This is a genomic window from Mycolicibacterium agri, assembly GCF_002553505.1.
GTDB classification, from domain to species: Bacteria; Actinomycetota; Actinomycetes; order Mycobacteriales; family Mycobacteriaceae; genus Mycobacterium; species Mycobacterium agri.
Window position 1 is genome coordinate 1 of sequence record NZ_PDCP01000028.1, and the last position, 81,683, is coordinate 81,683.

At 66.3% G+C, this 81,683-nt stretch carries 74 protein-coding genes, 1 tRNA gene, 2 pseudogenes and 1 riboswitch; of the genes and pseudogenes, 46 read left to right on the forward strand and 31 right to left on the reverse strand.

Going from position 1 to position 81,683, the window contains the following annotated elements; genetic code table 11:
• Positions 1-736, forward strand: a 736-nt coding sequence (locus tag CQY20_RS16480; protein WP_420093241.1) for an MFS transporter, incomplete at its 5' end; no start/stop codon positions are given.
• A gap of 9 nt (positions 737-745) precedes the next feature.
• A complete protein-coding gene (locus CQY20_RS16485; RefSeq protein WP_097941160.1) occupies positions 746-4,471 on the forward strand; it encodes a bifunctional nitrate reductase/sulfite reductase flavoprotein subunit alpha in 3,726 nt (1,241 codons plus the stop codon).
• A gap of 12 nt (positions 4,472-4,483) precedes the next feature.
• Here CQY20_RS16485 and CQY20_RS16490 read toward each other — a convergent pair.
• Positions 4,484-4,569 (reverse strand) — tRNA-Leu (locus CQY20_RS16490).
• A gap of 93 nt (positions 4,570-4,662) precedes the next feature.
• On the opposite strand from CQY20_RS16490, the gene CQY20_RS16495 reads away from it, so the two are divergent.
• The 3 genes from CQY20_RS16495 to CQY20_RS16505 are packed head-to-tail and all read left to right on the forward strand — an operon-like array spanning position 4,663 to position 7,031.
• The gene (locus CQY20_RS16495; protein WP_097941161.1) at positions 4,663-5,997 is read left to right on the forward strand and encodes a M20/M25/M40 family metallo-hydrolase; all 1,335 of its coding nucleotides are present in this window, start codon (positions 4,663-4,665) and stop codon (positions 5,995-5,997) included.
• Between the two features lie 38 nt (positions 5,998-6,035).
• Positions 6,036-6,566 carry a YbhB/YbcL family Raf kinase inhibitor-like protein gene (locus tag CQY20_RS16500; protein WP_097941162.1) on the forward strand — a complete coding sequence of 177 codons (531 nt, stop codon included), beginning with the start codon at positions 6,036-6,038 and terminating at the stop codon, positions 6,564-6,566.
• Between the two features lie 3 nt (positions 6,567-6,569).
• Positions 6,570-7,031, forward strand: a complete 462-nt coding sequence (locus CQY20_RS16505) for a nitroreductase family deazaflavin-dependent oxidoreductase (RefSeq protein ID WP_234816281.1) — start codon at positions 6,570-6,572, stop codon at positions 7,029-7,031.
• Here CQY20_RS16505 and CQY20_RS16510 read toward each other — a convergent pair.
• From CQY20_RS16510 to CQY20_RS16520, 3 genes are read right to left on the reverse strand one after another with little or no spacing between them, the layout of a single operon-like run.
• Complete coding sequence (locus CQY20_RS16510; RefSeq protein ID WP_097941163.1) at positions 7,017-8,081, reverse strand: quinone-dependent dihydroorotate dehydrogenase; 1,065 nt, start codon at positions 8,079-8,081, stop codon at positions 7,017-7,019. The genes CQY20_RS16505 and CQY20_RS16510 overlap by 15 nt on opposite strands.
• A gap of 1 nt (position 8,082) precedes the next feature.
• Positions 8,083-8,340, reverse strand: coding sequence for a DUF5703 family protein (locus tag CQY20_RS16515; RefSeq protein ID WP_097941164.1), 258 nt, complete (start codon positions 8,338-8,340; stop codon positions 8,083-8,085).
• Positions 8,337-9,368 (reverse strand): YncE family protein, encoded by a 1,032-nt coding sequence (locus CQY20_RS16520; protein WP_097941165.1) that lies wholly within the window; start codon positions 9,366-9,368, stop codon positions 8,337-8,339. Before CQY20_RS16520 ends, CQY20_RS16515 begins: the two co-directional genes overlap by 4 nt.
• An 81-nt stretch (positions 9,369-9,449) precedes the next feature.
• Between CQY20_RS16520 and CQY20_RS16525 the strand changes: the two genes are divergently transcribed.
• From CQY20_RS16525 to CQY20_RS16565, 9 genes are all read left to right on the forward strand, one after another.
• Complete coding sequence (locus CQY20_RS16525; RefSeq protein ID WP_097941219.1) at positions 9,450-9,764, forward strand: hypothetical protein; 315 nt, start codon at positions 9,450-9,452, stop codon at positions 9,762-9,764.
• Between the two features lie 44 nt (positions 9,765-9,808).
• On the forward strand, positions 9,809-10,639 hold the full coding sequence (locus CQY20_RS16530) for an undecaprenyl-diphosphate phosphatase (RefSeq protein ID WP_097941220.1): 831 nt from the start codon (positions 9,809-9,811) through the stop codon (positions 10,637-10,639).
• Positions 10,636-11,343, forward strand: a complete 708-nt coding sequence (locus tag CQY20_RS16535; protein ID WP_097941166.1) for a histidine phosphatase family protein — start codon at positions 10,636-10,638, stop codon at positions 11,341-11,343. The genes CQY20_RS16530 and CQY20_RS16535 overlap by 4 nt, the downstream gene beginning before the upstream one ends.
• Positions 11,344-11,364: 21 nt before the next feature.
• Complete coding sequence (locus CQY20_RS16540) at positions 11,365-11,946, forward strand: Rv2134c family protein (RefSeq protein WP_097941167.1); 582 nt, start codon at positions 11,365-11,367, stop codon at positions 11,944-11,946.
• Positions 11,930-12,745 carry an Rv2133c family protein gene (locus CQY20_RS16545; RefSeq protein WP_163701537.1) on the forward strand — a complete coding sequence of 272 codons (816 nt, stop codon included), beginning with the start codon at positions 11,930-11,932 and terminating at the stop codon, positions 12,743-12,745. The genes CQY20_RS16540 and CQY20_RS16545 overlap by 17 nt, the downstream gene beginning before the upstream one ends.
• 82 nt (positions 12,746-12,827) lie before the next feature.
• Positions 12,828-13,616 (forward strand): 3'(2'),5'-bisphosphate nucleotidase CysQ, encoded by a 789-nt coding sequence (locus CQY20_RS16550; RefSeq protein WP_097941168.1) that lies wholly within the window; start codon positions 12,828-12,830, stop codon positions 13,614-13,616.
• Between the two features lie 10 nt (positions 13,617-13,626).
• Complete coding sequence (gene mshC / locus CQY20_RS16555) at positions 13,627-14,865, forward strand: cysteine--1-D-myo-inosityl 2-amino-2-deoxy-alpha-D-glucopyranoside ligase (protein WP_097941169.1); 1,239 nt, start codon at positions 13,627-13,629, stop codon at positions 14,863-14,865.
• 9 nt (positions 14,866-14,874) lie between these two features.
• The gene (locus CQY20_RS16560; protein WP_097941170.1) at positions 14,875-15,753 is read left to right on the forward strand and encodes an SDR family oxidoreductase; all 879 of its coding nucleotides are present in this window, start codon (positions 14,875-14,877) and stop codon (positions 15,751-15,753) included.
• Complete coding sequence (locus CQY20_RS16565) at positions 15,750-17,180, forward strand: DUF1254 domain-containing protein (RefSeq protein WP_097941171.1); 1,431 nt, start codon at positions 15,750-15,752, stop codon at positions 17,178-17,180. Before CQY20_RS16560 ends, CQY20_RS16565 begins: the two co-directional genes overlap by 4 nt.
• A 242-nt stretch (positions 17,181-17,422) precedes the next feature.
• On the opposite strand, the gene CQY20_RS16570 is transcribed toward CQY20_RS16565, so the two are convergent.
• On the reverse strand, positions 17,423-18,304 hold the full coding sequence (locus CQY20_RS16570; RefSeq protein WP_097941172.1) for a PAC2 family protein: 882 nt from the start codon (positions 18,302-18,304) through the stop codon (positions 17,423-17,425).
• Between the two features lie 169 nt (positions 18,305-18,473).
• Between CQY20_RS16570 and metH the strand changes: the two genes are divergently transcribed.
• Positions 18,474-22,049 carry a methionine synthase gene (gene metH / locus CQY20_RS16575; RefSeq protein WP_097941173.1) on the forward strand — a complete coding sequence of 1,192 codons (3,576 nt, stop codon included), beginning with the start codon at positions 18,474-18,476 and terminating at the stop codon, positions 22,047-22,049.
• Positions 22,050-22,072: 23 nt separating this feature from the next.
• On the opposite strand, the gene CQY20_RS16580 is transcribed toward metH, so the two are convergent.
• A complete protein-coding gene (locus CQY20_RS16580) occupies positions 22,073-22,882 on the reverse strand; it encodes an SDR family oxidoreductase (protein WP_097941174.1) in 810 nt (269 codons plus the stop codon).
• 39 nt (positions 22,883-22,921) lie between these two features.
• Between CQY20_RS16580 and CQY20_RS16585 the strand changes: the two genes are divergently transcribed.
• The 6 genes from CQY20_RS16585 to CQY20_RS16610 all read left to right on the forward strand — a co-directional run bounded on the left by CQY20_RS16585 (position 22,922) and on the right by CQY20_RS16610 (position 28,251).
• Positions 22,922-23,605, forward strand: a complete 684-nt coding sequence (locus CQY20_RS16585) for an HAD family hydrolase (RefSeq protein WP_097941175.1) — start codon at positions 22,922-22,924, stop codon at positions 23,603-23,605.
• Between the two features lie 57 nt (positions 23,606-23,662).
• Positions 23,663-25,117 carry a sugar porter family MFS transporter gene (locus CQY20_RS16590; RefSeq protein ID WP_097941176.1) on the forward strand — a complete coding sequence of 485 codons (1,455 nt, stop codon included), beginning with the start codon at positions 23,663-23,665 and terminating at the stop codon, positions 25,115-25,117.
• Positions 25,118-25,159: 42 nt separating this feature from the next.
• A complete protein-coding gene (locus CQY20_RS16595) occupies positions 25,160-25,441 on the forward strand; it encodes a phosphoribosyl-ATP diphosphatase (RefSeq protein WP_097941177.1) in 282 nt (93 codons plus the stop codon).
• Between the two features lie 5 nt (positions 25,442-25,446).
• Complete coding sequence (gene hisG, locus CQY20_RS16600; RefSeq protein WP_097941222.1) at positions 25,447-26,298, forward strand: ATP phosphoribosyltransferase; 852 nt, start codon at positions 25,447-25,449, stop codon at positions 26,296-26,298.
• A gap of 66 nt (positions 26,299-26,364) precedes the next feature.
• Complete coding sequence (locus CQY20_RS16605; protein ID WP_097941223.1) at positions 26,365-26,865, forward strand: DUF4126 family protein; 501 nt, start codon at positions 26,365-26,367, stop codon at positions 26,863-26,865.
• Positions 26,866-28,251 (forward strand): FAD-containing oxidoreductase, encoded by a 1,386-nt coding sequence (locus tag CQY20_RS16610; RefSeq protein WP_097941178.1) that lies wholly within the window; start codon positions 26,866-26,868, stop codon positions 28,249-28,251.
• Here the strand turns inward: CQY20_RS16610 and CQY20_RS16615 are convergent.
• The 7 genes from CQY20_RS16615 to CQY20_RS16650 form a co-directional block, all read right to left on the reverse strand.
• On the reverse strand, positions 28,196-28,831 hold the full coding sequence (locus CQY20_RS16615) for a flavodoxin family protein (RefSeq protein WP_097941179.1): 636 nt from the start codon (positions 28,829-28,831) through the stop codon (positions 28,196-28,198). The two genes, CQY20_RS16610 and CQY20_RS16615, sit on opposite strands and share 56 nt — an antisense overlap.
• Before the next feature lies 1 nt (position 28,832).
• Positions 28,833-29,333, reverse strand: coding sequence for an SRPBCC family protein (locus tag CQY20_RS16620; protein WP_097941180.1), 501 nt, complete (start codon positions 29,331-29,333; stop codon positions 28,833-28,835).
• Positions 29,330-29,647, reverse strand: a complete 318-nt coding sequence (locus tag CQY20_RS16625) for an ArsR/SmtB family transcription factor (protein ID WP_097941181.1) — start codon at positions 29,645-29,647, stop codon at positions 29,330-29,332. The genes CQY20_RS16620 and CQY20_RS16625 overlap by 4 nt, the downstream gene beginning before the upstream one ends.
• 177 nt (positions 29,648-29,824) lie before the next feature.
• Positions 29,825-30,400: an APC family permease gene (locus tag CQY20_RS35940; protein WP_207767289.1), complete on the reverse strand. Its 576-nt coding sequence runs from the start codon at positions 30,398-30,400 to the stop codon at positions 29,825-29,827.
• Complete coding sequence (locus tag CQY20_RS35945) at positions 30,387-31,319, reverse strand: APC family permease (protein WP_207767290.1); 933 nt, start codon at positions 31,317-31,319, stop codon at positions 30,387-30,389. The genes CQY20_RS35940 and CQY20_RS35945 overlap by 14 nt, the downstream gene beginning before the upstream one ends.
• 1,147 nt (positions 31,320-32,466) lie before the next feature.
• A complete protein-coding gene (locus tag CQY20_RS16645) occupies positions 32,467-33,915 on the reverse strand; it encodes a dihydrolipoyl dehydrogenase family protein (protein WP_097941184.1) in 1,449 nt (482 codons plus the stop codon).
• 785 nt (positions 33,916-34,700) lie between these two features.
• Positions 34,701-35,198, reverse strand: a complete 498-nt coding sequence (locus CQY20_RS16650) for a YkgB family protein (RefSeq protein ID WP_371871132.1) — start codon at positions 35,196-35,198, stop codon at positions 34,701-34,703.
• A 276-nt stretch (positions 35,199-35,474) separates the two neighbouring features.
• Here CQY20_RS16650 and CQY20_RS16655 point away from each other — a divergent pair, with 276 nt between their 5' ends.
• Positions 35,475-36,083, forward strand: coding sequence for a CGNR zinc finger domain-containing protein (locus CQY20_RS16655; protein ID WP_097941185.1), 609 nt, complete (start codon positions 35,475-35,477; stop codon positions 36,081-36,083).
• 252 nt (positions 36,084-36,335) lie between these two features.
• On the opposite strand, the gene CQY20_RS16660 is transcribed toward CQY20_RS16655, so the two are convergent.
• Together CQY20_RS16660 and CQY20_RS16665 are read right to left on the reverse strand one after the other, a co-directional pair.
• Positions 36,336-37,091, reverse strand: a complete 756-nt coding sequence (locus CQY20_RS16660) for an alpha/beta hydrolase (protein WP_133119077.1) — start codon at positions 37,089-37,091, stop codon at positions 36,336-36,338.
• Between the two features lie 162 nt (positions 37,092-37,253).
• Positions 37,254-39,041, reverse strand: a complete 1,788-nt coding sequence (locus CQY20_RS16665) for a thiamine pyrophosphate-binding protein (RefSeq protein WP_133119078.1) — start codon at positions 39,039-39,041, stop codon at positions 37,254-37,256.
• Between the two features lie 279 nt (positions 39,042-39,320).
• Here CQY20_RS16665 and CQY20_RS16670 point away from each other — a divergent pair.
• Positions 39,321-40,504 (forward strand): annotated as a pseudogene (locus CQY20_RS16670) (lactate 2-monooxygenase).
• 99 nt (positions 40,505-40,603) lie between these two features.
• Here the strand turns inward: CQY20_RS16670 and CQY20_RS16675 are convergent.
• The 3 genes from CQY20_RS16675 to CQY20_RS16685 all read right to left on the reverse strand — a co-directional run bounded on the left by CQY20_RS16675 (position 40,604) and on the right by CQY20_RS16685 (position 42,814).
• Positions 40,604-41,197, reverse strand: coding sequence for a TetR/AcrR family transcriptional regulator (locus tag CQY20_RS16675; protein WP_097941188.1), 594 nt, complete (start codon positions 41,195-41,197; stop codon positions 40,604-40,606).
• Positions 41,198-41,290: 93 nt separating this feature from the next.
• Complete coding sequence (locus CQY20_RS16680) at positions 41,291-41,923, reverse strand: TetR/AcrR family transcriptional regulator (protein ID WP_234816282.1); 633 nt, start codon at positions 41,921-41,923, stop codon at positions 41,291-41,293.
• 192 nt (positions 41,924-42,115) lie between these two features.
• The gene (locus tag CQY20_RS16685; protein ID WP_097941226.1) at positions 42,116-42,814 is read right to left on the reverse strand and encodes a GntR family transcriptional regulator; all 699 of its coding nucleotides are present in this window, start codon (positions 42,812-42,814) and stop codon (positions 42,116-42,118) included.
• A 430-nt stretch (positions 42,815-43,244) separates the two neighbouring features.
• Between CQY20_RS16685 and CQY20_RS34510 the strand changes: the two genes are divergently transcribed.
• Positions 43,245-43,610 carry a hypothetical protein gene (locus CQY20_RS34510; RefSeq protein ID WP_133119079.1) on the forward strand — a complete coding sequence of 122 codons (366 nt, stop codon included), beginning with the start codon at positions 43,245-43,247 and terminating at the stop codon, positions 43,608-43,610.
• A gap of 12 nt (positions 43,611-43,622) precedes the next feature.
• Here the strand turns inward: CQY20_RS34510 and CQY20_RS16690 are convergent, their stop codons facing one another.
• Genes CQY20_RS16690 through CQY20_RS16700 form a run of 3 tightly spaced genes read right to left on the reverse strand, consistent with a single transcriptional unit; the run spans position 43,623 to position 45,849 of the window.
• Positions 43,623-44,135, reverse strand: a complete 513-nt coding sequence (locus tag CQY20_RS16690; RefSeq protein ID WP_097941189.1) for a DinB family protein — start codon at positions 44,133-44,135, stop codon at positions 43,623-43,625.
• The gene (locus tag CQY20_RS16695) at positions 44,132-44,926 is read right to left on the reverse strand and encodes a thioesterase family protein (RefSeq protein ID WP_097941190.1); all 795 of its coding nucleotides are present in this window, start codon (positions 44,924-44,926) and stop codon (positions 44,132-44,134) included. The genes CQY20_RS16690 and CQY20_RS16695 overlap by 4 nt, the downstream gene beginning before the upstream one ends.
• Complete coding sequence (locus CQY20_RS16700) at positions 44,923-45,849, reverse strand: RecB family exonuclease (protein ID WP_097941191.1); 927 nt, start codon at positions 45,847-45,849, stop codon at positions 44,923-44,925. The genes CQY20_RS16695 and CQY20_RS16700 overlap by 4 nt, the downstream gene beginning before the upstream one ends.
• 74 nt (positions 45,850-45,923) lie before the next feature.
• Between CQY20_RS16700 and CQY20_RS16705 the strand changes: the two genes are divergently transcribed.
• Positions 45,924-46,751: a tRNA (adenine-N1)-methyltransferase gene (locus CQY20_RS16705; protein WP_097941192.1), complete on the forward strand. Its 828-nt coding sequence runs from the start codon at positions 45,924-45,926 to the stop codon at positions 46,749-46,751.
• 6 nt (positions 46,752-46,757) lie between these two features.
• Here CQY20_RS16705 and CQY20_RS16710 read toward each other — a convergent pair whose 3' ends face one another.
• The 3 genes from CQY20_RS16710 to CQY20_RS16720 are packed head-to-tail and all read right to left on the reverse strand — an operon-like array spanning position 46,758 to position 48,046.
• Positions 46,758-47,054: a DUF503 domain-containing protein gene (locus CQY20_RS16710; RefSeq protein WP_097941193.1), complete on the reverse strand. Its 297-nt coding sequence runs from the start codon at positions 47,052-47,054 to the stop codon at positions 46,758-46,760.
• A gap of 10 nt (positions 47,055-47,064) precedes the next feature.
• Entirely contained in the window at positions 47,065-47,589 is a 525-nt protein-coding gene (lppK, locus tag CQY20_RS16715; protein WP_207767291.1) for a lipoprotein LppK, read from the reverse strand.
• 25 nt (positions 47,590-47,614) lie between these two features.
• Positions 47,615-48,046, reverse strand: coding sequence for an MTB12 C-terminal domain-containing protein (locus CQY20_RS16720; RefSeq protein ID WP_234816283.1), 432 nt, complete (start codon positions 48,044-48,046; stop codon positions 47,615-47,617).
• A 145-nt stretch (positions 48,047-48,191) separates the two neighbouring features.
• Here CQY20_RS16720 and arc point away from each other — a divergent pair, with 145 nt between their 5' ends.
• The 3 genes from arc to CQY20_RS16735 all read left to right on the forward strand — a co-directional run bounded on the left by arc (position 48,192) and on the right by CQY20_RS16735 (position 52,296).
• A complete protein-coding gene (gene arc / locus CQY20_RS16725) occupies positions 48,192-50,009 on the forward strand; it encodes a proteasome ATPase (RefSeq protein ID WP_097941194.1) in 1,818 nt (605 codons plus the stop codon).
• Positions 50,010-50,180: 171 nt separating this feature from the next.
• Positions 50,181-50,789 carry a hypothetical protein gene (locus tag CQY20_RS16730; protein WP_097941195.1) on the forward strand — a complete coding sequence of 203 codons (609 nt, stop codon included), beginning with the start codon at positions 50,181-50,183 and terminating at the stop codon, positions 50,787-50,789.
• 124 nt (positions 50,790-50,913) lie between these two features.
• Positions 50,914-52,296: a sensor histidine kinase gene (locus tag CQY20_RS16735; protein WP_097941229.1), complete on the forward strand. Its 1,383-nt coding sequence runs from the start codon at positions 50,914-50,916 to the stop codon at positions 52,294-52,296.
• Here the strand turns inward: CQY20_RS16735 and CQY20_RS16740 are convergent.
• The 3 genes from CQY20_RS16740 to CQY20_RS16750 all read right to left on the reverse strand — a co-directional run bounded on the left by CQY20_RS16740 (position 52,257) and on the right by CQY20_RS16750 (position 54,866).
• A complete protein-coding gene (locus CQY20_RS16740) occupies positions 52,257-52,946 on the reverse strand; it encodes a response regulator transcription factor (RefSeq protein ID WP_097941196.1) in 690 nt (229 codons plus the stop codon). The genes CQY20_RS16735 and CQY20_RS16740 overlap by 40 nt on opposite strands.
• Before the next feature lie 9 nt (positions 52,947-52,955).
• Positions 52,956-53,600: a porin MspA gene (locus CQY20_RS16745; protein ID WP_097941197.1), complete on the reverse strand. Its 645-nt coding sequence runs from the start codon at positions 53,598-53,600 to the stop codon at positions 52,956-52,958.
• Positions 53,601-53,708: 108 nt separating this feature from the next.
• A complete protein-coding gene (locus CQY20_RS16750; RefSeq protein WP_097941198.1) occupies positions 53,709-54,866 on the reverse strand; it encodes a hypothetical protein in 1,158 nt (385 codons plus the stop codon).
• A 426-nt stretch (positions 54,867-55,292) separates the two neighbouring features.
• Between CQY20_RS16750 and CQY20_RS16755 the strand changes: the two genes are divergently transcribed.
• The 11 genes and pseudogenes from CQY20_RS16755 (at position 55,293) to CQY20_RS16805 (ending at position 68,294) form a co-directional block, all read left to right on the forward strand.
• Positions 55,293-55,883: a hypothetical protein gene (locus CQY20_RS16755; protein ID WP_097941199.1), complete on the forward strand. Its 591-nt coding sequence runs from the start codon at positions 55,293-55,295 to the stop codon at positions 55,881-55,883.
• A 116-nt stretch (positions 55,884-55,999) separates the two neighbouring features.
• A complete protein-coding gene (dop, locus tag CQY20_RS16760) occupies positions 56,000-57,496 on the forward strand; it encodes a pup deamidase/depupylase (RefSeq protein ID WP_097941200.1) in 1,497 nt (498 codons plus the stop codon).
• Positions 57,497-57,591: 95 nt separating this feature from the next.
• Positions 57,592-57,786, forward strand: coding sequence for a ubiquitin-like protein Pup (locus CQY20_RS16765; protein WP_003887572.1), 195 nt, complete (start codon positions 57,592-57,594; stop codon positions 57,784-57,786).
• On the forward strand, positions 57,783-58,691 hold the full coding sequence (prcB, locus tag CQY20_RS16770) for a proteasome subunit beta (protein WP_163701535.1): 909 nt from the start codon (positions 57,783-57,785) through the stop codon (positions 58,689-58,691). The genes CQY20_RS16765 and prcB overlap by 4 nt, the downstream gene beginning before the upstream one ends.
• Entirely contained in the window at positions 58,688-59,455 is a 768-nt protein-coding gene (gene prcA / locus CQY20_RS16775) for a proteasome subunit alpha (protein WP_097941202.1), read from the forward strand. Before prcB ends, prcA begins: the two co-directional genes overlap by 4 nt.
• A 150-nt stretch (positions 59,456-59,605) precedes the next feature.
• Positions 59,606-62,047, forward strand: a complete 2,442-nt coding sequence (locus tag CQY20_RS16780; protein ID WP_097941203.1) for a GcvT family protein — start codon at positions 59,606-59,608, stop codon at positions 62,045-62,047.
• Positions 62,048-62,055: 8 nt separating this feature from the next.
• The gene (gene solA, locus CQY20_RS16785; RefSeq protein ID WP_097941204.1) at positions 62,056-63,189 is read left to right on the forward strand and encodes an N-methyl-L-tryptophan oxidase; all 1,134 of its coding nucleotides are present in this window, start codon (positions 62,056-62,058) and stop codon (positions 63,187-63,189) included.
• The gene (locus CQY20_RS16790) at positions 63,186-64,325 is read left to right on the forward strand and encodes an aromatic ring-hydroxylating oxygenase subunit alpha (RefSeq protein WP_097941205.1); all 1,140 of its coding nucleotides are present in this window, start codon (positions 63,186-63,188) and stop codon (positions 64,323-64,325) included. The genes solA and CQY20_RS16790 overlap by 4 nt, the downstream gene beginning before the upstream one ends.
• Before the next feature lie 52 nt (positions 64,326-64,377).
• Positions 64,378-65,868, forward strand: a pseudogene (locus CQY20_RS16795) (aldehyde dehydrogenase family protein).
• 33 nt (positions 65,869-65,901) lie between these two features.
• Positions 65,902-67,425 carry a GMC family oxidoreductase gene (locus CQY20_RS16800; protein ID WP_097941206.1) on the forward strand — a complete coding sequence of 508 codons (1,524 nt, stop codon included), beginning with the start codon at positions 65,902-65,904 and terminating at the stop codon, positions 67,423-67,425.
• Between the two features lie 86 nt (positions 67,426-67,511).
• Positions 67,512-68,294, forward strand: coding sequence for an IclR family transcriptional regulator (locus CQY20_RS16805; protein ID WP_097941207.1), 783 nt, complete (start codon positions 67,512-67,514; stop codon positions 68,292-68,294).
• On the opposite strand, the gene thiC is transcribed toward CQY20_RS16805, so the two are convergent.
• The 4 genes from thiC to CQY20_RS16825 all read right to left on the reverse strand — a co-directional run bounded on the left by thiC (position 68,260) and on the right by CQY20_RS16825 (position 72,949).
• Complete coding sequence (gene thiC, locus CQY20_RS16810) at positions 68,260-69,852, reverse strand: phosphomethylpyrimidine synthase ThiC (protein WP_163701532.1); 1,593 nt, start codon at positions 69,850-69,852, stop codon at positions 68,260-68,262. The genes CQY20_RS16805 and thiC overlap by 35 nt on opposite strands.
• Positions 69,851-69,957: riboswitch (TPP riboswitch) on the reverse strand. (Overlaps the previous gene by 2 nt.)
• 234 nt (positions 69,958-70,191) lie before the next feature.
• The gene (locus tag CQY20_RS16815) at positions 70,192-71,067 is read right to left on the reverse strand and encodes an alpha/beta fold hydrolase (RefSeq protein ID WP_097941208.1); all 876 of its coding nucleotides are present in this window, start codon (positions 71,065-71,067) and stop codon (positions 70,192-70,194) included.
• A 20-nt stretch (positions 71,068-71,087) separates the two neighbouring features.
• Complete coding sequence (locus tag CQY20_RS16820; protein WP_097941209.1) at positions 71,088-72,674, reverse strand: alpha/beta hydrolase; 1,587 nt, start codon at positions 72,672-72,674, stop codon at positions 71,088-71,090.
• Complete coding sequence (locus CQY20_RS16825) at positions 72,671-72,949, reverse strand: DUF7162 family protein (protein ID WP_097941210.1); 279 nt, start codon at positions 72,947-72,949, stop codon at positions 72,671-72,673. Before CQY20_RS16825 ends, CQY20_RS16820 begins: the two co-directional genes overlap by 4 nt.
• A gap of 116 nt (positions 72,950-73,065) precedes the next feature.
• Between CQY20_RS16825 and pafA the strand changes: the two genes are divergently transcribed.
• The 7 genes from pafA (at position 73,066) to CQY20_RS16860 (ending at position 81,566) form a co-directional block, all read left to right on the forward strand.
• A complete protein-coding gene (gene pafA / locus CQY20_RS16830) occupies positions 73,066-74,424 on the forward strand; it encodes a Pup--protein ligase (RefSeq protein WP_097941211.1) in 1,359 nt (452 codons plus the stop codon).
• Between the two features lie 166 nt (positions 74,425-74,590).
• Positions 74,591-75,475, forward strand: coding sequence for a type IV toxin-antitoxin system AbiEi family antitoxin (locus CQY20_RS16835; RefSeq protein ID WP_097941212.1), 885 nt, complete (start codon positions 74,591-74,593; stop codon positions 75,473-75,475).
• 85 nt (positions 75,476-75,560) lie between these two features.
• Positions 75,561-76,562: a helix-turn-helix transcriptional regulator gene (locus CQY20_RS16840; RefSeq protein WP_097941213.1), complete on the forward strand. Its 1,002-nt coding sequence runs from the start codon at positions 75,561-75,563 to the stop codon at positions 76,560-76,562.
• On the forward strand, positions 76,559-77,530 hold the full coding sequence (locus tag CQY20_RS16845) for a helix-turn-helix transcriptional regulator (RefSeq protein ID WP_097941214.1): 972 nt from the start codon (positions 76,559-76,561) through the stop codon (positions 77,528-77,530). The genes CQY20_RS16840 and CQY20_RS16845 overlap by 4 nt, the downstream gene beginning before the upstream one ends.
• 31 nt (positions 77,531-77,561) lie before the next feature.
• Complete coding sequence (tatA, locus tag CQY20_RS16850; RefSeq protein WP_097941215.1) at positions 77,562-77,825, forward strand: Sec-independent protein translocase subunit TatA; 264 nt, start codon at positions 77,562-77,564, stop codon at positions 77,823-77,825.
• A gap of 71 nt (positions 77,826-77,896) precedes the next feature.
• Positions 77,897-78,847, forward strand: coding sequence for a twin-arginine translocase subunit TatC (gene tatC / locus CQY20_RS16855; protein WP_097941216.1), 951 nt, complete (start codon positions 77,897-77,899; stop codon positions 78,845-78,847).
• The gene (locus CQY20_RS16860; RefSeq protein ID WP_097941217.1) at positions 78,831-81,566 is read left to right on the forward strand and encodes a DEAD/DEAH box helicase; all 2,736 of its coding nucleotides are present in this window, start codon (positions 78,831-78,833) and stop codon (positions 81,564-81,566) included. Before tatC ends, CQY20_RS16860 begins: the two co-directional genes overlap by 17 nt.
• The last annotated feature ends 117 nt before the right edge of the window (positions 81,567-81,683 follow it).

The window sequence follows — 81,683 nt, forward strand, 5'->3', positions numbered from 1 at the left end:
GGGCAATGCTCCGCGACCACGCCGTCTACCAGCCCACAACTACTGCTGCGGCCGCTTGACAACGTCATTGAGAATCTCCTTCGCCTTCGGCCAGGTGCTGCAGATCAACTTCCTCGCCGCCGGCGACACAACCGCGCAGGCGGCCCTGCACGCGGCCCAGATCGCGTTCATCGGCCCGCTGCTCGGCTCCATCTCACGTCCCTACGGCGGCAAGCTCGCCGACCGCATCGGCGGCGGCAAGATCACCATGTACACCTTCATCGCGATGATCTTCGCCGCAGGCATCCTCGTCGTTGCCGGCATCCTCGACGACCGTATGGCCGAAGCGCCCACCGGCGGCCAAATGGTCGCCTACGTCGTCGGTTTCATCGCGTTGTTCATCCTGTCAGGCATCGGCAACGGGTCCACCTACAAGATGATCCCGTCGATCTTCGAAGCGAAGGCGCAGGGCCACGACGATTGGAGCCGAGACGAGAAGGCCGCGTGGTCGCGCGGAATGTCCGGTGCCTTGATCGGATTCGCCGGTGCGACCGGGGCGCTGGGTGGCGTGTTCATCAACGTCGTGCTGCGCGCTTCCTATGTGGGCGAGGCGAAGTCGGCGACCAACGCGTTCTGGGTGTTCCTGGTGTTCTACGTGATCTGCGCGATGGTGACGTGGGTGGTGTTCCTGCGGATGCGGCCTGCTCGGAGCCGCGCGGGCCAGCTCGCGGGTACGGTGCCTGCGCCCGCGGGTTGAGAGCGCGGGATGATGGTCACCAGGACGGCGTGCTCGTACTGCGGTGTGGGCTGCGGCATCGAGGTCACCACCGATGTGGGCGCGCGCGTCATCGCCGGCGTCACCGGCGACAAGCTGCACCCGGCCAACTTCGGACGGTTGTGCACCAAGGGCGCCACACACGCCGAGATGATGGCCGCCGACAGCGGGCGGCTCAAAACGGCGCTGGTGCGGCCGTCTCGCGGTCATACGCCGGTCCCCACCCCGGTCGACGACGCCGTCGCCGAGGCCGCACGCAGGCTGCGCGCCATCGTCGAGCAGCACGGCCCCGACTCGGTCGCGCTCTACGTGTCCGGTCAGATGTCCATCGAGGCGCAGTATCTGGCCAACAAGCTGGCCAAGGGATTTCTGCGGACCGTGCACATCGAGTCCAACTCGCGGCTGTGCATGGCCAGCGCATCGACCGGCTTCAAGCAATCGCTCGGCGCCGACGGGCCGCCGGGGTCCTACGCCGACTTCGACTGCGCCGACCTGTTTTTCGTGATCGGCTCGAACATGGCCGACTGTCATCCGGTGCTGTTTCTGAGGATGGCCGAGCGGATGAAGGCCGGCGCAAAGTTGATCGTCGTCGACCCGCGCCGCACCGCGACCGCGCAGCGGGCCGACCTCTTCCTGCAGATCAAACCCGGCACCGACCTCGCCCTTCTGAACGGTCTGCTGCATCTGCTGGTCGAAAACGATGACATCGACTCCGATTTCATCGCCGAACACACCGAAGGCTGGGACCGCATGCCTGCGTTCCTGGCCGACTATCCACCGCAGCGCGTCGCCGCCATCACCGGCATTCCGGAAGCCGACATCCGCACGGCGGCCCGCATGATCGCCGAGGCGCGCGAATGGATGAGCTGCTGGACGATGGGCCTGAACCAGAGCACGCACGGCACTTGGAACACCAACGCGATCTGCAACCTGCATCTGGCCACCGGCGCGATCTGCCGCCCGGGCGGCGGCCCGTTGTCGCTGACCGGTCAACCGAATGCGATGGGCGGTCGCGAAATGGGTTACATGGGACCGGGATTGCCCGGCCAGCGGTCGGTGCTGTCACCCGCCGACCGTGAGTTCGTCGAACAACAGTGGGGCCTGCGCACAGGGACTATCCGCGACGACGCCGGTCCCGGCACCATCGGGATGTTCGAGAAGCTCGCGGCAGGCGACATCAAGGCGTGCTGGATCATCTGCACCAATCCCGTTGCCAGCGTGGCGAACCGAAGCACCGTGGTGGAAGGGCTGCAGGCCGCCGAGCTCGTCATCACGCAGGACGCGTACGCGTCGACAGCGACGAACCGCTACGCCGACATCGTGCTGCCCGCGGCGATGTGGGCCGAGTCCGATGGCGTCATGGTGAACTCCGAACGGACGATGACGCTGCTGCCGGCCACGATCCCGCCGGTCGGCCAGGCCCGACCCGACTGGCAGCTGATCTGCCAGGTCGCCACGCACCTGGGCTTCGGTGAGCACTTCGACTTCGACTCCAGCGAACAGGTTTTCGACGAGATCCGCCGCTTCTCCAACCCGCAGACCGGGTATGACCTGCGCGGCGTCAGCTACGCACGACTGCGCCAGACACCCGTGCAATGGCCGTGTCCGCCCAACGGGGATGCGCGCAACCCCCTCCGGTACGTCGAAACCGGGCGGGTCGTGTTCCCGACCCCGTCGGGGCGTGCGGTGTTTCACCCGCGTCCGCACATCGAGCCGCGGGAGCTGCCGGACGGCGAATTCCCGTTGGTGCTCAACACCGGTCGGCTGCAGCATCAGTGGCACACGATGACCAAGACCGGCAGGGTCACCAAACTCAACAAGCTCAACAGCGGCCCGTTCGTCGAGCTGCACCCATCCGACGCGGCGGCGATGGGCATCACCGACGGCCAGCCGGTCGAATTGACGTCCCGTCGCGGACGCGCGGTGCTGCCTGCTGTCGTGACGGACCGGGTGCGGCAAGGCAATTGCTTTGCGCCGTTTCACTGGAACGACGAGCACGGCGAGCATCTGACCGTCAACCAGTTGACCAACGACGCCGTCGACGCCGAGTCGTTGCAGCCGGAGTTCAAGGTGTGCGCCGTCAGCGCCCGCCCCGCCGGGCCTGCGCCTGCCGTCACGCAGGTGGACGAACCCGCGGCCAGGGGAGACGGGGCGCTCGTGTTGTGGGCGTCGCAGACCGGCATCGCCGAGGACGTCGCCGCGCGGCTGGCCAGGCGGATCAGCGGATCGCGGCTGGCCAACATGGACGAGGTGCCGCTGTCGCGGCTGAAGACCGCACGCGACGTGGTCATCGTGACCAGCACGTTCGGCGACGGCGGACCGCCGGACAACGGGACGGCGTTCTGGGACCGCCTGGGCGGCCCGAACGCCCCCGCGCTGCAGGGGCTGCGCTACGCGGTACTCGGCATCGGCGACCGCTCCTACGCCGACTTCTGCGGCTACGCAAAGTCGATCGACGCTCGGCTGGCCCATCTCGGCGCGCAGAAGCTGGTGGACCGCGCTGAGTTCGAGGCGCACGACAGCGCGCCGATGGCGCAGTGGACGAACCGGGTGGCGGCCATGCTGGGCGCGGACACCGAGCAGGCGATCGAGGCGGACGAGCCGTTCACCAGGGCCGCTCCGGTCGGCGCAAAACTCTGTCGCAACACGATGCTGACCGCGCCGCGGTCGCCAAAAGAGGTGCGGCAGTTGGGGGTTGACATCTCCGAGTTCGACGTCGGATACGCGGTCGGCGATTCGCTGGGGGTGTGTGCCACCAACGGCCCGGCCGTCGTCGATGCGTGGCTGGCCGCCACCGGACTCGACGGCGGGGAGACCGTCGAGGTCGACGACGCGCCGTTGACGCTGCGTGAGGCGCTGACACGCTGTTACGACATCTGCCGGGTCACGCCCGACCTGCTGCGGTTCGTCGCCGAGAACTGCAGCGACCCAGCGGCCGCCAAAGTACTGCGGGCGCCGTCGGCGCGGCTGGCCAAGTGGCTGGACGGCCGCAACGGCCTGGACATCGTCGAGGAGTTCAGGGTGCGCGCGGAGCCCGCGCAGTGGCAGCAGGTGCTGGTGCGGCTCACGCCGCGGAACTACTCGATCTCGTCGAGCCCGCTGGTCAGCCCGCACGAGGTGCAGCTGACGGTGTCGGTGGTGCGCTACCGGGGGCGGCGGGGCGGCCAACGCGGCGGGGTGTGCTCGACGTTTCTCGCCGACCGCGCGGACTCGGTGCGGGTGCCCGTGTTTCTGCAGCGCTCGCCGCACTTCCGCCCGCCAGCGGATGCGTCAACGCCGATGATCATGGTCGGCCCCGGCACCGGCATCGCGCCGTTCCGCGGCTTCCTGCAGGAGCGCCGCGCGCTCGGCCACACCGGGCGCAACTGGTTGTTCTTCGGCGAGCAGCGGTACCGCGAAAACTTCTACTACCGAGACGATTTCGAGGACATGGCCCGCGACGGCTTTCTCACCAGACTGAATCTGGCGTTCTCCCGCGACCAGGCCGACCGCGTCTACGTGCAGCACAAGATGCTCGAGAACGGCGCCGAGGTGTGGCGCTGGCTGTCCGACGGCGCCCATTTCTACGTGTGCGGCGACGCGTCGAAGATGGCCCGCGACGTCGATGCCGCGCTCACGAAGATCATCAAGACCCACGGCAGGATGAGCGAGGACGCCGCCCGCCAGTACAAGCGCGAACTCGTCGCCGACAAGCGCTACGTGCGAGACGTCTACTGAGAGTTCGAAGAGTGTCCGAGGGGGGACTTGAACCCCCACGCCCGTTAATAGGGCACTAGCACCTCAAGCTAGCGCGTCTGCCATTCCGCCACTCGGACAGCGCCCCGCACAACAGCTGGGCAGCTAAGGCTATCGGATCAGCGGGCCATGGCCCAAACCCGGCGGCGGCTCGGGTGGTAGGAAAGGGGACTGTGAGCCAACCTCTCAATGCTGCCGCCGAGGTGGTGGACCTTGTCCGCGCGCTGATCCGGTTCGACACGTCGAACACCGGTGACCCCGCGACCACCAAAGGCGAGGCCGAATGTGCCCGATGGGTGGCCGAGCAGCTGGCCGAGGTCGGCTACCAGACCGAATACATCGAGGCGGGCGCGCCCGGCCGGGCCAATGTGTTCGCCAGGTTGAAGGGCGCGGACTCCAGCCGCGGGGCCCTGATGCTGCACGGCCACCTCGACGTGGTGCCCGCCGAGGCGTCGGACTGGAGCGTGCACCCGTTCTCTGGCGCCCTCGAGGACGGCTACGTGTGGGGCCGCGGCGCGGTCGACATGAAGGACATGGTCGGCATGATGATCGCGGTGGCCCGCGCGTTCAAACGGTCGGGCACGGTGCCGCCGCGCGACCTGGTGTTCGGCTTCGTCTCCGACGAGGAGGCCGGCGGAACGTACGGCTGCAAATGGCTGGTCGAGAACCGCCCCGACCTGTTCGAGGGCGTCACCGAGGCGATCGGCGAGGTTGGCGGCTTCTCGCTGACGATCCCGCGCCGCGACGGCGGGGAACGCACCCTGTACCTGATCGAGACCGCCGAAAAGGCGATGAAGTGGATGCGGCTGACCGCGCGCGGGCGCGCCGGCCACGGCTCGATGGTGCACGACAACAACGCGGTCACGGCTGTGGCCGAGGCGACCGCCCGGCTGGGCCGCCACCAGTTCCCGGTGGTGATGACCGACGCGGTCGAGCAGTTTCTCACCGCCGTCGCGGAGGAAACGGGCTATACCTTCGACGTCAACTCGCCCGACCTCGAGGGCACGATCGCCAAGCTCGGCCCGATCGCCAAGATCGTCGGCGCGACGCTGCGCGACACCGCCAATCCGACCATGCTCAAGGCCGGCTACAAGGCCAACGTCATCCCGGGCACCGCGGAGGCCGTCGTCGACTGCCGCGTGCTGCCCGGCAGGCAGGCGGCCTTCGAACGCGAGGTCGACGAACTCATCGGCCCCGACGTCACCCGTGAGTGGATCACCGACCTGCCGGCCTACGAGACCAGCTTCGACGGCGACCTGCTGGAGGCGATGAACAACGCAATCCTGGCCGCCGATCCCGAGGCGCGCACCGTGCCGTACATGCTGTCCGGCGGCACCGACGCCAAGCACTTCGCGAAGCTGGGCATCCGCTGCTTCGGGTTCGCGCCGCTGAAGCTGCCGCCCGATCTGGACTTCGCGGCGTTGTTCCACGGCGTCGACGAGCGGGTACCCGTTGATGCGCTGACGTTCGGCGCCGAAGTTCTCGAGCATTTCCTGTTGCACTGCTAGCCCGACGAATAGCAATACGACAAGACGAAAGGATCCCAATGGCATTCCCGTACAACCCGTACGACCATCTGCCGAAGCTGCCGTCGTTCACGCTGACGTCGGAATCGGTGACCGACGGCCAACCGCTGCCCAACGATCAGGTCAGCGGCATCATGGGCGCCGGCGGCAAGGACATCTCCCCGCAGCTGAGCTGGTCTGGCTTCCCCGAGGAGACCCGCAGCTTCGCCGTGACCGTCTACGACCCTGACGCGCCGACGGCGTCGGGCTTCTGGCACTGGGCCGTCGCGAACCTGCCCGCCTCGGTCACCGAACTGCCCGCAGGCGCTGGCGACGGCAGCGAATTGCCAGGCGGCGCAATCACTTTGGCCAACGACGCGGCGATGAAGCGCTACATCGGCGCGGCGCCGCCGCCGGGACACGGGGTGCATCGCTACTTCATCGTGGTGCACGCAGTCGGCGTGGAGAAACTGGACCTCCCCGAGAACGCGACGCCGGCGTTCCTCGGTTTCAACCTGTTCCAGCAGGCCGTCGGACGGGCCATCATCCACGGCACCTATGAGCAGAATTAGCGAGTGAGCAGAATTAGCGAGCTTCTCGCCCGCTTACTTCAGAACCGCGCGGTGGTCCGCGCGCCGATCTGGCTCTACCGGCTGCGGCTCGGCTTCCTGATGGGCCACCGCTTGCTGCTGCTCGAGCACATCGGCCGCAAGACCGGCGCCCGCCGCTACGCCGTGCTGGAGGTGGTCGAACGGCCCGCTCCCGACGAGTACGTGATCGTCTCCGGCTTCGGCGAGCGCGCGCAGTGGTACCGCAACGTGGTGGCCAACCCGCATGTCCGGGTCAGCGTGGGATTCGACCGCGACGTGCCCGCGGTGGCCACGCCCATGGACCGCGAGGCGGCCAAGGCGACGTTGGACAACTACGCACAAAACCATCCGCAGGCGTGGGCGCGCATCGAGCCGACGCTGGCGGCGGCGCTGCAGACCCCCGAGCTCGACCTGCCGATGCTGACGCTGTCGCTAACGCGCCGCTGAGCCGACGGCCTCCGACAGCGACGCGAAGCCGCCGGCGTGCAGCCGCTCGGCGATGCCGTCGTGAATGTGCTTGGCCCACAGCCCGCCGCCGTAGACGAAGCCGGTGTAGCCCTGCAGCAGCGACGCGCCCGCGGTGATGCGCTGCCAGGCGTCGTCGGCGGTTTCGATGCCGCCCACGCTGATCAGCACCAGCTTGTCGCCGACGCGCCGGTAAAGCCGACGCAGCACTTCGGCCGAGCGCCGGGCCAGCGGCGCACCGGATATCCCGCCGGGCCCGAGCTGGTCGACGCCCGGCGTGACAAGCCCCTCCCGCGACACCGTGGTGTTGGTGGCGACGATGCCGGCCAGCCCCAATTCGACTGCCAGATCGGCAATTTCGTCGATATCGGGGTCGGAAAGGTCCGGCGCGATCTTCACCAACACCGGCGTGCTCGTTTCCTGCTGCACCGCCGCCAGAATGGGCCGCAGCGACTCCACAGCCTGCAGGTCACGCAGCCCGGGCGTGTTCGGCGAGCTGACGTTGACCACCAGATAGGTCGCCAGCGGGCCGACCAGCCGGGCGCTTTCCCGGTAGTCGTCGACGGCGCGTTCGGCCGGCACGATTTTGGTCTTGCCGATGTTGACCCCGATCGGCACGTCCGGCGTGTGCTGCGCCAGTCGCAACGCCAGCGCGCCCGCACCGTCGTTGTTGAACCCCATCCGGTTGAGGAGCGCCCGGTCGGCGGGCAGCCGGAACATCCGCGGTTTCGGGTTGCCCGGCTGCGGCTGCGCGGTGACGGTGCCCACCTCTGCGTAGCCGAAGCCAAGCGCACCCCAGGTGTGCAGGCCGACGCCGTTCTTGTCGAAGCCGGCCGCCAACCCCATCGGCCCGGGGAAGCGGACGCCGAACACGGTGCTCGCCAGCACCGGATCCTGCGGCGCCAGCTTCTTTTTCAGGGCTTCGCGGGCCGGTCCCGGCTTCGTCGCCGCGCGCAGACCGGCGAAAACCCAGGTGTGGATGCGCTCCGGCGGCACCAGGAAGAGGGCCCGTCGAAGGGTGCGGTAGGCCACCTTACATCGCTGGCTGGTCGGCGATGTCCAGGCTGTTGGCGGCAGATTTCTTGCGGCGCAACAACACTCGGCGGCTGCCGTCGGTGTACAGCCGGACCCTGGTCAACTCCCAGCCGCGATACTCCGCCTCGATGGACAGCCGCGTGGAGGCGCTGATGCGAGTGAGGTCGGGCGGCAGCCGCAGCGGCACCCAGTCGTATTCGTCTGACAGATCGGCATCCCACCCCGGTGGCATGCGGCCACGCTGAACCGCCGTCACCGGGCCACTCCGGCGTTTGGAATCACCTGCACTCCTGCTCCCGAACCCGACACCACATACAGGGTGCCAGATGCCTCGTCGAAGGCCAGGGAATTCGGCTGCTGCACGGTTGGGTAACGCACCTTCTCCACGGGAATTCCGGTCGATAAATCGTAACCAATCACGGTGTTGGTCTCGGTTTGGGACACCCACGCCAGTTGTGACGTCGCTGCCAGGCCGTATGGGGCGCCGCGGACCGGGTAGCGCTGCCGCAACATCAGCGGATCGGTCCCGAACACCAGCAATGCGCCTCCCCGGGTGTCGGCGACGAGCACGCGCCCCATCGAGTCGGCGGCCAGGGTGGTGGCGCCCTCGCCTGCCCGAAGGGCGTGCTGCGCCTTCTCGCCGCTGGCGTCGACGGTGGTCACCGACGTCTGGCCGCGGTCGAGCACGACCGCGGTATCGCCCTGCGTGACGATCGCGTCGACCCGCGCGAAGATCTTCAACTGCGCGGCCACCGTGGTGTCGGAGCCCAGCGTGTAGACCGCGCCGTCGGCGCTGCCCAGCACCAACCTGCCGTCGGCGCGCCGCGCGATCGCGGTGAACTCGGTGCCGGCCTGCCCGTCGACGTCGAACCGGTCGACGCGTCCCGTCGCGACGTCGACGGCGAAGTACCCGCCGCGGGTGGCGGCGTAGACACGCCCGTCGGCGCCGGCGATCGCCGTCGCGGCGGCGGGCAGTGCAACGGACCTGGTGGCGCCGTCGGCGGGCACGACGGTCAGCGCCGCCGTGCCGGGCTTGTCGGGGGCGAGCGCGACCAGTGACGCCGTTGCTGGATCGAACAGCGCGGCGAACGGGTTACCGCTCAGCGGGCGCACCTGTCCGGCAGGCGGGCGCGTCGTGGGCGGAGAAACCGCGGCCTCCGCGGGTGTGATCGTCGGTGGCGGCGTGTCGGCCGGATTCGAAGAGCACGCCCCCACGCCGCATGCGACCAGCAGAAGAGCGCTGCAAAAGGCCAACTGACCTGCAGGTTTGACGCGTGTCTTCAACGGGTAGCTCTCTGCGGTGCAAAGTGAATGGGAATCGAACAGCCAGTGTATGCACGCGCACTCACGGGGTATGGTCTGATCATGAGCCTTGCGCCGAGTAATCGTTATTCGGCCGACAGCGGGTTTGCTATCGAAGATGTTTGGACTGGTCTGCACGCCAGTGGATTTGGCCAAGCGGGTGAGGGGCGCAGCTTCTCTTTCCATGTCGAACATCAGCAGTTGATCGTCGAGGTCTACCGTCCCCGACTGTCCGGTCCCGTTCCGCAGGCCGAAGATGTCATCGCCACCGCAACACGAAAGGCAAATGACATCGACTTGTTCGACGAACGCAGCCTGGTGGCAGCCGTGCGCGACGCGGTGGCCAACGCGCAGCCGGTGCCGCGCTCAGCGCGCTGACGAACCTTCACGGTACGGTCGTCGTCGTGATCGAGGCGCCGGCGATGTCATGGCTGCAGGTCGTCGTGTTGTCGGTGCTGCAGGGGCTTACCGAGTTCCTGCCGGTCTCCTCATCGGGTCATCTGGCCATTGCGTCGCGGTTGTTTTTCGCCGACGACGCGGGCGCATCGTTCACTGCGGTGACGCAGATCGGCACCGAGCTTGCGGTGGTGGTGTACTTCGCCCGTGACATCGCCCGAATCGTCAAGGCTTGGGTCACTGGCCTTTTCAACGCCACCGGTCGCAACGCGGACTACCGTCTGGGTTGGTATGTGATCATCGGCACCATTCCGATCGGCGTGGTCGGCCTGTTCTTCACAGACCAAATCCGTACGGGTGCAAGGAATTTGTGGCTTATCGCGACGATGTTGGTGGTGTTCTCCGCGGTGATCGCAGCCGCTGAGTACTTCGGCAGGCAGACCCGCCATGTCGAACAACTCACGTGGCGCGACGGCGTGATCGTCGGGCTGGCCCAATGTTTGGCGCTGGTGCCGGGCGTATCGCGATCCGGCGCGACGATCAGCGCGGGCCTGTTTCTCAGCTTGGACCGCGAACTGGCCGCCCGATTCGGCTTTCTGTTGGCCATTCCCGCGGTGTTCGCATCCGGGTTGTACTCCCTGAAGGACGCTTTCCATCCGGTGGGCGAGGGCATGAGCGCAAGTGGCGCTCAGCTTCTCGTCGCCACGATCATCGCGTTCATCGTCGGCTTCGCCGCGGTGGCGTGGTTCCTGCGGTTCCTGGTCCGGCACTCGATGTACTGGTTCGTCGGCTACCGCATCGCGCTGGGCGCGGTGGTGTTGATCCTGCTCGGCACCGGGGTGGTGGCCGCATCGTGACCGTCATCCTGCTGCGGCACGGCCGCTCGACCTCCAACACCGCCCAGACCCTGGCGGGCCGCAGCGAGGGCGTCGACCTCGACGAGAAGGGGCGCGAACAGGCCCAGGAGCTGGTGAGGCGCATCGGCTCGCTGCCGATCCGCGCCATCGTGTCCTCGCCGCTGCTGCGGTGTCGCCGCACCGTCGAACCGCTGGCGTCGGCGCTGGGACTGGAGCCGGTGCTGGACGAGCGGATCTCCGAGGTGGACTACGGGCAGTGGACCGGCCGCAAGATCGGCGAGCTGGTCAAGGAGCCGCTGTGGGCGGTGGTGCAGCAGCAGCCCAGCGCGGCGGTGTTCCCCGACGGCGAAGGCCTGGCCCACGTGCAGGCCCGCGCAGTGGCCGCGATCCGCGAGCACGACCGTGCGCTGTCCGAGAAGCACGAGGGCGACGTGCTATGGCTGGCCTGCACGCACGGCGACGTGATCAAGGCGATCGTGGCCGACGCGCTCGGCACCCATTTGGACACGTTCCAGCGCATCACCGCCGATCCCGCGTCGATGAGTGTGATCCGGTACACAGCGCTGCGGCCCTTCGTGGTTCACGTGAACCACACCGGTGACCACCTCGCGTCGAGCCTGACGGCAAAACCCTCCGAAAAGGGCGACGGCGAGTCGAAAGACGTGCCGCCCGGAGACGCGGTGGTGGGCGGCTCAACGGACTGAGCGCGGTATTTTGGAAGGGCAATGGCCCGCGCAATCCATGTCTTCCGAACACCCGACCGCTTCGTGGCCGGGACCGTCGGCCAGCCCGGGAACCGGACCTTCTACCTGCAGGCGGTGCACGACAAGCGGGTGGTCTCGGTGGTGCTGGAGAAGCAGCAGGTCGCGGTGCTCGCTGAGCGGATCGCGGCGCTGCTGTTGGAGATCAACCGCCGATTCGGCACCCCGATCCCGCCGGAGACCGAACCGGAGGATCTGAGCCCGCTGATCACCCCGGTGGACGCCGAGTTCCGGGTCGGCACGATGGGCCTCGGCTGGGACTCTGAGGCGCAAACCGTGGTCGTCGAGTTGCTGGCGGTCTCGGAGACCGAATTCGACGCCTCGGTCGTGCTCGACGACGCCGAGGAAGGACCCGACGCCGTGCGCGTCTTCCTCACCCCGGAATCCGCGCGTCAGTTCGCGACCCGAAGCAACCGTGTCATCTCGGCCGGCCGGCCGCCGTGCCCGCTGTGCGACGAGCCTCTCGACCCGGAGGGGCACATCTGCGTGCGCACGAATGGCTATCGGCGCAGCCTGCTCGAGTCCGACGATGACAGCGAACTCTAGAGCTCGCGAGGCGTTGCGGCGCGGTGAGCTGACCGTCATCGGCCGCATCCGTTCCGCGAGCAATGCCACCTTCCTGTGCGAGGCCGAACTCGACGGCCTGACCGTGCACTGCGTCTACAAGCCGATCGCGGGCGAGGCGCCGTTGTGGGACTTCCCGGACGGCACGCTGGCCGGTCGCGAGCTGGCCGCCTATCTGGTGTCGTCGGCGCTGGGCTGGGACATCGTGCCCTACACGATCATTCGTGACGGCCCCGCGGGCAGGGGGATGTTGCAGCTGTGGGTCGACCAGCCCGGCGACGAGGTCGGCGAGAATCCCGAGTCGGGACCCGATCTGGTTGATCTACTGCCGGCAGGCCATATCCCACCCGGGTTCCTGCCGGTGCTGCGCGCCTACGACTACGCGGGCGACGAGGTCACGCTGGTGCACGCCGACGACAGTCGGCTGCGCCGGATGGCCGTGTTCGACGTGCTGATCAACAACGCAGACCGCAAGGGCGGCCACATCCTGTGCGGTGTCGACGGCCGCGTCTACGGCGTCGATCACGGGGTGAGCATGCACGTCGAGGACAAGCTGCGCACGGTGCTGTGGGGTTGGGCGGGCAAGCCGGTCGACGACGAGACGCTCGAGACCGTGGCCCGGCTGCGCGACGACGTGCGAGGGCCGCTGGGCGAGCAGCTTCGGGAGCACATCACCGGCCGCGAGGTCGCCGCGCTGCGCCGCAGAGCCATTGCGCTGCTGGACAATCCGGTCATGCCGTCGCCTGATCGGCACCGGCCGATCCCGTGGCCTGCCTTCTGAAGCCTGCGCCGTCGCTGCGTTGTGGCGGTAGGACCGCGCGCCCCGATCGGTCACCACCGCGCCGTTCGGCAATACTGCAGGGGTGACCCTCACCGACGCAGCGCTGGCCGCCGAGCTGGCCCGCGAAGCCGGTGAGCTCCTCCTCCGGGTGCGCAAGGAGGAACGCTACTGGGACCCCTACGACCTCGGCGATGCCGGCGACAAGCGGGCCAACGAGCTGATCCTCGAAGGGTTGGCGCGGGAACGACCCGGCGACGCGGTGCTGTCGGAGGAGGCCGTCGACGACCTGTCGCGGGTGCACCACGACCGCGTCTGGATCGTCGACCCGTTGGACGGCACGTGGGAGTTCTCCACGCTGCGCAACGACTGGGCGGTGCACATCGCGCTGTGGCAGCGGGCCGGGGACGGACGCGCCGAGGACGGCATCACCGACGCGGCCGTCGCGCTGCCGGCGTTCGGGAGGGTGTACCGCACCGACACCGTCGTTCCGCCGCCTCCGCGCGGGGAGGGCCCGATCCGCGTCACCGCCAGCGCCAGCCGTCCGCCAGCGGTGCTGTGGCGGCTGGCCGATCAGATGGACATCGAGCTGATCCGCATCGGGTCCGCAGGCGCCAAGGCGATGGCCGTGGTCAACGGCGACGTCGACGCCTATCTGCATGCGGGTGGGCAGTGGGAATGGGATTCTGCGGCGCCTGCGGGCGTGGTGCGCGCTGCGGGGCTGCACGCCTCACGGCTGGACGGCTCGCCGTTGCTCTACAACCGCCGCGACCCCTATCTTCCGGACCTGCTGATGTGCCGCGCCGAGCTCGCCGACGTGCTGCTGACCGCAATCCGGTCGGTCGTCAGGAACCCTCCATTTCGAACCCCCTAGAGTCGAAAGCATGCAGTCGTGGCAGGCGCCCAACCTCCCAGTGCTGCCGGGACGCGGTCCGCAGCTGCGGCTGTACGACACCGCCGACCGGCAGGTGCGGCCGGTGGCGGCGGGCGAGACGGCGACGATGTATGTGTGCGGCATCACCCCGTACGACGCCACCCACCTCGGCCACGCGGCGACCTACCTGACATTCGATCTGGTGCACCGGCTGTGGCTGGACGCCGGCCATCGGGTCAACTACGTGCAAAACATCACCGACGTCGACGACCCGCTGTTCGAGCGGGCCGACCGCGACGGTGTCGATTGGCGCGAGCTGGCCGACCGCGAGACGGCGCTGTTCGCCGAGGACATGTCCGCGTTGCGGGTGCTGCCGCCGCACTCCTACGTCGCCGCCACCGAGGCCATCGCCGAGGTCGTCGAGCTGGTGGAGAAGATGCTGGCCTCCGGGGCGGCATACATCGTCGACGACCCTGACCATCCCGACGTCTACTACCGCGCCGACGCCACCGTGCAGTTCGGCTACGAATCCGGCTACGACCGCGACACCATGCTGCGCCTGTTCGGTGAGCGGGGCGGCGACCCGGACCGCAAAGGCAAGAGCGACCAACTCGACGCGCTTCTGTGGCGGGCGCAGCGGCCCGGAGAGCCGAGCTGGCCGTCGCCGTTCGGCCCCGGCAGGCCGGGCTGGCACGTGGAATGCGCGGCGATCGCGCTCAGCCGGATCGGCACCGGCCTTGACATTCAGGGCGGGGGCAGCGACCTGATCTTCCCGCATCACGAGTTCTCCGCCGCGCACGCCGAATGTGTAACGGGGGAGCGGCGATTCGCCCGCCTTTACGTGCACGCCGGGATGATCGGCTGGCAAGGCCACAAGATGAGCAAGAGCCGCGGCAACCTGGTGCTGGTATCGCAGCTGCGCGCCGACGGCGTCGATCCGGCCGCGATCCGGCTGGGGCTGCTGGCCGGACACTACCGCGCAGACCGGTCGTGGAGCCCCGAGGTGCTCGACGAGGCCAATGCCCGCCTGCAGCGGTGGCGCGCGGCCACCGAGCTGAATGCGGGGCCCGACGCGACCGACGTCATCGCCAGGGTCCGCCGCTACCTCGCCGACGACCTCGACACGCCGAAGGCGCTTGCGGCGCTGGACGGTTGGGCGACCGACGCACTCACCTACGGTGGCCACGACAGCGCCGCGCCGCGCGCCGTGGCCACAGCGGTCGACGCGCTGCTGGGCGTCGAGCTGTAACCTGCGGCCATGAGTTCTGTGAACGGAAAGGTCGTCTTCATCACCGGCGGCGCCAACGGGATTGGCGCCGAAGTCGCCCGCCGACTGCATGACAAGGGCGCCAAGCTGGTGCTCACCGACATCGACGAGGCGCAGCTGAAGGAGGTGGCAGGTCGGCTGGATGAGCGGCGGGTGCTGACCGTCGTGGCGGACGTACGCGATCTCGGCGAGATGGAGGCCGCCGTCAATGCGGGCGTCGAGAAGTTCGGCGGAATCGACATCGTGATGGCCAACGCCGGCATCGCCACATACGGCTCGGTCCTCGGCGTCGACCCCAACGCGTTCAAGACGCTCATCGACGTCAACGTCGTCGGTGTATTCCACACGGTGCGCGCGGCCCTGCCCTCGGTGATCGAGCGCCGCGGCTATGTGCTGATCGTGTCGTCGGCGGCGGCCTACGCCGCGGCGGCAGGCATGGCGCCCTACGACGCTTCCAAGGCCGCAGTCGAGCACTTCGCCAACGCGCTGCGGCTGGAGGTCGCCCACCGCGGTGTCGCCGTCGGTTCGGCGCACATGCTGTGGATCGACACCCCGATGGTGCGGGAAAGCAAGTCGGACCTGTCGACGTTCCTGGAGATGCTCAAGCGACTGCCTAAACCGCTCGGCAGGACCACGTCGGTTGAGCGGTGCGGCGAGGCGTTCGTCAGAGGCATCGAGGAACGCAAGCGCCGCATCAACTGCCCGCAGTGGGTGGGTGTGATGCGGTGGCTCAAGCCGCTGTTGTCGTCGCCGGTGGGCGAAGCCCCCGTGCTCAAGTCGGTGCCGGATCTGCTGGACAAGATGGACGCCGAGGTGGCCGCGGCGGGCCGCTCGATGAGCGCTCGCAACCAAGCGCTGGAACACGGGTGATTCGGCGCGTCGCGCTGCTTCTCGCGGCGCTACTCCTGCTCGCGGGTTGCACTGCCGAGGAGGTAGACGAGCCGACGACCACCCCCGCGCCGGAGCCGGCTGCCGTGACACCTGAGCAAGCCCGTGCGATCGCCAAGGAGGCCTACGTCTACGGCTTTCCGATGGTCGACAACTATCGGGTGATGTACTCCTACTTCGTCAACAAGCAGAACCCGGAGTACAAGGGCGGCTGGAACGAAATCCATAGTACGGCAAGGGTTTTCACGCCCGAGGACAAAACCGTCCAGACGCCGAACTCGGACACGCCGTACTCGGCCGTCGGCGCCGATCTGCGCACCGAGCCGCTGGTGTTGACCGTGCCCCCGATCGAGCAGGATCGCTACTACTCCCTGCAGTTCGTCGACCTGTACACCTACAACACCGCCTACGTCGGCAGCCGCACGACGGGCAACGGCGGCGGCACGTACCTGCTGGCCGGGCCGAACTGGAAGGGCGACAAGCCCGACGGCATCGACGAGGTGATCCGCTCCGACACCGACCTGATGCTGGTGCTCTACCGCACGCAGCTGTTCGGCCCCTCCGACCTGGAACAGGTCAAGAGGATTCAGGCCGGCTATCAGGTGACGCCGCTGTCGGTCTACCTGAACCAGCCGCCGCCCGCGCCGGCTCCTGCCATCGACTTCGTGCCGCCGCTCACCCCGGAGCAGCAGCGGACGTCTCCGCAGTTCTTCGAAATCCTGAATTTCGCAATGCGTTTCGCGCCGGCCCTGCCCAACGAGGACGGGTTGCGCGAGCGCTTCGCGTCCATCGGCATCGGACCCGACGGCGACTTCGACGCCGACGAGCTCAGCCCCGAGATGCGGTCAGCGGTGGAGGCCGGAATGGCCGACGCCTGGACGGAATTCACCGATTTCAAGAAACAGAAGGTCGACACCGGCGACGTCGGCGCCGCGGACTTTTTCGGTTCGGCTTCGGATCTGAAAGGCAATTACCTCTACCGGATGGCCGGGGCGGTGCTCGGCATCTACGGCAACACCGCCGCCGAGGCCATGTATCCGAGCTTCACCACCGACTCTTCGGGCGAACCCCTGTCGGGGGCCGACAAGTACGTCTACCGCTTCGGCAAGGACCAGCTGCCGCCGGTCAACGCGTTCTGGTCGCTGACGATGTACGAGCTGCCGCAGAGCCTGCTGGTGGACAACCCGATCAATCGGTATTTGATCAATTCGCCGATGCTGCCCAGCCTGGTGCCCGACAGCGACGGCGGCTACACGTTCTACATCCAGAACGAGTCGCCGGGCGCCGGCAAGGAGTCCAATTGGCTGCCTGCGCCGAAGGGTCCGTTCGCGCTGGTGCTGCGGCTGTACTGGCCCAAGCCCGACGCGCTCAACGGCACGTGGAAAGCCCCCAAACCCGAAAAGGTCTAGTTCCCCTTCCCTCCATACGGCGAGCGGGCGTGTCTGCAGCCGACACGCCGTAGGAAAACCGGAGTTTGCGCACGCTCGCGGCCACGTTCCGGTGTCGTCGGCCACCTATTGGTGTGCCGCACATCGGTGGCGCCCAGCTCTCGCGCGCGCGCTTAGCCGTCGCGAGCGTGCGCGAAATCGCACAAAACATCGGCGTGTCCGCTGCAGACACGCCCGCTCGCCGAAAATGAGTGAGGGGGTGGTCAGCCGCGGAAGCCCGGGCCGCGGCGGCGGAGGTAGCGCTCGAACTCGGCGGCCAGGGCGTCGCCGTCGATCTTGCCCAGCGCCTCGGTCATGTCGACCTCGGCGTCGCCGCGCTGTTCGAGGGATGCCACATAGTCGGCGATCTCCTCGTCCTCGGCGGTCATCTCGCTGACCGCCTGCTCCCACTCCTCTGCCTGGCTCGGCAGATCGCCCAGCGGCACCTCGATGTCGAGGACGTCCTCGACCCTGCGCAGCAGCGCCACCGTGGCCTTTGGGTTGGGCGGCTGCGAGACGTAGTGGGGGATTGCGGCCCAGAAGGTCACCGCGGGGATGCCCGCGGCGACGCAGGCGTCCTGGAACACGCCAGCGATACCGGTCGGGCCTTCGTAGCGGGTCTCTTCCAGCCCGAAGAACTGAGCCGAATCGGGGGAGTAGGCCGCGCCCGACACCGGGACGGGCCGCGTGTGCGGCGTGTCCGCCAGCAGCGCGCCGAGAATGACGACGGTGTCGACGTTGAGCTTGTCGGCGATCGCCAGCAGCTCGGCGCAGAATGTGCGCCACTTCATATTGGGTTCGACGCCGTGCATCAACACGATGTCGCGATTGGATCCTGGCGGGCGGCAGTGCGAGATGTGCATCGACGGCCAGACGAGCTCGCGGGTCACGCCGTCGATCTGCCGGATGACCGGGCGATTGACCTGGTAGTCGTAGTAGGACTCGTCGTCGATCTCGATGATCGGCTCGGCCTCCCAGATCGCGTCCAGGTGCTCGAGCGCGTCGCTGGCGGCGTCACCAGCGTCGTTCCACCCTTCGAACGCTGCAATCACGACCGTGTTGCGCAGTTCGGGCAGTTCGCGTCCGCTCGATTTCGCCGCCGTCACAACTTCAGCGTAAGGCCTGAGGGGTGGAAAGGAGCCGCCATGGCCCGGCGCCGGCGCGTGTTTGACGGCGCCCCGATGTGCGACGCTCCGTTTACGCCGTTGACCAGGAGCGATCTGCAAACGCGCGTTGACCGGCGGGCCGTTTGCATAGACCGACTACCCTGACTATGTGACTGCTCCTGACGCCCGCGCTTATGACACTGACCTCCTCGACGCTCTGTCGGAGCGGGTCCTGGTGGGTGACGGCGCCATGGGCACCCAGCTGCAGGCGGCGGATCTCACCCTCGACGACTTCAATCAGCTCGAGGGCTGCAACGAGATCCTCAACGAGACCCGCCCCGATGTCATCGAGCAGATTCACCGCAACTACTTCGAGGCCGGCGCGGACGCGGTCGAGACCAATACCTTCGGCTGCAACCTGAGCAACCTCGGCGACTACGACATCGCCGACAGGATCCGCGAGCTTTCGGAGAAGGCCACCACCATCGCGCGCCGCGTCGCCGACGAGATGACCACACCGGAGCGCAAGCGCTATGTGCTCGGCTCGATGGGGCCCGGCACCAAGCTGCCGACGCTCGGGCACACCGAGTACGCACTCATCCGCGACGCCTACCTCGAGGCGGCGCTGGGCATGCTCGAGGGCGGGGCCGACGCAATCCTGGTCGAAACGTGCCAAGACCTGTTGCAGCTCAAGGCCGCGGTGCTGGGCTCGCGCCGCGCGATGGCCCAATTCGGCCGCCACATCCCGGTTTTCGCGCACGTCACCGTCGAGACCACTGGAACCATGTTGCTGGGCAGCGAGATCGGCGCCGCGTTGACGGCGGTCGAACCGCTCGGCGTTGACATGATCGGGCTGAACTGCGCGACGGGTCCCGCGGAGATGAGCGAGCATCTGCGCTATCTGTCGCAGCACGCCCGCACCCCGGTGTCGGTGATGCCGAACGCAGGACTGCCTGTGCTGGGCCCGAACGGCGCCGAATACCCCTTGCAGCCCGACGAACTCGCCGAGGCGCTGACCGGCTTCGTCGCCGACTACGGCCTGTCGCTAGTCGGCGGCTGCTGCGGCACCACGCCCGAGCACATCCGCCGCGTCGCCGAAGCCATCCCCGGCGTGACCCGCGCCGAACGTCACATCACGTACGAACCCGCGGTGTCGTCGCTGTACACGTCGGTGCCGTTCCATCAGGACGCGTCGGTGCTGATGATCGGCGAGCGGACAAACGCCAACGGGTCCAAGGCATTCCGTGAGGCGATGATCGCCGAGGACTACCAGAAGTGCCTTGACATCGCCAAGGAGCAGACCCGCGACGGGGCACACCTGCTCGACCTGTGCGTCGACTACGTCGGCCGTGACGGCGCCGCCGACATGACGGCGCTGGCCAGTAGGTTGGCCACCGCCTCCACGCTGCCGATCATGCTGGACTCCACCGAAACCGCAGTGCTGCAGGCCGGTTTGGAGCATCTCGGTGGCCGCTGCGCGATCAACTCGGTTAACTACGAGGACGGCGACGGGCCAGAATCGCGCTTCCACAAGACGATGGAACTGGTGGCTGAACACGGCGCCGCCGTCGCCGCGTTGACCATCGACGAAGAGGGCCAGGCCCGCACCGCTGAGAAAAAGGTCGAGATCGCCGAGCGCTTGATCGCCGACATCACCGGCAACTGGGGCGTCGACGAGTCGTCGATCCTCATCGACTGCCTGACCTTCACCATCTGCACCGGGCAAGAGGAATCCCGCCGCGACGGGGCCGAGACCATCGAGGCGATCCGACAGCTCAAGCAGAAGCATCCCGATGTGCAGACCACGCTCGGCCTGTCGAACATCTCGTTCGGGCTGAATCCCGCTGCGCGCCAAGTGCTGAACTCTGTCTTCCTGCACGAGTGCCAGGAGGCAGGGCTGGATTCGGCGATCGTGCACGCCAGCAAGATTCTGCCGATGAACCGGATCCCCGAAGAGCAGCGCACGATCGCGCTGGATCTGATCTACGACCGCCGCCGCGAGGGCTACGACCCGCTGCAGGAGCTGATGCGGCTGTTCGAGGGTGTGTCCGCGTCGTCGTCGAAGGAATCGCGGGCCGCCGAACTGGCCAAGATGCCGCTGATGGAGCGGCTGGCACAGCGCATCGTCGACGGTGAACGCAACGGCCTCGAGGCCGATCTCGACGAGGCCATGAAAGAGAAACCGCCGCTGGAGATCATCAACGAGAACCTGCTGGCCGGCATGAAGACCGTCGGTGAGCTGTTCGGCTCCGGCCAGATGCAGCTGCCGTTCGTGTTGCAGTCCGCCGAGGTGATGAAGACCGCGGTGGCCTACCTCGAACCGCACATGGAGAAGGCCGAAGACGACGCAGGCAAGGGCCGCATCGTGCTGGCCACGGTCAAGGGCGACGTGCACGACATCGGCAAGAACCTGGTCGACATCATCCTGAGCAACAACGGCTATGAGGTCGTCAACATCGGCATCAAGCAGCCCATCTCCAACATTCTCGAAGTGGCGGAGGACAAGAGCGCCGATGTCGTCGGCATGTCGGGGCTGCTCGTGAAGTCAACCGTGGTGATGAAGGAAAACCTCGAGGAGATGAACAACCGCGGGGTGGCCCAGAAGTACCCCGTGCTGCTCGGTGGCGCCGCGCTGACCCGCACCTACGTGGAGAACGACCTCGCCGAGGTCTACGAGGGCGAAGTCCACTACGCGCGCGACGCATTCGAAGGCTTGCGGCTGATGGACAGCATCATGAGTGTCAAGAGGGGCGAGGCTCCCGATACCGACAGCCCGGAAGCCATCGCCGCGCGGGAGAAGGAAGCCGAGCGCAAGGCGCGGCACGAGCGCTCGAAACGCATTGCCGCTGAGCGCAAAGCGAAAGAGACACCGGTCGAGATACCGGAGCGTTCCGATGTCGCCGTCGACGTCGACGTACCAACCCCGCCGTTCTGGGGCACCAGGATCGTCAAGGGCATCGCGGTCGCCGACTACACCGGAATGCTCGATGAGCGCGCACTCTTCTTGGGCCAGTGGGGCTTACGCGGTGTCCGCGGCGGCGAAGGCCCCTCTTACGAGGACCTGGTGGAAACGGAGGGACGGCCGCGGCTGCGCTACTGGTTGGACCGACTGTCCACCGACGGCATCCTTGCGCATGCTGCCGTTGTCTACGGCTACTTCCCGGCCGTCTCCGAACGCGACGACGTGATCGTGCTGTCGGAGCCGAAACCGGATGCGCCCGAACGGGTGCGGTTCACCTTTCCGCGCCAGCAGCGCGGACGGTTCCTGTGCGTCGCCGATTTCATCCGTTCGCGCGAGCGGGCCGCTGAACTCGGTCAGGTCGATGTATTGCCGTTCCAACTCGTGACGATGGGCCAGCCGATTGCTGACTTTGCCAACCAGCTGTTCGCGTCCAACGCCTACCGCGACTACCTGGAGGTGCACGGGATCAGTGTGCAGTTGACCGAGGCGCTGGCCGAGTACTGGCACAAGCGCGTTCGCGAGGAGCTCAGGTTCGGTGACCACGCGATGGTCGCCGAAGACCCCGACTCCGTCGAGGACTTCTTCAAACTCGGCTACCGCGGTGCGCGTTTCTCTTTCGGCTACGGCGCCTGCCCCAACCTGGAGGACAGGGCGAAGATGGCGGAACTGCTCGAGCCCGAGCGCATCGGCGTCTCCCTGTCCGAGGAGTTCCAGCTGCATCCCGAGCAGTCCACCGACGCGTTCGTGCTGCACCACCCCGAGGCCAAGTACTTCAACGTCTAGTGCGTCCGGGATGTCAAAAACGTCTAGGTCGGGGCGAACTGGGCGGCGTTCTGACGCGCCCACTGCGCTACTGACTGAGCCGGCGTTCCGGTGAGCTCTTCGACCAGCTGATTGGCCTGCTGAGGGACGTCGACGCCACTTGCGATCTGATCGAGATACCAGCGTGCGTACTCGCCCATGGCAGGCCGCAGAGCCTTCTCCGCCTCTTCCCGGCCGCACTGCTCGTATTTCACCTCGACGCCGATCCCGACGCCGATCTGCTCGGCGATCTGGGCGCGGGTCAGTGCGTCAGGACCGGTGATGGGGTACAGCTTCCCGAAGTGGGTCTGCTCCGGCCGGGCAAGCAGCGTCGCGGCGACGCGCGCGATGTCGTCCATCGTGATGGGTGCCTCGACGGTCGTCGGGTACGGCTCGCGGACCGTTCGGGTCGCGCGGATCTGCTCGGCCCAGATGGTGAAATTGTCGATGAACTCGCCCGGCCCGAGTTGGATGTTGACGAGGCCCGATGCCGCAATTTGATCGGCGTGTTCCTGCCAGTGCCCGCTGCCGGACAGGGCAACCACGTACTGCACGTTTGCCGCGTTCGCCGCTTCGAGTGTGGCCGAAAGTGTCCTGGGCAAAGGCGCCAGATACATCCGCTCGACGCCCTCCAGCGCGGCGGGCAGTGTCTCGGGCTTGCCGAGATAGCCGACAACCGGTGTGACGCCATCGGGCAGGTCGGCCTTGGCCGGGTCGGTCGTCAGCGCACGGATGTCGTTGGCTCCCAGGTCGATCAGGTGATCGACAATGCGTCGTCCGATGTTTCCAGTGGCCCCGGTCACAAGAATCGTCATGATTTCACGCTAACTCGGACCCGTGACACAATCGCGGATGTGAAGGCGGTGCTGTGGGATATGGATGGCACCCTCATCGACTCCGAAAAACTCTGGGATATCTCCCTGGCTGCGCTCTACGAACGGCTCGGCGGCGAACTGACTCCCGCGGTTAGAGAGTCGATGGTGGGCAGTGTCGCGGAGGACACCATCCGGATCGTCTATGACGACCTCGGTTTGGAATTCGACCCGGCCGCGATGGCCGAGTCCAACCGGTGGCTTCGCGACTACACCGCAGACCTGTTCGAGGAAGGTCTGCCATGGTGTGAGGGCGCCAAGGAGTTGCTGGACGAGCTGGCCGCCGAGCGCATCCCGATGGCGTTGGTGACCAATACCGAGCGCGTTCTCACCGATCGCGCGCTCAACAGCATTGGCCGCCATTATTTCTCGGTCACGGTGTGCGGTGACGAAGTGGCAAAGGGCAAGCCAGCGCCGGACCCGTACATGCGTGCCGCAGCGTTGCTGAGCCTTGCGCCGGAGGACTGCCTGGCTGTCGAGGACTCGGTCACCGGAACTGCCGCGGCCGAGCGCGCCGGGTGCCCGGTGTTGGTGGTGCCCAACGATGTAGCGGTGCCAGGCGGCCCGCGCCGTCGTCACGCGTCGTCGCTGGCCGAATTCAGCGTCGATGACCTGCGTGCCGTTCATTCACAACTGATTACGCAGTTTGAAGAACGGACCGCCTGACTGGGCGTTTGTGATCTAATGTGACGTCTATCACGCAACGCTGCGGAAGGGCGTCCCATGACTCACGGACCCGCGGGTGAAGCCACATCAGGCGTCGATTACGAAGAATCCGAACACAGCGGCCGTGTCGTCCTGATCGCCTCCGTAGCGGCCCTCGGCGGCCTGCTGTTCGGGTATGACAGTGCGGTCATCAACGGCGCCGTGGCGGCCGTGGAGGACCACTTCGCGATCAGCAAGGGCGTGACCGGTGCTGCGGTCGCGGCGGCGTTGATCGGCGCCGCGCTCGGCGCGGTCGTCGCGGGCCGGCTTGCGGACAAGATCGGCCGGCTGTCGGTGATGAAGATCGCCGCGCTGCTGTTCTTGATCAGCGCGTTCGGCACGGGTCTTGCGGCCAACGTCGGGATGTTCGCATTCTTCCGGGTGGTCGGCGGTATCGGTGTCGGTGTCGCGTCGGTCATCGCGCCGGCCTACATCGCCGAGACATCCCCGCCGCGGATCCGCGGCCGGCTGGGGTCGCTGCAGCAGCTGGCGATCGTCAGCGGCATCTTCGTCTCACTGGCCATCGACGCGCTGCTGGCGCACCTGGCCGGCGGCTCGCGTGAGGTGCTGTGGCTGGGCATGGAGGCGTGGCGCTGGATGTTCGTCGTGATGGCGGTTCCCGCAGTCGTGTACGGCGCGCTGGCCTTCACGATTCCCGAGTCACCGCGTTATCTCGTTGCGACATACCGGATTCCGGAAGCACGTAGGGTGCTGACGAGACTGCTCGGCGAGAAGAACCTGGAATTGACGATCACCCGAATCCAGGAATCCTTGAAGGCGGAAAAGCCGCCGTCCTGGGCTGATTTGAAGAAGCCGACCGGTGGCATCTACGGCATCGTCTGGGTCGGCGTCTTCCTGTCGATCTTCCAGCAGTTCGTCGGCATCAACGTGATCTTCTACTACTCGAATGTCCTGTGGGAGGCCGTCGGGTTCGGCGAGAGCCAGGCGTTCATCATCACGGTGATCACGTCGGTGACGAACATCGCGACCACGCTCATCGCGATCGCGCTGATCGACAAGGTCGGGCGCAAGCCGCTGCTGCTCGTCGGCTCCACCGGCATGGCGATCACCTTGGGCACGATGGCGGTGATTTTCGGCACAGCCCCCGTCGTAGACGGGCAGCCGCATCTGGAGGGCGCCGCGGGGCCGATCGCCCTGATCGCGGCGAATCTGTTCGTGGTGTCCTTCGGCATGTCGTGGGGCCCGGTGGTGTGGGTGTTGCTCGGCGAGATGTTCCCCAACCGCATCCGCGGCGCTGCCCTCGGCCTCGCGGCCGCTGCCCAGTGGGTCGCCAACTGCGCGATCACCGCGTCCTTCCCGGCGCTGGGCGACTTCTCGTTGGGCATCGCCTACGGCTTCTACGCCATCTGCGCGGTGCTGTCGTTCCTGTTCGTGTGGCGCTGGGTCGAGGAGACCAAGGGCAAGCACCTGGAGGATATGCACGCCGAGGCGCACGTCACCCCGGCGCACTGAAGCCTGGTCGGCGGAAACCCGCGTGACCGGCGCGGCGGGCGCGTGACACAATCGCCTGCCGTGAAGACCTTCGACGCGCTGTTCGCCGAATTGAGCGAAAAGGCGCGCACCCGGCCTGCCGGCAGCGGCACCGTCGCCGCCCTCGACGGCGGCCTCCACGGCCTCGGCAAGAAAATCCTCGAAGAGGCCGGCGAGGTCTGGCTGGCCGCCGAGCACGAGGACGACGACGCGCTGGCCGAGGAGATCAGCCAGTTGCTGTACTGGACGCAGGTGCTGATGATCGCCCGCGGCCTGACCCTCAACGACGTGTACGGGAAGCTATGAACGGCATGCTTCGCGTCGCGGTGCCCAACAAAGGCACGTTGAGTGAGCCGGCCGCCGAGATCCTCTCCGAGGCGGGCTACCGGCGCCGCACCGACCCCAAGGATCTGACGGTCATCGACCCCGTCAACAATGTCGAGTTCTTCTTCCTGCGGCCGAAGGACATCGCCATTTACGTCGGATCGGGGCAGCTTGATTTCGGTATCACCGGTCGGGATCTGGCCGCCGAATCCGATGCGCCAGTCCGCGAACGGTTGGCGCTGGGCTTCGGCACGTCAACGTTCCGGTATGCCGCACCCAAGGGCAGCGACTGGACGGTCGCCGATCTGGCCGGCAAGCGCATCGCCACCGCATTTCCCAATCTGGTCCGAAAAGATCTGGCGGCCAGGGGAATCGAGGCCACCGTCATCCGGCTTGACGGTGCGGTGGAGATCTCTGTGGCGCTCGGAGTGGCCGACGCTATCGCCGACGTGGTCGGTTCCGGGCGCACGCTGGGCCTGCACGGCCTGGTCGCATTCGGTGAGCCGCTGTGCGATTCGGAAGCCGTGCTGATCGAAAACACACACCCCAGCGACGACAACGCCGCCGCCCGCGACCAACTGGTGGGCCGCGTGCAAGGCGTGGTGTTCGGCCAGCAGTACCTGATGCTGGACTACGACTGCCCGCGCAGCGTTCTGGACGCCGCCACCGCTGTCACACCGGGTTTGGAGTCGCCGACCATCGCGCCACTGGCGGATCCAGCGTGGGTGGCGGTGCGCGCACTGGTTCCGCGCCGCGACGTCAACGCGATCATGGACGAACTCGCGGCCATCGGCGCCAAGGCAATACTGGCCTCCGACATCAGGTTCTGCCGGTTCTGATTCAGCCGGTGCCCCATCCGTCTGCGTGTTAGCGTCCGGATGTCCGTCCACGGTCCGGAGGTCCGCATGACGTATTTCCTGGTTTTGCTGTTCGCCCTGCTGATCGGTGTCGTCGCCGGTCTACGTGCACTGACCGCTCCCGCGGCGGCCGCCTGGGCGGCAGCGCTGGGCTGGATAAACCTCGACGGCACCTGGGCAGAGTGGATGGCGCATCCCGTCACGGTCACGGTGTTGACGATCCTGGCGTTGGGGGAGTTGGTTTCCGACCAGTTGCCGAACACACCGAGCAGGCGGGTGGCGATGCAGTTCGGTGCCAGGCTGGCGACCGGGGGATTCGCGGCGGCCGTGCTCGCCACGGGTGCCGTTCTGAATCCGACCGCGTGGGTTGTCGTCGGGGCGATCGGCGCCGGTTTGATCGGCGCGGTCGCGGGCACGCTCGGAGGTGCGGAGGCACGTCAACGCCTCGTCGCAGCCATCGGCGGACGAGATCTGCCGATCGCACTCATCGAGGACGTCGTCGCGGTCGTCGCCGGATTTGTCGTCGTCGGATTGGCATCGGTCATCTAAATGGCTACGGGCACAGAGCACTTCGACGCGATCATCGTCGGTGCAGGCCAGGCTGGACCGCCGCTGGCGGGCCGACTGACTGCGGCAGGGCACACCGTTGCCGTCATCGAACGCAAGCTGGTCGGCGGCACCTGCGTGAACTACGGCTGCATTCCGACCAAGACGATGGTGGCCAGCGCCCACGCCGCGCAGACCGCCCGCCGCGGCGCCGAATATGGCGTCGGTACAGGGGATGTCGCTGTCGACATGACGAAAGTCAAAGCGCGCAAAGACAAGGTCATGACCGATGACCGCAACGGCGTCGAGTCGTGGCTCGAAGGTATGGACAACTGCACGCTCATCTATGGGCATGCTCGTTTCGAGGACCCGCACACAATCCGCGTCGGCGACCGGCTGCTGCACGGCGAAAAGATCTTTCTCAACGTCGGTGGACGGGCGGTCGTACCCGACATGCCCGGACTCGACGAGATCGACTACATGACCAATGTCGGCATCCTCGAACTCGATACGCTGCCCGAGCACCTCGTCATCGTGGGCGGCAGCTACATCGGCCTGGAGTTCGCGCAGATGTACCGGCGCTTCGGCGCCCGCGTCACCGTCATCGAGCGCGGTCCGCGCCTGACCTCGCGAGAAGACGAGGACGTCTCGGCGGCCATCAAAGAGATCCTCGAAAACGAAGGGATCGCGGTCGAACTCAACGCGAACTCGATCTCGTTCAACAAGCGGGACAACGGCTTCGAGGTTACACCACGCGCTGCGGTGGACCCCATCACCGGCTCGCATCTGCTGATCGCCGTCGGGCGGCGCCCCAACACCGACGAACTCGGCCTGGAGAAAGCGGGCGTGCAGACCGACGAGCGCGGCCACATCGTCGTCGACGACCACTGCCGCACCAACGTCGACCACATCTGGGCGATGGGCGACTGCAACGGGCGTGGGGCGTTCACCCACACGTCCTACAACGACTTCGAGATCGTCGCCGCCAACCTCCTGGACAACGATCCGCGCCGGATCAGCGACCGCGTGCCCACCTACGCGCTCTACATCGACCCGCCGCTGGGCCGGGCGGGCATGACGGTCGACCAGGTGCGCAAGTCAGGCCGAAAAGCGTTGGTGGGCAAGCGGCCGATGACCCGCGTCGGGCGGGCGGTCGAGAAGGGCGAGACCCAGGGCTTCATGAAGGTCGTCGTCGACGCCGACACCAAGGAGATTCTCGGTGCGGCCATCCTCGGTGTCGGCGGCGACGAGGTCATCCACTCCATCCTCGACGTCATGTCGGCCAAGGATCCCTACACCGCGATTTCACGCACCATGCACATCCACCCGACGGTCAGCGAGCTGGTGCCGACGATGCTGCAGGAGATGACGCCGCTCGACCAAGGTTGAACTGGCGCGTCACCAACGCGACGCGGTGGCCGAGGTGCCGGCACGTCCGCACATCGGACGGGTGAACCTGGTCCGGATTGGCGTCGACGTTGGTCTGCGCCCCGGCGCCAAGGAAGAAGCCCAGCCGGTTGAGGTCGTCCTCGGTGGAGGTGGACGTGTTCCAGCCGGCGCTCAAACCCAAGCTGACCCAATGCATATGGTGCTGCGCGGCGAACACCGCCAGCGACATCAGGGTGTTGAGCTTGTCGCCGCTCTTGCCGCCGGAGTTGGTGAATCCCGCGGCCACCTTGTCACGCCACGTGCCGTTCATGCACCGCCGTCCGGTCTGCTCGGCGAAGGCCTGAAATGCCGCTGACACATTGCCCATGTAGGTGGCGCTGCCGAAGATGATGGCGTCGGCCCCATCGAGGACGTCCCAGTGCCCGTCGGCCATGTTGTCGACGGAGATCATCGTGACGTGAGCGCCGGCGTCGGTGGCGCCGGCGGCAACGGCTTCGGCCAGGGTAGCGGTGTGGCCGAAGCCTGAATGATAGGCGACCGCGACGGATGGCGCGGCAACGTGAGATCCATTGTGTATCATGTTATTTCGTCTCCATCTGTGCTTGGACGATTTCCTGCCGTCTGGTACTCCAGTCGGGCGGCTCCCCGCCGGCAAGGTAGGCTTCCAGCCGGTCGAAGAACGCGTGGGTGCCAAAGCGGAAGCCGGTCGCGTTGCGCGGGCCGAGCCCACGATGCGTGAAGCGCAACAGCGTGCCGTCGCCGTCGGGATGCAGTTCGTAACGCACGACGCTGTGTTCGACGATGGCCTGCTTCCACTCGTGTTCAAGCACGCGCGGTGGATCCCACACGAGGATGCGGCCGGTCATCCGCTTCCTCTCGACGGGTAGCGGCGGGCCAGTGGCGACCATTTCGATCTGGCCGCCCTCGCGGGCTTCAATTGTCGTCTCGCCGAACCACTGTGCGCGTTCGGCGGGATCGGTGATCGCCGACCACACCGTATCTATGGGGTAGGGCAGCCGTCGCTCGAACGTGAGCATCGCGTGATCACCTTTGATCGTGAGTCGTCCGTCGTGCGCGGTCATGAGGTCTTCCCGTGCTTGGCTTCCAGGTGGCGTTCGAGGGCGTCCAGATGGTTCGCCCAGAAGCGCCGGTAGCGCTCGATCCACTCGTCGATGGGCATCAGGCCGTCGGCGCGCAGCGCATAGATCCGGCGCTGGGCGTCGGGCCGTACCTCCACCAAACCCACTTCGCGGAGCACCCGCAGGTGCCGCGACACCGTCGGCTGCGTCAGGCCGGGCAGCGTGGCGACAAGCTCACCCGCGGTGCGCTCGCCCTCGGTGAGCACGTCGAGCAACGCCCGCCTGCTGGGCTCGGCGACTGCCTCGAAGACGTCCATGCCTCAAGTATTGCACTCCATCTATATAGATGCAAGCACATATAGTAAGGGTGAGTTGGCGGACCAGAGATCTTGTGGAACCCCAACGGGCCGGGTACGGCGACTCGCCTACGCGACGCGTACTGGCCGGAGCTCTCGCTGATCAAAAGCTCCGTCGCAGATTCGCTTGGCGACGAGTCACGATCCGGGTGCGAGAAAGCGTTGTTCGGTGTCGGAGCCGGGTTGAAACCGCCGTGTCCATATGTAGCCGAGCAGAGCCGCGGCCGCGATGACGACCAACGTTCCGATGGTGAAGAATTCGAAGGTGGCACGCGAGACACCCCACGATTCGGCGAAGTCGTAGTCCACCCCAATCAACGGTTCAAGCGTGCCGGGGAATACCGCGACCCAACTTCCCAACACCACCCAGAGGTAGATCAGCACGGTACTGAGCCAGAGGCCGGCGTGGCCGCCGGGCACCTGGTACGGCCGTTCGACGTCGGGGTAGCGCTGGCGCAACCGGACGATCGTCGGGAAGATCACCAGGTAACTGAGCAGCAAGGTCGTGATCGCCACGGTCAAGACGACATGGAAGACCGACGCGACGCTGCCGGACACCAGCACGGTAGCGGCGATGGTGAAGACGGTGGCGATCGCGCCGGACAGGACGTTCATCCGCACAGGTGTACCGAATCTCGGTGAAAAGACACCGAAGTAACGGGGAAATGCGCCGTCGGCGGCCGCACTGGCCTGCACCCGGTCAGAAGCGATCATCCATGCCCTGGGTGAGTGCGATGAAGATGAACAGCACCGCTGTAGCCACCAACAGTGGCGAAGCCGCGTCCCCGTAGACCTTGAACACCTCGCGCACAGCGTCCAGAAACCCACTGGCGCCGGAGATCTGGTCGGCGGGGACGACGGCCAGGATTGCGAAGATCGGAACCAGATAACACGCGACGGCCACAGATCCAGACGAGGCCACGGCGATAGGCACGTCTCGGCGGGCGTTGCGCATCTCTTCGGCGGCGCCGTTGGGGGCCTCGAATCCGACGAAGGCGAACAGCATCACAGGGGTGACACCCAGGAACCCGGCCATGGTTGGCGAAAAGTCGCCTGCCGCATACCCATGCACGCCGTACTTGACGCCGTAGATCACGACGGTGAGGACGAAGAAGACGAGCAGGCACACTTTGCAGATCGCGCCGGCCGCAACGATCCACTTACCGTACTGCAGCCCGATGATGGCGGTGGCGATGGCGAACCAGACGAATGTGAACTTGAACAGGTAGTCTCCGAATGAGCCGGACGCCAACGGGTGAATGTATGCGTCCCACGTCGCCGCAGAGATGAAGGCGAGCGAACCCCCCAGCCAGATCGGGTTGGTGATCCAGTAGTACATCGTCGCGACCGCGGCGGCCAGCTTGCCGAAAGCCAGCCGCACCCAGATGTAGGGTCCGCCCTCGCTTCGGAATGTGCTGCCGAGTTCGGCTGTCACCAGGGCGTAGGGGTATAGAAACGTGACTGCGATCACGACCGCCCACGTGAACGCCTCTGCACCGCCGATAGCTGCGATCTCCGCGATCAGGTCGATGCCAATGATCGCCGACACCGCGAGAAAGACGATGTCGAGTCGGCCCAGTGTTTTGCGGAGGACCGACACTTCCTGGGGCGCCGCGGTTGTCGCGGTGGGCACTATCTCGACTCCTGTCACTCGACGACCGGATCGAGGTCGATCCTATGTCCAACGTGGACTTGGGATCTCGTCGAAAGTTCTGTCGAGCGCTCGCCAGCCGCCGAATGTGAAACCTCTGCGAAATTTCGTTTGTTTGCTCGCACATGCTTCACGCTCGGCGGGTTGTCGCGGTCAACTCCTGTATCAGCTCACAAAGGGTTGGCCGAGTGGCGCCAGGTGCGGAGAACCGGGGAATCACGACGAGCTGCCTTGTGTCAGCAACTTCGACCAACGCCTTCCCGCCGGTATGGAAATCCGGCATATCATGTTCGCCGATCGCGACGGTCACGCGGCCGGCGAGTCGCCGTAGTTGCGCTGGCGTCGGATCCGGCGCGCGTGGAGGCTCGCCGTGCGCCCGCCGCAACAGCAGCATGCGCGTTTCATTCTGTGCCGCACGGTGTTCGGGCGCCCGCTGACTGCCTTCGTCGTGAGGCGGACACCGATCAGGGAATGCCGTGGAGTCCTGGGTGTTGGCCGGGTGGGACGTTCGGCGCGGGTGGTGCTTTGACGTTGGGGGTGAATAGGTTGCCTGCGGTCGGGTTGATGTCCTTCTCGGTGGGAGCTGGCGGCGGCGCGGGGGGTGCGCTGGGTGTCGTGGTTGTCGTGGTGGTTGTCGTTGATGTCGGCGACGGTGTTGTGGCGGTGCCACCCCCGCATGCGGCGATCAGTGCGATCAGCGCAGCACCCGCACAGGCGGTGAGCATGCGTCGACCGAGGCAATGGACGGACATGAGCAAACTCCTGTCGGTGGGTGTGGCGTCTCGTCAGTGCTTGTTGCGGTGCACCCCAGGCGGTTCCGTCGGCGCAGGCGGTGCCTTGATTTCCGGGGTGAACAGGTTTCCGCCGGTGGGATCGATCCGCTTCTCCGTCGGGGGAGCCGGCGGGGCCGTGGTGGTAGGTGGCGGTGTTGCCGAGGTGGGTGTCGTTGTCGTGGGTGTTGTCGTTGATGGTTCTTGGTCGCCGCTGCTTTGACATCCGGCAGCGAATACGGCCGCCATGGTCAGGGCGCCGGCGAGGGTCGCGATTCGGCGCCTGGTGAGGACGGGCATTCCATTTCACTCCTTCGAAGTCGGCCGGACGGTTGACATTCCGGCTCACGTTTCCTCGGTTACTGACTGTCCGGGGTGTCGCGGTGGGCTTCCAACAGCCGCAACCACACTTCGCTGATGGTCGGGAAGCACGGCACGGCATGCCACAAGCGGTTGATGGGTACTTGTGCGGCCAAGGCGATGGTGGCCGAGTGCAGGAGCTCAGCTACACCGGGTCCGACGAAGGTGACTCCGAGCACGCGGTCGCGGTCGAGGTCGACGATCATTCGCGCATGACCGGTGTAGCCGTCGGCGTAAGAGGCTGCGCCAGGGACGGTTTCGCCCATGTCGACGTCAACGATTTTGATGCGGTGGCCTCGATGCTCGGCCTGTTGGGCGGTCAGGCCGACGGAGCCGGCTTCCGGGTCGGTGAAGAAGACTTGGGGGACCGCCTGCTTGTCTGCCGTGACGACGTGGGTGCCCCACGGTGCGGTCTCGAGCGGTTGTCCATGAGCGCGGGCGCTGATGGCGTTGGCGGCCATGCGTGCTTGGTACTTTCCTTGATGGGTGAGCAGCGCTCGGTGGTTCGCGTCACCCATCGCGTAGAGCCAGTTGTCGTCAACACCGCGCACGAGGCAGGTGTCATCGACCTCAAGCCAGGAGCCTGGGCTCAGACCGATCGTCTCTAGACCGATATCGGCGGTGTTGGGTGATCGTCCGATCGCGAACAGGATCTCGTCGGCTTCGAGATTCTCGCCGTTGTCGAGTTCAACCGTGACTGGTCCGGTGCCGCCTGGGCGGTGCAGTTCGGTCACCGAAACGCCGGTATGAACCTCGACGCCCGCCTGAGTGAGTCCGCGGCTGACGTGTTCTCCGACGAACGGTTCCATGCGGGGGAGCAGTGCGGGAGTGCGCGCCAGCAGGGTCACGTTGGCGCCGAGGCCGTTCCATGCCGTAGCCATCTCCACGCCGACGCCACCCGCGCCGACCACGACCAGCCGCGGGGGAACGGCGCTGCTGTCGGTTGCCTTGCGGTTGGTCCATGGCTTTGCTTCGGCCACACCAGGGATGTCGGGCACTGTTGCCGTGCTGCCTGTGCAAATCGCAACCGCCTGACGTGCGTCGAGCACGACGAGGTCGTTATCGGCCGTGGTGATCGCGACCCGTCGAGGACCGTCCAGCCGGGCATGACCTCGATACAGGGCTGCGCCGAGCCCGTCGATGATGAACGCGGCTTGGCCGCTGTCATCCCAGTTGGTGACATAGCGGTCGCGTCTGCCGAACACACGGGGCGCCGCGATGGGGCCGCCAATGGCTTCGCGGGCGCCGTCGATGCGACGCACATCGGAGACGGCGAGCACCGGACGCAGCAGTGATTTGCTCGGAATACAACCCCAGTACGAGCACTCCCCGCCGACGAGTTCGCGGTCGATGACCGCGACGGTAAGGTCTGCGGCGCGGCAGCGCGCGGCGACGTTTTGGCCGACTGGGCCGGCGCCGAGCACGATGACGTCAAAGGTCTCTGTCATTGTCTTTGTTTCCTTTCGTGATTGCGGTCGGGATGACCGCTACGAGGCGAGGGCAATAGCACCGTCGGTGGCTTGCAATACCGCGTCGTTGATGTAGCTGACAGACGGTGAGGCCAGGAACGCAACCGCGACCGCGTCGCGCGAGGTCAGGCGCAGTTCAATCTCTTGGCGGTGTCAGATCACTAGTGACACAGACGCTGTCAGTATGCACGTGGGGAAGGGGCAGGGTGTGTGGAAGTTCTTATGACCGCCATCAACTGATCGAATCGATGTGCGGTTGGTGTCTTCTGGTGATTACTTGCGTGACAGTGCAATTGGCGGACCGCTGAGAACGTCGTCGCGGTTTCGGGCTGACTTCGTCGGCACGGCTGGTGTAGCGATGCCGCCATCTTTCGTCGCCAGTTGTGGAGCATCAAACGATGCCTCAATGTCTCCGCCGAAGGCGAGCTGGAGATGGCCGGCGTAGCGAGCAGTTGGACTCGGCGTAGCGATGATCTGCGCGCTGCCAAGGTAGGGCGATATATCGTTGTTTTATTGTCAGGTCCCATCTTTGACGTCGCTTGCATATACCGGCGGGGCTGTGCTGCTGTGATTGGTGCTCGCCGACAGACAGGCGCTACCGAGAGTTGCGGCCATCATTCGGAACCCGGCGGGGCCGGATCAGCCGGCCCCGCCGGGTCCCGGTGGCCAAGCAGGAAACTCAGCTCGACATTGCGGCTGATGGCGGCCGACGCGGGCGGGGAAGACGACCGGCAGCCGATCCTGGTCTGCAGCTATGTGCTGCCCTAGCCACGACGGCGTTGGCTGGCGCGCAGGGCGTCAGACAGCGTCCAGAATGATAAACCCAGTAGCGGAATGTCTTTGAGCAGAAACTCTGCCGTCAGCGAGATGGCCGGGAATTCCCCGCCGGCAGGTTCACTCACGCCGGGGGTACTGAACAAGAAGCTGACGGTGAAGACAAACAGAACGATCGCCATCAGGCTGCCGAGGATCGACAGTCTCGGTGCGATCGGCTTGATGGCCAGCAGCACCGCCGCGGTCACCTCGAAGACTCCGAGCAGTGCTGAAAACGTGTACACCGGAAGGAAGTTGTATAGCCAACCCATGAAGGGGCTGTTGGCCACCAACGGTTGAATCTGGTGTGCCTCAAAATTCGCGAATTTCAAGGCGCCGATCCATCCGATCACGATCACCAAGCCGTAACGGCCGAGCATCGCCGCGATCTTGTCCGAAGCCGAAAGCGGCAATGCGCGTTCGATGATCGAAGAGGTCGACACTGTCATGGTTTCGTCCTAACGAGAGTTGGTGCGGCGGAGAGTGGTTAGCATCTTACTAATGGATATATTGAGAATAACCATTAGTTCGTTGGTGCGCAAGGGACTGATGCCACACAGATCGTCTTGCAACGTGAATGAATAGGGGCGCGCCAGGTCGGGGCAATCCGAAGGTCAGCAACCGCTGGACCGGCGGGCGAGCGCCGTAACGGCGTGAATACGGCGTAACCATTAGTATTGCGGCATGGGTGACATGCTGTGGGAGGCCCGGGTCGGGGCGCCACCATGACGGCAGCGGCACCGGCGCCGCGTGTGGAAGAGCCCGCTCCACTCGCGCTTGCCAATACAATCTGGATCGATCGACATGGTGTGCACGACGCGCTTGCGGAACTGGACTATGTCCGCATATGGATCCGCGCGGTCGGTAAGCGTCTGCCGATGTCGCCGGCGCTCGATGCAACTGACGGGGTGTGCGCCGAGACGGCCGGACGCCTGATCGACCTGCGTGACGCGATTCGGCGACTGGCTGCGGACGCTACCAAGGATTCTCGGGATTTGGTGGCGTCGCCGGTGCCCGATACCGCCACTGCCGTGTCGCTGATCAACGCGGCTTCTGCGGCGAATCCCGTCTGGCCCGAATTGTCCTTCACTCGTCGTCACGTGCTTACTCGTCACGACGCATGGTCGGCAAAGGCGTTCTCCGAGGCGCTGATAACGGTGGTCGCCAGACAGACCGTCGAGCTCGCTACCAGTCCTCGTTGGGCGTTGCTGCGTGCATGCGAGGCACCCGCATGTGCCCATTTCTTCATCAAAGAGCATCGCCGCGAATGGTGTTCGGCGCTCTGCGGCAACCGTGCCCGAGTCGCACGCCACGCCCAACGCCAACATCGCTAGTGACAAGAAACCTCCGACGGTCAAGCTGCGTGCCGCAGCCGGTGACCGCTCGAGTCGTATCGGTGCGATGCACATGGTCGACATCGACCACACTTTGAGCCTCTCCGGCATCGCGGCCACACCGCGCGCCAGAGTACGAAATATGCTGTGCCACAACCTTTGTATCGTTCACAGTATGATTTAAAACCGGTGCGGGGTGTGTCGACACGACACGTCGTCGGTGGCAGCGCCCGTGTGCGGGTGGTGCAGGAATCACTTGTGTAGGTGGGACCCGCCGCGTCCGGCGCACTCCGTGGATATGGTGTGCCCTCGGCTGGTGGCTTCGAGAATAAGTTTGGTGAGTGACAACGGCATCGATAATTGGGGTACGTGACCCGAAGGCAGTTGCCGTCGGTAGGTTGCACGCTTGGCGAAATGGTCCTGGCCGTCTGGGATGGCTCTGTCGTGTTCGGCCACAATATATGTCGACGGAATCGTGTGCCAGGCTGCGGCAGTGAGTGCTTGATTGGTCGCTTTCAGGGTGAACGGTTTGAGGCGGGCGATCGCCTGTTCCGCTGATTCGCGCGGTACATCGTGAAAAAACAGGCTTAAAGGATCCTTCGCGGTAACGGTGTCATCGTCGATGATCCACCAGCTAGGGGCGACACCCACGACGCCGAGTATCGATTCGCCAACCTCGAGTTGGAAAGCGCAGACATAGACCAGATGAACGACGTTGGGCATACCAGCGGCAGCTTGGCTGATGACTGCTCCACCGTAGGAATGACCGACGACGACCACAGGTGCGTCGATCTGTTGGAGCTCGGTGCGGAGCTGTGCGGCATCGTCGAAGAGGTCGAAGCGGGGTTTGGCGCGGGAGTCGACGCTGGGCAGATCAACGGTGCGAACCTGCCACCCGCTGGCCGTGAGTTGCTGACGGACCGCGTCCCAACTCCATGAGCCAAACCAAGATCCGTGGACAAGCATCAGAACTGGTTTCGATGCATTGTTACTTGGCGTATCGCTCACAGACCGGGTCCTCTCGTTCAACTCCGGTCGATGCTAATGGCGGACGATCCGCCGGAGTTATTGGAAGTTGCAATCTCGGTCATAAGCTAGATTGCGGAATACGTTGTGGTGCAGCGGTGTACGTTCAGGGCTGCAGTCCGCCTGGACGCACCACCCCGGTTGCTAACCGTTTCTTCCTTGCACGACTCGGACGAGTTCGACCCTGGATCTGATATGCAACTTCGCGAAGATGTTTCGGACATGCGTCTTGACGGTGTGCGGTGACAGGTGCAGTTTTCCGGCGACACTCCGGGTGGTGGCTCCGTCTTGCGTATAGAGGTGCGCCACCTTGATTTCGGTGTCGGTCAAGCTGTCCCAGCCGGTGCGCCCGTGTCGGCGAGCTGGCAGGCGCCGGATGACGCCCAGCTGACGCAGTTGCCGACCGACCAGGCGCGCGTCCGCGACTGCACCGCAGTCAGCGAGGGTGTCGAAGGCAGCCTTGAGCACCTCGACGGCTTCATGGGTGCGCCCGACGTGTTTGAACTCGCGCGCCGCATCCTGTGCGGCGCACGCGTACAACAAGGGCCGCCCATGCTCCTTCAGGTGCAGACCTTCAGCCATGACGGTGTCCGGGTCCCGGTCAAAAATAGCCTGCGCGTACCGGCACACCGCGGCGACCAGCGGCAGAGGGGGGTGCTCACGACCCAACGTGTCTATGGCAGCAAGCACGCGCGCGCGGAGCCCGGCATCGCCGGCTGCCGACGCTACCCGCGCCGACAGAATCAAGTGATCGTGGAAGTAGGAAAGTACCGGTGCCATCAACAGCGGGGTGTCACCTGCGAGCCATCGCATCGCGTCATGAAGGTCACTTCGGTTCCACGCTGCGAGCGCCAAGATGGCTGCGGCATCCCGACGCGTCGCTGGAGAACTGCTGTCGGTCGCCGCCCTGGCCCTGATCAACATCTCTTGGAGGAGTTTATGATCGTGCTCGCGGTCGTGTTTCGGGTGCAACAGCGGCTGCAGCGCAGCAAGGGTGTCCTTGACGGTGCCGCGCAGCCCGAGTTCGATCGGAGTGCGCCGGCCCAGGTTTCGGCCGCGGATGTCGACCTGGATGACGGTCGCGTTGTCGGGATAGAACTGCTGATACGGGAAGTCGGTGCCCAGCATCAGCAGGGTGTCGGCCTCCTTGATCGCCTTGTACCCGGAGGCGAAGCCCAACAGGCCGGTCATCCCGACGTCGTAGGGGTTGTCGTATTCGATGAATTCCTTGCCGCGCAGCGCATGTACGACGGGCGCCTGCAGAGTCTCGGCAAGTTGGATCAGTGCGGCGTGCGACCCGGCGACGCCCGCGCCACCGAGGATGGTGACTCGTTCGGCGGCGTTGAGAAGGTCGGCGGCGCGGCGCACGGACTCGTCGTCGGGACGCAACACCGACTTGGTGGCCGCAATTGGGCGGACGGGTTGCTCCGAGATGCGTTGCAGGAAGATCTCACCGGGTATGACGACGACCGCGACGCCATTCTCCTCGACGGCCGTGCGCATCGCCATCGCGAGGATGCGGGGCGCCATCTCAGGGATGCTGACGAGCTCGCAGTAGACACTGCACTCGCGGAACAGTTCCTGCAAATGCGTCTGTTGGAAGTACTCCGAGCCGATCTCGCCGCGCGGGATGTGAGCGGCGATCGCGAGGACCGGTACCCGGCTTCGGTGCGCGTCGAACAGCCCGTTGATCAGATGCAGGTTGCCGGGCCCGCAGCTGCCCGCACACACCGCCAGTTGCCCGGTCAGCGCGGCGTCGGCCGCAGCAGCGAACGCGGCCGTCTCCTCGTGACGTATGTGTTCCCAGGTGATCTCACCGGATCGCCGAATGGCATCAGTGAATCCGTTGAGGCTGTCTCCGGGCAGCCCGTACACGCGGCGGACGCCGCTCATCTGTAAAAGCGAGATGGCATGGTCAGCGACTGCTGTCACGCGCACACCGTATATCCGGTGTGAAAGTGTGTCGAGTCGTGATCAAATGCTCACGCCTGCCGGATAATTGGGATCTCCGGCAGCCTTGAGCCTTCGCAAATAACCGGATTAACTATCCGATACTCCGATTGACACCACGGTCTGCCGCGGGGAAGATCACGAAGTCAATGCTTCGAGCCAGACGCTGGTTTGCATTGGTACAACAGGCCCGATCGCATCCTCAGCGCGGTGCGGGGTCCACCTTTCGAACACGAAAATAACTTCTACTTGAGGAGAGCGATGACCAATTGGGGTGACTACGAGAACGAGATATATCGCGATGGGCTGGTAGGCGTTCTACCCACTCTTCCCATGTCTTACGCCGACTGGGAGGCCCACGCTCAGCAAGCGCTTCCCCCGAGCGTGTTGTCCTATGTCGCAGGTGGTTCCGGCGATGAACACACCCAGCGGGCCAATGTGGACGCCTTCACGCGTTGGGGGCTGATGCCCCGGATGCTCGCAGCGGCCACCGACCGCGACCTGTCGGTCGAGCTGTGGGGCAAGAAGTGGGCGGCGCCGATGTTCTTCGCGCCCATCGGTGTGATCGCCCTGTGTGCGCAGGACGGCCACGGCGATGTGGCCAGCGCGCAGGCCAGCGTCCGTACGGGCGTGCCGTACATCACCTCGACGCTTGCCGTCAGTCCGTTGGAAGAGATTCGCGAGCAGGCAGGTGACACACCGGCCTACTTCCAGATCTACTTCCCCGAGGATCGCGACCTTGCCGAGAGCTTCATCCTGCGCGCCGAGAAGGCCGGTTACGACGGTCTGGTGATCACCCTCGACACCTGGATCTTCGGGTGGCGGCCACGGGATCTCACGATCTCGAACTTCCCGTTCCTGCGCGGGTTGTGCTTGACCAACTACGTGACGGATCCGGTGTTCAGGCGAAGTTCAAAGCCCACTCGGGCGTGGAGGCGGATGCCCTGCGCGCCAACCCGAGGCTGGCGGCAGACTTCTGGCACGGCCTGTTCGGGCATTCGGTGACGTGGGAGGACGTCGACTGGGTGCGGTCGATCACAAAGATGCCCGTCATCCTCAAGGGCATCCAGCATCCCGATGATGCGCGCCGCGCGGTGGACGCAGGCGTCGACGGCATCTACTGCTCGAACCACGGCGGCCGTCAGGCCAACGGTGGGCTCCCGGCGCTTGATTGCCTGCCCGACGTCGTCAAGGCCTCCGGTGACACGCCGGTGTTGTTCGACTCCGGGGTCCGGACGGGCGCCGACATCGTCAAGGCGCTCGCCATGGGTGCCTCGGCCGTGGGAATCGGGCGTCCGTACGCGTGGGGTGCCGCACTGGGCGGCTCTCGGGGCATCGAGCACGTCGCGCGCTCACTGTTGGCCGAGGCAGACCTCATCATGGCCGTCGATGGATATCGCAACCTGAAAGAGTTGACGATCGACGCGCTGCGTCCCACCCGCTGAGGAAGGCAGTCCCTGATGAAGATCGATCGGACGGTGCATTCGGTTCGGATGCACCGTCCGATCGGGACTCCCGAATTCTTCTGTCCTAGAAGGCTTGTGCTAACTGTCGCGTGCCGCCGGTCGCCGAAGCCCATCCATCACGATGGTGAGATACCGGGTATGACGGCCGGGGCCTTCCACGCTGATCGTGGCGGCGTGATGAATGCCCAGCATCAACCAGCGCAAGTCGTCGCTTGAAACGCCGGCACGCACCAGTCCGGCCTTTCGCGCCTTCTTCAGGACCGTTCGGATGGATTCAGCCACAACGGCTGCCATCTCAACGGTTTCGATACACGCGAACTGCGGGGACTCGAGTACAGCAGCGAGGCCGGGGCGGCGCTGAAAGCACTTGACGGAGCCGTTGAGTAGTTTGCGCAGGGATTGTGCTGGATCCGGCTCGTCGGCGGCGTTGCGCGCGATCGTCTTGATTTCGTCGAATGCTTCGGCCGCAACGGATTCCAGCAGCGACTGTCGGTCCGGGAAGTGTCGATACACCGTGCCGACACCGACACCGGCTTCGTGAGCTATGACGTTCATCGGTAACTCGAGACGACCTTCGGCGATGTGGTTTCGGGCCACTTCGAGGATGAGGTCGCGATTACGTCGGCCATCGCTACGCAGATCTACCGCCGCGGTCGTGGAACCCAATGCCATTGCTCGATATTACCGGATAGGTATTCCGTTTCAGGCTGTCGGTTCGCGACGTGATGCGAGGCGGCCGGTCCAGCGACCGCCGTTCGGAGCGCTCTAAGCGATGTGGCGAGGAAGTATTCCGTCGAGCAGGGCCTTGAGGTAGCGGTCGAGGAATGCCGGGTCATTCCGGTCGGGCGCGTGTCGAATGCCGAATCCGACGCCGCAGAGCAGCAGCAGAATTTCGGACGGCGCGAGCGCTGGAAACGCCAACGGTTCGGCGGCGACGGTTCCGGCAATGAGGGTGCGAAGCCCGTTGAGAAGACGATGACGCTGCTTCTTCATTTCATCGGTGACGGGATCGATCAGAGCGCTTGCGAAGGTGCCGTCGCGCACTAACAGCGCCAAGACACATCTCAAGAAACCCCGTAGTCCCGGCAATGTTCGCGGTGCAGCGTGAACTTTTTCGATGAGCGAGGCGAGTTGGTCCGAGGCAAGCGCTTCGGTGAGGGCCTCCGGGTTGGGGAAGTGACGGTAGACGGTGCCGACACCCACGTTTGCGCGCTGTGCGACAACGTTGAGTTGCAGCGGTTTCCCGTCATTCGCGATCACCCGTGCCGCCTCCAGGATGCGGCGGCGATTACGCGCAGCGTCCCTGCGCAGGACGGTCTGTGGCGTGGCGTCCTGGCCCTTCACCCGATAGTTGCCTCCTTTGACGTCGATTCTGCATGCTGCATGCAGGTCGGTCAACGAAAAATGGCAGGTTGTCGTCAATATCACATCCTGCATGCAGGATTCAGAAAGGGGCTGTGATCGAGGAGGCTTGGCCGCGGCGGCAGAGGCGAATCGGCGCAATGGGTGAGCTCGCCGCACCATGCAATGAAGGGGCAATGACGGGCGCGCCGACCGTCTGCAATGGTCGTGCCCGCTGGCAACCGGCGACTAGAGGGACGTCGGCACGCCGGTGTCAGCCGAATCGGTGGCTTCGGCGGTGCTGAAGTAGTGGGTGACGCGCGTAATGAGGCGTTCGAGATGTTCGATCGCGGCGTGCTCGGCTGCGTCGGCGTCGCGCTTTTCCAGCGCCTTCAGGATGGCGGCGTGTTCGTCGATCACGGCCTCGTGCGCTGGCACCCACGCCGTCATGTAGGTGGCCACAATCACCCGCGCCTGTACGCGGCGAAGATTCTCGACCAGGAGACGATTGCCGCATTTGTCGCGTATGACGCTGTGGAATTCGAGATCGAGCCGACGCGCCGTGACTGTGTCGGAGCTCCGAACGGCCGCGTCGAAAAGGGTCAGGTTCTTGCGCAGGCTGGTGAAATCATCGGCCATTAGGCGGTCGGTTGCGAGCCTCGTGGCGAGTCCTTCCAGCCGCGACCGCACCTGGAGGCCTTCAATCAGGTCGGCGTGGTCGAGTTGGGCGAGTTCGATACCCACCGCGGTCACCACCAGCAGGCCTTCAGTCACCAGCCGCTCGACGGCCGCCCGGACCGGGCTTCGGCTCATGTTCAGTTGTTCTGCTATCGATACGACACTCATCCGGCGTCCCTCCGGGAAGTCGCCGTCGAGGATGCGGGACCGCAGCTGTTCATAGGCAAGATCGCTGAGACCAGCGGGGCGTTGCACTGGTTCGAACGGCACGCACGTTTCCTTCCTGTGTGTTGCATTCAGCATACCGCGATAGGGTCTCCGCTGAGACGCCGGGCCAGGTGCGCACTCGCATCCAACACCGTGGAGCTGGATGTCCGCGGCGCGTCCGAAGGTTGTTAGAGAACACGATGAGTTGCAAGCGCACGAGCGCGGGGCTAGCGAAATATCCTGTGCTGCACGGTGATCTGCCAAGCACTACAGCGCACTGGCGATTGCGCCCGCGCGATTACGGGGTCTGAACCCGCCGGCCATCACCCGCCGACATTTGCCGAGTCGACGCACTGGTTCTAATCCGTCCGATCGACCAACCAGGGTCGGTTAGCAACGCGAACGTCAATTAACAAGCACGCGTGGAAAATTCGGTTCTGCGTCACGCAGCAAACAGCCGTGCGACGATCGGTCCTTGACGTGAGGAGCGATCATGAGGCTTGCTGTAGCCGCGGTACTCATCGGGATGGCGGCGATGGGCGCCGTAGGCCAGGCGAATGCCGACCCCAATGCGGACCAACCCAATTGCGTCGCGGCACCGGAGTTGGTCGGCTGCGACGGCAGCGGACCGGGGTTGCCGACGGGCCCCGCGGATCCTGCGTGCATCGCATCCCCGGGCGACGGGGTCTGTGCGGGAGGACCGTTTGCAGCGCCCGCACCGCCGTCGCCGCCGATCGGCAGTGATCTGCCGGGGAGCATCATGCCTGGCGGAATGCCATACGGCAGCGGCCCTCCCTCGATGCCCGGGACCATCCCGGGAATGCCTGGGTCCATGCCAGGAATGCCCGGCTCCATCTGATCTGCGCCGTATCTAGCTGGCGGCGCGCAAGATTCGCAGCTGTCCGATCTCGGCGACGTTCTTGGTCAGCTCGACGTTCACCCACAGAGCGGTATGGCCGACGGTGCGGCCGCTCGCCGTGCTCCACGGAAACGAGGATGGTGCCGCGAGGTCAGCCTCGGTGCGGGTACGCAGCAGGTTGCGCCATTGCGCGGCCAGCGTCCGAAGCCCCGCGACAGCGACGTCGCCGTTGCCCGGCCACGTCACGCTCTCGCGGGCACGCGGGCTGGCGCCCGAGACGTGGTCGATGGTCACCGACCACCACCAAGTGATGTGCCATGTGAGCCAACCGATCGTCGGGACCGGCACCGGGTCGGGCTCGGTATCCGCCCAGTCCGGACGCCACACCCCTGACGCGTCCGGGCGCACCGTCCATGTCAACGGCGCCGGTTCCCAGAGAGAATCATCCGGGCGGAGCGCCGAAAGGTGCAAATCGACCAGCGCCCAACACAAATCGAACTGCCACACGAGTTCGTCGGGCGTCATCGCCGCTGCACCAGAAGTGTCTGGGCGCAAGTGCCGATGAAGCCCTGCCGGTCGAAGATCTCGGCGGTGGTGACGCCGATGCCGTCGGGCCCGATGGATCCTCGGGCGCGCAGCGCGAAGTCGTTGCCGACCGGCACCCGATGGATGTGCACTGTCGTATCGGTGTTCATGAACACGAACTGCTCGGGGTCGATCGCCGCGCCGGCGCCATTGGCGCAGTCGACCACGAGCGCAAGGCGCTGCATCTGGGTCATGTCGTCGGCATCGACCAGAGGAAGCAGCGGACTCATCCACGCGACCGGCGACCCGTTGTCGAGCCCGTATTGCTTGCGCCAGTCGATGGCCTCCAGATAACCCGTCGCGCCTTCCCACTTGTGTGGCATCGGATCTTTGTCGCCTTCGACAAGCGGCGGGTGACGGTCGGTGGCGACATCGGTGGTGTCGCTGGTGGCCAACAGCCAGGCCGACGCGCGCGCCACGGCTCGGTCCGGGCCGCCGGGGCGTGCGGCGACCAGTTCGGCCGCCAGCAACATGATGCGACTGCCTGGGCGATCGATCCAGGCCCGAACCCGAACGGGCGCAACCGGAATAGCGCCGAGGATGTCCATGGTGACGCGGCCGATCCGCATCGGGGCATCGCCGGTGAGCTCCTCGATCAGCTTGGTCATCAACGCCAACGGCGGTGAGCCGTGCTGGATTTCGCGGTCCCAGTTGCTGCGGGTGTAGTCGGTCGATTCGAAGAGCTGATACTCGCCGTCGGTGCCGAGCCGACGGTAATGGGATCCCTTCATGCCGCGGGCTCCGCCGAGAACAGCACCGCGTCATCGCCCCCTTCGGCGGGATGCTCCGGCCAGCCCGGGTAGGGCGGTGGTGTGCCGCCGAACACCGGGCAGTGGGCGTGGTGGGCGCACCAGTCACAGAACCGCGACGGATTGGGCCGGAAATCGCCTGTGGCGCCCGCCGTTTGGATGGCCCGCCAGATCGCGATCAACGTCTTCTCGAAACGTTCGAGTTCCTCGAGGTCGGGGGAGTAGTCGACGACCTGGCCGTCGGCCAGATACAGCAGCCGCAGCCGGGTCGGCAGCACGCCGCGGGACCGCAACAGCGCGACCGCATAGAACTTCATCTGGAACATCGCCTTGAACTCGGCCAGCGCCCGCGCCTCCGGTGGCGCCTTGCCGGTCTTGTAGTCGACGACACGCACCTCACCGGTCGGCGCGACGTCGATGCGGTCGACGAACCCGCGCAGCAGTGTCCCGTCGGCGAGTTCGACCTCGACACGCTGCTCGCACGATTCCGGCTCGAACCGCGTCGGGTCCTCGAGCCGGTAGTAGCCCGAAAGCAGCGCCCGCGCCTCGTGCACGAGCTCCGTCGCGGCCGCGGGCTCGATGTCGTCGGCGAGTTCGGGTTGGGCGGCGACGACACGCTCCCAGGCCGGACCGACCAACGCCATCGCGGTTGCGGGCACGCGATCGGCCGCAGGCTGCGCGTAGAGCATTTCGAGCGCCGCATGCACGACCGATCCGCGAACCTGAGCGATCGACGACGGCTCCGGCAAGCGGTCGATCGCCCGGAACCGGTAGAGCAGCGGGCACTGCTTGAAATCGCTGGCCCGTGACGGCGACAGCGCGGGACGGCGCTGCTCCGGCCGCGCTGCGCCGCCCAGCCTCGGATCATTGCGCGATCCGCGTTCGGCTTCTCGCTGGCGGTCCATGCGCAGAGCCTATGATTGCGGTCCGACAACCCCGGGCACAATCGTCGGCGCGTCTGCTGGCAGGCTGATCTGCTGTGCGCAGAACGGGTCCCTTCGAGGTCGGTGATCGGGTCCAGCTCACCGACGTACGGGGCCGGCACTACACCGTGGTGCTGGCAGCCGGCGGGGAATTCCACACCCATCGCGGCGTCGTCTCGCACGACGCGGTGATCGGGCTGCCCGAGGGCAGCGTGGTGAAGTCGACCAACGGCGATCCGTTTCTGGTGCTGCGGCCGCTGCTTGTCGACTATGTGATGTCGATGCCGCGCGGCGCACAGGTGATCTACCCCAAGGATGCGGCCCAGATCGTGCACGAGGGCGACATCTTTCCCGGCGCGAGGGTGTTGGAAGCCGGAGCGGGCTCCGGCGCGTTGACGTGCTCGCTGCTGCGCGCCGTAGGCCCGGACGGTCGGGTGGTGTCCTACGAGGTGCGTGACGACCACGCCGAGCACGCCTCCCGCAACGTCACCAACTTCTTCGGCGCGCGACCCGACAACTGGGAACTGGTCATCGCCGACCTCGCCGACTACAACGGGCCCGAAGTCGACCGGGTGGTGCTGGACATGCTGGCGCCGTGGGATGTGCTCGACGCCGTCGCGGGCGCACTGGTGCCTGGCGGTGTGCTGATGGTCTACGTCGCGACGGTGACCCAGCTGTCGCGCACCGTCGAGGCGCTACGCGAGCAGCAGTGCTGGACCGAGCCGCGGGCGTGGGAGACGATGCAGCGCGGCTGGCACGTCGTCGGATTGGCGGTGCGCCCGCAGCAGAGCATGCGGGGCCACACCGCGTTTCTGATCAGCGCGCGAAGGCTGGCTCCCGGCGCGGTCGCGCCGATGCCGCTGCGGCGCAAGCGCCAGATCTAGCGCACGTCAGTCGTCGTCGCTGCGCCGCAAGCCGCGTCGCGCAGACAGCAGCTCCATCTCGGGGCGCGCGGCGACGAGGCGTTCGGCCGCATCGAGCACGTCCACCACGTGCCTGCGGTCGCTCGACACCACCGCCAGCCCGACGCCGGCGCGGCGGTACAGCTGCTGTGCGCCGGTCTCGGCCACCGACACCGCGAACCTGCGCTGCAGCTCGGCGATCAACGGGCGCACCGCCGATCGCTTCTGCTTCAGCGACCGCACGTCGCCCAGCAGCAGGTCGAACTCCAGCCACCCGATCCACATGTGGCAATCGTCAGCGAGGAGGGGTGCTGGCAGTGGCACTGTCGCCGAACTGGAGCAGCAGATCGGCGGTCTTGCGGGTCAACTGCCAACCGTCGCGAACCGGGGTGAACTCCATCGGGAAGCTGAACTTGCCGGGCGGATCGTTGGCGGTGGTGACATCGACCGCCGCCACCACATTGCCGGGATCGGCCTCCGACCACTTCAGGTCGGTGGCTTCGAACGACAGCGGCAGCGCCCCGTTGTCGGCCAGCGCCTTGCCGAACTTGTCGAGTGCGGCAGCGTCGTCGGCGGTGGCCAACTCGACGAGGCCGACTTTGTCCGCGCCTGCGACGGCGGGATCCGACAGCCGGGCCAGCACATCGATCAACGCTTGCGCCGGCGGCAGGGGAGCGGCGACGGGAGCGGGCGCTGGCGGCGCGACCACAGGCGTGGTGGCCGGTTCGGCCGCGGGAGGCGCATCGGTGGTACACGCCGACAGCAGCAGGACGCAAAACGCGAAAACGACCAACGGAATCACCGTTGGCCGTCCTCGCACGTTCGTCAGATTCAGGATGCTCCGGTCAGCTGAAGGCCGCGAGCACCGTCGCCGCCGACCCGCTGGACACCTTCCACGTGCCTTCGTTGACGAAGGTGATCGGCATGCTCTTGCCCGCCGCCGAGACCACCGACGTTGCCGAATTGCCCGAGCAGGTGGGCGGAGCAACGGTGATCGTCGTCGGCAGGGTGCCGTCGGCGTACGCATTCCTCAGGGCGCCATCCGCGAGCCGACCTTTCACCATTCCGACGCCACCCTCGACCAGACTGCTCTTGCCGGGCGAGCTGAACGGAACGCCCGGCGCGATCAGGGTGTTGAGCACGTTTTGCAACGTTCCGGTATCGACACAGTCGTCCGCCGAAGCAATTGCAGGGGATGCAATGGAAGTCACACCCATCGCGGCACCACCCATCACAGCAGCCGCTGCAACGCCGGTTACGAGGGATTTCAGGGTCACGTCTTTCCTTTCGATCGGCCCAAGTCAGGCATCAGGTTAACAACCCCTGTTGGTGTGTCGAATCGCTAGACGACACACAACGGCTGAATCGCCGGTAGCGTTGAAGTTGTTACTGCACCACTTCCGGTGCGGAAGGGAGCGCAACATGAGCGAGACAGAGCGTTCTGAATCCTACGGGACACCGTTGTCCGGCGACGACGCGGCAGAGCTGGAACAGCTGCGCCGAGAGGCGGCAGCCCTGCGCGAGCAGCTGGAGAACGCGGTGGGTTCTTCGAGCGGCCTCCGTAGCGCGCGTGATGTGCACCAGCTGGAGGCCAGGATCGACTCGCTGGCAGCCAGGAACGCCAAGCTGATGGAGACCCTCAAGGAGGCCCGTCAACAGCTGCTGGCGCTCCGCGAGGAGGTCGACCGTCTCGGCCAGCCGCCGAGCGGCTACGGCGTGCTTTTGAGCGTGCAGGACGACGACACCGTCGACGTGTTCACCTCCGGCCGCAAGATGCGGTTGACGTGCTCCCCCAACATCGACGTCAAGTCGCTCAAGCAGGGCCAGACGGTCCGGCTGAACGAGGCGCTGACCGTGGTGGAGGCAGGCAACTTCGAGGCGGTGGGAGAAATTTCCACCCTGCGCGAAATTCTTGCCGACGGTCATCGCGCGCTCGTCGTCGGTCATGCCGACGAGGAGCGGATCGTGTGGCTGGCCGAGCCTCTGGTGGCGGCCAAGGACTTGCCCGACGGCTATGACGACGGGGGCGACGACAGCCGGCCCCGCAAGCTGCGCCCCGGCGACTCACTGCTGGTGGACACCAAGGCGGGTTACGCGTTCGAGCGCATCCCCAAGGCCGAGGTCGAGGACCTGGTGCTGGAGGAGGTGCCCGACGTCAGCTACAGCGACATCGGCGGTCTCGGCCGGCAGATCGAGCAGATCCGCGACGCCGTGGAGCTGCCGTTCCTGCACAAGGAGCTGTACCGCGAGTACTCACTGCGCCCGCCCAAGGGTGTGCTGCTCTACGGGCCTCCCGGCTGCGGCAAGACGCTGATCGCCAAGGCGGTGGCCAACTCACTGGCCAAGAAGATGGCCGAGGTGCGCGGCGACGACGCCCGCGAGGCGAAGTCCTACTTCCTCAACATCAAGGGCCCGGAGCTGCTCAACAAATTCGTCGGTGAGACCGAACGTCACATCCGGCTGATCTTCCAGCGGGCTCGCGAGAAGGCCTCCGAGGGCACCCCGGTGATCGTGTTCTTCGACGAGATGGACTCGATCTTCCGCACCCGCGGCACGGGCGTCAGCTCCGATGTCGAGACCACCGTGGTGCCTCAGCTGCTCAGCGAGATCGACGGCGTCGAGGGCTTGGAGAACGTCATCGTGATCGGCGCCTCCAACCGCGAGGACATGATCGATCCGGCGATCCTGCGGCCCGGCAGGCTGGATGTCAAAATCAAGATCGAGCGGCCGGATGCCGAAGCGGCGCAAGACATCTTCAGCAAGTACTTGACCGAGGATCTGCCGGTGCACGCCGACGACCTCGCCGAGTTCGGCGGCGACCGGGCGGCCTGCATCAAGGCGATGATCGAGAAGGTCGTCGACCGGATGTACGCCGAAATCGACGACAACCGGTTCCTGGAGGTCACCTACGCCAACGGTGACAAGGAAGTCATGTACTTCAAGGACTTCAACTCCGGCGCGATGATCCAGAACGTCGTCGACCGTGCGAAGAAGAACGCGATCAAGTCGGTGCTGGAGACCGGGCAGCCAGGCCTGCGCATCCAGCATCTGCTCGACTCGATCGTCGACGAGTTCGCCGAGAACGAGGACCTGCCCAACACCACCAATCCCGATGACTGGGCACGGATCTCGGGCAAGAAGGGCGAGCGGATCGTCTACATTCGCACGCTGGTCACCGGCAAGTCGTCAAGCGCGTCGCGGGCCATCGACACCGAGAGCAACCTGGGCCAGTACCTGTAGGTCACCTTCGGTAGCCCTAGGTCACTTCGCTCACCGGGGAAGGACACCCGAGAGGCCCCCCTCGGCGCGAGCGTGCGTGTCTGAAGCCGACACGCCGATCAGTGTCGGGAGTTTGCGCACGCTCGCGCCGGGCCCGGGTTACGTTTCGCTGTATGTCGGGACGACATCACGATGCGCGACGGCGTATTCGGCAAGCGCTACGGCGAAGTGCTGCTCGTCACTGCGGGCAACTCCGGGGTGCAGGCGACGGTGTACAACACGTTCCCGCTCAACGACTGTCCGGCAGACCTGTGGGACACGCTGGACGCCAAGGCGATTGCCGAGGAGAACGGCGCAGCTGCTGCGCTGCTGAACGGGCCGCGCTACTGGCTGATGAGCAGCATCGGCAAGGTCGGCCCGGACTCATTGGAGCGCAAGGCATTCGGCGGTCTGGAGATGATCCTGCAGGCCACCGTGCAGCTGTCGTCGATGAACCCGTCGCCGTACCAGGTCAACCGGGTCGACCGCAAGGCGGTCTTCGTTTTCGACGCAGGTCGGCAGATCTACGAGCTCATCGACCCCGACGGAAAGCGCTGGGTGATGCAGACGTTCAGCCAAACCGTCGACCGCACGCTGTCGTTGGCCGACCTGCCTGGTTTGGCGACTCGGCTGTCGCTTCCGCCGGGCTGGCGCTATGAAGCACGCACCCCGACGACACCTTTGCGGGTGGACACTACGGGGCGGCATGCGTGCGTCACCCAGGACGATCTCGCCAATAGCTACTCGCTCGTGGAAGTTTGACGCCGGCGAACGTGCGTAAACTCCCGACTTTCACCGACGTGTCGCCCGCAGACACGCACGCTCGCGGGAAGAAGTGAGTCTCGGGCTGGAGGTTGGCGTCGCGCGTTAGATTGCACTGGTGCCGATGCGTCGAGGACGGGCGTGGAGTTGGGGCATATCCGTACGCTCAGCGCTGGTGGCCTCCACCGTCGTGTTCGTGGCGCTTTCCGCGGCGGGCGCGATCCTGGCAGCTGTGCTGTATCGGTCGATGCTGTCCGGAATCGACAGCGCCGCCGCCGCCCGCATGGGCGAAGTCGCCGCGGTGCTGGAAACCAGTGGCGCCGCAGGCCTCGACCCGGCGCTGTTGCAGACCGACGAGCGGATCCTCGACGTACAGGTCATCACGCCTCAGGGCGTCGTGGTGCGGCGCTCCTCGTCGGCGCCGGACACCCCGATGGTCCCGATCAGCCAGATCGGCGACGGGCTGCACATCGGCATGCCCGAACACGCGTCGCCGTACGGGCAGATCCGGTTCAGCGCGCAGACCGTCGACGGTCCCGACGGCCGCTACACCGTGCTGGTCGGCGAGGACAGTCAGGTCGTCTTCTCGACGGTGAAGACCGTCGTGATCGCCTTGGCGCTGGCCGCGCCGATCGTCGTGCTGGCCTCGGGCGCCATGACCTACCTGTTGGTGCGGCGATCCATGCGGTCGGTCGACGAAATCCGTTCGCGCGTTGCCGAGATCAGCACGTCGGACCTGACCGAGCGGGTTCCGGTGCCCGACAAGCGCGACGAGGTCGCGGCGCTGGCGGTCACGATGAACGAGATGCTGGCCCGCATCGAGGCGGGCCACTCCGCGCAGCAGCGGTTCGTCGGCGACGCATCCCACGAATTGCGCAGCCCGCTGACCACCATCATCTCCGCGCTGGAGGTCGCCGTCGCCCATCCCGAACTGTTCGACGACGAATGGGCCAAGACCACGCTGATCCCCGAGGTGCACCGCATGCAAGCGCTCGTCGACGACCTGCTGCTGTTGGCGCGAGCCGACGAAAATGGCTTGGCGACGGCCCACGACGACGTCGACGTTGACGACCTGGTCGGGGCGGAAGCCAAAAGGTTGTCTCGCGAAACACCTTTGACTATCCGCACCGACATCACGCCCACCAGGATCACCGGCGACGCGGCCCGGTTGTCGCGGATGCTGCGCAACATCGCCGACAACGCGGCGACCCACGCGAAGTTCGCGGTGTCGATGGCGGCGCGGTCCTGCGACGGGCACGCGGTGATCACCGTCGACGACGACGGTCCCGGCATCGCCCCGCAGGATCGGGAGCGGGTCTTCGACCGGTTCGTCAGGCTCGACGCGGGCCGCTCGCGAAGCTCGGGCGGTGCCGGGCTCGGCCTGGCCATCGTGCGAGAAATCGTTGCCGCACACCACGGCAGGGTCGCGATCACCGATCGGCCGGGCGGCGGCGCCAGGGTGACGGTTCAGTTGCCCCTGGCATACGCCCCGGACTCCAAGCGGTAGCCGACGCCGCGGATCGTTTCGATCGTGTTGGTGCCGAAGGGGATATCGATCTTGCGGCGGACATAGCCGACGTACACCTCGACGACGTTGTCGGGCCCGCTGTAGTGCTCATCCCACACGTTGTGCAGGATCTCGGCCTTGGTGACGACGGTGTCCTTGTTGCGCATTAGATACTCCAGCAGCCCGAATTCCCTCGGCGTCAACCGGATTGGGGTTCCAGACCGCTCGACCGCCCGGCGCGCCGGGTCCAGACTCAGCGTGCCTGCGGTCAGCATCGTCGGCCGCTGCGGTGCGCCGCGACGCACCAGCGCCCGCAACCGCGCGACGAGCACGATGAACGAGAATGGCTTCGTCAGATAGTCGTCGGCGCCGAGGTCGAAGGCATCGGTCTGGTCGTACTCGCCGTCCTTGGCGGTCAACATCAGCACCGGTGTCCACACGTTGCGCTCGCGCAGCTGCCGAAGGACCTCGTATCCGTTGAGCCCGGGCAGCATGATGTCCAGGACGATGACGTCGAAGTTGTGCTCCGCCGCCTGCCACAGACCGTCGACGCCGTTGGAGACGTGGACGACGAGAAACCCCTCCGCCCGCAATCCGATCGACAGCGTTGACGCCAGCCGTTCCTCATCCTCGACGATGAGCACCCGCATGGCGCGAAGCTACTGCATATCCCACGGCTCCCCGTAGGTGGTGACGCTGTCGCCGGTCGACGAGATCAGGCGGGCGAACGGACGCAGCAGCACACCGCCGGCCGCACCGGTCACGGTGCCGTGGGCGTTCGAGACCGCGACCCCGCCCTCCGGGCCTGTCACGTCAACCGAAAACGTGGCGACCTCCTGGATGCCGGGGCCGTTGCCCAGGTCGGCACTGATCGAGACGCCGGGGAACAGGTTCGGCGTGATAACCGATCCCAGCGGGTTGAAGCCAGCGCTGAGCGGGTTGATGTTCACGTCGTCGAGCAGGATGTTCGGAGTCGTGTAGCTGAAGTTGATGCCCACACCCAGCGACCACGGGAAGCCGATCTGATAGCCCAACTCGAGCGTGCCCTCGAATTCGTCGGCGCCTGGGCCGGCGACGATGTACTTGGCCCGACCCGAGTGGAACCACTCGCGAGTCAGCCTGTTGCGGTCCAAAGGAAACACGCCGTTGAGGAAGGTGTCCCACTGCTGGACCGTCAGCGTCCGATCCTGACCGTCAACCAGGCTCAGCTCATTGTCCAGACCCGCGTGTGCGGTCCCGCTGCCGGCGAACAGTGCTGTGATCGCCGTCGTCATCGCGATGAGCATCCGACCTATGACTCTCATGTTCTCCCTTGCTGTGTTTGCTCATGACAAAATGCGCACTGCCATTCACCGTTGATGTGCAGGCGTGCGAGCTTTTCAGGTGTCCGCTGAGAAAACGCTTAGATTGATTTACGAATCGCCGCGCGGCAAATCCGCCGGTGCACCCGTTTGGAGGTCGTCGGCTCGATAGCGGCTGCGCGCAACCAATGTCAGCCGCAGGTCGTCGATCAGGTGGTCGAGGAACTGGACGCGGTAGTCGGCGTCGCCGACGGCGCGCGCGCTGACATACATGAACGTCAACGCGGCCAGAAACATGGTGGTCTGGATGAGCGATTGCGGGACCGGCAGCGTCATTCCCAGGATCTGGCCGTCGGCCGAGCCGTTGCGGCTCCACTGCGCCAGCAGCTCGGGGCTGAGCAGGATGAGCCCGAGGACAAAGAAGATCAACCCCGCCACGATCGCCACCAGGGCGACCTGCAGCACCTGCGACGTGACGAGCACGAAGACCACGTTGACGCGCTCGATCCGCGACAGCGGGGCGGCCGACCGCGGGTCGGGCATCGCCTCAAAAGGGGTGCCGGTCAACCGGACGTCGTCGTCGGCGGCCTGGCGCGAACCGGTCAGCATCGGGCGCACCCGATCCACCGTGGACGATGCGATGAACGCGACCGCGATCAACCCCAGAAACGCCAGCGCCAGCCACAACCGGGGTCTGCTGACGATCGAGGCCATCAGCCAGACGTAGGTGTTGAAGAAGACCAGGACGGTGAGCAGGACGACGGGCAGCGCGCGCACCAGCAGCGGGCCCAGGTAAGCGAGATTGTCGGCCGCGGTCCGCAGACCCCAGCCGAGAATCGCGCCGACCCCACACGCGGTGAGCGCCAACACCAGGGCGATCACGACGGCCTCGAACACCAGGTTCCCGAAGATGTTGCGGCTGGGCCCGCCGAAGATACCGCCGGCGACCACGACGAGCACCGCGACCGCCGCCACCAGCGTCCTCGCGCGCACACTCGTGATGCGCGACACGCCCCAGCCGACCGCCGCGGCGACCGGGAGCACGACGACGAGAAGCCCGAGCACGAACCACTCGGTGCGAGTCGGTTCCCCGTCGATGTTGACGGTGTGCTTACCGGTGATCTGGACGACGGCGATCGAGTTGGCCATGAACACCGCGAACGCGGCCAGCACGGGCGCGCAGCGCGGCCACAGCCGCCGCACCAACGCCCCTGGCCGCAGCACCGCGGGCAACCCGCGTTCGAGGAACCATTGATCGGCAGCCCGCATCGACCTTCCTTCTAATTGTCCTGCTTGCAAGGCACGGTCGCAGGCTACTGGGAGGCGTTCCCTTTGAGCTGGAATTCCGCTATGCGATCAGCGGAAGACCCTCGCGCAATTCCGAAATTGAATTCGTGAGCGTACGAGAATGAATTCGTTGCATACGCCGCAAAAATATAGGGAAACACCCGATTTCTTTACTGTCCAGCCTTCCTAACGTGGTGGTCTGCGAAGTGTTCCCCTTTCCGAAAGGACGCGCCATGCGGGTCCTCAATCGCACAACGACTATTACATGGTTTGTGACCGCGGTCTGCGCAGCCGGTTTTATCCCCCTTCCGGTAGGGCATGCCACCCCGTACCGCTTAGCCCCGGCTGACGACTGCCAATACGAGTTTCCCGGGGCCTTCGTGTTGAACCAGAGCAACGGCTTCCCGGGTGGAGATCGTGGCGTTCGGGCCGAAAGTCAACGGCGGTAGGGTCAACTCCTTCAACAACCGGCAGGAGATGGCCAATAACGGCGCCGCCTACGGCGGCATTTCAGGCCAGACTGTCGCATTCAATATCAACTGGAATGGGGGTCCGATAGGTTCATACAAGGGCACCGTCCGCGACGACGGCACGGTTTTTGGAGGAACCACCGATCCCCAAGGCAACGCGGCAAGCTGGGAATCTGTCACGAAGCTGGTATGCAAAGCGGCCCCCGCCCCCGACGCTCCTGCGCCTGCCCCTCCAGCCGAGAAGCCCGCTGACAAACCTGCGCCGGAGGCGCCGCCGGAAAAGAAGCCCCTCCAGGGGCCGGCGGTCTCGGCGAAACCCGGATTTGCAGGAGTCACGTTCACCTTCACTGACCGCAGTGGAGTCGCATCTCAATACACCTACTCGTCCGAGGGATTCTCGGACACCTTCGCCCTGCCGGCCAACGGGTCTGCCGACCTGTTCGTTCCGGCGATCCGCCTTGGCCGAACTCGCACCGGCACCGTGTCGTGTGACAACGGTACGAGTTCGCCCACGTCAGTCGAGTTCTGAGACAGGGCTTGCGCCCGAGCCATGAGGTCCCGCCTTGACAGGCATGACGGTGGTCGGCGTCGGCGGCAATCACGGGCCGAAATAGCCGAGATCCACCTGTCGCCTACGCTGGTGGCATGCAACGGATTATCGGGACCGAGGTCGAGTACGGCATCTCCTCGCCGTCCGACCCGACCGCCAATCCGATCCTGACGTCGACACAGGCGGTCCTCGCATACGCGGCTGCCGCTGGCATCCAGCGAGCCAAGCGCACCCGGTGGGACTACGAGGTGGAGTCCCCGCTGCGCGACGCCCGCGGCTTCGACCTGAGCCGGTCGGCGGGCCCGCCGCCGGTGGTGGACGCCGACGAGGTCGGCGCGGCGAATATGATCCTGACCAACGGCGCGCGCCTCTACGTCGACCACGCCCACCCCGAATACTCGGCGCCGGAGTGCACCGACCCGCTGGACGCCGTCATTTGGGACAAGGCGGGCGAGCGGGTGATGGAGGCGGCGGCGCGGCACGTGGCCAGCGTGCCGGGGGCGGCGAAACTGCAGCTCTACAAGAACAACGTGGACGGCAAGGGCGCGTCCTACGGCTCGCACGAGAACTACCTGATGTCGCGCCAGACGCCGTTCTCGGCGGTGATCGCAGGCCTCACGCCGTTTCTGGTGTCGCGGCAGGTCGTCACCGGTTCCGGCCGCGTCGGCATCGGCCCGTCGGGGGATGAGCCCGGCTTTCAGCTGTCGCAGCGCGCCGACTACATCGAGGTCGAGGTCGGCCTGGAGACCACGCTCAAGCGCGGCATCATCAACACCCGCGACGAGCCGCACGCCGACGCCGACAAGTACCGCAGGCTGCACGTCATCATCGGCGACGCGAACCTGTCGGAGACGTCGACCTACCTCAAGCTCGGCACCACGGCGCTGGTGCTGGATCTCATCGAAGAGGGCATGGACCTCTCCGACCTGGCGCTGGCCCGGCCGGTGCACGCCGTGCACGTGATCAGCCGGGACCCGTCGCTGCGCGCCACCGTCGCGCTGGCCGACGGACGCGAACTGACCGGCCTTGCGCTGCAACGGATTTACCTCGACCGGGTGGCCAAGCTGGTGGACAGCCGCGACCCCGACCCGCGTGCCGCCGACATCGTCGAAACCTGGGCCCACGTGCTCGACCTGCTCGAGCGCGACCCGATGGAGTGCGCCGAGATCCTGGACTGGCCCGCCAAACTCCGCTTGCTCGAGGGCTTCCGGAATCGGGAGAACCTGGCCTGGTCGGCGCCGCGGCTGCACCTCGTCGACCTGCAGTACTCCGATGTGCGCCTGGACAAGGGCCTCTATAACCGCCTGGTGGCCCGTGGATCGATGAAGCGTCTGGTCACAGAACAGCAGGTGCGCGACGCCGTCGACAATCCGCCGACCGACACCCGCGCCTACTTCCGCGGCGAGTGTCTGCGCCGCTTCGGCGCTGACATCGCGGCGGCCAGCTGGGATTCGGTGATCTTCGACCTCGGCGGCGATTCGCTGGTCCGGATTCCCACCCTGGAACCGCTGCGAGGAAGTAAAGCCCACGTCGGGGCGTTGCTGGACTCAGTGGACAGCGCCGCCGAACTGGTGGAACAGCTCACGACTTAGCACAGCTATCCCGGGCAATTTGGCCGTCGACCGGTACTGTGGAGGAACCGGCGGGCGGCGACAGAGCCCGCCGATGACGAATTCAGGAGGCAGCGATGGCTCAAGAGCAGACCAAGCGTGGCGGTGGTGGCGGAGAGGACGACGACCTCACCGGCAGCACGGCCGCCGGGCAGGAGCGTCGCGAAAAGCTGGCCGAGGAAACCGACGACCTGCTCGACGAGATTGACGACGTTCTCGAGGAGAACGCCGAGGACTTCGTGCGCGCATACGTCCAGAAGGGCGGACAGTGAGCTGGCCGCACCGCGAGCAGCTAACCTTTCCGTCCCCCCTTCCCGGAGCGCCCTCTGTCCCTGTGGACCTGTCGTCCTTTTCTGAACTTCTGCGCCGCCAGGCGCCCGAGCTGTTACCCGTCAACAGAGCCACCGCCGGCGAGGCGGGCCGTGCGGGTGACGCCTTGCCGCACGGCACCACGATCGTCGCGTTGAAGTTTCCGGGCGGCGTTGTGATGGCGGGTGACCGTCGGTCCACGCAGGGCAACATGATCGCCGGTCGCGACGTGCAGAAGGTGTACATCACCGACGACTACACCGCGACCGGCATCGCAGGCACCGCGGCGATCGCGGTCGAATTCGCCCGCCTCTACGCGGTCGAACTCGAGCACTACGAGAAGCTCGAGGGCGTGGCGCTGACGTTCAACGGCAAGGTGAACCGATTGGCCACCATGGTCCGCGGCAATCTCGGCGCGGCACTGCAGGGCTTCGTCGCGCTGCCCCTGCTGGCCGGGTTCGACCTGGACGATCCCAATCCGCAGGCCGCGGGGCGCATCGTGTCGTTCGACGCGGCGGGCGGATGGAACTTCGAAGAAGAGGGCTACCAGTCGGTGGGATCTGGCTCGATCTTCGCCAAGTCGTCGATGAAGAAGCTGTACTCGCAGGTGACCGACGCCGATTCGGCCCTGCGGGTGGCCATCGAGGCGCTTTACGACGCCGCCGACGACGACTCTGCGACCGGTGGGCCCGACCTGGTGCGCGGCATATATCCGACGGCGGTGCTCATCGACATCGAGGGCGCCCAGGAGGTGCCCGAGCAACGCATCGCCGAGTTGGCGCAGCAGGTCATCGAAAGCCGCTCTCGGGCAGACACTTTCGGCCCTGACGGCGTTCACCGCTCGACCGATGCGCGGGGAGATACGTGAGTTTTCCATACTTCATATCGCCTGAGCAGGCGATGCGTGAGCGCTCGGAGCTCGCGCGCAAAGGCATCTCCAGGGGCCGCAGCGTCGTGGTGCTGGCCTACGAAGACGGTGTGCTGTTCGTCGCCGAGAACCCGTCGCGGTCGCTGCAGAAGGTCAGCGAGCTCTACGACCGGGTCGGCTTCGCCGCCGTCGGGCGTTTCAACGAGTTCGACAACCTGCGCCGCGGCGGCATCCAATACGCCGACACCCGCGGTTATGCCTACGCCCGCCGCGACGTCACCGGCCGCCAGCTCGCCAACGTCTACGCGCAGACGCTCGGCACGATCTTCACCGAACAGGCCAAGCCATACGAGGTCGAGCTGTGCGTGGCCGAGGTCGCCCACTACGGCGAAACCAAGGCGCCCGAGCTCTACCGCATCACCTATGACGGCTCCATCGCCGACGAGCCGCACTTCGTCGTGATGGGCGGCACCACCGAGCCGATCATCGAGAAGCTCAACGAGTCCTACACCGAGAACGCAAAACTCGCCGACGCCGTGAAGATCGCCGTCGACGCGCTCAACGTCGTGGGTGAAGGTTCCGAACCGCGGGCGCTCGGCCCCGACACGCTCGAGGTCGCCATCCTCGACGCGAACCGGCCGCGGCGGGCATTCCGCCGCATCACGGGCTCGGCGCTCACGGCGCTGCTACCCGAGAGCAGCGCGGGTCCCTCCGGCTCCTCCAGCGACTCAAGCTCCGAAGCCGGCTCCTCCAAGAGCGAATAGCCTCTTCGACCCCTCGGGGCGTTCACAGCCAATTGCAGGCTTGATTTTTGGCGTTTTGCGGTTGACGGCGCGCCCGTTGGGAGGGAGCATCTGTTGCGCAGTGCACAACGCGTTGCGTCATAGGCAACAAGCTCCCAAGGACGGCGCATCATGCCCCACGTTGTCGTGATCGGTGCCGGCATCGTCGGCACCTCGCTGGCCGACGAACTGAGCGCACGTGGTGTCACCGAGGTGACCGTGCTGGATCGCGGCCCGCTGTTCACCACCGGCGGCTCGACGTCACACGCGCCCGGCCTGGTGTTCCAGACCAACCCGTCCAAGACGATGAGCGCGTTCGCCAGCTACACGGTGCAGAAATTCTGCGCGCTCGAGCACCCCGGCGGGTGGGCCTTCAACCAGGTCGGCGGGCTGGAAGTGGCGACCACACCCGAGCGCTGGGCGGATCTGCACCGCAAGGCGGGCTGGGCCGCCGCGTGGGGGATCGAGGGTCGGCTGCTGGATCCCGACGAATGCGCGCGACTGCATCCGCTGATCGACCCGGACCACATCCTCGGCGGCTTTCACACCCCGACCGACGGGCTGGCCAAGGCGGTGCGCGCAGCCGAAGCCCAAGCCAACCGGGCGATCTCCCGCGGCGCGACCTTCGTGCCCGACACCGAAGTTCTCGGGATCGTCGACAGGGCGGGCCGTGTGACCGGTGTGCGCACCGCCGACGGCGTGATCGACGCCGACATCGTGGTGTGCGCGGCGGGATTCTGGGGTGCGCAGCTGGCCAGGACCGTCGGCTTGACCGTGCCACTGGTGCCGATGGCGCACCAGTACGCCCGCACCGGGCAGATCGCCGCGCTGGTCGGGCGCAACACCGAAGCGTCGGAGGCGAGCTACCCGATTCTGCGGCACCAGGATCAGGACCTGTACTTCCGCGAACACGTCGATCGCCTCGGCATCGGCTCCTACAACCATCGCCCCATGCCGGTCGACATATCCACGCTGATGGCCGACACCGCAGGCGAACCGATGCCGTCGATGCTGCCGTTCACCGAGGACGACTTTGCGCCCGCCTGGTCGGCGGCCTCGGAACTCATTCCGGCGCTTGCCGATTCGAAAGTCGAGGAGGCGTTCAACGGAATCTTCTCGTTCACCCCCGACGGTTTCTCGATCATGGGGGAGCACCGCGACCTGAGTGGGTTCTGGGTCGCCGAGGCCGTCTGGGTGACCCATTCGGCCGGGGTGGCCAAGGCGACGGCCGAGTGGATCGTCGACGGTGTCCCGTCGGTCGACGTGCATGAGTGCGACCTGTACCGGTTCGAGGACGTCGCCCGCAGTCCCGAGTTCATCATGCAGACCAGTTCTCAGGCCTTCGTCGAGGTCTACGACATCATTCACCCCTACCAGTTCCGCAGCGCGCTGCGTGGCCTTCGCACCAGCCCGTTCTACGAACGCCAGAAGCAACTCGGCGCGTTCTTCTACGAGGGCGCGGGCTGGGAGCGTCCGGCGTGGTTCGAGGCGAACGCCGAGCTGGCGCAACGGCTTCGCGACGGCGGATTGGCGTTTCCCGACCGCGACGAGTGGTCGTCGCGGTTCTGGTCGCCGATCTCGATCGCCGAGGCGCACTGGACCAGGCAACGTGTCGCGATTTATGACATGACGCCGTTGACGCGCTACGAGGTCGCCGGCCCGAACGCGGCGTCGTTCCTGCAGCAGATGACGAGCAACAATGTCGACAAGAGCGTCGGGTCGGTGACCTACACGATGCTGCTCGACGAATCCGGCGGAATCCGAAGCGATATCACCGTGGCACGGCTGGCCGACACCCGCTTCCAGGTGGCCGTCAATGGTCCACTGGACTTCGACTGGTTCGCCCGTCACCTCGTCGACGGCGTCACGCTGCGCGACATCACCGGCGGCACGTGCTGCCTCGGCGTCTGGGGGCCGCTGGCCCGCGATCTGGTGCAGCCGCTGTGCCCTGATGAGCTGTCGCACGAAAACTTCAAGTACTTCCGCGCGCTGCAGACGCATCTCGGCGCGATACCCGTCACCATGCTGCGGGTGTCCTACGTCGGCGAACTGGGCTGGGAGATCTACGCCAACGCCGAATATGGCGCAGCACTGTGGGATTTGCTCTTCGACGTGGGCCAGCGCCACGAGGTGATCGCCGCCGGGCGGATCGCGTTCAACAGCCTGCGCATCGAAAAGGGCTACCGGCTGTGGGGCACGGACATGACCACCGAACACCAGCCCAAGGCCGCGGGCGTCGACTTCGCGGTGAAGATGACCAAGGACGACTTCATCGGCAAGGGGGCGCTCGAGCGCGCAGTCGCGCCCGAGAAGCTGTTGCGCAGCATCGTCTTCGACGACCCGTCTGCAGTCGCGCTCGGCAAGGAACCTGTGTACGTCGACGGGCGCTGCGCCGGGTATGTGACCAGCGCCGGGTATTCGCCCACCGTCGGGCGCACGATCGCCTACGCCTGGCTGCCCGCAAGCACCCGAATCGGTGACACCGTCACCGTCGACTACCGCGGCACCCGCTCGACCGCCACTGTGCACACCGAGCCGGTAGTCGACCCCGAGATGGCGCGGATCAAGAGGTGACGAGACAGATGAGCTACGACGTCATCGTCATCGGCCTCGGCGGAATGGGAAGCGCCGCAGCGTATCACCTCGTCGCACGTGGGCAGCGTGTGCTCGGTTTGGAGAAGTTCGGCCCGGCGCACGACAGGGGATCCAGCCACGGCGGGTCGCGCATCATCCGGCAGTCCTACTTCGAGGACCCGGCCTACGTGCCGCTGCTGCTGCGCGCCTACGAGCTGTGGGACAAGCTCGCCACCGACACCGGCCGCGAGGTGTACCGCTTGACAGGTGGCTTGTTCATGGGTCCGCCGGACAGCGTGACGGTCGCGGGCAGCCAGCGGGCCAGCCGCGAATGGGATCTGCCGCACGAGATGCTCGATGCGGCCGAGATCCGGCGCCGTTTCCCGACTTTCACCCCGTATCCCGGCGACGTCGCGCTCTACGAGTCAAAGGCGGGGTTCGCCCGGCCGGAGATGACCGTGCAGGCCCACATCGACCTGGCCGAATCGGCCGGTGCCGAACTGCATTTCGGTGAGCCCCTGCACGGCTGGGACGACACCTCGGGCGGTGTCGCGGTCACCACAGAGCGCGGCACCTACACGGCGGGCCACCTCGTCATCTGCCCCGGCGCGTGGGCACCGCAGCTGCTCGCCGACTTCGGCATCCCGATCACCATCGAGCGGCAGGTGCTGTACTGGTTCGATCCGGTCGGCGGCACAGGGTCTTTCGTGGACCACCCGATCTTCATCCACGAGGACGTCGAGGGCGCGCAAGCCTACGGATTCCCCGCGATCGACGGGCCAGGCGGCGGCGTGAAGGTCGCGTTCTTCCGCAAGGGAATCGTCTGCACGCCGGAAACGATCGACCGCACCGTGAGCGAGCAGGAGATCGTCGAAATGCGTGATCGGGTCGCCGCGCTGTTGCCCGCGCTGGCCGGCGATTGTGTGCACACCGCGACGTGCATGTACTCCAACACGCCCGATCAGCATTTCGTCATCGCACGTCACCCGGACGCCGACCGCATTACCGTGGCCTGCGGCTTCTCCGGACACGGCTTCAAATTCGTCCCCGTCGTCGGGGAGATCCTGGCCGATCTCGCCATCGACGGTGCGACCGGCCATCCCATCTCGTTGTTCGACCCTGGGCGGCTGGTGACCACATGAGCTCTCCGACCATGCAGCCACCACCGGCGCTCATCGCCACGCTGCCGGGCAACCACTACGTCAGCGACGCGGTCTTCGCCGCCGAACAGGAGCGCATCTTCGAAAGCACGTGGATCTGCGCGGTGCGTTCCTCGGAGCTGGCCGCGCCGGGCAAGTTCAAGAAGGTTCAGGTGGGTCGCGAGAGCGTGCTGCTGGTGCGCGGCCGCGACGGGTTGCTGCGGGCGTTCTTGAACGTCTGCCGACACCGCGGCGCGCAGCTGTGCACCGAGCCCGAGGGCCAGGTCAGGCGCAACCTGCGCTGCCCGTATCACTCCTGGACCTACGCGCTGGACGGCAAGCTGGTGGCCGCACCCAACATCGGGTCGCTGACCGACGAAACCGGTGCGGGCATCGACCGCTACCGCTACGGGCTGATCCCCGTCGCGCTGACCGAATGGCTCGGCTACGCCTGGGTGTGTCTGTCGGACACCCCGCCGCCGTTCGACGACGTCGTCGCCGAAACCACCCGCACGCTCGGTGATCCCGACACCATCAACCGGTACGGGATCGGCGGCCTCGACGTCGGCCATCGCGAGGTCTACGACGTGGCCGCCAACTGGAAGCTGATCGTCGAGAACTTCATGGAGTGCTACCACTGCTCGTCGATCCATCCGGAACTCGTCGGGGTGCTGCCCGAATTCGCCAAGGGCGTCGCCGCACAGGCAAACACCGGCCGGGGTGCCGAATTCGGGCCCGGCGTAGCGGGATTCACCGTGGACGGCGCGGCTGGCTTCGACCGCCTGCCGGGCATCACCGACGAACAGGACCGCCGCTACTACGCGATCACCGTCAAGCCGACGGTGTTCATCAATCTGGTGCCCGACCACATCATCTTCCACCGCATGTACCCGATGTCGCCGTCGCGGACCATCGTCGAATGCGACTGGCTCTACACCGCAGACGTGGTCGCCGCAGGGCGAGACGTGTCGCATTCGGTCGAGCTGTTCCACCGGGTCAACCAGCAGGACTTCGCGGCCTGCGAGCGAACCCAGCCCGCGATGTCGTCGCGTGCCTATCGCAACGGCGGTGTTCTCGTGCCCGTCGAACACCACATCGCGGAGTTCCACCAATGGGTAGTCTCCCGTCTCGGTGCGTGATGTCGTCTGGGGCGCTTGACGGCGCCTAGGCTGCTGCCGTGAAAGGGGGCTCATGAACGGTGAACCCGACCTCTGGATCGGCGGCCAGTGGCGGCATGCATCGGACGGTGGAACTCGCGAGATCATCAACCCGGCCGACGGGAGCGTCGTCGCCGTCGTGGACGAGGCCACCCCGGACGACGCCCGCGACGCCGTCGCCGCCGCGTGCCGAGCGTTCGACGACGGCGCATGGCCTTCCACACCGGTCACCGAGCGCGCCGCGCTGCTCGACCGTGTCGCCGATCTGCTTGAGCGCGACAAGGAGTTGCTGGCCGAGCTGGAGACCCGAGACACCGGCAAGACACTGGCCGAGAGTCGTATTGACATCGACGACGTGACGGCGGTTTTCCGCTAATACTCGCGGCTCGTTGGCGTTCAATCCGATCGGCTCGTCGACGTCGGGGACGCCGCCGTCGTCAGCCGCGTCGTGCGCGAACCCATCGGGGTGTGCGTGCTGATCGCGCCGTGGAACTATCCGCTGCTGCAGATGTCGTGGAAGGTCGCTCCGGCATTGGCCGCCGGCTGCACCATGGTCGCCAAGCCGAGCGAAGTCACCCCGCTCACCACGATCGCCTTCACCCGCCTGCTCGAAGAGGCCGGCGTACCCGCATCGGTGGTCAACCTCGTGCAGGGCAGCGGCGCGACGCTCGGGCCTGCACTGACCGACACGCCCGACGTGGACTTCATCTCATTCACCGGCGGGGTGGCCACCGGGCGCACCATTTCCCGGGTGGCGGCCGAACACGTCACCAAGGTGGCGCTCGAACTCGGCGGCAAGAACCCGCACATCGTCTTCGCCGATATCGGCCGCAGCGACGCCTGGAACGACGCCGTCGACCACGTGCTGACCGGCGTGTTCCTCCACTCCGGGCAGGTCTGCTCGGCCGGCACTCGGCTGATCGTCGAGGAGTCCATCGCCGACGACTTCGTCGCCGACCTTGCTCGTCGCGCCGAGAAGATCCGCGTCGGCGACGGCATGGATCCCACCACCGAAACAGGACCGCTTGTCTCCGAACAACACCTCGCAAAGGTCGAATCCTATGTGCAGCTGGGTATTTCGGAAGGCGCCAAGCTGGTGACCGGCGGGACACGGCCCGGCGACCCGGCCTTGGCCAAGGGCAGCTTCTTCCTGCCCACCATCTTCGACCGGTGCGATCGATCGATGCGGATCGTGCAAGAGGAAACATTCGGCCCGATCCTGACAGTGGAGCGGTTCACCACCGAGGCGCAAGCGATCGCACTCGGCAACGACACGAGGTACGGTCTCGCGGCGGGCGTTCGGACCTCCGATCCGGCGCGGGGCGAGCGTGTGGCGCGGGCGCTACGGCACGGTACGGTGTGGCTCAACGATTTCGGCTACTACACCGCGGCGGCGGAGTGGGGCGGATTCGGGCAATCCGGCAACGGCCGCGAGCTCGGCCCGACCGGGCTGGCGGAATATCAAGAGATCAAACACATCTGGCACAACACCGCGCCGCAGGCGGCCGGCTGGTTCAAGGGCTAGAAGGGACGACAATGGCCATCGAGCAGACCTGACATGAGCGACACCGGAACTTTCGACTATGTCATCGCCGGCGGCGGTACCGCCGGTTGTGTGCTGGCGGCCCGGCTGTCGGAGGACAGAGACGTCACGGTGTGCCTCCTCGAGGCCGGGCCGTCCGACGTCGGCGACGACAACATCCTGGTGCTGTCGGAGTGGATGCACCTGCTGGACTCCGGCTACGACTGGGACTATCCGGTCGAACCGCAGGAGCGGGGCAACTCCTTCATGCGCCACGCCCGGGGAAAGGTATTGGGCGGCTGCTCATCACACAACTCGTGTATCGCGTTCCTGCCGCCAGCGGAGTGCCTCGACGAGTGGGTGACCATGGGCGCCGTCGGCTGGAGCGCAGCGGAGATCCTGCCGCTCACCGAGCGGGTCAAGCAGACTGTGGCGCTGCGCGACGTGCCGCCGAAAGACCCTTGCGGCACAGCGGTTCTCGAGGCGGCGGCGATGGTCGGCATGCCGACGGTGGCGTTCAACCGCGGCGAGACCGTCCGCAACGGCGCCGGCTGGTTCCAGATCAACGCCGATGAAGGTGGCATCAGGATGTCCAGTTCGCGCGCATACCTGCACCCGATTCTGGAAGCCAGACCCAATCTCGACGTGCGGACCGGATGCTGGGTGGCCGAAATCCTGTTCGACGACGCCCTTGCCGCCACCGGGGTCCGCTACCAGCGACCCGACCTCACCGGCTACGACACGGTGTCTGCGCGCCGCGAGGTCATCGTCACCGCCGGCGCGATCGACACCCCGAAATTGCTGATGCTCTCCGGGATCGGGCCGAGCGTGCATCTGCGCGAGATCGGCATCGACGTGCGCGTCGACTCACCCGGCGTCGGTTCGAATCTCGACGACCATGTCGAGGGGCTGGTGTTCTGGGAGGCGGCCCAGCCGATGGTGACGACGTCGACGCAGTGGTGGGAGATCGGCCTGTTCACCACCGTCGACGACGGCTGCACGCAGCCGGACCTGATGATGCACTACGGCAGCGTGCCGTTCGACATGAACACATTGCGCCGCGGTTATCCGACGACCGACAACGGATTCTGTTTGACGCCCAACGTGACTCAGGGCAGGTCGAGGGGCACCGTGCGGCTGCGCAGCCGCGACTTCCGCGATCGTCCCCGCGTCGACCCCCGCTATTTCACAGACCCGGAGGGCTACGACGACCGCATCATGCTGGCGGGTGTGCGCCTGGCCCGCACGATCGCCGAGCAGCCGCCGCTCGCGCCGTGGGTGGCCCGCGAACTCGCGCCGGGTCCGGACGCGACCACCGACGACGAACTGCTCGACTACATCCATCAATGCCACAACACCGTGTATCACCCCGCGGCCACCGTGCGGATGGGATCGCTCAGCGACCCGATGGCGGTGCTCGATCCCCAGTTGCGGGTCAAGGGCACGTCCCGGCTGCGGGTCGTGGACGCGTCCGCGATGCCGAAACTGCCCGCGGTGAACCCGAACATCACGGTGATGACGATGGCGGAGAAGTGTGCCGACCTCATCCGCAACACCTGACCTAGCCGGTCTGGAATCGTTTGGAATCCGTCCTCGGCGACGGGGGCCTCAGCACTACGATCCCGCCCCGATAGGCTGGGCTAATCATGGGGGCCGCTGAACAGAGGACCAACGCGACCGTCCAGTCCGTCGACCGCGCGTTACAGGTGCTGGAAATTTTGGCCGACCTAGGCCAGGCGGGGGCCACGGAAATCGCCTCTGAGCTGGGAGTTCACAAGTCCACCGTGTCCCGGTTGATCGCGGTGCTGGCGGCGCGCGGCTTCGTCGAGGAGGCATCCGAACGCGGCAAGTACCGGCTCGGATTCGCCATCGCCCGGTTGGCGCGGGCCGGCAGCAGCCACCTCGACCTGGTCAAGCTCAGCCAGGACGTGTGCGACAGCCTGGCCCCCGACGTCGGGGAGACCACCAACCTGGCGATCCTCGACGATGACCGCATCGTCAACATCGTCGAGGCGATCGGTCCCGAACAGATCACGCTGCGCACCTGGGTCGGTCAGAGCTGTCCCGCGCATGCGACGTCGAGCGGCAAGGTGCTGCTCGCCGACCTGGAACCCGACGAGCTTCGCGAACGGCTCAACGCCGAGCTGGAGTCGTTCACCGACAACACCGTCGTGACGCTCGCCGACCTCGAACGCGAGCTTGCCGCCGTGCGCGAGCGTGGCTGGGCCAGCGTCACCGAAGAACTCGAAGTCGGCCTGAACGCGGTGTCGGCTCCGGTGTACGACGCGAACTCGAAAGTGATTGCTGCGCTAAGTGTTTCAGGACCGGCATATCGGCTGAGCCCGGACCGGTTCTCCGACGTCGCCAAGCAGACGATGGCGGCCGCCGAGGTGATCAGCCGGCGCCTTGGCTGGGCGGAGCGGAGCTGACCAGCGGGACGTACACCCTGTTCCCGTGCTCGGCGAACTCCCGTGATTTTTGGGCCATCGCTTCCTGCACGTCGTGACTGATGCGCATGGAGCAGAACTTAGGACCGCACATCGAGCAGAAGTGCGCGGTCTTGGCCGGTGCCGCGGGCAGGGTTTCGTCGTGAAAGTCCCTGGCGGTGTCGGGGTCGAGGGAGAGGTTGAACTGGTCTTCCCACCGAAACTCGAAGCGCGCCTTCGAAAGTGCATCATCGCGGGCCTGAGCGTTGGGATGACCCTTGGCGATGTCGGCGGCATGGGCGGCGATCTTGTAGGCGATGACACCGTCCTTGACGTCTTTGCGGTTGGGTAGCCCGAGGTGTTCCTTCGGCGTGACATAGCACAGCATCGCGGTGCCTGCCTGGGCGATCATCGCGGCGCCGATCGCCGAGGTGATGTGGTCGTAGGCCGGGGCGATGTCGGTGGTCAGCGGCCCCAGCGTGTAGAACGGGGCTTCGTCGCACAACTCCTCTTGCAGCCGCACGTTCTCGGCGATTTTGTGCATCGGCACGTGGCCGGGCCCTTCGATCATGACCTGCACACCGTGGGTTCTCGCCACGGTGGTGAGCTCGCCGAGGGTGGCCAGTTCGGCGAATTGGGCGGCGTCGTTGGCGTCAGCGATCGAGCCGGGACGCAGGCCGTCGCCGAGGGAGAACGTGACGTCGTAGCGGGCCAGGATGTCGCAGAGATCGTCAAAGTTGGTGTACAGGAACGACTCCGTGTGATGGGCCAGCATCCAGGCGGCCATGATCGAGCCGCCGCGTGACACGATGCCGGTGACCCGGTCAACGGTGAGCGGGATGTGGCGCAGCAACACGCCGGCGTGCACGGTCATGTAGTCCACGCCCTGCTCGCATTGCTCGATCACGGTGTCGCGGTACACCTCCCACGTCAGCTTGACGGGGTCGCCGTTGACCTTCTCCAAGGCTTGGTAGATCGGGACGGTGCCGACAGGAACGGGGGAGTTGCGCAGGATCCACTCCCGCGTCATGTGGATGTCGCGGCCGGTGGACAGGTCCATGATGGTGTCGGCCCCCCAGCGGGTAGCCCACACCATTTTGTCGACCTCTTCGGCGATTGACGAGCTGACGGCCGAATTACCGATATTGGCATTGACTTTCACCGCGAACGCCTTGCCGATGATCATCGGCTCGGCCTCGGGATGATTGTGGTTGGCGGGGATCACCGCCCGGCCGCGGGCCACTTCGTCGCGAACCAACTCCGGCGCGACACCCTCGCGCTGCGCGATGAACGCCATCTCGGCCGTGATCTCACCGGCCCTGGCCCGCTGCAACTGAGTTCCCCGGTCGCGGACCACAGGCCGACGCCCGAGACCGGCTTCAAGGTCGATCGTCGCGTTCGGGTCCGTGTACGGACCCGACGTGTCATACAGATCGACGTGCTCACCGTTGGTCAGATGGACACGGCGGAAGGGCACCCCGTCGCGATACACCTTCGTGCTGCCCGCGATCGGGCCAATTGTCACCGACGCAGCCGTGATGACATCGGAATTTTGCGACATGCTAAAACGTTCCTCTCCCTACGCCGGCATTACCCGGACAGGTTCATACGGTCGACGGGCCTACCCGTCCTCTCAGCACGAATGTGTGCTCCCGTGGTGCTTTTCGGCCCTGACGTTGTTCGGGCCTCGCCGCGAACGCGGCGAATGTAGTAGGTGAATCCTTTCGTTCGAGTCGTGGTGTCAGGCGCTGACCCGATGAGCGGGCGCGCGATTGCGAACACTACACGCCGCTGGGCGCATTCGGAAAGAGCCGGGCGACAGCAGTGTTGGAGGCCCTTCACCGAAGTCCGTTGCGGCGTAACGCAAGCGTCGGCAAACACGGCGGGCGTTGCTGCGTCGTCAAGGCCTATGCAAGCGATCGCGAATGAGGTCGGCGAACTCCTGCGGGCACTCCAGCGGCGTGAAATGCCCGGCGCCGTCCACGAGATGGGGCGTGGCGTCGACGAAGTAGTCGTCCAGCCGGTCGGCCCACTCGCGGGGGAACAGCGGATCAAATTGGGGGAGAAGCACATCCGTCGAGGCGTGCACCTTGATGGCGCGGTCGGGCGGGGGCTCGGTGAGCGACTGCTCGACCATGCCCGCGCCGGCCCGGTACCAGGCGATGGACGCGGTGAACGCGCCAGGCAGCCCGTAGTCGGACGCCAGCCGTTCCAGATCATCGTCGGCCAACTCGAAATTCGGGCCCGACCAGTGGCTCCAGAAATGGCGCAGATAGTCGCGCACGACGTCGAGGTTGCCGTCGATGAGCTGGTCGGCGAGCGGAAGCTGATGGAAGGCCTGGTACCAGAACTCGCGCTGCGCCTGCGGCGACAACACGCGGTCGCCCACCCCGGGCAGCGGCGGTGACAGCACCAGCGCCTTGGCCAGGTCCGGGTACATCCGTCCGATGCTCTGCGCGACGCGGCTGCCGACGTCGTAGCCGGCCAGCACCACATCGGTCAGCCGCAGTTCGTTGATCAGTCCGACAACGCTGCCGGCCTGCGCGCTGGCGCTGTAGAAGTGCCGCACATCGACCGCGTGCTTGTCGGATCCGCCGAACCCGCGCAGGTCGGGCACGACGACATCGGCCTCGTCGGCCAGCAATGGGACCACCCGGCGAAAGTCGTGGCGGTTCCCCGGCCAGCCGTGCAGCAGCACCACCGCAGGTGCGCCGATCGTGCCGTGCCGGTCGAATGCCAGCCGGAATCCGTCGACCGGTGCGCTGCGGGACGACATTCGTTAAATCTTGCCAACGCTCATCCCGCTTTGTGCAGAGTTGCGGAATCGCCGGTGATTACCGCGAGGATGGCGCGCCACGAATCGGACGGCACGTTGATGATGTCGCCGTGCGCCTGCGGGCCGGCCATCAACCGGCCGTCGTCGTAATGGCCTGCGTCCAAATGGATCACACCGGGCATATCGTCGGGATCCGCGCCGTGCGGGCTGGTCGGGCTGCCCTGCACGAGCTGAATGAGGTCGCCTGGGGCGGTCATCGAGAAGCGCAGCACGTCGGGGTTGCGGTTGTGCCAGTCGGACGGGTCGTCGACGCCGACACCGGCGCCAGCGGCGGCCAGATACAGCGTCCGGTCGGCGGTGAGACCGAACACCTCAGCGGTGCCCATGATGGAGCCGCCGTAGGAGTGGCCGATATAGGTGACCGGGATCTTGCGGCCGGTGGCGTCGACGGTGCGGTCGACGTCCTCGCTGAAGGCCACCAGGCGAGGGGCCATGTCCAGGGCATAACGGGGATCGGCCGCGTCGATCAGGCCTTCTGCGATGTTGTCGCCGCGCGGGAACGGGCCGCCGAGATAGGTGATCGTGGCGACCTCGCCGCGGGTGGCCGAGACGAACCGCCTTGCGGTCTTGGTGTTCTCACCCGAACCCTGCAACGTCGTGTTCATCCCCGGCACCAGGACGGCGACGCTCTTGGCGGTGGCCAGGTCGCCGTTGAGTTCGATCAGCGAGGAGCGATCGGGGTCGAACGCGAGGATCTTCCGATCGATGCGCCTGCCGGTGCGGGCGGGATCGTCGACCTCTGCGAGCAGGCCCTGATAGAACGCGATGCGCTCGCGGGACCCGGGCCGTTCGGCGCGGCGCTCGTCGGCGATGGCCTGCGCGATGTTGATGCGGTTGGCCGCGATCCGCATCGGCCAGGGGACACCGTCGGTGTTGCCCACCTGCTTGGGGAATTCGTCGATGAGCCGCTGCCGCTGTTCGGGTGCCATGCCAGCGATCTGAGCGGCGATCCGGTCCTGGCCGATCGCCGACCACCCGGCGACGACGTCGGCGAGCGGGACAGGACCAGCGCCTGTCGGCAGCGTCGGCACGGGCGGTGCCTGCGCCGGGGTCAACGCCTCGACGATGTCGTGCGCGGTGTCGGCGTCGGCGGCGCCAAGCCGGTCGAGGGCCGCCGCGATGCGCGTCGTCAACATCTCGGCGGCCGCCTGGCTGCTGCCGCCCGACAGAGCGACCAGCGGTGAGGCCGCGCCTCCGGTGACCGAGCCGTCGTCGCCGACGGCGAAACCCTCGGCCCGCGCGGTGTTCACCACCGCCATGACGTCGTTGCGCGCCGACGTCAGCTGTCCGGAACCGTCGCGGGCAGCGACCGCGGCGGTGATCAGGCATCGGGTCACCAGTGCGCCGGCCGCGGCGATGGCCTCGGCGTTGCGGCGCGCATTGTCGCCCGCCGATCCGGTCCAGAACTCCTTGCTCTTGGCGACGCGTTCGAAGGCCGCGTCCAGGCGCGACTGCAGGTCAGCGGCGGCGGCGTCCCAGTCGTCGGCCGTCTCGAGCAGCGCGTCGGGTCGCCAGGCCTGGGCCTGGGCGACGGTCGGCCGCGTCACCGCAGGGGAAAGCGGTCGGCGCTGCGGGTGTCCGCGCGCTCGAAGGCGTCGGCCGACATGCGCGCCGCGACCGCCCAGCCGCGCATGTTGTCGACGACATCGGCGAGTTTGGCGGCGATCAAATCGGGCGCGGCGACGCGGCCGGTAGCTGAGCCGCGCAGATCGTCGGCAGGCAGTGCGTGCCACTGCATGCCCGCGATGGCGTCGGCGGCCTCGGTGACGCGGTCGGCGACGGCCCGCAGCGCGTCGAGATCGACTTCGGTGTGTCCCCCCATGGCCTCATGCTGGCACTGCGGAGCTTTGCCGCGCTCACGTTATCCACAGGCGAACGAGAGGCTCATCGGCGCGGCTACTCACTCGTTGCCGCCGACGAACCCGTAAGCTCGATGACGTGCAGCGGCGAATTATGGGCATCGAAACTGAATTCGGTGTGACCTGCACCTTTCACGGTCATCGCAGGTTGAGTCCGGACGAGGTTGCCCGTTACTTGTTTCGTCGAGTGGTGTCGTGGGGGCGAAGCTCCAATGTCTTTCTCCGCAACGGCGCGCGCCTCTACTTGGACGTCGGCAGCCACCCGGAGTACGCCACCGCCGAGTGCGACAACCTCGTCCAGCTGGTGACGCACGACCGTGCGGGCGAGCGCGTGCTCGAGGACCTGTTGATCGACGCCGAGCAGCGGTTGGCCGACGAGGGCATCGGCGGGGACATCTACCTGTTCAAAAACAACACCGACTCGGCGGGCAACTCCTACGGCTGCCACGAGAATTACCTGATCGTGCGGGCCGGGGAGTTCTCCCGGATCTCCGACGTGTTGCTGCCGTTCCTGGTCACCCGCCAGTTGATCTGCGGCGCGGGCAAGGTGTTGCAGACGCCCAAGGCGGCGACGTTCTGCCTGAGCCAACGCGCCGAGCACATCTGGGAAGGCGTGTCGAGCGCGACCACCCGCAGCCGCCCGATCATCAACACCCGCGACGAACCGCACGCCGACGCCGAGAAGTACCGGCGCCTGCACGTCATCGTCGGCGACTCCAACATGAGCGAGACCACGACGATGCTCAAGGTGGGCACCGCCGCTCTGGTGCTGGAGATGATCGAGTCCGGCGTGGCGTTCCGCGACTTCTCGCTGGACAACCCGATCCGCGCGATCCGCGAGGTCAGCCACGACCTGACGGGGCGGCGGCCGGTGCGGTTGGCCGGCGGCCGGCAGGCCAGCGCTTTGGACATCCAGCGCGAATATCACTCGCGCGCCGTCGAGCATCTGCAGACCCGCGAGCCGAACCCGCAGATCGAGCAGGTCGTCGACCTGTGGGGCCGCCAGCTCGACGCCGTCGAGAGCCAGGACTTCGCGAAGGTCGACACCGAGATCGACTGGGTGATCAAGCGCAAGCTGTTCGAGCGCTATCAGGACCGCTACAACATGGAGCTGTCCGACCCGAAGATCAGCCAGCTCGACCTGGCCTACCACGACATCAAGCGCGGCCGAGGCGTGTTCGACCTGCTGCAGCGCAAGGGGCTGGCGGCCCGCGTCACCACCGACGAGGAAATCGAGGAGGCGGTGAACACCCCGCCGCAGACCACTCGCGCCAAGCTGCGCGGCGAGTTCATCAGCGCCGCACAGGAAGCCGGCCGCGACTTCACCGTCGACTGGGTTCACTTAAAGCTGAACGACCAGGCGCAGCGGACGGTGCTGTGCAAGGACCCGTTCCGCTCGGTCGACGAACGGGTCAAGCGCCTCATCGCCTCGATGTAGCTGATCTAGCGGCGCTGGTCCTAACGGCGCGGCCCCCCTCCGGCGAGCGCTCATCCTTGTACAGCTTTCGGCCGAAATTCTGTACCAGGCTGTGCGCTCGCGGGTTATGCACAGGGCTGTCGGGGCTTTGGTGGCCGTGTGCTGCTTGCGCGGACGAAAATGCGGCATGCCGCCAGAGCTCCGGGCAGTCTTCGCCGCGCAGGGCGGTGTCGCGACTTCATCGCAGATCTTGCTGCACGTGAGCCGTCGCGGAATGCAGCGCCGGCTGCGCAGCGGCGAGCTGGTGAGGATCTTCCCGAGCATCTACAGCCTCGGCGCACCCGATCTGTTGACCCTAATGCGCGGGCTTGACCTGCGCTGCGGTGAGCATGTCGCGGTCTGCATGGGCACGGCCGCGGCGATGTATGGCTTCGACACCGAGGACGTCTCGGACGTGCATGTGCTCAACCCGGACGGTCATCTCCTGCGTGACCAAGACGGCCTGGTGGTGCACCGACGCGACGGCGCGCCGCTGATTGACCACCATGGCCGCCTCGTGACGACGCCGGCGTGGACCGCGATCGAGGTGGCGCGCAGCCTGCGCCGCCAGCGCGCATTGGCGACGCTCGACGCCGCGCTGCGCAGTCAGACGTGCGACCAGCGAGGTTTGCACCTGGCCGCGAAAGCCCAAGCAGGACGGCGGGGCATCGTCATGGTTCGGGACCTGATCCCATTGGCCCGGCCCGGCGCAGAGTCGCCAATGGAAAGCGAGGCCCGCCTCGTCATGCTCGACGGCGGTCTGCCAGAACCGCTTCTTCAGTACAAAATCGTCGACCGCGATGGTCGACTGTGGCGAGTCGACTTCGCATGGCCGGAATGCAGACTCGCCGTCGAATATGAGGGATTCGACTTTCACAGCACGCCCGAGGCACTGAGGAAAGACCGCCAGAAACGGGCCGCGCTAGAGGAGATGAGCTGGCGGGTCCTGTCCATTGTCTGCGACGACGTGCGGCGCCAGCCGGAGGTGATGGTGCGCCGCATCGGCGCCGGACTTATGCAAACCGCGGCGTGAGCGCTCACTCCTGTACAGATTTCGGACGAAATTCCGTACCAGGCTGAGCGCTCGCGGGGGTGGGGCGAACATTAGGCTGATTCGCGTGGGGATTTCCAAAGTCGAGCGGCTGATGAACCTCGTCATTGCGCTGCTTGCTACCCGCAACTTCATCAGCGCCGAGCGGATTCGCGAAACCGTCTACGGCTACAGCGAGACCGCCAGCGACGAGGCGTTTTCCCGCATGTTCGAGCGCGACAAGAACGAACTGCGCGACCTGGGCATCCCGCTGGAAACCGGGCGGGTCTCGCAATTCGACCCGACCGAGGGCTACCGCATCAACCGCGAGGCCTACGCGCTGCCCCCAGTCGAACTGACCGCCGACGAAGCCGCCGCCGTCGCGGTGGCCACCCAGCTGTGGGAGTCGCCGGAGCTGATCACCGCCACGCAGGGCGCGCTGCTCAAGCTGCGGGCCGCAGGCGTAGACGTCGACGCGTCGGACGGCGGCGTCGCGATCACCTCGACAGGCGGCATGCCCGGCCTCCGCGGCTCCGAGGAGGTGCTGGGAATCCTGTTGTCGGCCATCAATGCCGGGCAGGCCGTGCAGTTCCCGCATCGGCCGTCGCGCACCGAGCCATACACCACCCGCACCGTCGAGCCGTGGGGCGTGGTCACCGACCGCGGCCGCTGGTATCTCGTCGGACACGACAGGGATCGCAACGCCACCCGCACCTTCCGGCTGTCCCGCATCGGCCCCGAAGTGAAGCCCATTGGCCCGGAGGGCGCCGTCAAGCCGCCCGACGGGGTGAACCTGCGCGAGATCGTGCACAAGGTCATCGGCGAGGCGCCGACCGGATCGCAGGCCAGGGTGTGGGTCGCCAACGGGCGTGCCACCGCGCTGCGCCGCAACGCCACGGTGGTCGGGCCGAAATCGCTCGACGGGCGCGACGGTGAGGAGATCGTCATCGACATCGGCATGTCCGACCGGGTAGCCAGGGAGATCGCCAGCTACGGCGCCGACGCCGTGGTGCTCGAGCCGCAGTCGCTGCGCGACGAGGTGCTCGATCGGCTGCGCGCGCATGCGGGGGTCGCGGGAGGCGAGGCATGAGCCCGGTCTCGGAGCGGTTGGTGCGGCTGCTGAACATGGTCCCGTACTTCCAGGCCAACCCGAAGATCACCTACGCCGAGGCGGCGTCGGACCTCGGGGTGTCCGAGAAGCAGTTGCGCGACGACCTCAACCAGCTGTGGATGTGCGGACTGCCCGGCTACGGGCCCGGCGACCTGATCGATTTCGACTTCTCCGGCGACACCATCGAGGTGACGTTCTCCGCGGGCATCGACCACCCGTTGCGGCTGACCTCACCGGAGGCCACCGGCGTGCTCGTCGCACTGCGGGCACTCGTCGACATGCCCGGCATGGTCGACCCGGAGGCCGCCCGCAGCGCCATCGCCAAGATCGAGTCGGCCGCGGGCACCGTCAATCACGGCGCCGAGGCCGCGGTGGACGAACCCGCACCGGTGGAAAGCCAGGCCGCGGCCGCCGTCCGCGAGGCCGTGCGCAACAACCGCGCGCTGTCCATCGAGTACTACTCGGCCTCCCACGACCAGCTGACCAGCCGCGTCGTCGACCCGATCCGCGTCGTGCTGGTCGCCGAGCACAGTTACCTGGAAGCGTGGTGCCGCTCAGCCGAGGGAGTGCGGCTGTTCCGGTTCGACCGCATCGTCGACGCCTCTGTGCTCGACGAACCGGCCGCGCCGCCGGAGCCCGCGGTCGAGGCCCCGCCCGACACGTCGCTGTTCGACGCCGACCCGTCGCTGCCGTCGGCCACGCTGCTCATCGACCGCTCGGCGTCCTGGATGTTCGACTACTACCCGCTGCGGGTGCTCCACGAACTGCCCGACGGGGCGTGCGAGGCCGCGATGACCTATGCCTCCGACGAGTGGATGGCCCGCTTCGTGCTGGGCTTCGGCGCCAGCGTGCGGGTGCTGACGCCGGAGTCGCTGGCGCAGCGGGTGCGGGAATCGGCCGCCGCGGCATTGCGCGCGTATGGGGTGGGCGTCGAGGCGGGCGGGTAGACTCGCCCCAGACGTCTGGAGGTGACCTAAATTGGGCGGTTTACAACCCTGGCACTGGGTAATCGTCATCGCTGTCTTCGTCCTGCTCTTCGGTGCCAAGAAGCTTCCGGATGCGGCCCGCTCGCTGGGCCAGTCGATGCGGATCTTCAAGTCCGAGGTCAAGGAGATGAAGTCCGATCCCAAGCCGGAGGCCGAAAAGCCGGCCACTCCGATTGCCTCGGAACGCGTTGACACCCCGCAGCCGCAATCCGACGCCGGCCAAGCGGCATCCGACAGCGACAAGCGCACGGCCTGAGTCCACGCCGACCGACCGCGGCGCGATGCCGCGTCGATGGGCCGTGTCTATAGGTTGATTAGGCAGGTTTCGTGCAAGCCCCCGGGTTTCTCAAGCGGCTTGATCCGCGCCAGCGCCGCGCCAAAGTCAATCCGGACGGCACGATGTCGCTGGTCGATCACCTGCACGAACTGCGCAATCGGCTGCTGATCTCGGTGGCCGCCGTCGTGGTGACGACGATCCTGGGCTTCCTCTGGTACAGCCACGGCGTGTTCGGCCTGCCCAGCCTGGGCGACTGGCTGCGCGGCCCCTACTGCGCCCTGCCGCAGTCGGCGCGCGCGACGATCACCCCCGACGGCGAGTGCCGTCTGCTCGCCACCGCGCCGTTCGACCAGTTCATGCTGCGGTTGAAGGTCGCGCTGACGGCGGGCATCGTGCTGGCCTGCCCGGTGTGGCTGTACCAGATCTGGGCCTTCATCACGCCCGGGCTGTATCGGAAGGAACGACGGTTCGCGATCTCGTTCGTCACGTTCGGTGCCGTGCTGTTCATCTCCGGCGCCGTGCTGGCCTATGTGGTGCTGTCGAAGGCGTTGAAGTTCCTGCTGACGGTCGGCAGCGACGTGCAGGTCACCGCGCTGTCGGGCGATCAGTACTTCGGCTTCCTGATCAACCTGCTGCTGGTTTTCGGCATCAGCTTCGAATTCCCGCTGCTGATCATCATGTTGAACCTGGTCGGTGTGCTGACCTATCAGCGACTCAAGACGTGGCGGCGCGGAATGATCTTCGGGCTGTTCGTCTTCGCGGCGTTCGCGACGCCGGGATCGGATCCCTTCTCGATGCTGGCGCTGGCGCTGGCGCTGACGCTGCTGCTGGAGTTCGCGATACAGATCGCCCGCATCCACGACAGGCGCAAGGCGCGCCGCGAGGCGCTCGAGCACATCCCCGACGACCAGGCCTCGAAGATCCCCGACGTCCAACCCATCGAAACGTCAAGCGCCGTGTCCGGCCAATCGCGGCTTGTAGTCGATGACGACGCCACTTAGCGGCGAACTCGCCGTCTTCACCGAGCAGCTGTCGTTTCGCCTCGATGACTTCCAACAACGCGCATGCCAGGCTCTCGAGGACGGGCACGGCGTGCTGGTGTGCGCGCCGACCGGTGCGGGCAAGACGGTGGTCGGCGAATTCGCGGTGCACCTGGCGCTGGCCGCGGGCCGAAAGTGCTTCTACACCACGCCGATCAAGGCGCTGAGCAATCAGAAGCACGCCGATTTCGTCCGTCGGTACGGGCATGAACGCATCGGCCTGTTGACCGGTGATCAGTCGATCAACGGCGATGCGCCCGTCGTGGTGATGACCACCGAAGTGCTGCGCAACATGCTCTATGCGGATTCCTCTACGCTGCACGGGCTTTCGTACGTCGTGATGGACGAGGTGCACTTCCTGGCCGACCGCATGCGCGGCGCGGTGTGGGAGGAAGTGATCCTGCATCTGCCCGAAGAGGTTCGGCTGGTGAGCCTTTCGGCGACGGTCAGCAACGCCGAGGAGTTCGGCGGCTGGATCCAGACCGTGCGCGGCGACACCACCGTCGTCGTCGACGAGCACCGGCCGGTGCCGCTGTGGCAGCACGTCATGGTCGGCAAGCGGCTCTTCGACTTGTTCGACTACCACTCCGGCGCCGCCAAGAAGAATGGTCGCGAATTGGTGGTGGACCCACAACTGTTGCGCCACATTGCACATCGCCGCGAAGCCGACCGGCTGGCCGACTGGCGGCCGCGTGGCCGCGGCGGGCGCCCGACCATCTACCGCAGCCCGTCGCGGCCCGACGTCGTCGAAGTGCTCGACAAAGAAGGGCTGCTGCCCGCGATCACCTTCATCTTCTCCCGCGCCGGCTGCGACGCTGCGGTCAGACAGTGCCTGCGCTCGCCGTTGCGGCTGACCAACTCCGAAGAGCGGTCCCGCATCGCCGAAGTCGTCGACCGCCGATGCGCCGACCTGTCGGACTCGGATCTGGTTGTGCTGGGCTACCACGAGTGGCGCGAGGGCCTGCTCCGCGGCCTGGCCGCTCACCACGCCGGGATGCTGCCAGCGTTCCGCCACACCGTCGAGGAGCTGTTCACCGAGGGCTTGGTCAAGGCCGTATTCGCCACGGAGACACTGGCTTTGGGCATCAACATGCCTGCACGCACCGTTGTGCTGGAGCGGTTGGTGAAGTTCGACGGCGAACAGCACGTGCAACTCACGCCGGGGGAGTACACCCAGTTGACCGGCCGCGCGGGGCGCCGCGGCATCGACGTCGAGGGCCACGCCGTCGTGCTGTGGACCCCGGACGTCGACCCCGCCGAGGTGGCAGGCCTGGCGTCCACCCGCACTTTCCCGCTGCGCAGTTCGTTCGCGCCGTCGTACAACATGACGATCAATCTGGTGAACCAGATGGGCCCAACGCAGGCGCACAAGCTGTTGGAGCGCTCGTTCGCGCAGTATCAGGCCGACCGCTCGGTGGTGGGGTTGGTGCGCGGCATCGAACGCGGCGAACGGATGCTCGAGGAGATCGCCGCCGAACTCGGCGGCAAGGATGCGCCGATCCTCGATTACGTGCGGTTACGGGCGACGATCACGGCGCGGGAGAAGGCGCAGTCGCGGGCCTCGCGGCTGCAACGCCGCAAGGCGATCAACGATGCGCTGGCCTCGCTGCGCCGCGGCGACATCGTCAACATCGCCAACGGCCGCCGCGCCGGACTGGCGGTGGTGCTCGAACCTGCCCGCGACGACGAGGATCCCCGCCCGCTGGTGTTGACCGAAAACCGTTGGGCCGGACGCATTTCGTCGGCCGACTATACGGGCGCCTCGGCGAAGGTCGGCACGATGCATCTGCCGAAACGGGTCGAGCATCGCCAGCCGAGGGTGCGCCGCGATGTGGCGTCGGCGCTGCGTTCGGCGACGGCGGGGATGTCGCTGTCGAAGGGCAGGCGAAGCGGGCCGCCGCGCGACCCCGACATCGATCCCGAACTGGCCGGTCTGCGTCAACAACTGGAGCGTCACCCCGCACACCGGCTGCCAGACCGGGAAGAGAAGGCCCGCTTGGCCGAGCGTTACCTGCGTATCGAACGCGACAACGAACAGCTTCGGCAGAAGGTCGCCGCCGCGACGAACTCGCTGGCGCGCACCTTCGACCGCATCGTCGTGCTGCTCACCGAGCGGGGCTTCATCCGCGACACCGATGGCGACCCGAATGTCACCGACGACGGCAAGCTGCTGGCCCGCATCTACAGCGAAAGCGACCTGCTGGTGGCCGAATGCCTGCGCGGCGGCGTCTGGGAGGGCCTGACGCCCGCAGAACTGGCGGGGGTGCTCTCAGCGGTGCTCTACGAATCGCGCGGCGACACGCCGTCCACCCCCGAGCTCACCGAAATCCCGACCGGCAAACTGCGCCGCGCGCTGGCCGACACACGCAGGGTCGCGAGCGAACTGCGCGCCGACGAGCAACGGCACCGGATCTCGCCGAGCCGCGAGCCCGACGAGGGATTCGTCAACGCCATCTACCGCTGGGCCACCACCGGTGACCTGGCCACTGCCCTGGACGCATCCGACATTGGGCGTACCGGCTCGCCGCTGTCGGCGGGCGACTTCGTACGCTGGTGTCGCCAGGTGCTCGACCTGGCCGACCAGGTGCGCAACGCCGCCCCGACGGCCGAGCTTCGAGACGCCGCGAAACGCGCCATCAACGACGTTCGACGCGGCGTCGTGGCTGTTGATGCGGGGTAAGGTGTGCGCAGGGATCACCGACCACCAGGAAATTTCAGGGAGATTCTCAATGACGTTGTCAAGCGGCCGCAGCAGTAGTTGTGGGCTGGTAGACGGCGTGGTCGCGGAGCATTGCCC

Coding starts and splice junctions, on each gene's coding strand:
- CQY20_RS16485 (WP_097941160.1), top strand. CDS start 746: ATGATGGTCACCAGGACGGCGTGCTCGTACTGCGGTGTGGGCTGCGGC.
- CQY20_RS16500 (WP_097941162.1), top strand. CDS start 6,036: ATGGCATTCCCGTACAACCCGTACGACCATCTGCCGAAGCTGCCGTCG.
- CQY20_RS16525 (WP_097941219.1), top strand. CDS start 9,450: ATGAGCCTTGCGCCGAGTAATCGTTATTCGGCCGACAGCGGGTTTGCT.
- CQY20_RS16530 (WP_097941220.1), top strand. CDS start 9,809: ATGTCATGGCTGCAGGTCGTCGTGTTGTCGGTGCTGCAGGGGCTTACC.
- CQY20_RS16540 (WP_097941167.1), top strand. CDS start 11,365: ATGGCCCGCGCAATCCATGTCTTCCGAACACCCGACCGCTTCGTGGCC.
- CQY20_RS16545 (WP_163701537.1), top strand. CDS start 11,930: ATGACAGCGAACTCTAGAGCTCGCGAGGCGTTGCGGCGCGGTGAGCTG.
- mshC (WP_097941169.1), top strand. CDS start 13,627: ATGCAGTCGTGGCAGGCGCCCAACCTCCCAGTGCTGCCGGGACGCGGT.
- CQY20_RS16560 (WP_097941170.1), top strand. CDS start 14,875: ATGAGTTCTGTGAACGGAAAGGTCGTCTTCATCACCGGCGGCGCCAAC.
- CQY20_RS16580 (WP_097941174.1), bottom strand. CDS start 22,882: ATGACGATTCTTGTGACCGGGGCCACTGGAAACATCGGACGACGCATT.
- CQY20_RS16590 (WP_097941176.1), top strand. CDS start 23,663: ATGACTCACGGACCCGCGGGTGAAGCCACATCAGGCGTCGATTACGAA.
- hisG (WP_097941222.1), top strand. CDS start 25,447: ATGCTTCGCGTCGCGGTGCCCAACAAAGGCACGTTGAGTGAGCCGGCC.
- CQY20_RS16605 (WP_097941223.1), top strand. CDS start 26,365: ATGACGTATTTCCTGGTTTTGCTGTTCGCCCTGCTGATCGGTGTCGTC.
- CQY20_RS16610 (WP_097941178.1), top strand. CDS start 26,866: ATGGCTACGGGCACAGAGCACTTCGACGCGATCATCGTCGGTGCAGGC.
- CQY20_RS16615 (WP_097941179.1), bottom strand. CDS start 28,831: ATGATACACAATGGATCTCACGTTGCCGCGCCATCCGTCGCGGTCGCC.
- CQY20_RS16620 (WP_097941180.1), bottom strand. CDS start 29,333: ATGACCGCGCACGACGGACGACTCACGATCAAAGGTGATCACGCGATG.
- CQY20_RS16625 (WP_097941181.1), bottom strand. CDS start 29,647: ATGGACGTCTTCGAGGCAGTCGCCGAGCCCAGCAGGCGGGCGTTGCTC.
- CQY20_RS35940 (WP_207767289.1), bottom strand. CDS start 30,400: ATGATCGCTTCTGACCGGGTGCAGGCCAGTGCGGCCGCCGACGGCGCA.
- CQY20_RS16645 (WP_097941184.1), bottom strand. CDS start 33,915: ATGACAGAGACCTTTGACGTCATCGTGCTCGGCGCCGGCCCAGTCGGC.
- CQY20_RS16650 (WP_371871132.1), bottom strand. CDS start 35,198: ATGACAGTGTCGACCTCTTCGATCATCGAACGCGCATTGCCGCTTTCG.
- CQY20_RS16655 (WP_097941185.1), top strand. CDS start 35,475: ATGACGGCAGCGGCACCGGCGCCGCGTGTGGAAGAGCCCGCTCCACTC.
- CQY20_RS16675 (WP_097941188.1), bottom strand. CDS start 41,197: ATGGCATTGGGTTCCACGACCGCGGCGGTAGATCTGCGTAGCGATGGC.
- CQY20_RS34510 (WP_133119079.1), top strand. CDS start 43,245: ATGAGGCTTGCTGTAGCCGCGGTACTCATCGGGATGGCGGCGATGGGC.
- CQY20_RS16690 (WP_097941189.1), bottom strand. CDS start 44,135: ATGACGCCCGACGAACTCGTGTGGCAGTTCGATTTGTGTTGGGCGCTG.
- CQY20_RS16695 (WP_097941190.1), bottom strand. CDS start 44,926: ATGAAGGGATCCCATTACCGTCGGCTCGGCACCGACGGCGAGTATCAG.
- CQY20_RS16700 (WP_097941191.1), bottom strand. CDS start 45,849: ATGGACCGCCAGCGAGAAGCCGAACGCGGATCGCGCAATGATCCGAGG.
- CQY20_RS16710 (WP_097941193.1), bottom strand. CDS start 47,054: ATGTGGATCGGGTGGCTGGAGTTCGACCTGCTGCTGGGCGACGTGCGG.
- arc (WP_097941194.1), top strand. CDS start 48,192: ATGAGCGAGACAGAGCGTTCTGAATCCTACGGGACACCGTTGTCCGGC.
- CQY20_RS16730 (WP_097941195.1), top strand. CDS start 50,181: ATGCGCGACGGCGTATTCGGCAAGCGCTACGGCGAAGTGCTGCTCGTC.
- CQY20_RS16735 (WP_097941229.1), top strand. CDS start 50,914: ATGCGTCGAGGACGGGCGTGGAGTTGGGGCATATCCGTACGCTCAGCG.
- CQY20_RS16740 (WP_097941196.1), bottom strand. CDS start 52,946: ATGCGGGTGCTCATCGTCGAGGATGAGGAACGGCTGGCGTCAACGCTG.
- CQY20_RS16745 (WP_097941197.1), bottom strand. CDS start 53,600: ATGAGAGTCATAGGTCGGATGCTCATCGCGATGACGACGGCGATCACA.
- CQY20_RS16750 (WP_097941198.1), bottom strand. CDS start 54,866: ATGCGGGCTGCCGATCAATGGTTCCTCGAACGCGGGTTGCCCGCGGTG.
- dop (WP_097941200.1), top strand. CDS start 56,000: ATGCAACGGATTATCGGGACCGAGGTCGAGTACGGCATCTCCTCGCCG.
- CQY20_RS16765 (WP_003887572.1), top strand. CDS start 57,592: ATGGCTCAAGAGCAGACCAAGCGTGGCGGTGGTGGCGGAGAGGACGAC.
- CQY20_RS16780 (WP_097941203.1), top strand. CDS start 59,606: ATGCCCCACGTTGTCGTGATCGGTGCCGGCATCGTCGGCACCTCGCTG.
- solA (WP_097941204.1), top strand. CDS start 62,056: ATGAGCTACGACGTCATCGTCATCGGCCTCGGCGGAATGGGAAGCGCC.
- CQY20_RS16790 (WP_097941205.1), top strand. CDS start 63,186: ATGAGCTCTCCGACCATGCAGCCACCACCGGCGCTCATCGCCACGCTG.
- CQY20_RS16800 (WP_097941206.1), top strand. CDS start 65,902: ATGAGCGACACCGGAACTTTCGACTATGTCATCGCCGGCGGCGGTACC.
- CQY20_RS16805 (WP_097941207.1), top strand. CDS start 67,512: ATGGGGGCCGCTGAACAGAGGACCAACGCGACCGTCCAGTCCGTCGAC.
- thiC (WP_163701532.1), bottom strand. CDS start 69,852: ATGTCGCAAAATTCCGATGTCATCACGGCTGCGTCGGTGACAATTGGC.
- CQY20_RS16815 (WP_097941208.1), bottom strand. CDS start 71,067: ATGTCGTCCCGCAGCGCACCGGTCGACGGATTCCGGCTGGCATTCGAC.
- CQY20_RS16825 (WP_097941210.1), bottom strand. CDS start 72,949: ATGGGGGGACACACCGAAGTCGATCTCGACGCGCTGCGGGCCGTCGCC.
- CQY20_RS16835 (WP_097941212.1), top strand. CDS start 74,591: ATGCCGCCAGAGCTCCGGGCAGTCTTCGCCGCGCAGGGCGGTGTCGCG.
- CQY20_RS16845 (WP_097941214.1), top strand. CDS start 76,559: ATGAGCCCGGTCTCGGAGCGGTTGGTGCGGCTGCTGAACATGGTCCCG.
- CQY20_RS16860 (WP_097941217.1), top strand. CDS start 78,831: ATGACGACGCCACTTAGCGGCGAACTCGCCGTCTTCACCGAGCAGCTG.